Origin of the sequence: Mesorhizobium sp. M0058, from assembly GCF_040323095.1 — a bacterium.
In the GTDB taxonomy this organism is placed as follows: Bacteria; Pseudomonadota; Alphaproteobacteria; order Rhizobiales; family Rhizobiaceae; genus Mesorhizobium.
Genome location: NZ_JAMYUQ010000014.1, coordinates 113,688 through 215,106, shown reverse-complemented (window position 1 = coordinate 215,106; position 101,419 = coordinate 113,688). Strand labels below are relative to the sequence as shown.

The 101,419-nt window shown below is 63.6% G+C and carries 88 protein-coding genes, 2 pseudogenes and 1 riboswitch (1 of these 91 running past the window's edge); of the genes and pseudogenes, 55 read left to right on the top strand and 35 right to left on the bottom strand.

The window, feature by feature from the left end; genetic code table 11:
* From NKJ75_RS24410 to NKJ75_RS24395, 4 genes are all read left to right on the top strand, one after another.
* The coding region (locus tag NKJ75_RS24410) for a hypothetical protein (protein ID WP_352500302.1) at positions 1-221 on the top strand (221 nt) is incomplete at its 5' end.
* An 86-nt stretch (positions 222-307) separates the two neighbouring features.
* On the top strand, positions 308-874 hold the full coding sequence (locus NKJ75_RS24405; RefSeq protein WP_023725917.1) for a sigma-70 family RNA polymerase sigma factor: 567 nt from the start codon (positions 308-310) through the stop codon (positions 872-874).
* A gap of 14 nt (positions 875-888) precedes the next feature.
* A complete protein-coding gene (locus NKJ75_RS24400) occupies positions 889-1,557 on the top strand; it encodes a hypothetical protein (RefSeq protein ID WP_023745152.1) in 669 nt (222 codons plus the stop codon).
* Positions 1,547-2,959: a S8 family serine peptidase gene (locus NKJ75_RS24395; RefSeq protein ID WP_023745153.1), complete on the top strand. Its 1,413-nt coding sequence runs from the start codon at positions 1,547-1,549 to the stop codon at positions 2,957-2,959. Before NKJ75_RS24400 ends, NKJ75_RS24395 begins: the two co-directional genes overlap by 11 nt.
* 25 nt (positions 2,960-2,984) lie before the next feature.
* Here NKJ75_RS24395 and NKJ75_RS24390 read toward each other — a convergent pair whose 3' ends face one another.
* Positions 2,985-4,331 (bottom strand): NAD(P)/FAD-dependent oxidoreductase, encoded by a 1,347-nt coding sequence (locus NKJ75_RS24390; RefSeq protein ID WP_352500301.1) that lies wholly within the window; start codon positions 4,329-4,331, stop codon positions 2,985-2,987.
* Positions 4,332-4,496: 165 nt separating this feature from the next.
* Positions 4,497-5,519 carry a substrate-binding domain-containing protein gene (locus NKJ75_RS24385; protein ID WP_023745155.1) on the bottom strand — a complete coding sequence of 341 codons (1,023 nt, stop codon included), beginning with the start codon at positions 5,517-5,519 and terminating at the stop codon, positions 4,497-4,499.
* A 364-nt stretch (positions 5,520-5,883) separates the two neighbouring features.
* On the opposite strand from NKJ75_RS24385, the gene NKJ75_RS24380 reads away from it, so the two are divergent.
* The 5 genes from NKJ75_RS24380 (at position 5,884) to NKJ75_RS24360 (ending at position 12,493) form a co-directional block, all read left to right on the top strand.
* On the top strand, positions 5,884-7,239 hold the full coding sequence (locus tag NKJ75_RS24380) for an ABC transporter substrate-binding protein (protein ID WP_023690253.1): 1,356 nt from the start codon (positions 5,884-5,886) through the stop codon (positions 7,237-7,239).
* A 235-nt stretch (positions 7,240-7,474) separates the two neighbouring features.
* Positions 7,475-8,488, top strand: coding sequence for a carbohydrate ABC transporter permease (locus NKJ75_RS24375; protein WP_023668891.1), 1,014 nt, complete (start codon positions 7,475-7,477; stop codon positions 8,486-8,488).
* Between the two features lies 1 nt (position 8,489).
* The gene (locus NKJ75_RS24370) at positions 8,490-9,644 is read left to right on the top strand and encodes a carbohydrate ABC transporter permease (protein ID WP_023834417.1); all 1,155 of its coding nucleotides are present in this window, start codon (positions 8,490-8,492) and stop codon (positions 9,642-9,644) included.
* Between the two features lie 5 nt (positions 9,645-9,649).
* Positions 9,650-11,314: a beta-galactosidase BglA gene (gene bglA, locus NKJ75_RS24365; protein WP_031198273.1), complete on the top strand. Its 1,665-nt coding sequence runs from the start codon at positions 9,650-9,652 to the stop codon at positions 11,312-11,314.
* 66 nt (positions 11,315-11,380) lie between these two features.
* Positions 11,381-12,493 (top strand): ABC transporter ATP-binding protein, encoded by a 1,113-nt coding sequence (locus tag NKJ75_RS24360; RefSeq protein ID WP_023668888.1) that lies wholly within the window; start codon positions 11,381-11,383, stop codon positions 12,491-12,493.
* Between the two features lie 72 nt (positions 12,494-12,565).
* On the opposite strand, the gene NKJ75_RS24355 is transcribed toward NKJ75_RS24360, so the two are convergent.
* The 3 genes from NKJ75_RS24355 to NKJ75_RS24345 form a co-directional block, all read right to left on the bottom strand.
* Entirely contained in the window at positions 12,566-12,799 is a 234-nt protein-coding gene (locus tag NKJ75_RS24355) for a DUF680 domain-containing protein (protein ID WP_023694259.1), read from the bottom strand.
* 71 nt (positions 12,800-12,870) lie between these two features.
* Entirely contained in the window at positions 12,871-13,074 is a 204-nt protein-coding gene (locus NKJ75_RS24350) for a DUF680 domain-containing protein (protein ID WP_023668886.1), read from the bottom strand.
* A gap of 66 nt (positions 13,075-13,140) precedes the next feature.
* Positions 13,141-13,347 (bottom strand): DUF680 domain-containing protein, encoded by a 207-nt coding sequence (locus NKJ75_RS24345; RefSeq protein ID WP_023668885.1) that lies wholly within the window; start codon positions 13,345-13,347, stop codon positions 13,141-13,143.
* 499 nt (positions 13,348-13,846) lie between these two features.
* Positions 13,847-14,048, top strand: a riboswitch (cobalamin riboswitch).
* Between the two features lie 117 nt (positions 14,049-14,165).
* Here NKJ75_RS24345 and NKJ75_RS24340 point away from each other — a divergent pair.
* The 8 genes from NKJ75_RS24340 (at position 14,166) to NKJ75_RS24305 (ending at position 22,006) form a co-directional block, all read left to right on the top strand.
* Entirely contained in the window at positions 14,166-15,413 is a 1,248-nt protein-coding gene (locus NKJ75_RS24340) for an aromatic ring-hydroxylating oxygenase subunit alpha (protein ID WP_023668884.1), read from the top strand.
* A gap of 37 nt (positions 15,414-15,450) precedes the next feature.
* Positions 15,451-16,551, top strand: coding sequence for an FAD-binding oxidoreductase (locus NKJ75_RS24335; protein ID WP_023690258.1), 1,101 nt, complete (start codon positions 15,451-15,453; stop codon positions 16,549-16,551).
* Between the two features lie 161 nt (positions 16,552-16,712).
* Entirely contained in the window at positions 16,713-17,135 is a 423-nt protein-coding gene (locus NKJ75_RS24330; RefSeq protein WP_023684294.1) for a PqqD family protein, read from the top strand.
* A gap of 152 nt (positions 17,136-17,287) precedes the next feature.
* The gene (locus tag NKJ75_RS24325; protein WP_023694258.1) at positions 17,288-18,337 is read left to right on the top strand and encodes a hypothetical protein; all 1,050 of its coding nucleotides are present in this window, start codon (positions 17,288-17,290) and stop codon (positions 18,335-18,337) included.
* Entirely contained in the window at positions 18,334-19,077 is a 744-nt protein-coding gene (locus NKJ75_RS24320) for a glycosyltransferase family 2 protein (RefSeq protein ID WP_023668880.1), read from the top strand. The genes NKJ75_RS24325 and NKJ75_RS24320 overlap by 4 nt, the downstream gene beginning before the upstream one ends.
* Before the next feature lie 33 nt (positions 19,078-19,110).
* Positions 19,111-19,863: a glycosyltransferase family 2 protein gene (locus NKJ75_RS24315; RefSeq protein ID WP_023668879.1), complete on the top strand. Its 753-nt coding sequence runs from the start codon at positions 19,111-19,113 to the stop codon at positions 19,861-19,863.
* A complete protein-coding gene (locus tag NKJ75_RS24310; RefSeq protein WP_245260052.1) occupies positions 19,848-20,540 on the top strand; it encodes a glycosyltransferase family 2 protein in 693 nt (230 codons plus the stop codon). The genes NKJ75_RS24315 and NKJ75_RS24310 overlap by 16 nt, the downstream gene beginning before the upstream one ends.
* On the top strand, positions 20,540-22,006 hold the full coding sequence (locus NKJ75_RS24305) for a nucleotidyltransferase family protein (RefSeq protein ID WP_023715523.1): 1,467 nt from the start codon (positions 20,540-20,542) through the stop codon (positions 22,004-22,006). Before NKJ75_RS24310 ends, NKJ75_RS24305 begins: the two co-directional genes overlap by 1 nt.
* Positions 22,007-22,051: 45 nt before the next feature.
* Here the strand turns inward: NKJ75_RS24305 and NKJ75_RS24300 are convergent, their stop codons facing one another.
* The 6 genes from NKJ75_RS24300 to NKJ75_RS24275 all read right to left on the bottom strand — a co-directional run bounded on the left by NKJ75_RS24300 (position 22,052) and on the right by NKJ75_RS24275 (position 26,579).
* Positions 22,052-22,792 (bottom strand): FAD-binding oxidoreductase, encoded by a 741-nt coding sequence (locus NKJ75_RS24300; RefSeq protein WP_023702520.1) that lies wholly within the window; start codon positions 22,790-22,792, stop codon positions 22,052-22,054.
* On the bottom strand, positions 22,789-23,400 hold the full coding sequence (locus tag NKJ75_RS24295; RefSeq protein ID WP_023684287.1) for a sulfite oxidase-like oxidoreductase: 612 nt from the start codon (positions 23,398-23,400) through the stop codon (positions 22,789-22,791). The genes NKJ75_RS24300 and NKJ75_RS24295 overlap by 4 nt, the downstream gene beginning before the upstream one ends.
* Before the next feature lie 134 nt (positions 23,401-23,534).
* Positions 23,535-23,759 (bottom strand): PDZ domain-containing protein, encoded by a 225-nt coding sequence (locus tag NKJ75_RS24290; RefSeq protein ID WP_023702519.1) that lies wholly within the window; start codon positions 23,757-23,759, stop codon positions 23,535-23,537.
* Positions 23,760-23,781: 22 nt separating this feature from the next.
* Positions 23,782-24,546 carry an MBL fold metallo-hydrolase gene (locus tag NKJ75_RS24285; RefSeq protein ID WP_031209742.1) on the bottom strand — a complete coding sequence of 255 codons (765 nt, stop codon included), beginning with the start codon at positions 24,544-24,546 and terminating at the stop codon, positions 23,782-23,784.
* Positions 24,546-25,712: a diphosphate--fructose-6-phosphate 1-phosphotransferase gene (locus tag NKJ75_RS24280; RefSeq protein WP_352500300.1), complete on the bottom strand. Its 1,167-nt coding sequence runs from the start codon at positions 25,710-25,712 to the stop codon at positions 24,546-24,548. The genes NKJ75_RS24285 and NKJ75_RS24280 overlap by 1 nt, the downstream gene beginning before the upstream one ends.
* 99 nt (positions 25,713-25,811) lie before the next feature.
* Positions 25,812-26,579, bottom strand: coding sequence for a L,D-transpeptidase (locus NKJ75_RS24275; RefSeq protein WP_352500299.1), 768 nt, complete (start codon positions 26,577-26,579; stop codon positions 25,812-25,814).
* A 229-nt stretch (positions 26,580-26,808) separates the two neighbouring features.
* Between NKJ75_RS24275 and NKJ75_RS24270 the strand changes: the two genes are divergently transcribed.
* From NKJ75_RS24270 to xylB, 3 genes are all read left to right on the top strand, one after another.
* A complete protein-coding gene (locus tag NKJ75_RS24270) occupies positions 26,809-27,432 on the top strand; it encodes a LysE family translocator (RefSeq protein WP_023694251.1) in 624 nt (207 codons plus the stop codon).
* Positions 27,433-27,456: 24 nt separating this feature from the next.
* On the top strand, positions 27,457-28,782 hold the full coding sequence (locus NKJ75_RS24265; RefSeq protein ID WP_023834409.1) for a tetratricopeptide repeat protein: 1,326 nt from the start codon (positions 27,457-27,459) through the stop codon (positions 28,780-28,782).
* Between the two features lie 81 nt (positions 28,783-28,863).
* On the top strand, positions 28,864-30,318 hold the full coding sequence (gene xylB / locus NKJ75_RS24260) for a xylulokinase (RefSeq protein ID WP_023834408.1): 1,455 nt from the start codon (positions 28,864-28,866) through the stop codon (positions 30,316-30,318).
* Between the two features lie 191 nt (positions 30,319-30,509).
* Here the strand turns inward: xylB and NKJ75_RS24255 are convergent, their stop codons facing one another.
* Complete coding sequence (locus NKJ75_RS24255) at positions 30,510-30,872, bottom strand: nuclear transport factor 2 family protein (protein ID WP_023834407.1); 363 nt, start codon at positions 30,870-30,872, stop codon at positions 30,510-30,512.
* 113 nt (positions 30,873-30,985) lie between these two features.
* Between NKJ75_RS24255 and xylA the strand changes: the two genes are divergently transcribed.
* Together xylA and NKJ75_RS24245 are read left to right on the top strand one after the other, a co-directional pair.
* Positions 30,986-32,311 carry a xylose isomerase gene (xylA, locus tag NKJ75_RS24250; RefSeq protein ID WP_023834406.1) on the top strand — a complete coding sequence of 442 codons (1,326 nt, stop codon included), beginning with the start codon at positions 30,986-30,988 and terminating at the stop codon, positions 32,309-32,311.
* A 205-nt stretch (positions 32,312-32,516) separates the two neighbouring features.
* On the top strand, positions 32,517-32,720 hold the full coding sequence (locus NKJ75_RS24245) for a hypothetical protein (protein ID WP_023668865.1): 204 nt from the start codon (positions 32,517-32,519) through the stop codon (positions 32,718-32,720).
* 61 nt (positions 32,721-32,781) lie between these two features.
* Here NKJ75_RS24245 and NKJ75_RS24240 read toward each other — a convergent pair whose 3' ends face one another.
* The gene (locus NKJ75_RS24240; protein ID WP_352500297.1) at positions 32,782-33,762 is read right to left on the bottom strand and encodes a GlxA family transcriptional regulator; all 981 of its coding nucleotides are present in this window, start codon (positions 33,760-33,762) and stop codon (positions 32,782-32,784) included.
* 76 nt (positions 33,763-33,838) lie between these two features.
* On the opposite strand from NKJ75_RS24240, the gene bcoG reads away from it, so the two are divergent.
* The 7 genes from bcoG (at position 33,839) to NKJ75_RS24205 (ending at position 41,588) form a co-directional block, all read left to right on the top strand.
* Complete coding sequence (gene bcoG, locus NKJ75_RS24235) at positions 33,839-34,762, top strand: 3-dehydrocarnitine:acetyl-CoA trimethylamine transferase BcoG (RefSeq protein WP_023834404.1); 924 nt, start codon at positions 33,839-33,841, stop codon at positions 34,760-34,762.
* Between the two features lie 14 nt (positions 34,763-34,776).
* A complete protein-coding gene (locus tag NKJ75_RS24230; RefSeq protein ID WP_023745169.1) occupies positions 34,777-35,400 on the top strand; it encodes an HD domain-containing protein in 624 nt (207 codons plus the stop codon).
* A gap of 2 nt (positions 35,401-35,402) precedes the next feature.
* Complete coding sequence (locus tag NKJ75_RS24225) at positions 35,403-36,497, top strand: carnitine 3-dehydrogenase (protein ID WP_352500296.1); 1,095 nt, start codon at positions 35,403-35,405, stop codon at positions 36,495-36,497.
* Positions 36,498-36,502: 5 nt separating this feature from the next.
* Positions 36,503-37,666 carry an acyl-CoA dehydrogenase family protein gene (locus NKJ75_RS24220; protein ID WP_023745171.1) on the top strand — a complete coding sequence of 388 codons (1,164 nt, stop codon included), beginning with the start codon at positions 36,503-36,505 and terminating at the stop codon, positions 37,664-37,666.
* A gap of 3 nt (positions 37,667-37,669) precedes the next feature.
* Positions 37,670-39,748: an acetate--CoA ligase family protein gene (locus NKJ75_RS24215; protein WP_352500295.1), complete on the top strand. Its 2,079-nt coding sequence runs from the start codon at positions 37,670-37,672 to the stop codon at positions 39,746-39,748.
* Positions 39,741-40,523, top strand: coding sequence for a carnitinyl-CoA dehydratase (locus NKJ75_RS24210; protein WP_352500294.1), 783 nt, complete (start codon positions 39,741-39,743; stop codon positions 40,521-40,523). Before NKJ75_RS24215 ends, NKJ75_RS24210 begins: the two co-directional genes overlap by 8 nt.
* 123 nt (positions 40,524-40,646) lie before the next feature.
* The gene (locus NKJ75_RS24205) at positions 40,647-41,588 is read left to right on the top strand and encodes an alpha/beta hydrolase (RefSeq protein ID WP_352500293.1); all 942 of its coding nucleotides are present in this window, start codon (positions 40,647-40,649) and stop codon (positions 41,586-41,588) included.
* Between the two features lie 6 nt (positions 41,589-41,594).
* On the opposite strand, the gene NKJ75_RS24200 is transcribed toward NKJ75_RS24205, so the two are convergent.
* Positions 41,595-42,458: a hypothetical protein gene (locus NKJ75_RS24200; protein WP_352500292.1), complete on the bottom strand. Its 864-nt coding sequence runs from the start codon at positions 42,456-42,458 to the stop codon at positions 41,595-41,597.
* Positions 42,459-42,464: 6 nt separating this feature from the next.
* Complete coding sequence (locus tag NKJ75_RS24195; protein WP_352500291.1) at positions 42,465-44,057, bottom strand: ABC transporter substrate-binding protein; 1,593 nt, start codon at positions 44,055-44,057, stop codon at positions 42,465-42,467.
* 202 nt (positions 44,058-44,259) lie between these two features.
* On the opposite strand from NKJ75_RS24195, the gene NKJ75_RS24190 reads away from it, so the two are divergent.
* From NKJ75_RS24190 to NKJ75_RS24170, 5 genes are all read left to right on the top strand, one after another.
* On the top strand, positions 44,260-46,533 hold the full coding sequence (locus tag NKJ75_RS24190; protein WP_352500290.1) for a hypothetical protein: 2,274 nt from the start codon (positions 44,260-44,262) through the stop codon (positions 46,531-46,533).
* Between the two features lie 10 nt (positions 46,534-46,543).
* The gene (locus NKJ75_RS24185; protein ID WP_352500289.1) at positions 46,544-50,416 is read left to right on the top strand and encodes a DUF7929 domain-containing protein; all 3,873 of its coding nucleotides are present in this window, start codon (positions 46,544-46,546) and stop codon (positions 50,414-50,416) included.
* 304 nt (positions 50,417-50,720) lie between these two features.
* Complete coding sequence (gene rpe, locus NKJ75_RS24180; RefSeq protein ID WP_023689949.1) at positions 50,721-51,398, top strand: ribulose-phosphate 3-epimerase; 678 nt, start codon at positions 50,721-50,723, stop codon at positions 51,396-51,398.
* A gap of 494 nt (positions 51,399-51,892) precedes the next feature.
* Positions 51,893-52,630: a GntR family transcriptional regulator gene (locus tag NKJ75_RS24175; RefSeq protein ID WP_352500303.1), complete on the top strand. Its 738-nt coding sequence runs from the start codon at positions 51,893-51,895 to the stop codon at positions 52,628-52,630.
* A 230-nt stretch (positions 52,631-52,860) separates the two neighbouring features.
* Positions 52,861-54,372, top strand: coding sequence for a malonate--CoA ligase (locus tag NKJ75_RS24170; protein WP_031204152.1), 1,512 nt, complete (start codon positions 52,861-52,863; stop codon positions 54,370-54,372).
* A 74-nt stretch (positions 54,373-54,446) separates the two neighbouring features.
* Here NKJ75_RS24170 and NKJ75_RS24165 read toward each other — a convergent pair whose 3' ends face one another.
* The 6 genes and pseudogenes from NKJ75_RS24165 to NKJ75_RS24140 all read right to left on the bottom strand — a co-directional run bounded on the left by NKJ75_RS24165 (position 54,447) and on the right by NKJ75_RS24140 (position 61,551).
* Positions 54,447-56,501, bottom strand: coding sequence for an ABC transporter ATP-binding protein/permease (locus tag NKJ75_RS24165; RefSeq protein ID WP_027049251.1), 2,055 nt, complete (start codon positions 56,499-56,501; stop codon positions 54,447-54,449).
* A gap of 72 nt (positions 56,502-56,573) precedes the next feature.
* Positions 56,574-57,684: pseudogene (locus tag NKJ75_RS24160) on the bottom strand (NAD(P)/FAD-dependent oxidoreductase).
* Between the two features lie 9 nt (positions 57,685-57,693).
* The gene (gene nagA, locus NKJ75_RS24155) at positions 57,694-58,869 is read right to left on the bottom strand and encodes an N-acetylglucosamine-6-phosphate deacetylase (protein ID WP_352500288.1); all 1,176 of its coding nucleotides are present in this window, start codon (positions 58,867-58,869) and stop codon (positions 57,694-57,696) included.
* Positions 58,866-59,897, bottom strand: a complete 1,032-nt coding sequence (locus NKJ75_RS24150) for an SIS domain-containing protein (RefSeq protein ID WP_023684262.1) — start codon at positions 59,895-59,897, stop codon at positions 58,866-58,868. Before NKJ75_RS24150 ends, nagA begins: the two co-directional genes overlap by 4 nt.
* The gene (locus tag NKJ75_RS24145; RefSeq protein WP_023668847.1) at positions 59,894-60,676 is read right to left on the bottom strand and encodes a GntR family transcriptional regulator; all 783 of its coding nucleotides are present in this window, start codon (positions 60,674-60,676) and stop codon (positions 59,894-59,896) included. Before NKJ75_RS24145 ends, NKJ75_RS24150 begins: the two co-directional genes overlap by 4 nt.
* On the bottom strand, positions 60,673-61,551 hold the full coding sequence (locus NKJ75_RS24140; protein WP_023703600.1) for a glucosamine kinase nucleotide-binding domain-containing protein: 879 nt from the start codon (positions 61,549-61,551) through the stop codon (positions 60,673-60,675). The genes NKJ75_RS24145 and NKJ75_RS24140 overlap by 4 nt, the downstream gene beginning before the upstream one ends.
* Positions 61,552-61,750: 199 nt before the next feature.
* Here NKJ75_RS24140 and NKJ75_RS24135 point away from each other — a divergent pair, with 199 nt between their 5' ends.
* From NKJ75_RS24135 to NKJ75_RS24110, 6 genes are all read left to right on the top strand, one after another.
* Complete coding sequence (locus NKJ75_RS24135; RefSeq protein WP_352500287.1) at positions 61,751-62,707, top strand: N-acetylmuramic acid 6-phosphate etherase; 957 nt, start codon at positions 61,751-61,753, stop codon at positions 62,705-62,707.
* 1 nt (position 62,708) lies between these two features.
* The gene (locus tag NKJ75_RS24130) at positions 62,709-63,968 is read left to right on the top strand and encodes an ABC transporter substrate-binding protein (protein WP_023668844.1); all 1,260 of its coding nucleotides are present in this window, start codon (positions 62,709-62,711) and stop codon (positions 63,966-63,968) included.
* A gap of 240 nt (positions 63,969-64,208) precedes the next feature.
* Positions 64,209-65,138, top strand: a complete 930-nt coding sequence (locus tag NKJ75_RS24125; RefSeq protein WP_023707791.1) for a carbohydrate ABC transporter permease — start codon at positions 64,209-64,211, stop codon at positions 65,136-65,138.
* 226 nt (positions 65,139-65,364) lie between these two features.
* Positions 65,365-66,204, top strand: a complete 840-nt coding sequence (locus tag NKJ75_RS24120) for a carbohydrate ABC transporter permease (RefSeq protein ID WP_023668842.1) — start codon at positions 65,365-65,367, stop codon at positions 66,202-66,204.
* A 249-nt stretch (positions 66,205-66,453) separates the two neighbouring features.
* On the top strand, positions 66,454-67,515 hold the full coding sequence (locus NKJ75_RS24115) for a Gfo/Idh/MocA family protein (RefSeq protein WP_352500286.1): 1,062 nt from the start codon (positions 66,454-66,456) through the stop codon (positions 67,513-67,515).
* A gap of 30 nt (positions 67,516-67,545) precedes the next feature.
* The gene (locus NKJ75_RS24110) at positions 67,546-68,544 is read left to right on the top strand and encodes an ABC transporter ATP-binding protein (protein ID WP_023668840.1); all 999 of its coding nucleotides are present in this window, start codon (positions 67,546-67,548) and stop codon (positions 68,542-68,544) included.
* A gap of 26 nt (positions 68,545-68,570) precedes the next feature.
* Here NKJ75_RS24110 and NKJ75_RS24105 read toward each other — a convergent pair whose 3' ends face one another.
* Genes NKJ75_RS24105 through NKJ75_RS24085 form a run of 5 tightly spaced genes read right to left on the bottom strand, consistent with a single transcriptional unit; the run spans position 68,571 to position 73,426 of the window.
* Positions 68,571-69,464 (bottom strand): ROK family protein, encoded by an 894-nt coding sequence (locus NKJ75_RS24105; protein WP_352500285.1) that lies wholly within the window; start codon positions 69,462-69,464, stop codon positions 68,571-68,573.
* A complete protein-coding gene (locus NKJ75_RS24100; protein ID WP_352500284.1) occupies positions 69,461-70,264 on the bottom strand; it encodes an alpha/beta fold hydrolase in 804 nt (267 codons plus the stop codon). Before NKJ75_RS24100 ends, NKJ75_RS24105 begins: the two co-directional genes overlap by 4 nt.
* Positions 70,261-71,097 (bottom strand): sugar phosphate isomerase/epimerase family protein, encoded by an 837-nt coding sequence (locus NKJ75_RS24095; RefSeq protein WP_352500283.1) that lies wholly within the window; start codon positions 71,095-71,097, stop codon positions 70,261-70,263. Before NKJ75_RS24095 ends, NKJ75_RS24100 begins: the two co-directional genes overlap by 4 nt.
* Positions 71,097-72,176, bottom strand: a complete 1,080-nt coding sequence (locus NKJ75_RS24090; protein WP_023668836.1) for a Gfo/Idh/MocA family protein — start codon at positions 72,174-72,176, stop codon at positions 71,097-71,099. Before NKJ75_RS24090 ends, NKJ75_RS24095 begins: the two co-directional genes overlap by 1 nt.
* A gap of 14 nt (positions 72,177-72,190) precedes the next feature.
* A complete protein-coding gene (locus NKJ75_RS24085; protein ID WP_352500282.1) occupies positions 72,191-73,426 on the bottom strand; it encodes an ROK family transcriptional regulator in 1,236 nt (411 codons plus the stop codon).
* A gap of 139 nt (positions 73,427-73,565) precedes the next feature.
* On the opposite strand from NKJ75_RS24085, the pseudogene NKJ75_RS24080 reads away from it, so the two are divergent.
* Positions 73,566-73,745 (top strand): annotated as a pseudogene (locus tag NKJ75_RS24080) (ATP-binding cassette domain-containing protein); the annotation flags it as partial.
* An 81-nt stretch (positions 73,746-73,826) separates the two neighbouring features.
* Here NKJ75_RS24080 and NKJ75_RS24075 read toward each other — a convergent pair.
* On the bottom strand, positions 73,827-75,629 hold the full coding sequence (locus NKJ75_RS24075; protein ID WP_023745189.1) for a dipeptide ABC transporter ATP-binding protein: 1,803 nt from the start codon (positions 75,627-75,629) through the stop codon (positions 73,827-73,829).
* 191 nt (positions 75,630-75,820) lie between these two features.
* Here NKJ75_RS24075 and NKJ75_RS24070 point away from each other — a divergent pair, with 191 nt between their 5' ends.
* The 8 genes from NKJ75_RS24070 to NKJ75_RS24035 all read left to right on the top strand — a co-directional run bounded on the left by NKJ75_RS24070 (position 75,821) and on the right by NKJ75_RS24035 (position 84,312).
* Positions 75,821-77,179: an LLM class flavin-dependent oxidoreductase gene (locus NKJ75_RS24070; protein ID WP_023668832.1), complete on the top strand. Its 1,359-nt coding sequence runs from the start codon at positions 75,821-75,823 to the stop codon at positions 77,177-77,179.
* 15 nt (positions 77,180-77,194) lie between these two features.
* On the top strand, positions 77,195-77,971 hold the full coding sequence (locus tag NKJ75_RS24065; RefSeq protein WP_023725876.1) for a DUF427 domain-containing protein: 777 nt from the start codon (positions 77,195-77,197) through the stop codon (positions 77,969-77,971).
* Between the two features lie 35 nt (positions 77,972-78,006).
* A complete protein-coding gene (locus NKJ75_RS24060) occupies positions 78,007-79,650 on the top strand; it encodes an ABC transporter substrate-binding protein (RefSeq protein WP_352500281.1) in 1,644 nt (547 codons plus the stop codon).
* Between the two features lie 37 nt (positions 79,651-79,687).
* The gene (locus NKJ75_RS24055) at positions 79,688-80,647 is read left to right on the top strand and encodes an ABC transporter permease (RefSeq protein WP_031196280.1); all 960 of its coding nucleotides are present in this window, start codon (positions 79,688-79,690) and stop codon (positions 80,645-80,647) included.
* Positions 80,644-81,525: an ABC transporter permease gene (locus NKJ75_RS24050; protein WP_352500280.1), complete on the top strand. Its 882-nt coding sequence runs from the start codon at positions 80,644-80,646 to the stop codon at positions 81,523-81,525. The genes NKJ75_RS24055 and NKJ75_RS24050 overlap by 4 nt, the downstream gene beginning before the upstream one ends.
* Positions 81,526-81,624: 99 nt before the next feature.
* On the top strand, positions 81,625-82,110 hold the full coding sequence (locus NKJ75_RS24045) for a hypothetical protein (protein WP_023745190.1): 486 nt from the start codon (positions 81,625-81,627) through the stop codon (positions 82,108-82,110).
* A gap of 165 nt (positions 82,111-82,275) precedes the next feature.
* Positions 82,276-83,715 carry an aldehyde dehydrogenase family protein gene (locus NKJ75_RS24040; RefSeq protein WP_352500279.1) on the top strand — a complete coding sequence of 480 codons (1,440 nt, stop codon included), beginning with the start codon at positions 82,276-82,278 and terminating at the stop codon, positions 83,713-83,715.
* 15 nt (positions 83,716-83,730) lie between these two features.
* Positions 83,731-84,312 carry a DUF1349 domain-containing protein gene (locus tag NKJ75_RS24035; protein ID WP_023732560.1) on the top strand — a complete coding sequence of 194 codons (582 nt, stop codon included), beginning with the start codon at positions 83,731-83,733 and terminating at the stop codon, positions 84,310-84,312.
* Positions 84,313-84,331: 19 nt separating this feature from the next.
* Here the strand turns inward: NKJ75_RS24035 and NKJ75_RS24030 are convergent, their stop codons facing one another.
* A complete protein-coding gene (locus tag NKJ75_RS24030) occupies positions 84,332-85,111 on the bottom strand; it encodes a helix-turn-helix transcriptional regulator (protein ID WP_352500278.1) in 780 nt (259 codons plus the stop codon).
* 109 nt (positions 85,112-85,220) lie between these two features.
* Here NKJ75_RS24030 and NKJ75_RS24025 point away from each other — a divergent pair, with 109 nt between their 5' ends.
* The 5 genes from NKJ75_RS24025 (at position 85,221) to NKJ75_RS24005 (ending at position 92,561) form a co-directional block, all read left to right on the top strand.
* Entirely contained in the window at positions 85,221-87,380 is a 2,160-nt protein-coding gene (locus NKJ75_RS24025) for a hydantoinase/oxoprolinase family protein (RefSeq protein ID WP_023745192.1), read from the top strand.
* A 12-nt stretch (positions 87,381-87,392) separates the two neighbouring features.
* Complete coding sequence (locus tag NKJ75_RS24020; RefSeq protein WP_023745193.1) at positions 87,393-89,597, top strand: hydantoinase B/oxoprolinase family protein; 2,205 nt, start codon at positions 87,393-87,395, stop codon at positions 89,595-89,597.
* A complete protein-coding gene (locus tag NKJ75_RS24015) occupies positions 89,594-90,079 on the top strand; it encodes an acetone carboxylase subunit gamma (RefSeq protein WP_023745194.1) in 486 nt (161 codons plus the stop codon). The genes NKJ75_RS24020 and NKJ75_RS24015 overlap by 4 nt, the downstream gene beginning before the upstream one ends.
* Positions 90,080-90,174: 95 nt before the next feature.
* On the top strand, positions 90,175-91,002 hold the full coding sequence (locus NKJ75_RS24010; protein WP_023745195.1) for an SDR family NAD(P)-dependent oxidoreductase: 828 nt from the start codon (positions 90,175-90,177) through the stop codon (positions 91,000-91,002).
* Between the two features lie 275 nt (positions 91,003-91,277).
* Positions 91,278-92,561: an O-antigen ligase family protein gene (locus tag NKJ75_RS24005; protein ID WP_023689977.1), complete on the top strand. Its 1,284-nt coding sequence runs from the start codon at positions 91,278-91,280 to the stop codon at positions 92,559-92,561.
* 10 nt (positions 92,562-92,571) lie between these two features.
* On the opposite strand, the gene NKJ75_RS24000 is transcribed toward NKJ75_RS24005, so the two are convergent.
* From NKJ75_RS24000 to NKJ75_RS23990, 3 genes are all read right to left on the bottom strand, one after another.
* A complete protein-coding gene (locus tag NKJ75_RS24000) occupies positions 92,572-93,663 on the bottom strand; it encodes an acyltransferase family protein (protein ID WP_023696958.1) in 1,092 nt (363 codons plus the stop codon).
* 177 nt (positions 93,664-93,840) lie between these two features.
* Positions 93,841-95,064, bottom strand: coding sequence for a polysaccharide biosynthesis/export family protein (locus NKJ75_RS23995; protein WP_032885928.1), 1,224 nt, complete (start codon positions 95,062-95,064; stop codon positions 93,841-93,843).
* Between the two features lie 217 nt (positions 95,065-95,281).
* Positions 95,282-95,959 carry a sugar transferase gene (locus NKJ75_RS23990; RefSeq protein ID WP_023668816.1) on the bottom strand — a complete coding sequence of 226 codons (678 nt, stop codon included), beginning with the start codon at positions 95,957-95,959 and terminating at the stop codon, positions 95,282-95,284.
* A gap of 607 nt (positions 95,960-96,566) precedes the next feature.
* On the opposite strand from NKJ75_RS23990, the gene NKJ75_RS23985 reads away from it, so the two are divergent.
* Positions 96,567-96,839, top strand: a complete 273-nt coding sequence (locus NKJ75_RS23985; RefSeq protein ID WP_023668815.1) for an exopolysaccharide production repressor protein — start codon at positions 96,567-96,569, stop codon at positions 96,837-96,839.
* 47 nt (positions 96,840-96,886) lie between these two features.
* On the opposite strand, the gene NKJ75_RS23980 is transcribed toward NKJ75_RS23985, so the two are convergent.
* The 4 genes in view from NKJ75_RS23980 to NKJ75_RS23970 are tightly spaced (at most 15 nt apart) and all read right to left on the bottom strand, a layout consistent with a single transcriptional unit that may run on beyond the window.
* Complete coding sequence (locus NKJ75_RS23980) at positions 96,887-98,722, bottom strand: ABC transporter ATP-binding protein (RefSeq protein ID WP_023834388.1); 1,836 nt, start codon at positions 98,720-98,722, stop codon at positions 96,887-96,889.
* A 6-nt stretch (positions 98,723-98,728) separates the two neighbouring features.
* A complete protein-coding gene (locus tag NKJ75_RS23975) occupies positions 98,729-99,697 on the bottom strand; it encodes a phosphoenolpyruvate carboxykinase (ATP) (RefSeq protein WP_023819505.1) in 969 nt (322 codons plus the stop codon).
* Positions 99,697-100,146 carry an asparagine synthase-related protein gene (locus NKJ75_RS32880; RefSeq protein ID WP_502903918.1) on the bottom strand — a complete coding sequence of 150 codons (450 nt, stop codon included), beginning with the start codon at positions 100,144-100,146 and terminating at the stop codon, positions 99,697-99,699. The genes NKJ75_RS23975 and NKJ75_RS32880 overlap by 1 nt, the downstream gene beginning before the upstream one ends.
* A gap of 15 nt (positions 100,147-100,161) precedes the next feature.
* A protein-coding gene (locus NKJ75_RS23970; protein ID WP_502903917.1) for a lasso peptide isopeptide bond-forming cyclase crosses the window boundary here: on the bottom strand, positions 100,162-101,419 show its 3' portion. The gene runs 194 nt beyond the window's last position; the window shows 1,258 of its 1,452 coding nt (coding positions 195-1,452); its start codon lies beyond the right edge, outside the window; it ends in the stop codon at positions 100,162-100,164.

Sequence of the window (101,419 nt, the reverse complement as noted above, 5' to 3'; positions counted from 1 at the left end):
CTTGGCGCTGCGGCGGACGCATAGGGGGAGAGAAGTGTCACCTATGTATCCGGTTCAAAGTGTTACCCATCTATCGGCTGGACAAGGGTGAGGGGCAGCGCAACATCAAACATAAATACCCCAACGCCGGTGCCGCCCCTCATCCGGCTGCCGCCACCTTCTCCCCGTATAGTGACGGGGAGAAGGGAGACACTCTGGCAACACTCACCTTCTTCGGTTAGCTTCGCCAAAATTCCTTGGCGGAAGGATGAACCTTTTTGAACCGATCGGCGACAGAGCAGACAGGAGCCAGGCGGCTCGACCGGCCATGACGGCAGCGACCGAGACTGATCGCGCGCTTGTCGACCGGGTCGCGAAGGGCGACCGTGCCGCTGTTCGGCTGCTGTTCATGCGTCACCACGCGCGGGTCTACCGCTTCGTGGTGCGCCAGACGGGATCGGAAATGATGGCCGACGATATCGCAAACGAGGTCTTTCTTGAGCTGTGGCGCCAGGCGCCCGGTTTCGAAGGGCGCTCGGAAGTCTCGACATGGCTGCTCGGCATCGCCCGCTTCAAGGCGCTGTCGATGCTGCGCAAGAAAAAAGAAGACTGGATCGATGACGACGATGCGGCGCAGGTTCCCGATGGCGCCGACACGCCGGAAGTCGCCACCATGAAGGAAGACAAGGGCGCCGCCTTGCGGCGCTTCGTCGATGCCTTGCCGGAGGAACACCGCTCGGTGGTCGACCTTGCCTATTACCATGGACAGTCGGTGACGGAGATCGGCGAGGTGCTCGGCATCCCGGTCGCCACCGTCAAGACCCGAATGTTCTACGCCCGCAAGAAACTCGGCGAAGCCCTCAAGGCCGCCGGTTACGACAGGGGGTGGCCATGAGCAATCCTGAAGATATGAGCGCCGCTGGAAAAATGTCACGCCGTGACGAAATGGAAACGCTGCTGCCGTTCTACCTGAACGGCTCGCTGGAAGGCTCGGACCTCGAAGCCGTCGAGGAATGGCTGGCGAGCGATCCGGCGGCGATGGCGGCGCTTGGCGAGGCTGAGGCGGAATTCTCCGGCGCCACCGCCGCCAACGAGGCGATCCGGCCACCGGCCGATGCGCTCAGCCGCTTTGCCAGGGCGCTCGACGCCGAAGCCGGACCGGTCCGCGCTCCCGCGGGCCGTTCCTGGCTGGCGCAGGCACTCGGCCGGTTCACGGCGATGCCGGCCACGGTCGGCTGGGCGGCAGCGGCGGTGCTGCTGGCGTTGGTCGTGGTGCAGTCCTACGTGCAGACCGGCGGCAAGAGCCATGATTTCGAGGTTGCCGGCGCCGAGGATGAGCTGACGAAACTGCCGTTCGCGCTGGTCAAGTTCAAGCCGGATGCGAAGATGTCCGACATCGCCGCCTTCCTCGACCAGAACGCGCTGAAGATCGCCGGCGGGCCGACCGCCTCGGGCGTCTTCCGCATTGCTATCCCGGTCAAGACCGGAGCAGACTACACCAAGCTCGTCGGTCTTATTGCCGCCCAGCCGTTCGCGGAGACTGTGATCGAGGGAAGGAAACCGGTTGATGGCAGCTAGGGCGGTCATTCGATTTGCGGCGATCCTGGTGGCGGCGACGACAATCGTCGCCGTGCCGGCGTCGGCGCAGACCAATGATCCCAATGCCGGCCGGGCCGACTGCACCGACGCGGCCGGAGCGGCGGCTGCCGACTGCCCGAAAGACGGCAATGAGGCCAACGTCGGCGGCGAACCAGGCGCAGTTACCCTTCCGGCCCTGATCGTCGACCTGTTTCCCAACCCACCGGCTCCCGTAGCGCCCGTGCCGACGCCACGGCCGTCAGCGCCGCCTGCCGACACGCAGGCCGGGCCACCCGCCGGCGGGGCGATCGTTTCGCCGACCGATCTTGTCGCGACCGCGCCGCGCCGTGCCATCGCCGGCGAGTTCGTGCCCGACGAGGTGCTGGTGACCGTCGACGGCGATGCCGGCGCCGTCCAGCAGATCGCCGCCTCCTTCGGCCTTGAAGTGCGTTCGCAGCGCCAGTCGCGGCTGCTCGGCACCACACTGGTGCGCTTCGGCATTCCCGACGGCCGCACAGTCGGCGCCGTGCTGGCGCAGCTGGCCGCCGATGGCCGCACCCTGCGGCGCGAGCCAAACCATATCTATTCGCTGCAGCAGGCGGCCGGCATCGTCAACTATGCCTTCGAGCGCATTCAGCTCGACAACAAGCAAGCCAGTGGCGAAAACGTGCGCATCGCCGTCATCGACACCGGCATAGACGACACCAATCCGGCGCTTTCCGGCGTCATTGCTGATCAGTTCGACGCCATGCCCAACGTGCCGGTCGAAAAGCGTGACCACGGTACCTCGGTCGACGGGCTGATCGCCGGCGTCGGCCCGCTCGAAGGCATGGCGCCCGGCGCCAGGATCTATCACGCCCGCGCCTTCGAGGACGGCAAGTCGACCATGGATGTCATCCTGTCGGCGCTCGACTGGGCGGCGGACCAGAATGTCAGCATCATCAATATGAGTTTCGTCGGCCCCAAGAACGACCTGCTCGCCACCGCCTGCCGCAACGCCCGTGGGCTCGGCATCATCCTGGTCGCGGCGGCCGGCAACAACGGGCCGAAAGCGCCCTATGGTTACCCCGCCGCCTATGAGGGCGTGATCGCGGTCACCGCCACCGACGCCAAGGACGGGCTGATGCAGCAGGCCAATCGCGGCGCCTATGTCTTCATCTCGGCGCCCGGCGTCGAGATGGTGGCGCCGAGCGGCGCCGGCTCCGACGTCGTCACCGGCACCTCGTTTGCCGCCGCGATCGTGTCCGGCGCTATCGCCAATTTGATCCACGCTTCACCCGAGCGCTCCGCCGACGACATCGAAAAGGCGCTGGCCGCCACCGCCAGGGACCTTGGCCCGAAGGGGCGGGACAATGATTTCGGTTATGGGCTGCTGGATACGAAGGCGGCGGCGAACAAGTAAACCGGGCGAAATTCGCGCCACCAATTCAGAGCGCCGGGCCCAGCCGGACAGGGCTGCCATCATGGAAGCGCGACAGCCGGAAGCGGCTGAGGTCGTGCCCGGTCTGGTTTCCCTGGATCAGGTCGGCAACGACACGGCCTATGCCAGGCCCGATACCGAAGCCGTGACCGCTCATTCCCGTCGCGACGAAAAGACCACCGACGGCCGCCACATGATCCACGATGGGGACGACGTCCGGCATGGCGTCGATCATGCCGCCCCAGCCTGCCTTCAGGCGAACCCTCTCGAACTGCGGAAAGAGGTGCTTGAACTTGCGTTTTATCGAACGCAGACGGGCCGGTTCAGGGGCCGGGTCGAGCACCCGCATTCTCTCGAAAGGGCTGTGCGAATCCGGCGCCCAATCGCGCGGCGTCGACCAGGCATCGGGGTAACCTGACGGCGCGAACGGAAAGTAGCGTGTCCCCAGCGGATTGTCCCTCAGCGCAGGAAGATATTTGGTGGCGTGCCGGAAGGCGTCAGGTCCCAGGTAATGCAGATGGCTGCCGCCCGCGGCGAGCGTATACCCGCCATCCTGCCGGCGCCTGAAAGCGATGTGTTCGTCAGTCGCCGCACCTGCATAGATTTCAGCCAAGGGGTCCGTTGCGGCTGCGGTTACCCTGACGCTGAGCTGGGGGATGGAGACGCCGTGTCTTCTCAGGAACAAGGATGACCAGGCACCTCCCGCGACCAGCACGCTGGAGGCCTCGATATACCCCGTCTCGGTCCACACGCCCTTGACCTTGCCGTCTGAGATTTCGAGGGTTCGCGCTGCGCAATTCTCGACGATTTTGACGCCTTTTCGCACGGCGAGCCGGGCAAGTGCGGGCACCGCCAGCCAAGGCTCCGCGCGCATGTCGGAGGGCGTCGTCATCGCGCCCTTGAATTTGCGCGACATGCCTTTGATGAGTGTCGCGGTTTCGTCTGCATCCAGGAGACGGGTGTCGAGCGCATGGATCGCGGCGATCTTCATGAAGGCTTCGAAGCCGGCCATGTCCTTGTCGGTCTTCGCCAGGTAGGTCACACCTGTCTGGGTCAGGCCGATGTCCTCGCCGCATTCCTCAGCCAGTTGCCGCCACAGGCGAATAGCCTCGATGACGATGGGCAGTTCATCCGCGTCTCGTCCCTGCTTTCGGATCCAGCCCCAGTTTCGGGACGACTGTTCGGCCGCAATGCGTCCCTTTTCCAGCAGCGTCACCGGGATGTTCCGCTGTGCCAGGAAAAGCGCTGTCGTTACGCCGATGATGCCGCCACCGACAATGACCACCTCCGACGCTTTCGGCGGCGGGCCAGGATGCCGGATTGGATCCGTTTCGGAGAACGGGAATGTGGGCAAGTGGCGCACCCTGAGGACTGGTTGATGGCTCTGGCTTACTGGTTGCCACCCACTAGAAGCCAAATCAAGGACAGGTCCAGGCAGACCGTTGTCCCAACAAAGTCAATCTATCTGCGGGCAACATCCACAAGGGTGAACTTGCCCAGCGGAGCGATGGATTAATCCCTAGACCGGGGCGCCTGCGACCGAACCCCTGACCACAAGGTCGACTGGCCAGACCTCGCCTCGCGCCCCTTCTTCCAAGCCGGAAATGCGCGCTGCCAAGCGTTCGGCGATGCGGGCGCCGGCCAGGCGGATCGACGAGCGCGTCGTCGACAGCGGCACGGAAAAATTCTCCGGCTTCAGCCATGGGAAAACGTCGTCATGGGCAATCAGCGACAGGTCGCCGGGAATGGTCAGGCCAAGGTCGCGCACGGCGCGCACGACGCCGAGCGACATGATCAGGCTGGAGCAGGCGATCGCCGTCGGCGGTTCGCTTTGTTCGAGCAGGCGCCTGGCGGCGCGATAGCCGTTCTCCTCGGTCATCGTCACCGAGCAGACATGGCGCTCGCCGAGCGTCAGGCCGCTCGCGGCCAGCGCCCTGCGCATGCCGCGCTCGCGGTGGATGGCGAAGGTCTCGCGGTCGTCGCCATTGATCAGCGCCAGCCGCCGGTGGCCGAGCTGAACCAGCAGCCGGGCCGCATCGTGGAAGCCGCCCTCATTGTCAATGTCGGTGAAGGGGTAGTCGAAATCGGAACCCTCGCTGCGGCCATGGACGATGAAGGGAATGCCAAGCGTGTTGACCAGCGCCACCCGCCGGTCGGCCGGGCGCGGCGAGGAGATGTAGACGGCGTCGACCTGTCGGTTGGCGACGATGCGGCGATAGGTGGTTTCCTGGTCGTCGGCATCGGCCGGCGACAGCACCAGGTCGAGCTCGTGCGAGCGGGCATAGTCGCCGAGGCCGGAGAGGAATTCGACGAAATGCGGGTCGATGTCGACGGAGGCGCCCGTCGGCAGGACATAACCGATCATGCCCGTCTTGCCGGTCGCCAGCCGGCGCGCGCTCGGGTTGGGCCGGTAGCCGTGGCGCTTGGCGGCATCCACCACACGCCGGCGGGTTTCCTCGTTGACCTCGGGATAGCCGTTGAGCGCACGGCTTACCGTTGTCTGCGACAGGGCCAGCATATGAGAGAGCTGCTTCAGGTTCACTGGGAGGCCTCCAAGCCTCAAAGCGCTTTTAATTTTGAAGCCACGCGGCGCCACAACGGGCGCGGCCAAGCTGGTCGACCATACGCACTGGTCCGGCCAGTTTGAAGCTTAATACGCTGCTGCACCGCCGTAAAACTATGCTGCAGTGCACTTTACCAAGTCTTCCAGCTCGAAATTAAATCGATTAGCTCACCGCCCTCTTGACTTGCAGCCGATTCAATGGCGAGATCAAAAAGACCAAAGCGCTTTGGAAGACTCTTCGAAAGGTTGCGGTTCCTTTCTGAACGAGTCACAGTCCTGCAGCGTCGGCGGGCGGAATGGAGGTTCCGTCCGGGTGTATGTGTCCACACTGGGAGGAATACCGATGAAGAAGATGCTTCTGCTTGGCGCAGCGTTTGCCACGCTCGCCTTGTCCCTGCCGGCGCAAGCCGAACTGAAGTTCAAGCCCGGGGAAGATAAGCGCTTCAACTGGGCCAATTACGAAGAGCTGAAGAAGGTCGATCTCAAGGGCGAGACGCTGACCATCTTCGGGCCCTGGCGCGGCGAGGACGAAGGCCTCATCCGCACTGTTCTCGAATATTTTCAGGAAGCCACCGGCGCCGAGATCAAATACTCCTCGTCGGAAAATTACGAACAGCAGATCGTCATCGATACCCAGGCCGGCAGCCCGCCCAATATCGCCGTACTGCCGCAGCCGGGCCTGATCCAGGATCTGGCGTCCAAGGGCCTTTTGACGCCGCTGGGCGACGACACCGCCAAATGGATCAAGGACAATTACGGCGCCGGCCAGTCATGGGTCGATCTCGGCACCTTCAAGGACAAGGACGGCAAGCCGGGCTTCTTCGCCTTCCCCTACAAGGCCGACGTGAAATCGCTGGTCTGGTATTCGCCCGACAATTTCGAGGAAGCCGGCTACAAGGTTCCCAAGACCCAGGAAGAGCTCGCCGACCTCGAGAAGAAGATCATCGCCGACGGCGGCACGCCGTGGTGCATCGGCCTCGGCTCAGGCGGCGCTACCGGCTGGCCGGCGACCGACTGGGTCGAAGACATCATGCTGCGCACCCAGACGCCCGACGTGTATGACAAGTGGGTAAAGAACGAGATCCCGTTCAACGATCCGGCGGTGGTCAACGCCATCGACATTTTCGGCAAGATCGCGACCGACGACAAGATGGTCGACGGTGGGGCCAAGGCGGTTGCCGCGACCGACTTCCGCGACAGCCCGAAGGGCCTCTTCTCGGTGCCGCCGAAATGCTACCTGCACCATCAGGCATCGTTCATCCCGACCTTCTTCCCGGAAGGCACAAAGGTTGGACAGGACGCCGACTTCTTCTACTTCCCGCCCTATGCATCCAAGCCCGAGCTGGGCACGCCTGTGCTCGGCGCCGGCACGCTGGCCATGATCACCAAGGATTCGAAGGGTGCACGCGCGTTCATCGAATTCCTGAAAATGCCGCTGGCACATGAAATCTGGATGGCCCAGGGCGGCTTCGTCACGCCGCTCAAGTCGGTCAACAAGGATGCCTATGCCAGCGACGCGCTGAAGAAGCAGGGCGATATCCTCGCCAATGCCTCGACCTTCCGCTTCGACGGTTCGGACCTGATGCCGGGCAAGATCGGCGCCGGCGCCTTCTGGACCGGCATGATCGATCTGGTCGGCGGCAAGTCGGCGCAGGATGTCGCCACCGACATCCAGAAGAGCTGGGACGCTATCAAGTAGTCAGCTGGCAAGCAGTCAGCTGGCAAGTAACCACTGCCAAGTAATCAGCCGCTTTGGCGGCAAATTCAGGACTTCCTCCACAGACTGGGTCCGGGCCGCTATGGCCCGGATCCGACCGGCGCCTTACGCCGGACCGATTTGCGTTCGTTCGTTTCAGAATAACTTAAATCGGCGCAGAGCCACATCGCCAGGGCTGTTCAAGGCCCGGCCGATCATGCGCAGGGAAGAGGGACCCATGGCTGCTCAGATCTTATCGGCCATTTTTGTCATCATCATCGGCGTCGGCGGCTGCGTCGCCTATTTCTGGGGCGCCAACAAGCTGGTCGACCTGATATTCCCGTCGCGCGGCGTGGCCGGGGCTGCGGCCATCGACAATCTGCGCCGGCAAGGACTGGTCCGTCCGTGGCTGTTCGTCGGCCCGGCGATGATCATCCTCACCGTCTACCTGATCTATCCGGTGGTGGCGACGCTCTGGCTGTCCTTCCTCGACCGCGGCGGCCAGCATTTTGTCGGCTTCGCCAACTATGAATGGGCGTTCGGCGACCGCGAGTTCCGCAACTCGATCCTGAACAACATCATCTGGCTGGCGGTGGTGCCCGCCGCCTGCACCTTTCTAGGGTTGATAATCGCCGTGCTCACGGACAAGATCTGGTGGGGCACAATCGCCAAGAGCCTGATCTTCCTGCCGCTGGCGATCTCCTTCGTCGGCGCCAGCGTGATCTGGAAATTCATCTACGAATATCGCGGCGAGGGCCAGACGCAGATCGGCCTGCTCAACGCCATCATCCAGTATTTCGGCGGCCAGCCGCAGGTCTGGATATCGCTGCCGTTCTGGAACAATTTCTTCCTGATGATCATCCTGATCTGGATCCAGACCGGCTTTGCCATGGTCATCCTGTCTTCGGCGTTGCGCGGCATCCCCGAAGAGACGCTTGAAGCCGCGGTCATCGACGGCGCCAATCCGTTCCAGATCTTCTGGAAGATCATGGTGCCGCAGATCTGGGGCACCATCGCCGTGGTCTGGACGACGATCACCATCCTGGTGCTGAAAGTGTTCGACATCGTGCTGACCATGACCAACGGCCAATGGAACAGCCAAGTGCTGGCCAATCTGATGTTCGACTGGATGTTCCGCGGCGGCGGCGATTTCGGCCGCGGCGCCACCATCGCCATCATCATCATGATCGCGGTCATCCCGATCATGGTCTGGAACATCCGCCAGGCGAACAAAGAGACGGGAGGACATTGAGATGGCCGTCGCGACCGGAAAGTCCTTTGCCAGCCGCTTCGGCGTCCACATCGCCGTGCTTGTCTTCGTCGCCGTCTGGACCGTGCCGACGCTCGGCATCCTGGTCTCGTCGCTGCGCGACAAGGACCAGATCATCGCCTCGGGCTGGTGGAACTCGTTCTCCAGCTCCAGCCAGACTGAAGCCGGCCGCCTGCCGCCGGCCTCGGCGCAGGTCGAGAAGGACGGCAAGTTCCTGCTTGCCGGCAATATCTTCGGCGACGGTGCTGCGCGCAACATCAGCGCCTTCGGCGTCAAGTCGGCGGCACCGACGCAATATCCGGCCGGCACCACTGCCGATCTCGGCGACGGCGTGACCTTGCAGCTCAATGCCGACGGAACGTTCGTCATGAGTTCGCCCAAGGCTTTCGAAGGCGACCGTGGCCAGCGCGTCTATTACGCCTCGTCGGCGCCGCCGAAATTCACCACCGACAATTACAAGACCGTGCTGTTTTCGGAGGGCATCGGCCGCTCGTTCATAAACTCGCTGACCGTCACCATCCCGGCGACGGTCATCCCGATCCTGATCGCCGCCTTCGCCGCCTATGCATTGGCGTGGATGCGTTTTCCCGGCCGCGCCTTGCTGATCGCCACAATCATCGGCCTGCTGGTCGTGCCGCTGCAGATGTCCTTGATCCCGCTTTTGAAGATCTACAACGGCGTCGGCATCTTCTTCGGTGTGCCGTCGAAAACCTATCTCGGCATCTGGCTGGCGCATACCGGCTTCGGCCTGCCCTTCGCCATCTATCTCCTGCGCAGCTATATTGCCGGCCTGCCGCGCGAGATCATGGAATCGGCGCGCATAGATGGCGCCAGCGATTTCGAAATCTTCGTCAAGATCGTGCTGCCGCTGTCCTTCCCGGTGCTGGCGTCCTTTGCAATCTTCCAGTTCCTGTGGGTGTGGAACGATTTGTTGGTGGCAATGGTTTTCCTCGGTACCGAAGGGGACCAGATCGTGCTGACCGCGAAGCTCAACGCGCTGCTCGGCTCGCGCGGCGGCGACTGGGAAATCCTGACGACATCGGCCTTCGTCACCATTATCGTGCCGCTGATCGTGTTCTTCTCGCTGCAGCGCTATTTCGTCCGCGGGCTGCTGGCCGGCTCGGTCAAAGGAGGTTGAGACTTATGCAAGCCGCTTTGAAGGCGACCTCGAAGCCCGATCTCGCCGTCGATCGCGACTGGTGGCGGGGCGCGGTGATCTACCAGATCTATCCGCGCTCCTATCAGGACTCCAATGGCGACGGCATCGGCGACCTCAAGGGCATCATCCGCAGGCTGCCCTACATCGCCTCGCTCGGCGTCGACGCCATCTGGATTTCGCCCTTCTTCAAGTCGCCGATGAAGGATTTCGGCTACGACGTCTCGGACTATTGCGACGTCGACCCGATGTTCGGGACGCTCGCCGATTTCGACGCGCTGGTTGCGGAAGCCCATCACCTCGGCCTCAAGGTGATGATCGACGAGGTGCTGTCGCACACCGCCGACAACCATCCATGGTTCAAGGAGAGCCGCGCCAGCCGTAGCAATCCCAAGGCCGACTGGTATGTCTGGGCCGACGCCAGGCCGGACGGCACGCCGCCCAACAACTGGCTGTCGATCTTCGGCGGCTCGGCCTGGCAGTGGGACACCAGCCGCCAGCAATATTATCTGCATAATTTCCTGTCCGAGCAGCCGGACCTCAACTTCCACAATCTGGAAGTCCAGGACGCGCTGCTCGACGTCACCCGCTTCTGGCTGGAGCGCGGCGTCGACGGCTTCCGCCTCGACACCATCAATTTCTACTTCCACAGCCAGGGGCTGGAGAACAATCCGCCGCTGCCGCCCGAAGAGCGCAACGACCAGACAGCACCTGCGGTCAATCCCTACAACTACCAGGACCATATCTACGACAAGAGCCGGCCGGAAAACCTTGCCTTCCTCGAACGGTTCCGGGCGCTGCTCGACGAATATCCGGCGGCCGCCGCGGTCGGCGAAGTCGGCGATTCGCAGCGTGGGCTGGAAGTGGTCGCCGCCTACACCGCCGGCGGCAAACGCGTCCACATGTGCTATTCCTTCGATTTCCTGGCGCCGGAAAAGATCAGCGCCGCCAAGGTGCGCCAGGTGCTGGAAGCCTTCGGCAAGGTCGCCAGCGACGGCTGGTCGTGCTGGGCCTTTTCCAACCACGACGTGATGCGTCCGGCCTCGCGCTGGGCCGCCGACGAGGCCGACCCGGCCGCCTATCTGAAGGTTATCTCGGCGCTGCTGATGTCGCTGCGCGGTTCGGTCTGCCTCTATCAGGGAGAGGAGCTTGGGCTGGGCGAAGCCGAGTTGCAGTTCGAGGATCTGCAGGACCCCTACGGCATTCGCTTCTGGCCCGAATTCAAGGGCCGCGACGGCTGCCGCACGCCGATGGTGTGGGATGCAACCGCCAGCAATGCCGGCTTTTCGACGGCCAAGCCCTGGCTGCCGGTGCCGGGCAAGCACTTGTCGCAAGCGGTCAATGTTCAGCAGGGCGACGCGGCCTCGCTGCTCGAGCACTACCGGCGCTTTCTCGGTTTCCGCCGCCAGCATCCGGCCCTGGCCAAAGGCGACATCGAGTTCATCGAAAGCGAGGGCGACACCGTCGCCTTCACCCGCCGTGAGGGCAATGAGCAGATCGTCTGCGTCTTCAATCTGGCCAGCAAGCCGGCCGAGGTCGATCTCGGTGGTCAGGCGCTGCTGCCATTGGCCGGGCACGGTTTTTCGGGACAATCCGGCACAGGTTCCATCCGCCTCGGCGGCTACGGCGCCTGGTTCGGGCGCATCGACTGAGTTTTTGACGAAACTGGATTTTTTGAGGAAATCCAGGTTCTCTAGGGAAATCACTGGGAGGAAATTATGGCCGATGTCACGCTGAGACAGGTGAAGAAATCATACGGCAATCTGCACATTCTCCACGGCATCGACCTCGACATAAAGTCGGGCGAGTTCATCGTCTTCGTCGGCCCGTCGGGTTGCGGCAAGTCGACCTTGCTGCGGTCCATCGCCGGGCTTGAGGAGATCACCTCCGGCGAGCTGAAGATCGCCGGCGAGGTGGTGAACGACGTGCCGCCTTCCAAGCGCGGCATTGCCATGGTGTTCCAGTCCTATGCGCTCTATCCGCACATGACCGTCTACGACAACATGGCCTTCTCGATGAAGATCGGCAAGGAAAGCAAGGCCGAGATCGACAAGCGGGTGCGGCAGGCCGCCGAAATCCTGCAGCTGACCAAATATCTCGACCGCCTGCCCAAGGCGATGTCGGGCGGCCAGCGCCAGCGTGTCGCCATCGGTCGCGCCATCGTGCGCAATCCGAAAGTGTTCCTGTTCGACGAGCCGCTGTCGAATCTCGACGCGGCGCTGCGCGTCGCGACCCGCATCGAGATCGCCAAGCTCAAGGAATCGATGCCTGCCACGACCATGATCTACGTCACCCACGATCAGGTCGAAGCGATGACGCTCGCCGACCGCATCGTCGTGCTGAAGGACGGCCATATCGAGCAGGTCGGCACGCCGATGGACCTCTACAAGAAGCCCGGCAATCTGTTCGTTGCCCAGTTCATCGGCTCGCCGGCCATGAACATCCTGCCGGCGACAATCGACAGGACGGGCAACCCGACAATCGTCAGCCATGTCGGCGGCCGCAAGGCAACGGTGCCGATCGCAACGCCGGCGTCAGCAAAGGGTGCGGCAGTCAGCTTCGGCGTGCGGCCGGAGGATCTGTCGGCCGCCACCGGCGCGGAATATCTTTTCGAGGGCGTGGTGGACTATGTCGAGCAACTCGGCGAGGTGCAGCTTGTCTATGTCGATATCGGCCGCGCCGACCTGCCGTTGGTGACCAAGCTGCCCGGCAATGTCGAGGTCAAGCGCGGGGCAAAGCTGCGACTGACCGCGGATGCCGGGGACCTGCACATCTTCGACGCCGATGGGCACTCCTTCTCGCTCAAGCCGGTGGAAGTGAAGGCGGCTTGAGATAGCTGCGTCGTACAGGCATAAAAAAAGAGCGGCGGGCCAGGCCCGCCACTCTTTTTTAAGCTTCGGCTGTTAGTTGTTGCCGAACCGATCCCTGTCGCTGCTCTGAGGAACGAACTTCTGTTGGTCGTCCGACGAGTTCAGCAGCTTGTAGACCGCCGAGTTGGTGCCGGTCGACGAAGTGCGGGTGGTGTCGACGGCAGCGGCCGGCTGGTTGGCGCCATTGGAGCCATAATTGTCGCTGCCGGCAAAGGCAGCGCTCGAAACAGCCAGAACGGCTGCGGTGGCGAGAACGATCTTCTTCATTTTAGTCTCCTGAATTTTTCTGATGCTGCCAGCTGCAGCGGATAAGCCCGCCACGTGCTGGAAACCGGCTTTTAGCGGCCGAAAAGGTTACGGTCGGCACCGTGGGCAGGCGCCTGCTCGGCTGGAGCCGACTTCTCAACCGAAGCCGTATGGCCACTATCGGTCGACGTAATCGCAGGCTGGTTGGCGCCGTTCGAACCGTAGTTGTCGCTGCCGGCGAAAGCGCTGCCGGAGATGGCCAAAACGGCGGCGGCAGCAAGGATGATCTTTTTCATTTCAAATACTCCTGAATTTTTTGGGATCCCGAGAGCGACGGGTTAGCCGCCCTTCTTTGGTCGGGATCAGCGATTGCCGTAGAGGTCGCGGTCGGCGCCCTGAACGACAGGCTGCTTGTCAGCGTGCGCCGGCTTCTGAATGGAAGCCGTATACGAGCTGTCGACCGAGACGGCTGGCTGGTTCGCACCATTGGAACCGTAATTGTCGCTACCGGCGAAGGCGCTGCCGGTGATCGCCAAAACGGCTGCGGCAGTGAGGATGATCTTTTTCATTTTTAGGACTCCAGTTTGTCTGTCCGTCTAGCGGCGTGTCTTGGGAGGAATTCGCGTCGTTCGGACAGCCCCGATGTGGGAAAGCCATAGGCTGGTTTCCAATCACGAAGTTGTTCCGTGTGGACCACGGTCCTGCACCTTGAAATTGTGCCAGGAAGTTCCTCTATGGTCATTTATCGCATTGTTTTCAGTTGCTTATGTCGAACCGAGTGGTTCGCTCCGGTGTCGGTTTCCGGGCCGTCGTTCACACCGTCCTGCACGCATTGTCAACAGAAACGAACCGTTCGGTTCGATTAGAGATTGCTAATAGTAACTTTTCGATACCGTTGAGCCCTTTTTGCCCCCGATCGGAACTGGATCCGCAGCGATTCGAAACGGCGATGATAGCGCCGCAAGACAGGATCTCAGCCCTTCGGTGGTCGGCGGGGCGTATGCCGCGCGTGTCGCGCCGCATGGATACGATGTCGCTTTCATGCCGACGTCGCGATCGCTGCCGTGATTAGATGATCGCATCTCAGGTGCCGCTTCGTGACGACGCAGCGGAGAATTGGGAAGCCGGTCAGAATCCGGCGCTGCCCCCGCAACGGTGGTGGAGTTGAAGTCGCAACGGGAGACCACTGGGCAAGAGCCTGGGAAGGTGTCGCGATGGTCCGCAAGGACAACTCCAGAGCCCGGAAACCAGCCCGAGATGCATAGACTCGACTGATCGCGGTGGGCGGTCAAGAGGTGGATAGTGCATGTCCGGCGCCGCGCCGGCCTGCGTCCGATCCTTCCTCCATCACCACCAAGTTCAGTCCTTAAACCACGAGGACAGAACTATGGATACGCGCAACGACATGCTGAGGCTCCTGAACGGCCGCAAGCAAGGCTTTTCGCTGGAACAGCCCTTCTACACCGACCCGGACTATTTCAAGCTCGACATGGAGCTTATCTGGTATCGCGACTGGCTGTTCATCGGCCATGATTGCGAACTGCCGAAGCCCGGCAGCTATATCACCGTGCAGATCGGCGATTATCCGGTGGTGCTGGTCCGCGACCAGAAGGGCAACATCAACGCCTTTCACAATTCCTGCCGCCATCGCGGCAGCCGTGTCTGCAACACTGAGAAGGGCATGGCGGCAAAGCTTGTCTGCCCCTATCACCAGTGGACCTACGAGCTTGACGGCCGGCTGCTGTTTGCCCGCCAGATGGCCGACGGTTTCGACAAGAGCCAGTTCGGCCTGAAGCCCGTCGCCTGCGAGAGCGTCGGCGGCTACATCTTCATCTGCCTGGCGAAAGAACCTGCCGACTTTGCGCCGATGCGCGCCATGATAGAGCCCTACCTCAAGCCGCACCGGCTGAATGAAGCCAAGGTCGCCTTCGAGAGCACCATCATCGAGAAGGGCAACTGGAAGCTGGTCTGGGAAAACAACCGCGAATGCTATCACTGCGCCGGCAATCATCCAGAGCTGTGCAAGACATTCCCCGAAGCGCCGACGGTGACCGGCGTGCAGGGCGCCGACAGCGATCCGGAGATGCTGGCGCACTGGGCGAAATGCGAGGCGGCGGGCCTGCCGAGCAAGTTCCGCATCGATCCGGCCGGGCAATACCGCGCCACCCGCGCGCCGCTGCTGCGCGATGCCGTCAGCTACACGATGTCGGGAAAGCGCGCGGTGACGAAGAACCTGTCCGACACTGTTGCCGCCGACCGCATCGGCACCTTGATGCACTACCACTATCCGACGACCTGGAACCACATACTGATCGACCATGCGGTCACCTTCCGGGTGCTGCCGATCAGCGCCACCGAAACCGCGGTGACGACCAAGTGGCTGGTGCACAAGGATGCGGTCGAGGGGGTCGACTACAACCTTGAGGAGCTCACCCATGTCTGGACCGAGACCAACGACCAGGACCGCCGCATCGTCGAGGAAAACGCCTTCGGCATCCTGTCTCCGGCCTATGAGCCCGGCCCCTATTCGGAGCTGCACGAGGGCGGCGTGATCCAGTTCGTCGAATGGTACGCGGCCTTCATCGGCCCGCGCCTTGCCGAAGGCGGCCGGCCGGCGCTACGCAGCGTCGCGTGAGCTGGAGCAGGCGAAGAGGGACCAGAGGATGAATGCGATGACGGATCTTGGGCTCTATCGCCATCTCGACCAGATGGCGCCGTGGAACGATAGGCTGCAGGTGCTGGAAGTGATCGGCGTCAGCGACGAGGCGCCCGACGTCAAGACCTTCACCTTCCGCTCCGACAACCAGACCTGGTTCCGCTACAAGCCGGGCCAGTTCCTGACGCTGGAACTGCCGACACCGGACGGGCCGCTGATGCGCACCTACACGCTGTCGTCGTCGCCATCGCGGCCGTTTTCGATCGCGGTGACGATCAAGGCGCAGGCCGGCAGCATCGGCACGCGCTGGATGTTCGACCATCTGGTGCCCGGTTCGCATGTCAAGGCCTACGGACCGGCCGGCGACTTCTCGTTGCACAGCCACCCGGCGGCCAAATACCTGTTCATTTCCGCCGGCTCCGGCGTGACGCCGATGATGTCGATGCTGCGCTGGCTGAACGACTGCGCGCCATGGACCGATGTCGGTTTCGTCAACTGCGCGCGGCGTGCCGAAGAGATCATCTTCCGCAAGGAACTCGAACTGCTCGGCGGCCATATGCCCGGCCTGTCGCTCGGCTTCATGATCGAGGAACGTTCCAGCCGCGAAGGCTGGTACGGCCATATGGGCCGCATCGACGCGATCCGGCTGCCCTTGCTGGCTCCGGACTTCCGCGAGCGCGAAATCTTCTGCTGCGGCCCCGATCCGTTCATGCGCGCCGTGCGCGGCATGCTGGATGCCGCCGGCTTCGACATGACGAAATACCATCAGGAGAGCTTTGCCGCGCCTGTGGTGGAGGAAATTCCGGCGCCGTTTGCCTCCCCGGTCGAGGACGGCATCGCTGCACCTGTCGAAGCCGTGACGCCGATCCGCTTCTCGCTTTCGGAGGTCGACGCCGGCTGCGTCGCCGGCCAGACCGTGCTGCAGACCGCGCGCAGCTCGGGCGTGCGGATTCCCGCCGCCTGCGAGTTCGGCCTGTGCGGCACCTGCAAGGTGAAGAAGGTCTCCGGCGAAGTCGAGATGAGCCACAATGGCGGCATCCTCGACCACGAGATCGATGACGGTTTCATCCTTGCCTGCTGCTCGAAACCATTGTCGGCGCTCGAAATCGAGGCTTGAGCCGGTCGACTTCGCCGCAACGGTCGCCGACGCAGGCGTTGTATTCGCGGGTCTTTGTCTTGCCAACCAACGGCCAAGTGATTTAGACGCACTTAGGAAGGGCTTGGCAGACCGTGAAGCCGGCGCATCCCTTCAGGGCGCATGGGACGGGGGACACAGCGATGCAACAGCGGGTCTACGCGGTCGCAAGCAAGGACATCGTTTTCGAATCATTCGATGGCGAAGCCGTCGTTCTCGATCTTTCGAACGGCAAGTATTTCGGCTTTTCCGATTCCGGCAGCCGGGTCTGGCAGGCTTTGTCGTCCGGCGTCGCCACTGAAGCGCTGGTCGGAGCTGCCGCGGGCGCCGCAAAAACAAGCCTGGCCGACCTCGAAAGCTTCGTTGCCCGACTGCTCGATTTCGGGTTGCTTGCGCCAGCCGAAACACCGGCACAACCGCTTTCGGGCGAGCTGTCGGCTGCGCTTGCTGCCAGCAATGAGCCGCTCAAGGTCGATGTCCATGACGACCTTGCCGATCTCATCATTGTCGACCCGATCCATGAGGTCGAGGAACCTCTCGGCTGGCCGGCGGTGAAACAGGCATAATCGTTTCCCGAAAGCGCGTCGCGTTTGAACGGACTCAGGCGACGCGGTTTAGATCTTTTATTTTATGCATGTCGTCGTCTCAAAACCGGGGCCACCCCGAGCGACATGCATCAGGCGACCCGGCGCAATTCTGGACGCTGAACAACCAACACATGCCTTTGATCACGCTGCAAACCCTGCCGGATTATGCCCGCCATGTGCTGGCGGCCGCGGAAAGCGCCGCCGCATTCTATCCCGTTACCGCCAGCGTGCGGTTGCCGGGACTGGAGCTGAGTGTCCACCTCGACCATGGCACGCTGGCGGAAGCCATGAGCCATGCCTTCATACCGGCCCCGGAAAATCCGTCTGCATCTGACGGCTGCCGCATTTTCGTCGCCCACCCGGGCATCGATGGCGTCCTCGCCCCGGCCACCTGGGGCCGAGGCGATTACAACCATCATGCCTTTGCCAACCGGCTGGAAGAGGCCGGATTGCGCGGCAGCTACTATCATGACCTCGATTTCTGGCAGTTCCATGATCCGCAACGCCATGTCGGGGCGCAGCTGATGATGTCGGCCGACGCCTTTCCGCCATGGGAACAGGCGGCGCCGCTGCGCGCCTTCCTGCATTGGGAATATGCGGCGCGCGGCATGCGGCTTACCCATGCCGGCACGCTGGGCATCGATGGCAAGGGCGTGTTGCTGGCGGGCTCCGGGGGAGCCGGAAAATCGGGAACAGTCGTCGCCGGCCTGCTCAATGGGCTCGATAGCGTCGGCGACGACTATGTGCTGATCGACCGGACCGAGGGCGTGACGGCCTATCCGCTGTTTGCCACGCTCAAGCAGGATCCGGAGGGCTTCAAGCGGCTGAAGCTGGAGGGTCGGCTAAAGTCGTACCAACCGCTGAACTGGCAAGGCAAGCATGCCTTTCGCATCGACGAGATCGCGCCTCGACCACCTCCTGCAAGTCTGGACATTATTGCTTTGATAGTGCCCCATATCAGGGGAGGTGCGAGAAGCTCGGTCATGCCCATATCGCGCAAGGATGCCATGATCGCCTTGGCCCCGTCAGGAATCGTGCAGATGCCGGGCGAGCGGGAAGCGGGCTTTCGCTTTTTCAGCGAGCTTACCCGCGATCTGCCATGCTACCGGCTGTCGCTGGGGACCGAGCCGCGCGAGATCGCCGGCACGATTGCGGATTTCGTCCTTCGGGGCGCTGCATGAAGTTGAGCATCATTGTGCCGGTGTACAATCGGGAGATCTATGTCGTTTCGACGTTGCGGTCCCTGCTCAGGCAACGCGACGATGCCGATCTCGATATCATCGTTGTCGACGACGGCTCGACGGACAGCTCCGTTGAAGCAGTCCGCGCCATCATGCGGGAAGCGTCGTGCATCCGCCTGTTCCAGCAGGCAAACCAGGGCGTGGCCAACGCGCGCAACACAGGGCTGAGGCAGTTGCTGCCGCAAACCGAACTGGTGTCGTTCCTGGATTCGGACGACGTCTCGCCGGCTGGACGATTCAAGGCTGGCCTACCCCTGTTCGCGGCCGACCCTGCGCTCGAGCTGACCTACTCGCTGATGACGCGCGTCGATCTCATGGACGACGAAACCCTGCAGCCGGCACGGGGCGGCGCAGGTCCCACCGTGCGCGGCGTCAGCCTTAGCGCCGGGATACTCCGCAGGGCACTCATCGACCGTACAGGTGCTTTCGACGAGGAGTTCCGGCAGGGCGAAGACGCCGACTATCTGCTGCGCATTTTCGAAACCAGCCCAAAGCACATTTTTCCCGACACCGTCGCGGTATACTACCGGCGCCACCCCGGCAATTTGACCAAGCAAAGGGATGTGGCGGTGCGCGAATATCTGCGTGTGATTCAGAAATCCTTGCGGCGGCGCAAGGCCGATCCGTCGCGGCGCCCGGTCGAGGGGCTTTTCGAGATCAAGCGCCCGGCAGAGTGGTGAAAGAATGAATAGATCACAGCCTGGAATGCGTGCGTGAAGCTGAGCGTGATCATGCCGGTCTACAACCGCGAACGCCATGTCGGCTCGGCGCTGCGCTCGCTGCTGAGGCAGCGCGATGCCGCCGATCTCGACATCATCGTTATCGATGACGGTTCGACCGACAGTTCGGTGGCGGTCGTGCGCTCGCTGATCGCGGAGGCGCCGTGCATTCGCCTTTTCCAGCAGCAGAATGCCGGGGTGACGCGGGCACGCAACGCGGGCTTGCGGCAATTGCTGCCGCAGACCGGGCTGGTATCGTTTCTCGATTCCGACGACATTTCCCCGCCGGGCCGCTTCAAGGCGGATCTGACCTGTTTCGACGCAGACCCCACCCTCGAGCTCACCTATTCGCGCATGACGCTGGTCGACGACATAGATGACGATACGCTGGAGCCGACAGCCGACAGCCACTCGATGACGGTTCGCGGCATTCACCTGTCTCCCGCTATCTTCGTCCGGCGGTTGGTCGAACGCATCGGCAGCTTCGACGAGGATTTCCACCAGGCCGAGGACACCGACTATCTGCTGCGCACTTTCGAAAGCGGTCCGAAATTCACGATGCCCGACACTGTTGCGCTCTATTACCGGCGCCATCCCGGCAACATGACCAGGCAGGCCGATGTTCCTTTTCGCGAATTCATGCGCGCCGTCTACAAGTCGATGAAACGGCGCGAGGCCGACCGCTCCTTGCACCCTGTCGACGGCATCTTCGATTTCAAGGAACTTGCGAATTGGCGTTTCCTGTGATGGCCAGCTACGGCGTCGTCATTCCGGCCTTCAACGCGACCGCCACCATCGCCGAGACGCTGCGATCGGTCGCGGCCCAGACGGTCCAGCCCGACGCCATAATCGTCGTCGATGACGGCTCGACCGACGATACGGTCGCGGTGGTCAATGCGCTGGGCATGCCGGTGCAGGTGTTGCGCCAGGACAATGCCGGACCAGGCAGCGCCACCACCAGGGGCATCGCCGCGCTGGCGACGCCCTTCGTCGCCACGCTCGATGCGGACGATCTGTGGCTGCCGACCAAGATCGAAAGGCAGCTGGAGCATTTCGAGCGGTTTCCCGCGACGGCAGGAGTCTTTGCCCACTGGCGGACGTTTCGCGATGACAAGCCCGATGTGCAACAGGACGTGGCCGTGGCGGGCTGGTCGCGCACGACGATGATGATCCGCCGGGAGGTAGCCGAGGCCGTCGGTCCGATCATCGACCCGCAAGGCGGTCGCGGCGACATGGTCGACTGGATCGCCCGTGTCCGCGAGGCGGGCTTTGCGCTTGCCATGCTCGACGATGTCCTAACCTTGCGCCGCATCCGGCCCGACAGCATGTCCTATGGACGCGACCCCGTGCGCGACCGCGGTTATGTCGAAGTCGTAAGGCTGGCCATGCAAAGGCGAGCAGCGAAAAAGGCGAGCGCCGACTGATGGCCAATGCCATGCGCCGTATCGGCCGTCGGTTTCCGGACTATGGTTGGTCATGGCCCACTGGCGGCCTCGACCAGTTGCTGAAGGCCGCATTGCTCCCCGATGAAGAGGCGGCCGGGGCCTATGCGGCGCGCTGGCTCGACGAGAACGATATCGACCATGCTGCTTTCCGCGAGCATCGGCTGCTGGCCGCGATCTCCGACAGGTTCGGCCGCAAGCTCGCTGGGCATCCGGCCTATCCACGTCTTGTCGGCCTGCAAAAGATGCTGTGGACCAAATCGCGACTGGCTGCGCGCGAGGCCGAGCCGGCGCTACAGGCCATGATCGACGCCGGCTGCGCGGTGATGCTTATCAAAGGCGCCAGCCGCATCGCCGTCAACGCGTCGGCGCAGCGCGGCCGGGTGGCGCATGACATCGACATACTGGTGCGCTCGCAGGCCATGATTGCCGCCTTCGATGTGCTTAGCGAACGCGACTGGCAGATCGCCACCGGCGTCAGTCCGCAATATCTGCGCACCAGGCTGGCGTCCTTGCGTTCGATGAATTTTTTCAAGGGCAGTTTCGGCGACATCGACCTGCACCAGCTCGCTTATGACGGGTCGCAGCAAAGCGCGGAAGATGATCTGGCGATCTGGCAGCGGGCGCTGTCAGCCGATTTCAATGGCGTCCGCGTGCTTGTGCCCTCTCCGGCCGACCGCATGGCGCTCGCCATCGCACATGGCGGCCTCGATGCCCACACCCACAGCGACTGGCTGGTTGACTGTGCGGTCGCCATCGAGAGTGGCGCAGTCGACTGGGGCGTGTTCGGCGACATCGTCGCCAAGCGGGGCCTCGCCGTCGCCGCGGCGGTGGCGCTCTCCTATCTCTGCCTGGAGATCGGCATTGCGGTGCCGGAGGCCGAACTTGCAAAGACGATTGAGTTGGCCGACCGCGCCGGCCTGTCGCGCTGGTCCTCGGTGCTGCAGGCCAAGCCGCGTACCGATTTCGGCGGCCTCGTTTGGCTGTCGCGCGGCTTTGCCAAGCAGTTGCGCCTCAAACGCAAAAAGGGCCGCCTGCAGCAGCCGACGCCCGCCGTCTGGCGCGGCAGGCCGACATTGCGCAAGGCAAGAGCGACGTCGGCGCCGTTTGCACTTTCCCAGCCCCTGCCGCGTCCGGACAGGACTGGAGCGATGGTGCTGGACGTCACCGTCAGGATCGTCGTTCCACCAATCCGGCGCCGCATTGAGATGGAAATCAATGCCGGCGGCGGCCATGTCGCCCGCCTGCGTTCCATGGTGATCAGCCGCGCCGGCGGCGGACGTGTGCTGCGCTTTCGCGGCAAGGTAACGGTGGACGACACCGGCCGGCCTCTGGTGATCGAGGCACGGCCATCGCGCCAGTTCCGCAACTGGGACAATGAGGCCGAAGTCGCCGCCTATGGCGCGCTGCCGTTCCAATTGCTGTCGGCAAGGTTTTCACCCACCTGAGAGCGGGTGGCTGTTTCCATGAAACGGTGAACCACTGTGGCCCTCTCAGACGCCATAGCGCTCGGTGCGGATGATTTCCGCTGATATGCCGGCGTCGATCAGCGCCTGGGCAGCCGCCGAGACGAAGGCGTTCGACCCGCAGACGAAGGCGAGCGCCGGCGGCCGCGGCAGCCGCGTGAGCGCCTGCATGACCATTGCCGTGTCGATGCGCCTCGAATAGTCGGACGGGCGCCGTACGGCCTCGCGCGTCAGCGTCAGCACCAGCTCGAACCCGTCGCGGCGGTCACCGAGACCGATCAGCTCGTCGCGGAAGATCACCTCGTCCCAGACCCGCACCGAAAACATCAGCGCCACCGGCACCGCCGATTTGCGCAAGGCTCGATGCCGCACCATCGCCATCAGCGGCACCACGCCGGAGCCGCCGCCGACCAGAAGCAGCGGCCCGCCATCCCCATCGGACCAGACGAAATGGCCGCCGAGCGGCCCGCGCAGTTCGATCTCGTCACCGACCGCGGCGACGTCGTGGAAGAAGGGCGAGACTTCACCGTCGTCGAGCTTCTCGATCGCCAGCTCGATCGTGGCGCCGCTCTCCGGCGCCGAGGCGATGGAGTAGGAGCGGCGTGCCTGGTAGCCGTCAGGCGCGGTCAGCCTGACATCGACATGCTGTCCGGCGCGATAGGCGAATGGCCGTGACAGCGCGAAGAAGAAACTGGTAACGCGTGGCGTCCGCTTTTCGATCCGGGTGATTTTCGCCGTCTGCCAGGGAGATTGCGGCGCTTCGCTCATGGATCGCCGCTATAGCGCTGCTCGCGCCACGGGTCGCCATAGATGTGATAGCCGCGCAATTCCCAGAAGCCCGGCTCGTCGCGCTCGGTGAACTGCAGCCCGTTCAGCCATTTAGCCGATTTCCAAAAATAGAGATGCGGCACCAGGAGCCGCGCCGGGCCGCCATGGTCGGCAGTGATTGGCTTGCCTTCATAAAGCAGCGCCACCATCGCCTTCCCCGCGGTGAGATCCTTGGCCGGCACGTTGGTGGTATAGCCGTCATAGCCATGCGCCAGCAGGAAGCCGGTCGGCGCTTCGATGCCGGCATCGGCAAGGATGTCGTCGACCAGCACGCCTTGCCAGGCGGTATCGAACTTGGTCCAGGCGGTAACGCAATGGATGTCGCGCGTCATCTTGGTCAAGGGCAGCGCGTTGAACTCGGCCCAGTTCCACTTCTTGATCGGGCGTGGCCCGTGCTTGAGCGTGAACGACCAGTCCTCGGTGCGCACGCGCGGCGTCGGCCCCGCCGACAGCACCGGAAAGCCCTGTTCGAGATACTGACCGGGCGGAATGCGCGCATCGGTCTCCGTCGGAGGCTTTCGACCGGAGGAAAAACCGCGAGTGACCATTTGACTGTCCGTTTTTAGCAGGCCATTGCCGGCCTGCCGTAATGTTCTCGAAGATGTCGCGGCGGGCAACAGGAATTTTGGCGGGGCCGTGAGGCAGGCCTGCCGATCGTTCAGCGAGCCCGCCGCATCATGACTCAACCGGCGGCGAAGGGTACGGCGACGAAGATTTGCGCGTCGCCCCGGTCGACCAAAAGCAGCACCGACTTCCGGCCCGATCTGCCGGCCTCGGCGATCGCCTGGTTGGCTTGCCGCGCATCCCGCACGGGCGACCGGTCGACGGCGACGATGACGTCGCCCGGCTGCAGGCCGGCATTGGCAGCTGCCTTGTCCGGATTGACGCGCTCGACCACGGCGGCCACGCTGGTTCCAATCCCAATGTCGTCAGAGGCCTCCGGTGCGCCTGAGATAGGCTGTGGCGATCTCGCGCATCCGGTTGCCGTCGAAGCTCGGCCCATGGCCGCCATGGCCGAGGCGAACAGGCAGGTCAAGGAGCCGCTGCATGGTACGGCGATAATCAGGCCGGGAGGAATCCGGCAGGTCGTCGATCAGCGTGGAATCGTAGATGGCGTCGCCGGCAAAGAACAGGCCGTCTGCCTCGTCGAACAAAGCGATCGAATCCGGCGAATGTCCGGGCAGATGCAGGACGCGGAACTGCCGGTCGCCGAGGTCGACGATGTCGCCCTCGTCCAGCGTGCGCGTCAGCGGCGCCGGCGGAATCTTGTAGTCGGCCGCCGTCCAGCCCGGCGCCGGCAATTTCGAAACGGCGCCGTCGAGATTGTTGAACATGTAGGCGTAGGTCACCTGATCGTTCATGGTCTCGAAATGCTCGGCACTGTGCCGCGGCCCGGCGCGCAGCGGAAACTCGTGCAGCGAGCCGACATGGTCGAGATGGATGTGGGTGGCGACAACAATGAGCGGCTTGCCCTCGGGCGTGTCGATCTCAGGCGCCAGCGGGCAGATGCCCATGCCGGTGTCGACCAGGAGGTCGGCGTCGCGTCCCCTGAAATGCCAGATGTTGGCGCGCACGAAATCATGCACGAACGGCTCGGTCAGCATCGTCGTGCGGTCGTCGATGATCGTCTTGCCGAACCAGTCGCCGACAACGCGCTCGCCACCAAAACGGGTGCCGCCAAAACGGCCGCCCATCAGACGAAGGGCTTTCCCACCTTGTATTTTTCCGGCACCAGCCGCTTCAGGTAAGCCATGCCCGCTTCCGACAGCTGGTTGACATCGGGCTTCATGAAATCGTCGGGCATATGGCGCGTCTTGCCGGCGACGTTCTTCAGCGGCACCTTCTTCAGCACGGTTTTCGTGCCGTCATATTGCAGCGCCACCGAGCCACCGCCTTCGCCGGCAACGGCAACCGCGAAGGCGCCGGCGTCGAAAGCCTCCTGCGCGTCGACGGCACTGATCGAGCCGACATAGCCGCGCGGCATGTAGCCAAGCGCATCGACGCGGGCGCGCTTGCCCGGCAGGCCTTCGGCGAGCGCACGTTCCAGAGCTGACGGCAGGTCGCTGCCCGACAGTTTGACGTTGCCATGCGCGTCGCGCTCGAGCTTGTCCGGCGGCACCAGGCTTTCGACCAGCGCCTTGCCGTCGGCGGTGCTGACACCTTCGGAGACGGCGACGATGCAGCGCTTGTGGCGGTCGAGCGTGGCGCGCACGTCGTCGATGAAACCGGCGGCGGAGAATGGCCGTTCCGGCACGTAGACCAGATGCGGGCCGCTGTCGGGATCGAGCTGCCAGGCTGCAGCCGCCGCGGTGAGGAAGCCGGCATGCCGGCCCATGACGATGCCGACATAGATGCCGGGCAATGCGCGGAAATCGAGATCGACGGACAGGAAGGCGCCGGCGACGAATTCGGCCGCCGAGATGAAGCCCGGCGTGTGGTCGTTTTCCTCGAGGTCGTTGTCGATGGTTTTTGGCGCATGGACGAAAGCGATGCTGCCGCCGGCGGCGTCGGTCAGGATCTGCTGCGTGCCCGACGTGTCGTTGCCACCGATGTAGATGAAAGCGTCGGCGCCGGCCTTCTTCAACCCGTTGAGGATGACTTCGCAATAGGCAGCGTCGGGCTTGTCGCGTGTCGAGCCGAGCGCGGCACTCGGCGTGCCGGCGATCAGCCGCAGCCGGTCCTCTGGGATGGCGGAGAGGTCGACATAGTTGCCGTCACGAATGCCGCGCACGCCGTGGAGCGAGCCCAGCACCTTGGCGCCGGGATGGCGCTTGCGGACTTCCAGCGTGGCCCCGACAACCGTCTGGTTGATGACGGCGGTCGGGCCGCCGCCCTGTGCGATGACAAACGTTCCAGCCATGCTCGATCTCTCCCGGCGCTGTGGTTTTCAAGGCACCTTGGCCTAGCTTGCCGCATCGCGCAACGGGAGTTTCCACCGGCGCCAAACCGCCGCACAGGATCAGACGACGACGACCGGGTTCTTCTTGGAAACGCGGCTGTAGAGGTCGATGATATCCTGGTTGATCAGGCGCACGCAGCCCGACGACATCGCCTGGCCGATGCTCGCCCATTCCGGCGAACCGTGTATGCGGTAGCCGGTGTCCTTGCCGTCCTGGTAGATGTAAAGAGCGCGTGCGCCGAGCGGGTTGGTGAGGCCGCCGGGCTGGCCGTTTTGCCACTTCACCAGTTCCGGCTTGCGCTGGATCATCTCCGGCGGCGGCGTCCAGGTCGGCCATTCCTTGCCGTACTGGATGTTGGCGCGGCCGGACCAGCGGAAGCCGTCCTTGCCGATGCCGACGCCGTAGCGGATGGCGTCGCCGCCCTCCTGCACCAGATAGAGCTTTCGCTCCTGCAGATGGACGACAATGGTGCCGGGCGCCTCGCCGGTCTCGTTGACGACGATCTGGCGGCGGAACTCCGGCTTGACCTTCTGATAGGGCACCGCCGGCACTTCGAAGCCGCCATCGTTGAGCGAAGCGTACATGACATCGGGGCCGGTGACGTTCTTGTCGACGCTGATCGCCGGACGGATCGGCCGCACCGAGCCGGTGACCGTGTCATCCAGCTGGAATTGCGGCAGCTCGAGCGTCGAAGTGCTGCAGCCGGCCATGCCGAGCAGCGTCATGGCGCCGGCCCCTGACAGGACGAAGCGGCGGGAATAGAGATGTTCGGTCTCGTTTGCGCCGCCATTTGCTGGCGGCGTCACATTCTGCGGCAACTCACGCATGCACCCAAACCCTACGCTGTCGGCGGGAAACACGGTCCGGCCGGATAGCAGGCAGTTTCGCCAAACATGGTTGAAAAAGGGTGAAGGCCCAACGACCGGCATTAAACTTGTGCCGCCAATAGCCGCAGCGGTCGGGCGAAATGGTCCGCCGTGCATTTTTGGGAGAGGGCTCTTTACATTCCTCCGCACACGAGGATTTATCCTTTTCTTTGCGCTCAAGGAGACAAAGATGTCGTTCGAAAACTGGGCCGCCTTCGCCGCCGCCTCGGCCGTGCTGCTCATCATTCCGGGCCCGACCATTCTTCTGGTCGTGTCCTATGCGCTGGGCCAGGGCTGGCGCACTGCCTTGCCGATGGCCGTCGGCGTGGCGCTGGGCGACTTCACCGCCATGACCCTGTCGATGCTGGGCATCGGCGCGCTGCTGGCCGCGTCGGCGACCGTGTTCACCATTCTGAAGCTGATCGGCGCCTGCTATCTGATCTATCTCGGGGTAAAACTGTTTCGCGCCGGCGGCGCGCTCAAAGCCGAACCACGCACAGATGCCGTCTCGGCCGCCAAGATGATGGCGCACGCCTGGCTGGTCACCGCACTCAACCCGAAGAGCATCACGTTCTTTGTCGCCTTCCTGCCGCAGTTCCTCAATCGGGAAGCCGATTTCTGGACACAGATGCTGATCTTCGAAACGACCTTCCTGGCGCTCGCCTTCGCCAATGCCTTCGGCTACGCGCTGATTGCGGCGCGCGCCCGCAACGTCGTACGCAACCCCAAGGCGATCCGCATCTTCAACCGCACCGGCGGCACGCTGCTGGTCGGCGCCGGGATCGCCACGGTGGCGATGCGCTCGGGCCATTAGGAACTGCGGAGCATCAGGGCCGATATGGCAGTAAGAGATCCATTCGGCCTAATGTTTTCGGGCGCGACCGAGGCCGGGTTTTCACCCTACAGCCAGGCCGTTCATGAATTGCAATGCTTCGTCGGCGACCCGGTCGGCTCCGTTGACCGCGCCATATCGGCGGATCCCGGTTTCGTCATGGCGCATGTCTTCAAGGGGTATCTGTTCGGCCTCGCCACCGAACGCGAGGCAACGGCGGTCGCCCAGGCATGCCATGCTGCGGCACTGCCGCTTGCCGCGACGCCGCGCGAACAGGCGCATGTGGCGGCCCTTGGCCACCTTGCCGAGGGACGCTGGCATGACGCCGCGCGCCTGCTCGAAGATATCGCCATCGACAACCCGCTCGACGCGGTGGCGTTGCAGGTCGGCCACCAGATCGACTTCTTCACCGGCAATGCCCGCATGCTGCGCGACCGTATCGGCCGCGCGCTACCGTCATGGCAGAGCGGCATGCCAGGTTATCACGCCATTCTCGGTATGCAGGCCTTCGGTCTCGAGGAGATGGGCGACTATGTCAGAGCCGAAAGTTTCGGCCGACAGGCGATCGAGATCGAGCCGCGAGACGGCTGGGCGCAGCACGCGGTCGCCCATGTCATGGAGATGCAGAGCCGGCAACGGGACGGCATCGCCTGGATGCGCGCCAATCCCGAGGCGTGGACCAAAGAGAGCTTCCTGCAGGTGCATAATTGGTGGCATCTGGCGCTGTTCCACTACGATCTCGGCGAGACCGACGAGGTGCTCAAACTCTATGACGGGCCGATCTATGGCGAGCGTTCGACGCTGGCGCTGAACATGGTCGATGCATCCGCGATCCTGTGGCGGCTTTATCTCGGCGGGGTCGATGTCGGCGACCGCTGGGCAGCGCTCGCCGCCAACTGGGCGCCAAAGGCTGGAGCCGGCAATTACGCCTTCAACGATGCGCATGCGATGATGGCATTCGTCGGCGCCGGGCTCGAAGCGTCGGCCAAGATCTTGCTCGAAGCCCAGCACGAGGCGATGCGCGGCAGCGACGACAATGCCGCCTTTACCCGGGATGTCGGCCAGCCACTGACGGAAGGCATCAAGGCATTCGGCGAGGGCAATTACAGCGAAGCGGTGCGCCTGATCCGACCGATCCGCGCCATTGCCCATCGCTTTGGCGGCAGCCACGCCCAGCGCGATGTGATTGATCTCACGCTGATCGAGGCGGCGTTGCGCGCCGGCGACACGGCGCTTGCCTGGGCGTTGACCGCCGAGCGCGCACTGGTCCGGCCGGACAGTCCGCTGTCGGCGCTGTTTTCGCAACGCGCCGCCAATTTGTCAGAGAATTGACCCGCGGCGGATCTTGTTTTAAAAACTGGCAAGCCAGATTTTTTCGAGACCCGAAAAAATTAATGGCAATGGGAGGAATGCATGTATCTCGGCCTCGATCTCGGCACGTCGGGCGTCAAGGCGCTGTTGATCGGTGCCGGGCAGAAGATCATCGGCTCCGGCCATGCTTCGCTTGACGTATCGCGGCCGCATCCCGGCTGGTCCGAACAAAACCCCGCCGACTGGATCCGCGCCTGCGAGACGGCCATCGCCGAGCTGAAAACCTCGCACCCGAAAGAGCTTGCCGCGGTCAAGGGCATCGGCCTTTCCGGCCATATGCACGGCGCCACCTTGCTCGATGCCGGCGACCAGGTGCTGCGCCCCTGCATCCTGTGGAACGATACGCGCAGCCACGCTGAGGCCGCGGCGCTCGATGCAGACCCGCGCTTTCGCCGACTCACCGGCAACATCGTCTTCCCCGGCTTCACGGGGCCGAAACTCGCCTGGGTGAAGAACAATGAGCCTGCCGTCTTCGCCAAAGTGGCGAAGGTGCTTTTGCCGAAGGATTACCTGCGGCTCTGGCTGACCGGCGAGCATATCTCAGAAATGTCCGACTCGGCCGGCACCTCCTGGCTCGATGTCGGCAAACGGCGCTGGTCCCCCGAGTTGCTTGCGGCGACATCGCTCGACGAAAGGCAGATGCCGTCGCTGGTCGAAGGCACGGAGAAGGCTGGAGCCTTGCGCGCCGAACTGGCCGCCAGCTGGGGCATAGCATCGGGCACCCCGGTTGCCGGCGGCGCCGGCGACAATGCTGCTTCGGCCTGCGGCATGGGCACGGTCGGCGCCGGCCACGCCTTCGTGTCGCTGGGCACATCCGGCGTGCTGTTTGCCGCCAACGCTTCCTACCTGCCCAATCCGGCAAGTGCGGTCCACACCTTCTGCCATGCGCTGCCCAACACCTGGCACCAGATGGGGGTCATCCTGTCTGCGACCGACTCGCTGAACTGGCTGTCGGAGATTTCAGGCAAGAAGGCCGGCGAATTGACCGCCGAACTTGGCGATGTGCTGAAAGCGCCGAGCGGGGTGTCGTTCCTGCCCTATCTCTCGGGCGAGCGCACGCCGCACAATGATTCCGCCATTCGTGGGTCCTTCACCGGACTGGCGCATGAGTCGAGCCGCGCGGTGCTGACGCAAGCCGTGCTCGAGGGCGTTGCCTTCGCATTCCGCGACAGTCTCGAAGCCCTGAAGACCGCCGGCACGATCTTGACGCGGGTAACTGCGATCGGCGGCGGCTCGCGCTCGCGCTACTGGCTGAAGGCGATCGCTACGGCGCTGCAGGTGCCCGTGGACATTCCGGCCGACGGCGATTTCGGTGCTGCCTTTGGCGCGGCGAGGCTTGGTCTGATCGCGGCGACAGGGGCTGATCCGCTGGCGGTGTGCACGGCGCCAAGGACGGATGCGACGATCGAACCGGATGTCCCGCTTGGCGGGGCGTATGCCGATGCCTATCAGCGCTACCGGGCGCTGTATCCGGCGATCAAGGGCGCCATGGCGTGAGTGAGCGGGAGGCACCCCCCTCTGCCCTGCCGGGCATCTTCCCCGCAAGGGGGGAGATCGGCAGCGTCGGCGGGTATGCCAGTCTTGTAAGGTGGGTGATTAGCGAAGGCGTGGATGCCAGCCAATCTCCCCCCTTGCGGGGGAGATGCCCGGCAGGGCAGAGGGGGGTGTCTCGCGCCACCCTTAATCGATCACTGCGCCGGCACCTTGTCCAGAAACCCGGTGACGCTCTTCAGGCGCCCATTTTCGATAACACCGATATCGGTGCCTTCGATAACCGACGGCACGCCTTCCGGCCCAAGATTCCACGAGAAGCGGATGCGGTCGCCAAACCCGTCCGGCTGGCCCCTCAGCGAGAACCGGAAGCCGGCGAAGCGCTGCTGTACGCCGTCGATCAGCTTGGCAACGCCGGCATGGCCGTCGCCTTGCATGAGCGGATCGCGGTAGCTGACGTCTTCGGTGAAGGTGGCCTTGAGCAGTTCGGCACGGCGATCCGCATCGGCCTCGTTCCAGGCGGTGATGTAGTTCTCGGCGATCGTGTTGAGGTCGGTCATGGTCTGTCTCCTTCGTTGAGTGGCTTTGACACGAGCCTTTTCACCCCAAGCGAGAGCGAAACCAATTACGCCTGAGGTAATCAGGGCGAACTATTCGAGAGAGGACAGAAATCATGAGCAGCGGATTTTTCGGCGACATCAAAGCGATCAAGTATGAGGGGCCGGATTCGACCAATCCGCTGGCCTACCGCTTCTACAATCCCGACGAGGTGGTGGCCGGCAAACGGCTGGAAGACCATCTGCGCTTCGCCGTCGCCTACTGGCATTCTTTCGCTTGGCCGGGCGGCGATCCCTTTGGCGGCCAGACCTTCGACCGGCCCTGGTTTCCCAAGGCTGGCGGCATCGACACGATGGAGCTGGCCAAGCTGAAAGCTGACGTCGCCTTCGAGATGTTCTCGCTGCTCGGCGCCCCCTATTTCTGCTTCCACGACGCCGACGTGCGGCCGGAAGGCAAGGATTTCTCCGAAAGTGCCGCGCGGCTCGACGAGATCGCCGACTATTTTGCCGCCAAGATGAAGAAGACCGGCGTCAAACTGCTCTGGGGCACGGCCAACCTGTTCTCCAACCGCCGCTTCATGTCGGGCGCCGCCACCAATCCCGATCCGGATGTCTTCGCCTATGCGGCGGCGACGGTGAAAAGCTGCATCGACGTCACCAAGCGGCTGAAGGGCGAGAATTATGTACTGTGGGGCGGGCGCGAGGGCTATGAAACGCTGCTCAACACCGATCTTGCCCGCGAGCAGGAGCAGGCCGGGCGCTTCCTCAATCTCGTCGTCGATTACAAGCACAAGATTGGCTTCAAAGGCACGATCCTGATCGAGCCGAAGCCGCAGGAGCCGACCAAGCATCAGTACGACTACGACGTTGCCACGGTCTACGGCTTCCTCAAGCGCTTCGGGCTGGAGAAGGAAGTGAAGCTGAACATCGAGCAGGGCCACGCGATTCTTGCCGGCCATTCCTTCGAGCACGAGCTGGCGCTGGCCAATGCGCTCGGCGTCTTCGGCTCGATCGACATGAACCGCAACGACTACCAGTCGGGCTGGGACACCGACCAGTTCCCCAACAATGTGCCCGAGATGGCGCTGGCCTATTACCAGGTGTTGCAGGCCGGCGGCTTCAAGACCGGCGGCACCAATTTCGACGCCAAGCTGCGCCGCCAGTCGCTCGACCCGCAGGACCTGCTGATCGGCCATATCGGCGGCATGGATTCCTGCGCACGAGGCCTCAAGGCAGCCGCCAAGATGGTCGAGGACAAGGCGCTGTCGGGTCCGCTGGCCGAGCGCTATGCCGGTTGGAACACGGCCGAGGGCAAGGCGATGCTGTCGGGCGAGCGCTCGCTGGAAGACATCGCCGAGCGCGTGGTGAAGAAGAAGATCGAGCCGCAGCCACGCTCCGGCCGCCAGGAGTTGCTGGAAAACATCGTCAACCGCTACGTCTGAGGGCGGAAAGCCGATTCGTTGTGCTCAAGGGTGGCTGGATAACATTCCGGCCGCCCCGGAATGGGGTTTGCGCAAGACCCTATCCGACGACAAGGGTTTGCCCTTTGGCGCCCCTCAATGACCTCGCTCTTGCCTTCAAACTGCCGTCACGTATCTCGTATAAGGATGCGGTTGTGGCGGGTGAAAAGGAAGGAGGCGAACCGATATGCAGCATGAACGCGAAATCGACGCCCTGCTCTCATCCGGCGAGACCGGATCGATCATCGACCGGCTGATGGCGCTGCCGCGGCCGACCGACAGCGTGAAAAACGAATGGGATCGTGCTGTCAGCAGCCGATTTGAAGTCCGTCTGGCGAGGCAGATGCGCTCGCAGATGGACGCCGGCAGCGATCGACAGAACGCAGCCTGATCTCCCTTTGTCTGTGCATGTCGTAATCCTAAAACCGCGACACACTTTTGGGCGACATGCATCAACCTCGGCGCAGCCTGACCGGGGCTTCGCCGAACGCTCTTGAAAACGCTCTGGAAAATGCCGCGGCGGACGAGAACCCCGTCCGCCCGGCAATATCCGCCATGGCGATCCGCGTGTCGACCACCAGCCGCCGCGCCGCGCCCAGCCGCAGCCTGAGATAATATGCGCCCGGCGTCTCGCCGATCGACTTGCGAAAAATGCTCTCCAATGTCCGCGCCGTCACCCCGGCGCGTTTTGCCACCGCGTCGATGGTCAGCGGCTGGTCGACATGCGATTCCATCAGCCGGATAGCCTGCGCCAGACGCGGGTCGTAGCCGTCGAGCCGGCCGAGCGAGACCAGCGGCTGCGCGTCGGTCGCGGCACGCGCCTGGTCGTAGATGAAGACGCTGGCGACATCGAGCGCGACGGCCATGCCAAGCCGGGTGCGGATCAGATGCAGCATCAGGTCGAAGGTCGGCGACGCCCCGCCCGAGGTGAACACCGGTCCGTCGATGACGTAGCGGTCCGGACGCACGTCGACGCCGGGAAAGGCGGAGGAAAAATCCTCCATGTCTTCCCAATGGGTGGTGGCGCTGCGGCCTTCGAGGAGGCCGGCGCGCGCCACCAGCCATGTGCCGGCCTCGATGCCGCCGCAGGCGCGAGCCGCGCGGGCCGCTCGCCGTAATCCGGAAAGCAGAGCCGATGTCGCGTAATTCTGGGTGCCGAAGCCGGCGACGACGACAAGCACGTCGGTCGGCTCGGCCGCATCGAAGCGGCCCCTGACCGCCACCGGCAGGCCGCATGTGGTGACCGGCGCCTCGCCGGTGACCGAGACCAGTTTGAAATCGAACAGCGTCTCGCCGGAAATGCGATTGGCGGCGCGCAGCGGGTCGACGGCCGACGCCACGCACATGATGGACGAGCCTGAAAACACCAGCAGCGTCACCTTGAGCGGCGATCGCTCGGCGCGAAAGATGGTCGGTTTTTCGCTTTTGATCATGAGAGCTTCGTAAATCGCAAAACAGTTTCCGGCAAGTCGGGCATTGTTGGGTCTGTTTCTATGGGAGGAGATGTCCATGCCGCTCGCGATGAACCGTGAGGTTTTCATTACCTGTGCCGTGACCGGGTCCGGCGGCTCGCAGGACCGCTCCCCGCATGTGCCACGCTCGCCCAAGCAGATCGCCGATTCTGCCATCGACGCGGCCAAGGCCGGTGCCGCCATCGTCCACTGCCATGTCCGCGACCCCGAGACCGGCAAGCCGCGCCGCGATGTCCATCTCTACCGCGAAGTGACGGACCGCATCCGCGCGGCAGAAGTCGATGTGATCCTGAACCTGACCGCCGGGATGGGCGGCGACATGGTGTTCGGCTCACCGGAAGCGCCGCTGCCGCTCAATGAAAAAGGCACCGACATGGGCGGCGCCACCAACCGCATGGAACATGTGCGCCAGTGCCTGCCGGAAATCTGCACGCTGGATTGCGGCACCATGAACTTCGCCGAGGCCGATTATGTCATGACCAACACGCCCGGCATGCTGCGCGCAATGGGCGGCATGATGACGGCGCTCGGCGTCAAGCCGGAGATCGAAGCTTTTGATACCGGCCACCTCTGGTTCGCCAAGCAGCTGGTCGAAGAAAAGGTCTTGAATCCCGACGCGCTGGTGCAGCTCTGCATGGGTGTGCCGTGGGGGGCGCCGGACGACCTCAACACCTTCATGGCCATGGTCAACAACGTGCCGTCGAACTGGAACTGGTCGGCCTTCGCCATCGGCCGCAACCAGATGGCCTATGCAGCCGCTGCAGTGCTCGCCGGCGGCAATGTCCGCGTCGGTCTCGAAGACAATCTCTGGCTCGACAAGGGCGTGCTCGCCACCAATGCGCAACTCGTCGAGCGCGCCGCCAACATCGTCACCAATCTCGGCGCCAGGATCCTTGGGCCGGAAGAAGTGCGCAGGAAGCTCAACCTCACCAAGCGGGCGCCGATCGCAGCGGCTGCTTAAAACGGGAGCGGATCATGGCTACCGTCAAATTCACTGCGATGAAGGATGGCGACAGGCAAGACTATGAGTTCCTGACCGCCCATGAGATCGACTATGCCGCCAGGACCGGCGAGCGGCTGCTCGACGCATTGGTGCAGCTCGACGAGGGCCTGTCTGGCTACAAGATCACCCGGCTCGGCCATTCGCTGCAGGCGGCGACACGTGCGTGGCGCGACGGCGCCGACACCGACTGGATCGCCTGCGCGCTGCTGCACGACATCGGCGACATCTACGCACCGTACAATCACGACGAATACGCCGCTTCGATCCTGAAGCCTTTCGTGCGCGAGCAATGCACCTGGGTGGTGGAAAAGCACGGCGACTTCCAGCGGCTCTACTATGCCCATCATCTCGGCGGCAACCGTCACGCCCGCGACCGCTTCGCCGGCCATGCCTATTTCGACGATTGCGACCAGTTTTGCGAACGCTGGGACCAGTCGAGCTTCGACCCGGACTACGACACGCTGCCGATCGCATTCTTCCGCCAGTTCGTGCTCGAAGTCTTCGCCCGCAAGGCCTACGACCCCTCCGTGATCCGCGTCGGCGAGCGCGTGCCTCTCATCGACCCCGAAACCGACAAGACAAGAAGCGGAGCCTGACCATGAGCATCATCAACAAGGCAGCCGCCATTGGCGGCGGTGTCATCGGCGCCGGTTGGGTGGCGCGGTTGCTGCTCAACGGCATCGATGTGTCGATCTTCGATCCGGACCCGGAAGCGTCGCGCAAGGTCTCGGAAGTGATGAAGGGCGCGCGCCGCGCCTACAGGCAGATGGTTCCCGGCGGCCTGCCCAGGGAAGGCAGACTGACCTTTGCCAAGACCATCGCCGAGGCGGTGGCCGACGCCGATTTCATCCAGGAGAGCGTGCCGGAGCGGCTCGACGTCAAACACCGCGTACTGGCCGAGATCGATCTCTGCGCGCCGGCCAACGCCATTGTCGGCTCGTCCACCTCGGGCATCAAGCCGACCGACATGCAGGTGGCGATGAAGAAGCATCCGGAGCGTCTGGTTGTCGGACATCCCTTCAACCCGGTCTATCTGCTGCCGCTGGTCGAGATCGTCGGCGGCGAACAGACCTTTCCAGAGGCGATCGAGGTCGCAAAGGAGATCTATGCATCGATCGGCATGAAGCCGGTGGTGATCCGCAAGGAGATCGAGGCCTTTGTCGGCGACCGCCTGCTCGAAGCGGCCTGGCGTGAGGCGCTGTGGCTGATCAAGGACGGCATCTGCACCGTCGAGGAACTCGACGACATCATGCGCTATGGCTTCGGCCTGCGCTGGGCGCAGATGGGCATGTTCCAGGTCTACCGCGTCGCCGGCGGCGAGGCCGGCATGCGCCACTTTATGGCGCAGTTCGGGCCGTGCCTGAAATGGCCGTGGACCAAGCTGATGGACGTGCCGGAGTTCAACGACGAGCTGGTCGATCTGATCGCCACCCAGTCGGACGACCAGGCGCATGGCCTGTCGATCCGTGAGCTGGAAAAGATCCGCGACGACAATCTGGTCGCGATTATGGATGCTCTGTCGAAACAGAACAAAGGCAAGGGCTGGGGCGCCGGCGCCTTGCACAAGGACTACACCAGGCAGCTGGCAAAGCTGGCGGCGAAGAAGCCGGCCGCTTCCAAGGCTGCCGAAAAGGCCAAGGCGTCGAAGCCGGTGAAGAAGGTGGAAAAGCCGAAGAAAAAGAAGAAGGGCTGAAGACCATGGATTTCGGGCTGTCGGAGGAACAGAAGCTCATTGTCGAGACGACGCGTGCGTTCGTCGAGAACGAGCTTTACCCGCATGAACGCGAGGTCGAGCGCACCGGCGTGCTGCGCCGCGAGCTGATCGAGGAGATCAAGGTCAAGGCGATCGAAGCCGGGCTCTACGCCGCCAACATGCCGGCCGATGTCGGTGGCGCCGGCCTCGATACGGTGACTTGGCTGCTCTACGAAAAGGAACTCGGCCGCGCCAATTACGCGCTGCACTGGACCTGCGTGGCGCGCCCCTCCAACATCCTTCTGGCCGGCACGCAGGAACAGCGCGAAAAATACCTGTTCCCTTGCATCCGTGGCGAAAAGTGGGACTGCCTGGCGATGACCGAGCCCGGCGCCGGCTCCGATTTGCGCGGCATGAAAGCGACCGCCGTACAGGACGGCGACGACTGGGTGCTCAACGGCACCAAGCATTTCATCTCCCATGCCGATCTTGCCGATTTCACGATTTGTTTTATGGCTTCGGGCGAGGAAGAAACGCCGCGCGGCAAGCGCAAGAAGATCACCGCCTTCTTCGTCGACAAGGGCACCAAGGGGTTCACCGTGCGCGACGGCTACCGCAACGTCTCGCATCGCGGCTACACCAACGCCATCCTCGAATTCGACGATTGCCGCCTGCCGGCGAGCCAGGTGCTCGGCGAAGTGCACAAGGGCTTCGAGGTCGCCAATTCCTGGCTCGGCGCCACCCGCCTGCAGGTCGGTGCCACTTGCCTTGGCCGCGCCGAGCGGGCGCTTGGCCATGCCATCGAGTATTCTGCGCAGCGCCAGCAGTTCGGCCAGCAGATCGGCAAGTTCCAGGGCGTGTCGTTCAAGCTCGCCGACATGGCGACCGAATTGAAGGCTGCGGACCTGATGGTGTTCGAAGCCGGCTGGAAGTACGATCAGGGCACCGTGACCGATCAGGACATGGCCATGGCCAAGCTGAAGGCTACCGAAATGCTCGCCTTTGTTGCCGACGAAGCAATCCAGATCCATGGCGGCATGGGGCTGATGGACGACCTGCCGCTGGAGCGCATCTGGCGCGATGCGCGCGTCGAGCGCATCTGGGAAGGTACGTCGGAAATCCAGCGCCACATCATTTCGCGGGCGCTGCTGCGCCCGTTCGGGGCATAAACCATGCATAAGCTTGAACGTCTCTTGCGCCCAAAATCCATCGCGGTGTTCGGCGGGGCCCAGGCCGCTGCCGTCGTCGCGCAATCGATCAAGATGGGCTTTGCCGGCGAAATCTGGCCGGTGCATCCGAACAAGGACGAGGTCGCCGGCCGCAAGGCCTATCGCTCGGTCGCCGAATTGCCCGGGGCGCCCGACGCTGCCTTTGTCGGCGTCAACCGGCATCTCACCATCGACGTGATCAAGGCGCTGGCCGAGCGTGGCGCCGGCGGCGCCGTCTGTTTTGCCGCGGGCTTTCTCGAGACCGAGGCCTATGACGACGATGGCGAGCGGCTGCAGGCCGAACTGGTGGCCGCGGCCGGCCAGATGCCGATCATCGGCCCGAACTGTTATGGCCTGATCAACTACGCCGACGGCGCGCTGTTGTGGCCCGACCAGCATGGCGGCATCCGGCTGCCCGAAGGCGCCAAGGGCGTCGCCATCATCACCCAGTCCTCCAACATCGCCATCAACATGACGATGCAGAAGCGCGGCCTGCCGATCGCCTTCCTGATGACGGCCGGCAACCAGGCGCAGACCGGCCTCTCCGAAATGGCGCTCGGCCTGATCGAGGATGAGCGCGTCACCTCGCTCGGCCTGCACATCGAAGCCTTCGATTCGGTAGCCGGCTTCGAGAAGCTGGCCGCGCGCGCGCGCGAACTGAAGAAGCCGATCATCGCCATGAAGGTCGGTCGCTCCGAACAGGCGCGGCAGGCGACGGTCTCGCACACGGCATCGCTGGCCGGCTCGGACGCTGCCTCGGGCGCATTCCTGCGGCGGCTCGGCATTGCCCGCGTCGATTCCATCCCCGCCTTTATCGAGGCGCTGAAGCTTCTGCATGTCACAGGACCACTGCCCGGCTATCGACTGTCATCGATGAGCTGTTCGGGCGGCGAAGCCTCTGTCATGGCCGACAGCGCCGAAGGCCGCTGGGTCAATTTCCCGGAGCTCACCAGCAAGCACCGCGCCCATGTCAAATCGACGCTCGGGCCGCTGGTCGCGGTCGCCAACCCGTTGGACTATCACACCTTCATCTGGAACAACGAACCGGCGATGACCGCCACCTTCACCGCCATGGTGTCGGGCGGTTTCGACCTCAACATGCTGGTGCTCGATTTCCCGCGCCCCGACCGCTGCTCGGTCACCGACTGGTGGGCGACGCTGCGCGCCTTCGAATCGGCGCTGAAGACCAACAAGGCGCATGGCGCGATTGTCTCGTCGCTGCCGGAGAACCTGCCGGAGGAATACACCGCCGAGCTGATGGCGCGCGGCATGGTGCCGTTGTTCGGTATTTCCGAGGCCATGGATGCCGCAGGCGCGGCGGCCTTCATCGGCTGGGCCTGGGCCGAGCCGCAGGCGCAGCCGATCGACACATCGGCTGCCGGTGCTGCCGGCGGCGATCATGTCACCCCTGACGAGGCCGAAGCCAAGGCGCGGCTGATCAAGGCCGGCTTGCCGGTGCCGAAGGCAGAACGTGCCGCTAACGCTGTCGAGGCCGTCATCTCATCCATGGCGCTCGGCTTCCCGGTGGCGCTGAAGGCGCTCGGCGTCACCCATAAGTCGGAAGTCGGCGCGGTGCGGCTCAATCTGAAAGACGCCGAATCGGTCAGCACGGCCGCGCATGATCTGCTGCCGCTCGGCACCGGCCTCTATGTCGAACGCATGGTGCGCGACGGCGTTGCCGAGTTGATCGTCGGCTTCACCCGCGATCCGATGTTCGGCGCGGTTATGACACTGGGCACCGGCGGCGTGTTGGTCGAACTGTTGCGCGACAGCGTTACGCTCATGCTGCCGGCGACGCGCGACGACATCGAGGCCGCCCTGCGTGGCCTTAAACTGTTTCCGCTGCTGGACGGCTATCGTGGCCGGCCCAAGGCCGATGTCGGGGCTGCCATCGACGCCATCGCGGGCATTGCCGGCTTCGTGCAGACGAATGCCGGAGAGATCGAGGAACTCGACATCAACCCGCTGATCGTCTGCGCCGAGGGCAAGGGCGCCTGGATCGCCGACGCGCTGCTGGTGCTGGGAGAGAAGAAGAATGTCTGACGTCATTTCCACCCGCCGCGAGGGCACCATCCTCGAGGTCACGCTCGACCGGCCCAAGGCCAACGCCATCGACCTCAAGACCTCGCGGCTGATGGGCGAGACCTTCAAGGCGTTCCGCGACGATCCGGAACTGCGCGTCGCCATCGTCAAGACCGCCGGCGACAAGTTCTTCTGCGCCGGCTGGGACTTGAAGGCAGCCGCCGGTGGCGACGCGGTCGACGGCGACTATGGCGTCGGCGGTTTTGCCGGCCTGCAGGAGCTGCGCGACATGAACAAGCCGGTCATTGCCTGCGTCAACGGCATGGCGGTGGGCGGCGGCTTCGAGCTGGCGCTGTCCTGCGACCTCATTTTCGCCTCCGACCATTCCTCCTTCGCCCTGCCCGAAATCCGCGCCGGCACGCTGGCTGATGCCGCGACGATCAAGCTGCCCAAGCGCATTCCCTACCATGTCGCCATGGACCTTCTGCTCACCGGCCGCTGGATGGATGTGGCGGAAGCGCATCGCTGGGGCCTGGTCAACGAAGTGCTGCCCAAGGACAGGCTCGAGGAGCGCGTCTGGGAGATCGCAAGGCTGCTCGCCAGCGGCCCGCCGCTGGTGTTCGCCGCGATCAAGGAGACGGCGCGGGTGGCGGAGGCGCTGACCTTCCAGGACGCGATGAACCGCGTGACGCGCCGGCAATTGGCGACGGTCGATGCGCTGTATGGCTCGGAGGACAATATGGAAGGGTCTCGTGCGTTCGCAGAAAAGCGCGACCCGGTGTGGAAGGGGAAGTAGCCTCTTTACCCTCCCCTCGATGGGGAGGGTCGGACCGAAGGTCCGGGGTGGGGTGATGCGCCACCACCCCCACCCGCCGCTTCGCGGCGACCTCCCCCATCAAGGGGGAGGTAAAGGAGCTGCATGACCGACTACAAAACCCTCATCGATGCCGAGACCTGGGCCTTCATCGAGCGGACCAATTCCTATTACCCGCCCGATACGATCGACTACACCATCGCCCAGCAGCGTGCGATTTATGACCGGATGTGCCGCGAGTTCTTTGCCGGCTATCCCAATGGTGTGACGGCGGAAACGACTTTCATTGCCAACCGATCACACGACATCCCGATCCGCATCTATCGCAGCGCTACCCCGAACACGGCGGCGATGGTGCTCTACATTCATGGCGGGGGTTTCATCCTCGGCGGCCTAGACAGCCATGACGATGTCTGCGCCGAGCTCTGCGCCCGCACCGGTTACGAGGTGGGTTCCATCGATTACCGGCTGGCGCCGGAGCATTTGCACCCGGCCGCTTTCGACGATGCTTTACGTGCCTTCGAATGGGCAGCCAAAACCTACGACCGCCCTATTCTGCTGTGCGGCGACAGCGCCGGCGGCAATCTCTGCGCGGCTGTTGCTCACGCAAGGCGTGGCCATGCCAAAAAGCCGATCGGCCAGGTGCTGATCTATCCGGGCCTCGGCGGCGACCGTTCGAAGGGCTCGTATGTCACGCACGCCGAAGCACCGATGTTGACCATGCGCGATCTCGACTTCTACAGGGATGTCCGCACCGGCGGCCTCGATGGGACCGGCGACATCACTTTGTATCCACTGGCCGACGCAGATTTCATCGGCCTGCCACCGACAGTGCTGATCACCGCGCAATGCGACCCGCTGTCGTCGGACGGCGAGGCCTATCGCGATCGCGTCCTCGCTGCCGGCGGCCATGCCGCCTGGTTCGAGGAGCCGGGACTGGTGCACGGCTATCTCCGGGCCAGGCACACGGTTGGCCGGGCCCGCGCCAGCTTCAACCGTATCGTCGAAGCGGTGTCGGTGCTGGGCAAGGGCGACTGGATCTGGTGATCCGGCTCAACCGCGGACAAAGGCGATCAGTTCCTCAGCCATGCGATCGTTGAATTCCCGACGAAAGCGGTTTTTCTTCAGCCATTCAGGGTTTGAGCCGACGGTCTTGTTGGCATCCACGACAATGCCTTTGCCATCGACAATGAAATAGTCGATGGCGCCGAAGTCCAGGTTGAGCCGCTGCCGCACCGCCAGCACTTCCGGTGGCACGGCGCCGCCCACCTCATTGCTCAGGATTTTTGAGCCGGCGCACAACACATCGTCGTAGACCTGCCGCATGTTGACCTCGGCACCGAGCAGGAACATGTAGCGGTGCTTGACGATGGGCAGGTCGAGCGTATCGAAAGCGAACTTTTCCACCATCAGGCGATTGTTGCGCCATACATCCCGCGGAACCTCGCCGATCGTCTGGTAGACCTTATAGGGCGGGCACAGGCGGTCCTTGTAGCCGGGTTCGAAGAGCTTGCGGATGGCATGCGCGCTCCTGGTCAGGCCGTTGCGATGCTGCCACCAGCGCTGCTCTGGTCGGCCCCTGGAGTTGAGGACCGTCTTGACGACAACCGGCCCCTTGTGGCTGTCGCCGGCCTCCAGCTTCAGTGTCGAATAAAGGTGCCGGTGGATGGACAGCGCGCGGCCATTGATGGTGCGGTCGTAGAGGTGGCCGAGACCGCGGTACGTTGGCGGCACGATTGTCAGGTCGACATGCAGAAAGGCCACCGGCGCCCGATCTCGGCCGGCCGGCCGGTCGAGCAGGCGCACTTTCAATCCAGCCTGTTCCAGGTAAGGCAGTAACTGCGCGATGCAATAGCTCCGCACCAGTCGGAAATTGCGCAGGCTCTCTACATAGACATCGAGATCTGCGGCAGACACCGAACGCTATTCCTTGATATCGACGCCCGAGAAATCGTGGTGATCAAAGGGGTCCATGACATAGCCCGTCACCTGTTCGCGCATCGGGATCGAGACCACGGAGTGGGCGATAGCGACCCACGGCATCTGCTCCCTGAAGATCGTTTGCGCCTGCGAATAGAGTTTTGCGCGGGCAGCGGGATCGACGATCCCGGCTGCCTGCTTGAGCAGATCGTCGAAGGCCGGAAAACACCAGTTGGCACGATTGGTGGTGCCGACGCCGGCACAGCCAAGCGGCACCGACAGGAAGTTATCGGGGTCGCCATTGTCGCCGGTGAAGCCGAACAGCATGGCACCGTCGCGGTCGCGTGACTTCGAGCGGGCAAGGTATTCAGTCCACTCATACGTCACGACTTCCACGGTGACACCGATCTTTGCCAGGTCGGACTGGATCATTTCGGCCATACGCTGCGCATTCGGGTTATACGGACGCTGCACCGGCATCGCCCAGATCTTCATGTGCAGGTCTTTTACGCCGGCATCGGCGAGCCCCTGCCTGGCGGCAGCGGGGTCGAAGACATGATCGGGGCTCGTCTTGTCATAGGCCCAGGAGGTTGGCGGCAGCGGATTGCGTGCGACTTCGCCGGTGCCGCGGAATACGACGTCGACCAGCGCCTGCGTGTCGATGGCAATGGCGATCGCCTTCCTCACCCTTGGATCGTCGAAGGGCTTCTGCAAGGTGTTGAAGGCGAGGTATCCCGTATTGAGGCCCTCCTGCCGCATGACCTTGATTCCGGGCGTCGCCTTGATCGCCTCCAGGTCGGCCGGATTTGGATAGGGCATGAGATCGCATTCGCCGGCGCGCAGCTTTTCCATGCGAATGCTGGCATCGGTGGCAATGGCGAAGACGAGATCGTCGATCTTCGGCTTGCCGCGCCAGTAGTCCGGATTGGCCTTGTAGCGGATGACTGCATCCTGCTGGTAGTCGACAAGCTGGAACGGACCCGTCCCGACCGGCTTCAGCGCCAGGTCGAGAAGCCGCTTCTCTGCGACGAGCTTGTCGGCATATTCCTTGGAAACGACCGAAGCGAAATCCATCGCCAGGTCGGCAAGCATCGGCGAATGCGGCGCCTTCAGCGTCATCACCACAGTATGGTCGTCAAGCTTGCGCCAACCGGCGACAAGATCCGGCATGCCGATGCCGTCGAAGTAAATGTACTGGCGTTTGGCGTAATTGTTGAACGGGTTCTGCGCGTTGGCCTGCCGGTCGAAGGTGAACAGCACGTCATCGGCATTGAAGTCGCGACTAGGCGTAAAGCCCTCGACGATGTGGAATTTCACGCCCTGCCGCAGGTGGAATGTGTAGGTGAGGCCATCGTCGGAAATCTCCCAGCTTTCGGCAAGGCCGGGGCGCACCTTGGTGGTGCCGGGCTCGAACTCGACCATGCGGTTGTAGAGAGCGGTGGCCGAGGCGTCGCGGGATCCGGAGGCGAGTGCGGGATCGAACGTATCGGGGCTAACCTCGGTGCAGTAGACCAAGGTCTTGGCTACGGATTGATGGACCGGCAACGCACATGGAAAAAGCGCCGCCAGCAAGAGAACGAAGTGCCTGCGTGTCATGATCCCCCCAGGGTTGGGAAGACGCTAGCAGAAGCCGGCACTGACGGTAAGTAAGCCGGCCGGTCTTTCGCGCGCCAAGACTGTTTTCCACCTTGAGTTGACACAAGGAATTGGCCGCGCCTATGTGAAATGGCGGACAGACCCGGCCGCCGTTTTGCATGAACCTTTCCGCTTCAGCCTGCGACTGACGACCAGGCGCCGCATGGTGCGGGCCGGAAAGGATGCCCCCATGACCAGGACCCCAGAGGCTCCACGGTCTCCGGGACCAACGCAAGCTCAGCGCGACCACCGCCTTCGGGATGGAGTCGATGCGCTGGGCTTTCGGCTGATTCCGTTGACCCTGCGCAGGAGCAGGCGTATCGTGAAGATGAGGAAAGCAGACAATTCGATCAGGGACGAACGTGCCGGAACGCCGCGCCTTGCCCTGTTTCGCGCGGCCGGACCGGATGTTCCTCCCGAAAACTTCGGGGGGAGTTTTATGTCCTGCGATCGCGGCGCGTCCATGTCGTCTCCAAGCGGCGGTTTGCGCCGTTCGCTCCATCTGGGCGGCGGTTTGCTTGCCCTGGCGCTGAGCGCCGCGCTCTGGTTGGGCACAGCCGCCCAAGCGCAGGAAACCCAGATCATCTATCCCGGCTCGATGGCGGTCACCGGATTTTCCGGCACCGTCATTCCCAATTTCGACTCTGCCGATTCCGAAAGGGGGGGGCTGCCGCCCGGCGTCGACCCGGTCGACGAAACCTTCATCGACACGACGCGCGCCACCTTGCGCGTCTTCGACGTTTCGGCGCTCGGCGGACCGGCTTCCGGCCAGCTCGTCTACACGCCGCCGCCTTTCGAGGTGACGGCCGAACAGATCGGCCAGGTATTCGCCATCACCTATGATGACGGTATGCGCGACGGCGTTCCCTCGGGCGTCCCCAATCTCTATGCCGGCGCGACCTCGCTGCACGGCATCCGTATCGTCACCCCGGACGAAGATGCCGACGGTCGGCCCGAGCGACAGCGCCGCGGCACCGCAGGCGCCGTCTTCATGGACGGCCAGTTCGGCACCGAAAGCGGTGGCGGTCCGGGCACGATCTGGAAGATCGACGGCATCACCGGCGCGGTCTCCAAATTCGCCGACATTGACACCAACAGCGGTTCCGGCATCGGCGACATCAGCTTCGACAGCAATCACCGCGAGTTCTTCGCCAGCGATCTCGACACCGGCCTCATCCACCGCCTCGACGCCAACGGCACGCTGATCGACACATTCGATCACGGCGTTGCCGGGCGGCCGGCGCATGGGCTGGCTCCCGTCGCCGATGACGGTGCGGTGATGGACATACAGGGTGCTGCCTTCGACTCGGAAGACCCCGACACATGGGGCTACACGCAGGACGAACGCCGCGTCTGGTCCGTCGCCTATCATGGCGGCCGGCTCTATTATTCGGTCGGCGAAAAGGCCGAGATCTGGTCGGTTGGCATTGCCCGCGATGGCAGCTTTGCCGGTGATCCGCGCTGGGAGCTGACGGTCAAGGCCGACAAGGACTACGCCGTCACCGACATCGCCTTCGACAACCAGGGTTTCATGTATCTGGCGCAGCGCGGCCCGGTCGAGAATCGCTACGATTACAGCCAGTTCGCCGATTCCGGCAAGGGCGAGGTCATCCGCTACTGGCGCGAAAACCCGGACGATCCGGCGACGGAATCGGTCTGGGTGGAAGAGCCGCAGGAATATGCGGTCGGCTTCCCGCAAGGCAACCGGCAGTCGGCCGGTGGGCTCGACCTGCAATATGGCTATGACGCCGACGGCAATCTCGACACCGGCGTGTGCACCGACACGCTGGTCAACACCGGCGACAAGCTGCGCGACAGCCCGACACTTGCCGACCAGCTCGCCGCCGGCGGGCCGCTTGGCGTGCACGGCGTGCAGATCACGCCGACGCCGTTGGTCAAGCCGGCCAACGTGCCGCCTTTCGGCTCGTGGTTCGTCGACTTCGACGGCTATTTCGAAGACCCAGAAGTGGAAGGCCATGTCGGCGACGTCGAGGTCTGGCACCCCTGCGAAGGCCGGGCCGGCTATTATGAAGAGATCCCCGGCGGTTATCTGCCGCCGTTCTATCCGCCGGACTTCCCACCGCCCGGCGATCTGCCTCCGTGCATCGATGTCGAGGATGTTCAGTTCTACTGCACGCCTCGCGGCCTCCAGGCCGACCTCTATCTCCATGACCATGCCGGCTTTGGCGGCGATTCGATCAAGGTCCAGCCTTCCAGTGAGACAAAGTCCAGGACACCAGGCGTCGGGGTGACATCACCCCAGTCGCATGCTCCCGGCAAGCCTTACACGGTCGACATCACCGGCCATTCTCCGGGCGACAGAGTCGATGTTGGACTTTGCTTCTACAGGCAGTCCGACAAGGACAAGGGTGGCTACTACCCTTGCTGCAAGATGACTTTGCCGCTCAGAACCCCAGCCGTCAGCTGCGAACGTTGAGGAGGGGAAGATGAAAAATCTCGCACTTTCCCCGACCGCGAACAGCAGTCAATCCACCGGCAAGCAGCCAACCGTCATGGAGACCATCATGAAACCCCCGTCATATGCCAGGCGCGGCGCGCGCTGGCTGATGGCGGCCGGTATCGCGGTCGCCATGTTCACCCCTGTGGCAAGCCACGCCGAAGATGCAGTCCCGATCACTCCGGAACTGCGGCTCGACCTCGACAATTCAAAAATCGTCAATCCGAGGCCGGAACGGATCGTGCCGTTCTTCACCAAAACAGGCACACAGAGGAGCTGCGACTACGTCGTCTACTCCCTGAGCTTTGGCCTGCGCGGCGACTCGCAAGGCTTTGCCGACCCAAGCTTTTCGGCCAGGCTGAAGAAACTCCAACTCGACTTCAAGGATCAGCTTCCGCACGGTCTTGCGATCGTCAACGTCAACGTGTCCGGCGACGGCACGGATGCGTCTGGCGGACCGCTGCCGGGTGCGACAATCAGCACCTCGGCTAATCCGAACGATACGGCAACGGTTTCCGATTTCCGGATTTCCACCACCGATCTCGACGGCGCTGGGGCTGGCAATGAACGCGTCATCAATTTCAAGATCACCGCCAAGATCGACCATGCGGCGTTTCCTTCGCCGACCATCGTCGACAACCAGGGCATGATCAAGGTGACGCCGGGCGTCGGCACGGGGGCCATCATCCCGTCGCAGGATCCGGGCAAGCCCGACGACGGCGACTACAAGACCGGGGCCAAGACCTCGATCAAGATCGACCTCACCAACTGTGACAAGCGGCCTCCGCCTCCCGACCGGGAATGTTTCAAGGTGGAGCGCGGCACGGTCGATTGCGTGCAAGGCGGCGGCGCGTTCATCTACCACATGCCTGTCGGCCCGGAGATGGGCGGAAAATGGGTGCAGGTATCGACGACGACCCCAGGCATCACCATCATCCCCGACACGCAATTGGTGCCGGCGGGCGGCGGTGTGCTGAACTGGAAGATCGTCGGTGCATCGCCCGGCGACGTCATCCACCTCATCGTCACCGGCATCGAGACCTATGCCGGCCCGAAGGAGGGTTGGGGACTATGCTGCACGCAGACCATCGACATCGTCATCCCGCGTGACTTGAGATGTCCCCCCAAGGACAAGGAACCGGACCTCAAGGTCGAGAAACGCGCCGACGTGACGCGTTGCACAATGGGGGGCGGCTGCGACTTCACCATCAAGGTCACCAATGTCGGCGACGGGCCGTATCACGGCAAGATCGTGCTCGACGAGGTGACGCTGCCGGCCGGCTCGACTCTGGATTCAGGGCCCAATCCGCCCTGGGTATGCATGCCCGGCGTGACCCCGATGACGTGCACCTATCCGGTGACCACGCTCAATCCGGGGGCCTCCATCAACCTCAAGCTCGGCTTCAAGCCGGCGGGTGGTTGGCAAGGCAGCGCGCTGCGCAACTGCGCCACCTATAATTACGGCGCCAGCGGCAAGCCGCTGTTCGGCAGCCAGCAGAACGATCGCGGCTGTGCCTCGATCCCGATCTGCCGGCGTGGCGACCGCGACCGCGATTGCCGGCCCCCGGTCGACAAGAAGGTCGACCTGATCCTGAAGAAGCGTGCCCGCATCCCGGTCTGCACACCCGACGGCATCTGCTACTTCGTGATCGACATCATCAACAATGGCAGCGTCCCCTATAATGGGCCGCTGACGGTTATCGACAATTACCCGGGCGGCGCGCCGGCCTCTTCGACCTTCGGCCCGTCTCCGCCCTGGACATGCGGACCGAACGGTCCCGGCCAGTTCCGCTGCGACAATGCAGGCATCGTGCTGATGCCGGGCGCCCTGACGCCGATCGTCGTCAGGGCGGTCATGCCGGCCGGCTACCAGTCGGATTCGGTCGAGAACTGCGCGGCGCTGAAGCCCGTCCCCGGTGAGGTCGACCTCACCAACAACAAGGCCTGCGCCAAGGAACGCTTCCGTCATCCCAATGGCGGCAAGCCGACCCTACGCATCACCAAGGTCTGCAATGGCTCGCTCGCCGGTGCGGCGGTGGTTTCCTGCCGCATCACCGTCATCAGCCTTGGCACCTCTGCCCCCACCGGTCCGGTGCGGGTCAACGATGCTGCCACGCTGATATCGGGTGGCGCGCCGGTCCAGATCCAGACCGTCACACCCGACGGTGCGGAATGGGCCTGCGGAGCGGTTCCGGCCAATGCGCTGTCGTGCCAGATTCCCGGCGCCGTGATGACTCCCGGAACATCGAGGCACTTCGACGTGACGGTCTCGGCCAATGGCGCGTTCGAGAACTGCGCACGCGGCTCGTATGGCCCGGCCCCTGGAGACGATATCGTCTACCCTATCGGCCAGGCCTGCGCCAAGGGCGGCGGCACGTCCACCATCAGCGTCAAGAAGACCGGCGATGCCGAGTGCCAGCCCGGGCAACCCTGCTCGTTCGAGATCACCATCACCAATGATGGCCAGACCGCCTTCTCCGGTCCGGTCCGCATCGGCGATGCGATCGGGGTGGACGGGCTGGGGCGGCTGCAAGGCGTCGCGATCACCTCGATCGAGCCGCCCTTCGGCTGCTCGCCCGAACCGACGACCTTGCCGTTGACCTGCATTGCCAACCTGACGCTCGGCGCCGGGGAAAGCCATGTGCACAAGGTCACCGTGGTCCTTCCCGACGCTCCCCTGGCCAATCTGCGGGGCAACGTCAGCGGCCGGAACTGCGTCGGGGTCTTGTCTCCCGACACCAGGGTGCAAGGCGGCGGCGACGTACTGCCCGGCGACCTGACCAATATCCAGGGCGATCGCGGCAAGGCCTATGCCTGCCATCCCTTCACCATCAAGCGCGAGGTGAAGAAGGAATGCTCGCCGGGGTTCGTCATGAACGATGCCGGTCGGTGCGTGTGTCCGGAAGGCACGACGTTCCGCAACGGCCAGTGCTCGCCCGACGGCGGCGTCATCATCCAGCCAAAGGATCCAAGGCCCTGCGTGCTGCTCAAGGGCCAGATCCGCACCGAGGATGGACGCTGTGTCTGCCCCCGCGGAACCGAGCTTGAGAACGGCGCTTGCATCAAGACCGACAAGCCTGGCTGCACCATCCCCGGTTCGGTCCCGACGTCGGACGGCAATGGCTGCTACTGCCCGGAAGGTACGCATCTCGACCGACAGGCAAATGCCTGCGTGCGCGACAAGCAGAAGCCCGAGGAGTGCGGCATACGCGGCCAGGTTCATGACGCCGATGGCGATTGTGTCTGCCCGCGTGGGACAGAGGTGCGCAATGGAGCCTGCCGGCCGATCCGGCCAAAGCCTGAACAATGCTCGATCCGTGGTCAGATCCAAAACGCCAATGGCGATTGCGTCTGCCCGGACGGCACAGAAGTCAGGGGCAAGGTCTGCCGGCCGATCCGGCCGAAGCCCGAGCAGTGCTCGATCCGCGGCCAGGTCCACGACGCCAACGGCAATTGTGTCTGCCCGCGGGGTACCGAGGTGCAAGGCAATGCCTGCCGGCAGAAGAAGCCTGTGCTGGAACAGTGCGACATACGCGGCCAGGTGCACAACAAGCGCGGCGAGTGTGTTTGCCCGCGCGGCACCCAGGCGATCGACGGCGCATGCCGCAAGCCGAGGCCGCAGGTGGGAGACTGCGCCCCGGGCTCGCAGATGGTCGGCGGCCAGTGCGTGCCGATCATCAAGCGGCGCTGCCCCGAAGGCACCGTTGGTCGGTTCCCGAACTGCAGGGCGATCCGGCAGCAGCCGTCGCTCGATCCGACCCTGTTGCTCAATCCAGGTGTCCTTCAGCAGTTCATACCGAAGCGCACGCCGCAGACGCAGGTACAGCCGCAAAGGGATCCGGCGGCCAACTTCAAGCCATAGGATCTGGATACGAGTCAAAATTCAGAACCCCGCCGGAGCGATCCGGCGGGGTTTTTCCTTGGGCGCGCTGCGGCGATCGGGCGGCCAGGTATTCGCCGAACCCGCTGCCGGGCGCAGCAAATACCGACTTTCCCTTTCCGGGATCATGGTCTAGAGCAGTTCATCGTTTGGTGGAAAAGCCGAACCGCTCTATCTCTTTGTTTTCACGCAATTCCGGACGGAAAGCCGTTCCCACTTTTCTTGGAATTGCTCTAGCAGTCGTCAAGGCCGCGCCCGCAAACAGGGCGCCCAAAGGGGCCGCATCATGAGCAGGAAGACCCTGATCGCGCCATCGGTGCTGGCGTCGGATTTCTCGAAGCTCGGCGACGAGGTCGAGGCGGTGGCGGCGGCCGGCGCCGACTGGATTCATCTCGACGTGATGGACGGGCATTTCGTGCCCAACATCACCTTCGGCCCGCCGGTGATCAAGGCCATCCGCAACCGCACCAAGGCCTTTTTCGACTGCCATTTGATGATTGCGCCGGCCGATCCTTATCTGGCCGCCTTTGCCGATGCCGGCTGCGACGGCATGACCGTGCATGCCGAGGCCGGACCGCATCTCGACCGCTCGCTTCAGACCATCAAGGATCTCGGCAAGAAGGCCGGCGTATCGCTCAATCCGGCGACGCCGGAAAGTGCGATCGAATATGTGCTCGACCGGCTTGACCTGATCCTGATCATGACCGTCAATCCGGGCTTTGGCGGCCAGGCCTTCATCCCGGCCATGGTCGACAAGGTCAAGCGGGTGAAAGCGCTGATCGGCAACCGGCCGATTCGCATCGAGATCGACGGCGGCGTGTCGCCGGAAACCGCCCACCTGGTCACATCAGCCGGTGCCGATGTGCTGGTGGCGGGCGCCGCCATCTTCAAGGGCGGCAGCGTCGAAGCCTACCGGGCCAATATAGAAGCCATCCGAACCGCGGCCGACCGGGCTGCCGGCTGACATCAGTTCCAGGGCAAGTTCCCGGCTGGTCGGTTCTCCTCGGCCTGATCTCCCTGCCTGATCCTTCGATCTCCCAAAAAGCCGTCAACGGGTGGCAGCCGCAAGGGCATCGCGGCACGCGACAGGATCGCGGCATCCGGCACTAGTTTTGGCCCATAAACCTAGTGGATAACTGCCGAAGGGATCTGCATGCGGGGAGAGGTCAATCCGGCGGCATGACGCGCGTTAAGAAAAAATTATCCGTATTCGGGATCTCGAAGCTGTTTCTCGAGGGCACCTGCCATGCTGGCAGACAAACTTTCTTCAGAAGAACAAGTTTTTCACGATTTTAGTTACTTCCGGCGGATAAGATGCGGTCAACCTTCCTCTTTAAGTCGAATATCGTGATCTTTCGCTTGAGGGGCGGATGCCTTAGGAGTTACAGTAAATTTACAGGGGAAATCGTTTGCTTCGCGAACGGGCTAGCGGAGCATGGGAGAGCTACAGGAGTCATATTGACCTACGGATCTGCCGATGTGAGCGAAGGCGCGGGACCCAAGAGCACACTCGCTAGTACGGTCTATCAACAGCTTCGCGACGATCTCCTGCGCGGCGTGTTTGAAAGTGAAAGCAAGCTTCGTGTCGAATGGGTGGTTTCCCGTTACGGCGCCGGCGCCTCACCGGTTCGCGAGGCCCTCAACCGACTTGCTTCGGAAGGCCTGCTCGGCCGCCACGACCAGCGCGGTTTCTTCATCATGCCGGTCAGTGCCCCGGAACTCGAGGAATTGACGCGCACCCGCTGCTGGCTGGAAGAGCGGGCCCTGCGTGAATCCATTACCAACCGCACCGGCGAATGGGAAGAGCAGCTCGTGCTGGCCTTGCATCGCCTGGCGCGTGCCCCGCGCCGCTTGCCGGAGGACCCGTCCTCGAACAATCCGGAATGGGAAAAGCTGCACCGCGCCTTCCATCGGGCACTGATCGCAGGCTGCCGCTCGCATTGGCTGACCGGCTTTTGCGACCAGCTTTCGGATCAGGCCTCCCGTTACCGGCTGATCTCCCAGGACGGCAGCGAGCGCGACGAAATCAGTGAACATCGGCTGATTGCGGAGCGCACGGTGGATGGCGATGCCGATGGCGCCGTTGAAGCCCTCCTCAATCACTACCGTCTGACGGCAGCCATGTGCATGGAGCGCTTCAACGACAGCGGCGATCCACGCGTGAGCGCCACCAAGGCGCTGCGCAGCCGCAGATAGAAGCGCTTCCGGTCCGCTATCCAAAATCCGCCCGCTATCCAAAATCGCCCGTTATCCAAGTCCGCTTGCCTTCATCTGATCGGCGGCAAACCCGATTTCACGTTTTTGCCGGACGGAGGCGAAATCGTTTCCTTTGTTCCAAGGCCATCCGGCTCTAAATCAAAGGGATAGAGCATGATGTCCTCCGAAAACCGCTTCACACTTTTCGGCATCATCTCTAGGGAATGCGCATGACCAATCACCTGTTCGACGCGTTCCGCGGCCGGATTTCAGCCTCCGAGCGCATCCTGATGGCGACCGATGACGGACGCGCGATCGCCTATGGCGACATGTTGGCGCAATCGGCACAGCTGGCACATGCGCTGAGGCATTTTGGCGTCGAGCCGGGCGACCGCGTTGCCGTGCAGGTCGAAAAAAGCCCCGAATGCATTTTCCTCTACCTCGCCTGCCTGCGCGCCGGCGCGGTCTTCCTGCCGCTCAACACCGCCTACACGCTGGCCGAACTCGGCTATTTCTTTGGTGATGCCGAGCCGCGGCTGGTCGTCTGCGACCCGGCCCGCGCCGGCGCTATCGCGCCGTTGGCGCAGGCGTCGGGTGCTGCCACCGTCACGCTTGGCAGCAATGGTGAGGGCTCGCTGACCGCACTGGCGGCACAACAGCCCACGGATTTCGACGCCGTGGCGCGCGGGCCGGACGATCTGGCCGCAATCCTTTACACATCCGGCACCACCGGACGCTCCAAGGGCGCCATGCTCAGCCATGAAAACCTGGCCTCCAATGCGCGCGTGCTGGTCGAGCAATGGCGTTTCACCGGGGATGACGTGCTGATCCACGCGTTGCCGATCTTCCATACGCACGGCTTGTTCGTCGCCACCAACGTCACCCTGATGGCCGGCGCCTCGATGCTGTTCGAGCGGAAATTCGACGCCGGCCGCATCGTCTCGCTCTTGCCCCGCGCGACAGTGATGATGGGGGTGCCGACCTTCTATACCAGGCTCCTGCAGCAGGACGGGCTGGATGCCCAGGCGGCGAAGAACATCCGCCTGTTCGTTTCCGGCTCGGCGCCGCTGCTCGCCGAAACGCACAAGGCCTGGCGCGAGCGCACCGGCCACGCCATTCTCGAGCGCTACGGCATGACCGAGACCAACATGAACACGTCGAACCCCTATGAGGGCGAGCGTCGGGCCGGCACGGTCGGCTTCCCGCTGCCCGGCGTTTCGCTGCGCATCGCCGACCCTGACAGCGGCGATGCGCTTGGCCAGGGTGAAGTCGGCATGATCGAGGTCAAAGGTCCGAATGTCTTTTCCGGCTATTGGCGCATGCCGGAAAAAACCAAGGCGGAGTTTCGCAAGGACGGCTTCTTCATCACCGGCGACCTCGGCATCATCGACGCGGACGGCTACGTCCACATCGTCGGCCGCGGCAAGGATCTCATTATCTCCGGCGGCTACAACATCTATCCCAAGGAGATCGAGAGCGAGATCGACGCCGTTGCCGGCGTCTTGGAAAGTGCCGTCATCGGAATTGCCCATCCCGATTTCGGCGAAGGCGTCACCGCTGTCGTGGTGCGGGCGCCGGCATCGCGGATCACCGGGGCCGAGATCGTTGGCGCCATTGCCGGCCAGCTGGCCAAATACAAGCACCCGAAGCAGGTGATCTTCGTCGATGAGCTGCCGCGCAACACGATGGGCAAGGTGCAGAAGAACCTGCTGCGCGAGACCTACAAGGGTCTCTACGGCTAATCCATAGCCGGCTAATGTCTTTGCCCAAGCGCTTCGCCTGGACATCTCTGTTCGCGGTTCGGCAGTGGCGCCTTTTACCTGCGCGGCTTTTTCACCCGAGTGCTGGAACCCCACAAAGCGCGGTTCAGCAGGCTGCGTTTGCGCTTGCGCGGGATGAGGTCGACGTCGCTGACGAGCTTGGCGCCGCCCTCCCGCCGCTCCAGGGTGATCTTGCGGCTGTGGAAGGCTTCGAGCTCCGCACGATGCGCCACGCTGATGATGGTGACGTCAGGCAGTTCGCGGATCACCGTCAACATCATCGTGTCCTGGCTCTTCTCGTCGAGCGCCGAAGTCGCTTCATCCAGCACCACGATATCGGGGCGATGCAGCAGCAGGCGCGCGAAGGCGAGGCGTTGCTTTTCGCCGCCCGACAGCGTCTGGTCCCATGGCGCCTCTTCCTTGATCCTGCCGGTGAGATAGCCAAGCCCCACCTTGTCGAGGGCAGCCTTGATTTGCTTGATGGTCCACTTGTCCGCCGCCGCGGGATAGGCGACCGCGCGGCGAAGCGTTCCGGAAGGGATGTAGGGGCGTTGCGGCAGCATGAACAGGCGCCTGTCGGTGTGGAAATTGACGCTGCCGCCGCCCCATGGCCACAGGCCCGCGACGGCCCGCACCAGCGTCGACTTGCCTGAACCGGATTCGCCTGAAACCAGCACCCGCTCGCCCGGCTCGATCACGACCTCGGTTTCCTTGACCACGGAGGTGCCGTCGTCGAGTGTCACGGAAAGATTGTCGAGGCTGAGGATGGCGCCGTCTTCCGCTTCGCCCCGGTTGATGCGTCCGAGCGCATCGCTCTGCTCGGCGCGCTCGAGCCCGTCGAGCGACATCATCAGCGAGGCAATGCGCCGCGCGGAGGCGTTCCAGTCGGCGAGGCGCGGATAGTTGTCGACCAGCCAGCCGAACGCGCCTTGCACGATGCCAAAGGCAGACGCCGCCTGCATCACCTCGCCAAGCGTCATCGAGCCTTCGAGGAATTTTGGCGCGCACAAAAGGATCGGCACGACCGGCGCAAACAGGCTCGATCCCTGCGACACCGCCGCCGTGCGCATGTGCTGTCCGGTCAGCAGAGCCCATTGCCTCAGCACGTGGCCGAAATTTCTGTCGATGCCGCTGCGCTCCTCGTCCTCGCCTCCCAGCAAGGCGATGCTCTCGCCGTTTTCGCGCACGCGCGTCAGCGTGTAGCGCAGTTCGGCCTCCGCCTGGTTCTTCCGCTCGGAGAGCTGGACGAAATCGCGGCCGATGACCACCATCGAGGTCGAGGTGATGGCGGCATAGATGATCGCGGTGATGACCAGAAAGCCGGGAATGGTGATGCTCTCGCCGCCGATCGGCAGGGTGAGCGCGCCGCCGATGGTCCACAGCACGACGATAAAGGTCGAGGCCGACAGGAACGCGTTGAGGACGCCGGCGGTGAAATCGACCGGCGACTCGGTGGCGATGCGCAGGTCCTCGGTCATGCGGGCCTCGGGGTTCTGGTGGTCGCCGCCCACGAGGTTCAGCTGGTAGTAGCGGCCGTTTGCCAGCCAGCGCGCGACCACCCCGGTGGTCAGCCAGGAACGCCAGCGGCGCTGGATCGTCATGCGCAGGTAGACCTGCGCGACGACAAGGCTGCCGCTGCAGATCACCAGCGGCACGAATACGGCGCTGAGGAGATAGACCGTGCGGGCGTTGCGCTGCTCGAGGGCATCGAACATCGAGCGGTTCCAGACATTGATGCCATACTGGAAACCGATGTTGATGCAGATCAGCAGCAGCACTCCGATCGTCAAAGGCCAGGCGAGCTTGTCGCCATGCCTCCCCCAATAGCCGCGCCCGCTGATCCAGAAACGCCGCAGCAGATATTTCTTGCGCGCCTGCTCGGCCTGCTCAGGCGTCAGCTTGGGATCGGGTTCGACGGCATCCGGCGGCGGCGCAGCCTCGCCAACGGGCTCGGAGGCGGCTTCCACTGTCGATGCTTTTTTCTCGCGCGGCGTGTCCTCGCGCGGTCCATCTCCGCGCGTTTGCCGTGACGGCTTTTCCCGGCGCGACTTCGTGGCATCGCGCGCTCCGACACCGTCGGTCGGTTCCGATTTGGGTTTTGCCTCGGACATATGCCCCGACAACGACCTCCATATCAAAAGGTTTCATGGTATGCGCCTGCCCGACGTTTCAGGAAACGTCCGTCATTGCGGATATAAAAGCCCAACGACATGCTCTGCCATGGCGAGGCTGGCGGTAAGGCCAGGGCTCTCGATGCCGAACAGATTGACGATCTGACCGCCCCCGTGGTCAGCCGGTCCCTGGATGACGAAGTCGGCGGGCGGCTGGCCCGGACCGGACAGTTTCGGCCTGACGCCGGCATAGGCCGGTTGCAGGGCGCCGTCCGCCAGGCCGGACCAGTAGCGCCTGATTTCGTCGTAGAAGGCAGCGCCTCGTGCGGGATCGACGGTATAGTCGACGATCGATCCATTCGACATCCGGGCCAAAGCGCGCGCTCCCCGACATGTCGAGGGTCAGATGCACGCCGAGGCCGCCATGGACCGGCACCGGATAGATCAGCCGCGAAAAGGGCGAGCGGCCGGAAAGCGCGAAATAATTGCCGCGCGCCAGCCACAGCGGCGGAACACGGTCTTGCGGGAGGCCTTCGATGCGGCCGGCGAGCGCCTGCGCGTCGAGGCCGGCGGCGTTGATGAAGGCGCCGGTCTTCAAGGTGAAACCCTCGCCATCGGCGTCGCGCGTGTCGATCCGGATGCCGTCCGCTTCGATGCTCGCGCCTGAGACAACGGTGAGCAAGGCGAAAGATGCGCCGGCCGCTTCCGCGTCTCCACGCAATGACAGCATCAGCGCCTGGCTGTCGACGATGCCGGTTGACGGCGACAGCAGCGCGCCGGCGCAGCTCAGCGCCGGTTCCAGGCTTTCGGCCTCTGCGCGCGTCAAAAGCTTGAGGTCACCGACTCCGCATTGCGCCGCGTTGATCTGGATCGCCTGCAGTTTGTCCAACTGGTCGGGTTCGACGGCAACGATCAGTTTGCCGGTGCGATGATGGGCGACGTCGTGCTCGCGGCAATAGGCATAGAGACGCTCGCGGCCGTTGACGCAGAGACGGGCCTTCAGGCTGCCCGGCGTATAATGAAGCCCGGCATGGATGACTTCCGAATTGCGCGAACTGGTGCCCGTGCCGATGGCTGCGGCCTTCTCGACCACCAGCACCTCGCGGCCCGACAGCGCCAGCGCGCGGGCAATGGCGAGGCCGACAACACCGGCGCCAGCGACAACGCAGTCGACATCATGCATAAGTGGACTTTAGCGCGAACTTCCCGCGCCTGCAAAAACCTTGTCGCCGCCAATCCACGCACCGGTGACGTCGAGGGCGTCCGACAGAGCGACGATATCAGCAGCCGTGCCATTGGCGAAGCGGCCGATCCGGTGGGCCTGGCGGACCGCCTGCGCCGGATAGAGCGAGGCCATGCGCAACGCTTCCGACAGGTCCAGCCCGACGATCCGGTGGACGTAGCGAACCGCCGAGATCATATCGAGATCGGCGCCGGCCAGCGTGCCGTCGGCCAGCCGCAGACTGCCATCCTTGCGATAGATGATGCGGCCGTTGAGGGTGAACGATGTCATGTCGGTGCCGATCGTCGCCATGGCGTCGGTGACCAGCACGATCCTGCCCGGCCCCTGCTTGGCGCGCAGCGCGATTGCCATGGTGGCGGGATCGACATGGATGCCGTCGGCGATGATCCCGGCCGACAGACTGCCTATGTCGATGGCCGCACCCGCCAGCCCCGGCTCACGGTTGCCGATCTGGCTCATGGCGTTGAACAGATGTGTGACCACGCTGGCGCCGGCATCGGCAAAGGCTCTGGCCGTGGCGTAGCCGGTGTCGGAATGGCCGAGGCTGACAATCACACCGGCCTTGGCCAAGGCCGCAACGCGGGCAGGCTCGACGGATTCAGGCGCTATCGTCGTCAGCAGCACCGGCAGGTTTTTGCGTGCCGCGACCAGCGCCGCTTCATCCGCATCCGTCATCGGCCGGATCAGCGCCGGTTCATGCGCGCCCTTGCGGGCGACGGAGAGATGCGGCCCTTCGAGATGCAGGCCGAGAAATCCCGGCAGTTTTTGCCGTGCCGCCCCGGTGCCGGCGGCAATGGCCGCGGCGGTGATGTCAGGCGTATCTGTGATCAGCGTCGGCAGCAGTGCGGTCGTGCCGAACGGCGCATGCGCCCGGCAGATTGTTGCCAGCGAGGCGACATCGGGATGGTCGTTGAGCATGACGCCGCCGCCGCCATTGACCTGCAGGTCGACAAAACCCGGCACCAGCATGCCGCCCCCGGCGTCGATGCGGGCAACGCCCGACGGAATGGCGCCGACGGGATGAATGCCTTCGACCACATCGCCGTGCACGACAAGGGCGGCGTTGTCATGCCAGTCGTCGCCATCGAAAATTCGGGCGCCAGTCAGGGCAAAACGGTCGCTCATACGGTTTCCGTCACCTTGCGCAGATTGCGCGGTACATCCGGATCGAGGCCGCGATGGCGGGCGAAGGCTTCGACGAAGCCGTAGAAGGAGACGATCAGCGTCAGCGGGTCAGTCAAGGGATGACCGGTGGCGACATGCGGCAGCCGCGCCGCGCTCTTGGCTTTGTCCGAGGTTACAAAAACGGCTGCACCCTTGCCGGCAAGGTTGTCGGCAGCCTCTGCCACGGACGGCTCGGAGGCATCGCGGGCGGCGAGCGCCAGCACCGGGAAGCCTGGCCCGACCAGGGCCAGCGGGCCGTGCATGACTTCGGCGGCGCTATAGGCCTCTGCATGCATGCCGCAGGTCTCCTTGAATTTCAGCGCCGCCTCGTTGGCCATCGCCGCCGACGGGCCACGTCCTAGGATGAACAGCGATTGCGGCGTCTCCAATGCGCCGGCCAGCGCCATCCAGTCGCAGGCGATCGCCTTGCTGAAATGCTCGGGCAGGCGGGCAAGGGCGGCCAGCAGTCTGTCGTCGCCGGTGCAATGCGCCATCAGCGCCAGGCCGGCGACCGCCGAATTGACGAATGTCTTGGTCGCCGCGACGCTGCGCTCGGGGCCGGCCAGAATGTCGATGGCAAAATCCGAAGCCCGCGCCAGCGGCGAATCGGCGGTGTTGGTGATGGCGACGGTGAGCGCACCGCCGGCCCGTGCCGTCTCGGCCATGGCGACGATATCAGGGCTTTTGCCGGATTGCGAGATGGCGAGGCAAGCCGAACCGGCGAGCTTGAGCTTGGCGCCGTAGATCGAGGCGACCGATGGACCGACCGATGCGACGGCCAGGCCGGCGGTCAGTTCGACGGCATATTTCATGAAGGTGGCGGCATGGTCGGACGAACCGCGCGCGACGGTAACGACGAAGCTCGGATCGCGCTCGCGAATGCCGCGTCCGGCCTCGGTCAGCACCGCCGCCGAGCCATCGAGCAGGCGAGCGACGGCTTGCGGAATTTCGTCGATCTCGCGCCGCATATGGGTGGTCTTGGGGATCATGGTCGGCCCTCTTCGCTCGGCCCTGTCAGGCGCAATTCGGCGACGAAATCATAGGCATCGCCGCGGTAGATGGAGCGGGTGAACTCGATCACCTTGCCGCTCGCGAGATAGGAAATGCGTTCGATGTGCAGGCCGGCAATGCCGGATGGCACTTCGAGCAGACGCGCATCGGCGTCGCCGAGATTGGCGGCCGATATGCGCTGCACCGCCCGCACCGGCCGGTTACCGGTCAGTTGCAGCGCCGCATAGAGTGACGAGCCTATCCCGGCCGGATCCGGCAGCACGCTGGCCGACAACGAGGCGCGCTCGATGGCCAGCGGCGTGTCGTTTGCGATGCGCAGGCGCGCCACGCGCGCCACCAGCTCGTTCGAGGACAGGCCGAGCACCATCATCTCGTCGGGCGAGGGCGGGTAGAGGTCGCGGTCGAGCCAGGCTGAACGCACCGCCATGCCGCGCCTTGCCATGTCCTCGGTGAATGAAGTGAGCCTGGACAGCGACTGCTCGACGCGCTCCATGCGCGGCGCCACGAAGGTGCCGGAGCCGTGGCGCTGCACGAGGATGCCGCCCTTGACCAGGTCCTGCACCGCCTTGCGGACGGTGACGCGCGAAATGTCGGCCTTGGTGGCGATGTCGCGCTCGGAAGGCAGCGCATCGCCCGGCCCGATCAGGCCGCGATTGACGGCGTCCTCGATGCTTTTCCTGAGCTGCAGGTAGAGCGGGGCGCCGCTCTGCGACGACTGCCTCAGCGTGGCGAAGATCTGGTCGGCGGCATCGCTCATCGCGTCGCCTCCGCTTTGACGAAGATGCGGGCCGCCATCTGCACGGCGCCGCCCAGCGCATCGTCGAGCGGCGCTTTCAGCAGCGCCTGGTAGCGCTGAGAAAGGCGCGGCCCATAGAGCGGCGCCAGCCCGCCGAGCAGGCAGAGCGGGGCGTCATCAGAGAGGTCGAGCGCGTGGAGCGACGCCTCGACATCGGCAACCGACTTGTCCACGATCCAGTTGGCGACGCTGTCGCCCTTCTCGGCATGCTCGAAAACCTTGGGCGCGAAGCCGCCGAAATCGCCGGGCTTGGCATTGGTGGTGAACTCGACCACGTCTTCGGGATTGTTGCGGAAAATGGCCATCATGCTGTCGGTCAGGGCTGAGCGCGGCCGGACGCCGTCATGGGCGAGCAGCGTCTGCTCCAGCAGGTCGCGGCCGATCCGGGCGCCGCTGCCTTGATCACCGACCTGAAAGCCCCAGCCGCCGATGGCGCGCGACGTGCCGCCCTTGCGCGCCATATAGGCGGTGCCGGTGCCGAGGATGGCCATGGCGCCGTCACCAGAGCCGACTGCCCCTTCGAGCGCGATCTCGGCGTCCGTCTCGACGCGGCTGATGCTGAACGGGAGGATTGCTTCAAGCTGCTGGCGGTAGGTGCCGACATTGGCGCCGGCAAGGCCGAGAATGGCTGGTGTCTGCGGGATCAGGTCCGGATCTTGCCCGGCGGCGATGAAGGCCTGACGAGCAGCCTCGACGATGTGGGTGCGAGCGCCGGTGAGATCGGTGCGGATGTTGGCGGCGCCGCTTTTGGCACGGCCAACGACAACGCCATCGCCTGTCGCAAGGGCTGCCCTGCAGCTGGTGCCGCCGCCGTCGATACCGAGCACGAATTTCACGCGATGTCTCCTCCGGGCGGATAATACCAATAAAATACCAATAGCCAAGGGATTAATTTCCGTTTCAAAAAGATTAAGGCGTATCAGGTTGAAAAATCCGGGAATTTTGCCGGCTCAACGCTTTCCAGTTCGCAATTTCGTTAATGCGTGTGGACAAGTGGTATTTTTTTGGTATTGTTCTTCCATCGGAGGGACAGGGATGGCCGAACCGCGCACCGAAGCGCTTCACAGCAATGCCGAGGGACTGGACATCCAGGCCCCGGACGCCATCCTTTCTTCTTTGGTCAATGCGCAGATCGAGGCCGCCAAGGCTGTGCGCGACGCCATTCCCGCCATCGCCGCCGCAGCCGAAATCATCGCCGGGCGGCTGAACGGCGGCGGCAAGCTCGCCTATGCTGCGGCCGGCAGCTCCGGCCTGATGGCGCTGGCCGACGCGCTGGAGTTGCCCGGCACCTTCGGCATCAAGCGCGAACGCATCGCCATCCTCATCGCCGGTGGCGACGACGCTTTCAAGACCCTGGCCGGCGGACCGGAAGACGACACCGACGAAGCCTCGACGGCAATTGCCGGCGCCGGCATCGGCAAGGGCGACTGCCTGATCGCGATTTCGGCCAGCGGCTCGACGCCCTATGCGGTGCAGGCGCTGAAGGATGCGCGCAGCCGGGGCGCGGCAACCATCGCCATTGCCAACAACAAGGACACGCCCCTGCTCAGGCTGGCCGACGTCGCCATCCTGCTCGAGACGCCACCGGAGGTGATTGCCGGCTCGACGCGCATGGGCGCCGGCACTGCCCAGAAGATCGCGCTCAACATGCTGTCGACGCTTACCGCCATTCATCTCGGCCATGTCCATGACGGCTACATGGTCAATCTCACCGCCGACAACATCAAGCTGCGCGACCGCGCGGCTCGCATCGTCGCCGCTATCAGCGGCCGCGACCGGCAAGACGCCGTGCGGCTGCTCGAAGCGAGCGGCGGCGTCGTCAAGACAGCCATTCTGCTCGCCGCCGGCGCTGCCAACGCCGTTGCGGCCGAGAAGATACTGGAAGGGACCGGCCAGAAGCTGCGGCCAGCCCTTTCCGTGATCGAGGGGAACAAGGGCGCGAAGGCCCCTGTTCTCAAAACCGAACCTGAAAAAGGTCAACAGGGAGACTAGCATGACAACGAAATTACTGACGGCACTGCTTCTCGGCACCAGCATTCTCGGCACCGCCGGGTTGGCTCACGCCGATGACGTAACGCTCAATATCGAAAGCTGGCGCGGCGACGACCTTGCCATCTGGAAGGACAAGCTGATCCCGGCCTTTGAGGCCAAGAACCCGGGCATCAAAGTGGTGTTCGCACCGTCGGCGCCGACCGAGTATGACGCCGCACTCGGCGCCAAGCTCGCCGCCGGCTCGGCTGGCGACCTGATCACCTGCCGCCCGTTCGACAAGTCGCTCGAACTGTTCAAGAAGGGCAACCTTGCCGACCTGTCGGCGCTGCCCGGCATGGAAAACTTTTCGCCCGTTGCCAAGGCCGCCTGGCAGACCGACGACGGCAAGGCGAGCTTCTGCGTGCCGATGGCCTCGGTCATTCACGGCTTCATCTACAACAAGGACGCCTTCGACAAGCTCGGCCTCAAGGTGCCGACGACGCGTGACGAGTTCTTCGCCGCGCTCGACAAGATCAAGGCCGACGGCACCTACATCCCGATGGCCATGGGCACCAAGGACCTCTGGGAAGCCGCGACCATGGGCTATCAGAACATCGGTCCGAACTACTGGAAGGGCGAAGAGGGCCGCGCAGCGCTGATCAAGGGCGACCAGAAGCTGACCGACAAGGACTGGGTTGCTCCCTATGAGGAACTGGCCAAGTGGAAGCCTTATCTCGGCGACGGCTTCGAGGCCCAGACCTATCCGGACAGCCAGAACCTGTTCACGCTTGGCCGCGCCGCCATCTACCCGGCGGGATCGTGGGAGATCGGCCTGTTCAACACCCAGGCGCAGTTCAAGATGGGCGCCTTCCCGCCGCCGGTCGAGAAGGCCGGCGACACCTGCTACATCTCCGACCATACCGATATCGGCATGGGCCTGAATGCGGCGTCGAAGAATGCCGACGCGGCCAAGACCTTTCTGTCCTGGGTCGCCTCGCCGGACTTCGCCACCATCTACGCCAACGCACTGCCGGGCTTCTTCAGCCTAAATTCCACCCCGGTGAAGATGGAAGACCCGCTGGCGCAGGAATTCGTCTCCTGGCGCGACAAGTGCAAGTCGACGATCCGCTCGACCTACCAGATCCTGTCGCGCGGCACGCCGAACCTCGAGAACGAAACCTGGGTTGAATCGGCCAACGTCATCAACGGCACCGACACGCCGGAAGCTGCCGCCAAGAAGCTGCAGGACGGCCTCGACAGCTGGTACAAGCCGGGCAAGTAAGCTCAGAGACAGACAGGGCCCCAAGTGGACGGCCCTGCGTTTTTCGAAAGCATCATCGACTGCGAACGACGGCGCCGCCCCTCATCCGCCTGCCGGCACCTTCTCCCCGTATAGTGACGGGGAGAAGGATCAGCCGAAACGCAGGCGCCCCCTCTCCCCGTCCTTCACGGGGAGAGGGTAAGGGTGAGGGGGCAGCGCTGCCGTCGAAGGCATTGCTAAACCTCGGCGGGGACCGCACTCATGGCCGCACAAACACGACCGAAACGACCGTTCCGCTGGCATATCGGCGTCTTCCTGGCGCCGGCGCTGCTGGTCTATACGGCGATCATGATCCTGCCGCTGGCCGGCACGCTGCAGCTGTCGCTGTTCCGCAACGTCGAGCAGCATCAGGTGTTCGTTGGCTTCACCAACTTCCGTACGTTGTTCGGCGACCCCAACTGGTCGGTGGGTTTCTGGAACGCGCTGAGGAACAACACCTGGTTCTTCATCATCCACATGGTGGTGCAGAACCCGATCGGCGTGCTTCTGGCCGCACTTCTTTCCAGCCCGAGGCTGAGGTTCGCCGCCTTCTACCGCACCGCGATCTTCGTGCCGACCATCCTGTCCTTCGTCATCGTCGGCTTCGCCTGGAAACTGATCCTGTCGCCGTTATGGGGCGTGGCGCCGCATCTGATGGACCTGGTCGGCTTGAAAAGCCTGTTCACGCCGTGGCTGGGCAAGGAACGATATGCGCTGACCGCGCTCAGCCTGATCTCGGTGTGGCAGTTCGTCGGCATCCCGATGATGCTGATCTATGCAGCCCTTTTGTCGATCCCCGAAGAGGTGATCGAGGCGGCCGAATGTGACGGCATCACCGGCATGTCGCAGTTCTGGAAGATCAAGCTGCCGCTGATCCTGCCGTCGATCGGCATCATCTCGATCCTGACCTTCGTCGGCAATTTCAACGCCTTCGACCTGATCTACACCGCGCAAGGGGCGCTGGCCGGCCCGAACTATTCGACCGACATTCTGGGCACTTTCCTCTACCGCGCCTTCTTCGGCTTTCAGCTGCAGACCGGCGATCCCAATATGGGCGCGGCGATCGCCACGATGATGTTCCTGATCATCCTCGGCGGCGTCTGCGTCTACCTGTTCCTCGTCCAGACGCGCCTGCGTCGCTACCAGTTCTGAGGGGCGAGATGTCGAGCTTGAACACCCCCCTCTGGCCTGCCGGCCATCTCCCCCGCAAGGGGGGAGATTGGCAGCTCTGGCCTTGCCGCTCGGCTTGCAACGTTGGCGATTGGCGAAAGCAGTCGCGGCATCTGATCTCCCCCCTTGCTGGGGAGATGTCCGGCAGGACAGAGGGGGGTGCCTTGGCGCCAACCTCGCCTGCCTTGGCTCGTCAGGAGACCTTCCAATGAGCACCGCCACTCGTTCGCTGCCCCGCACCATCGGCGCCCACGCGATCCTGCTGACCTACACGGCGATCGCGCTGTTTCCGGTGATCCTGGTCATCATGAATTCGTTCAAGTCCCGCGCCGGCATCTTCAGCGAACCGCTGACGCCGCCGACGCCAAAGACCTTCGACCTGATCGGCTATACCACCGTGATCGGGCAGGGCGACTTCATCCACTATTTTCAGAACAGCCTCGTCGTCACCGTCGCCTCGCTGTTCTTCGTGCTTCTGTTCGGCGCGATGGCGGCGTTCGCGCTCTCGGAATACCGCTTCCGCGGCAACACGCTGATGGGGCTTTACCTCGCGCTCGGCATCATGATCCCGATCCGGCTCGGCACCGTCGCCATCCTGCAATTGATGGTGGCGAGCGGGCTGGTCAACACGCTGACGGCGCTGATCCTTGTCTACACCGCGCAAGGCCTGCCGCTCGCCGTCTTCATCCTGTCAGAATTCATGAAGCAGGTGTCGGACGATCTGAAGAATGCCGGCCGTATCGACGGGCTGTCGGAATACACGATCTTCTTTCGGCTGGTGCTGCCGCTGGTGCGGCCGTCGATGGCGACGGTCGCCGTCTTCACCATGATCCCGATCTGGAACGATCTGTGGTTCCCGCTGATCCTGGCGCCGTCGGAAGAGACCAAGACGGTGACGCTCGGCGCGCAGTTGTTCCTCGGCCAGTTCGTCACCAACTGGAACGCCATCCTGGCCGCACTCTCGCTGGCGATCATGCCGGTGCTGACCCTCTACGTCATCTTCTCGCGGCAGCTGATCCGCGGCATCACATCCGGAGCCGTCAAGTGAGCGGAGCCTTACAAATCTCTGCTGGAGCCTTCACCCCACCCGGTGCTGCGCGCCGACCTCCCCATCAAGGGGAGGTAAAAGGTCGTGGCTTCATTCACGACCGCCAAAGGCGACTTTCGGAGAAGCTTCTTTGGCAGTGAGGGTGTTCGCGCCAACGTCCTACCTCCCCTCGATGGGGAGGTCGGCGCGAAGCGCCGGGTGGGGTGACACCCTCTCAGAAGGAACAACTGGAACGTCTGGAGTAGTTAGGTGACCTCTAAATCGCCCCTTCGCGTCGTCGTAGCAGGCCTCGGTAATATGGGGCGTAGCCATGCGCTGGCCTACCACACTAATCCGGGCTTCGAGATCGCGGCCCTGATCAACCGCTCCGACGTGCTGTTACCGGGCGGGCTGTCGGGCTATGACATCTGTCGTTCCTTCGACGATGCATTGCGCGATGAAAAGCCCGACGTCGCCTGCATCGCCACCTATTCCGACAGCCATGCCGACTATGCGGTGAAGGCATTCGAGGCCGGCTGCCACGTCTTCGTCGAGAAGCCGCTCGCAACGACGGTGGCGGACGCCAAGCGCGTCGTCGCCGCGGCCAAGGCCAACGGCCGAAAATTGGTGATCGGCTACATCCTGCGCCACCACCCGTCCTGGGTCAGGCTGATCGCCGAGGCGCGCAAGCTCGGCGGCCCTTACGTGTTTCGCATGAACCTCAACCAGCAATCGTCAGGCCCGACCTGGCAGACGCATAAGCAGTTGATGCAGACGACCTCGCCAATCGTCGATTGCGGCGTGCACTATCTCGACGTCATACTGCAGATCACCGACGCCAAGCCGGTCGAGGTGCGCGGCATGGGGCTGCGGCTGACCGAGGAAATCGCGCCGACCATGTACAATTACGGCCATCTGCAGGTGCTGTTCGATGACGGTTCGGTCGGCTGGTACGAAGCTGCCTGGGGACCGATGATTTCGGAAACGGCGTTCTTCGTGAAGGACGTGATGTCGCCCAATGGCTGCGTGTTGATCGTCATGAAGGAAGGTGTGAAGTCGGACGACATCGACACCCACACCAAGACCTCGACCATCCGCCTGCACAGTGCGGCGACCGGCGCGGACGGCAAGTTCGCCAGGCCGGACGAGATGCTGTCGATGGACGGCGAACCCGGCCACCAGGATCTCTGCGACCTCGAACAGGCCTTCGTGCTGAAGGCGATCCGGGAAGACATCGACCTGACCCGCCACATGGACGACGCGGTGAAATCGCTCGCCGTCTGCCTTGCCGCCGATGAGAGCGTGCGCAGCGGCGCCCCAGTTAAGCTCTAGTAGGGCAAACTCTAGAACAAGGACGAAGCCGTGGGCTCGCTGGTAATCGAGAATGTGAAGAAGGCCTTCGGGCCGGTCGAGGTGCTGAAAGGCATCAACCTCGAAGTGACCGACGGCGAATTCGTCGTCTTCGTCGGCCCATCTGGCTGCGGCAAGTCAACCTTGCTCAGGGTCATCGCCGGGCTGGAGGATTCGACCTCCGGCAGGGTGGTGATCGACGGCGCCGATGTCTCGGCCACGCCCCCGGCAAAACGCGGCATCGCCATGGTGTTCCAGACGTACGCGCTCTACCCGCATCTGACGGTGAAGAACAATATGGGCCTCGGCCTCAAGCAGGCCGGCACGCCCGCCCCGGAGATCGAACGCCGCATCGGCGTCGCCTCGTCGATGCTGTCGCTGGAACCGTATCTCGAGCGGCGGCCGGCGGAACTGTCGGGCGGCCAGCGCCAGCGCGTCGCCATCGGCCGCGCCGTGGTGCGTGAGCCAAAACTGTTTCTCTTCGACGAGCCCTTGTCGAACCTCGATGCAGCGCTGCGCGTCAACACGCGGCTCGAGATCGCGCAGCTGCACCGGCGGCTGAAGGCGACGATGATCTACGTCACCCACGACCAGGTCGAGGCGATGACGCTGGCCGACAAGATCGTCGTGCTCAACGCCGGCCAGATCGAGCAGATCGGCGGCCCGATGGAGCTTTACAATTCGCCGGCAAACGAGTTCGTCGCCGGCTTCATCGGCTCGCCGAAGATGAATTTCATCGACGGCGCCAGATTGGGCGAGACGGCCAAGACGATCGGCGTGCGGCCGGAGCATCTGACCGTGGATCCAAGGTCCGGCGCGTGGAAGGGAACGGTGGTGCATGCCGAACATCTCGGCGCCGACACCAACCTCTATCTCGACTGCGAAAAGGCCGGGCTGATCACGGTCCGCATTTTCGGTGTCTACGACGCCGAGCCAGGTGCGACGCTGTATGCAACGCCGGAGCCGGGTAAGACATACCGGTTTGGGGCGGACGGGAAGACGATCAAGTAATCCTTCGCCGACAGCAACCACGGCGATCATACCGTACCGAGCAGCACCGCGCCGTGGATCGCCGCCTGCCAGCCCAGGGCCGCCCAGCGTATGTCCAGAGGCTCTACAACAAGCGAATGCGGCAGGCTCTCCGCGATGCGCTGCTTGAGCGCCTTGCGGGGATAGGACTTCATGTCGACGATACCGCCGCCGATCAGGATCGTCTGCGGGGAAAACAGGGCTGCTGCCGTTGCGACGGTCACCGCCTGCTGCCAGACGATCTCATCGAGCCATTCGCGCAGCGATGGCGGCTGCCCGGCCGCCGAAAACAGATCGGCCACCGGGATATCGTAGTCTGTCGCGAGATCGACAAGCGTTGCCCCTGAGGCGTAGGTCTCGACCCGGTTTGGCGGTCCGCTTTCGTCAGGCCGGTAGATCGGCATATGGCCGATTTCCAGCGCCCAGCCGCCGCCCCTGAAAATGCCGTCCTTGCCGAGATAGGCCGCACCGATGCCGGTGCCGAGATAGACCGCCAGCACCTCCTTTTGCCGCTTCACCGCGCCGGCAACGCTTTCGCCCAGCAATTGCAGCACGACGTCGCGTTCGAGCCGCACGGGAACGCGGAGCCGCGATGCCAGTTCCGTACCCAGCCGGATACCGTTCAGTTCGGGAATGTTGGCCGTGTGCAGCACCGTGTCGAAGTCGCGGTCGATGAACCCAGGCACCGTCGCAACGACCCGTGCAGGTTTGAGCCCGGCATCGCGGCAGGCTGCGGTGACCGCATCGGCCAACCCCGCCACAGGCGCGCCCTTGCGCAGTTGCGCGGTCGGGTAGGTGCGGGCGAAATCCACCGGGTGGCCGCGATCGGCAAAGCCAACCTTGACCGACGTGCCGCCGATCTCGACCACGGCGATGGTCTCATCCGTCGTTTTGTCGGTCATGCGAGCGGTTCCAGGAATTCCGAAAGACAGGCGCGGAATTCCAGCCGGTAGGCGGCGCGATCCTGCGATTTGGCTGTGATGGTGCAAAGCCGGGCCGACGGAATGAGTCCGGCCAGCGTCTGTGCGTCGTCCAGTCGATGGACGAGGTCATGGTCATGGCCGATGACAAGAGTCGGCACCGCGATAGCGCGGATGTCCGCCTCGCTCACGCCGGGACCATCGCCGGCGATCGCCGAAAGCAGCCTGCCGAACAGAACCGGGTCCGGGCGAGTGAAGAAGCCTTGCAGGCTGCCGAGATTGTCCGGCGCCAATCTGGCCAGTTCGCCGGCAACAGCGCTGTCATCGAACAGACGCCTTGCGTCTTGGGGCGAATGCCGCATCAAGAGATCGCCGACCACGGCATAGGGCCTCATATTGGCCGGTGCAGCCTGGGATACCCACGCAGGCCGGGCGAGCACCAGCGCCCGCACCCGCGCCGGCCTGTGCACCGCCAGGCGAAGCGCCAGCGCCGCGCCCATCGAGATGCCGCCGACGACGGCCGGGCCTAGGCCGAGATCGTCGGCCAGTGCATCGACGTCCTCGGCAAACGTCGCGATCGAAAGCCGCTCGACCGGCCCGTAGCCGGATCCACCCTGGCCACGGCATTCGAGCGTCACGCGCCGGGTCACCGGCAGATCGGGAAACACGTCGGCGACCTGCGCCTCATCGCCGCCCAGCCCATGCTGGAAGATGACGGGAAGGCCGGCGCCGACGTCCCGGTAGGCAAGGTCGACGCCATCGCGGCTGAAGGTCTTTTTCACGCGCGCTCGCTCTCTTCAAGTACGGTGCGCAGAAAGGCGCCGACACCTGGCGCCTCGGCCTCTGTCAGGCCATGTGTGATCAAGGGGCCGTCGAACCCGGCAGCCTTCAGGCGGCCGATGAAATGCGGGAAATCGACAACGCCCTGTCCGGCCGCGGCAAAGCTGCCATCGGCATGGCGGTCCTTGGCATGGGCCATGCCGATCTCGGCGGCCAGCAGATCGATGGCTTCGTCGATGAGGCGATGACGCTCCGCGCTGTCGGCCACTTCGAACAGATTGGCCGGGTCGAGCACGATGCGCAGCCGCGTGCTGTTCATTTCGTCCAGCAGGCGGCGTGCGGCCCAGGCGCTGGAGAGGACATTGGCCAGTTCCGGTTCGATGCCAAGCTCGATGTCGAAGCGCTCGGCAATCGCGATCGCCGCTTCCATCTCCGTCCGCAGATCGCTCCATGCCGCCTCGCTTGCATTGTCGGGATGCCAGCGCCACGGATCCTGTGCATCCCTTGTGCCGGTGCACAGCGTGATCAGGCGCGTGCCCATGTCAGCGCATGACGCAGCCAGCACCTCCAGCCGAGCAAGACCTGACACACGAACCGAGCGATCCGGGTGGATCATATTGTAGGTTCCAGACACGGCCGCGATCGAAACGCCGGCCTCGCCGCTCGCCTTAGCGACGGACCGGGCCGCGCCGAGCTCAATGCTGTCCGGCATCGACGGCAGTCCAAGGCACGCCATGTTGAACTGCGCCGCCGTGTAGCCGCCGTCCGCGACCGCGCGCAGCACCGGCAAGGCGCCGGTGGTGGCGAAGGTCTTGGCGAAAATCCCAAGCTGCATCACACGACCCCGTCGACATCGGCCAGACGGACGGCGCGGCCGCCGGCAGCGGCCGAGCGGGCGATGGCCGCCATGCCCCTGACCGAGGCGATGCCGTCCTCGATGCTGGCGCCGATCATGGGCGCGCCATTCAGCACGACATCGGCAAAGCCTTCGAGCTGCCGGCGATAGAAGTGGCCATCCGCGCCAAGCGTGCGATGCCAACTGCCATCGGCCTCGCGGAAAATGTCGACCTCGCTGCTCTTGTAGTACCAGGGGTTATACGTCTTCGCGAGAACGCTGCCGTTCTGGCCATAGATCTGGAACCCTTCGTGCCAGTCCATGCGCACGGCGACCGTCAGGTCGAGATGGCCGATCGTGCCGTCGGCGAAGATGGTGGTGATGAACCAGCAATAGGCGCCATAGCGCTCGGTGAGCCGGGCCTCGACCGCCTCGATCGGCCTGTGCAGATGGCGCGCCGTATCGAGGAGATGGCTGCCATGCGCCAGCATGTAGTATTGGCGCAGATCCGCCTTGGGATTGACGGCAGGCTTGCGCGCCTTGGCGCTGGTGATGATCAGCGGTTGCACCGCATCGGTCATCGGGTAGCGGTGGGTGCTGTCGCAGTACCAGCCTTTGAACGCCAGCCGCTCGCCCATTTCGTCGTCGACGAAAGCCTTTGCCGCCTGGATGCCGGGATCGAAGCGCTTCATATGGCCGACCTGGAGCACCTTGCCGCTCTTGTCGAGCGTGGCCCGCAAGCCTTCGACCTCCTCGACCGAAACGCCCAGCGGCTTTTCGCAAAGCACATGCTTGCCGGCATCGAGCGCCAGTTCCGCGGCCTTGACGTGAAAAATGTCCGATGTCGCGATGATGACGGCATCGAGATCGGGATCGGCCAGCATCAGGCCGTAGTCGGCATAGGATTTTTCAGGCGCGTAGGTCGCCGCCATCCTGTCGCGCAGATCGTCGGCGACATCGCAGATGGCATAGAGATCGGTATTGCGTGCCTTGGTGCAGGATTCGAAATGCGCCGCCTGGGCAATCGGACCGCAGCCGAGCACGCCGACACGCAGCCGCTTTTCGTCTTTGCGAGGCATGGAATCTCTCCTGATTAGCGCGCGGCGAGGCCGCGAAGTTGAAATTGCGGATCGCCCGACAAAGCTGCCTGATGCAGCAGACAGGCAGCGCCCAATGCCGGACCGTCGGCCCCGACGCGCGACAGTTCGACCGTGGGAACGGGGTAACCTTCAGCCAGGAAGTCCAGCAAGAAAGCTTCCACCTGCTCGGCGACAAAGGGATAGACAGCATTGACGGAGCCGGAGAGGATGATGCGCTCCGGCTGCAAGGTGCAGGCAAGTGTCGCCAGGCCGCGGCCGAACCAGAGCGCCCAGTCGCGCGCGGTGGCAACGGCTGCCGGATCGCCGCCGGCAAGCGCCGCGACAAACTCATCCACGCCGGCGCGCAGTCCGCTTATGTGCAAATAGCGAGCCAGCAACGCATCTTTGCCGACATAGGATTCCAGCCGCCCCGGGCGCTTCGCGTCGAAGACAAAACCTTCGTCGCCGATGCGCAGATGACCGATTTCGCCGGCGCCGCCGAGTCGGCCGCGATGCAGCCTGCCGGCATTGATGATGCCGCCGCCGACGCCGTTCTCGATCAGGATGACCAGGGCATCCTCATCGTCCTTTCCCGGCTGCGGCCGGTATGTCTCGGCCACCGCGACGGCATTGGCATCGTTTTCCAAGAGGATCGGAAAATCGTCGCCAAAGGCATTGCCCAAAAGCTCCGCTAGATTGACCCCGTGCCAGCCAAGGATGGTGGCATGGTATGAGACGCCATCAGCTGCGGGGAAGCCGGGCACGGCGACATTGAGCCCGTAGGGGCGCGTGCCTTCAGGCAATTGCGACCGGATCTCGGCAACGAGCTCCTTGATGATGTCGACCGCGGCTTCGGGCGTGCTACCGGGGCCGGCAAATGCCCTAGAGGCGCTCGCACGCCGCGCGCCGGCAAGGTCGACAGTCACGACTGCGATCCAGTTGACGCCGATATAAGCGCCAAGGAAGAAGCCGCCATTGCCTTCGATCTCGACCAGGATACCGGGACGGCCGACCCGACCCTCGCTATCCTGCTCGTCATCCGTTCCATCCGACCGCTCGCGCGCCAGACCGGCTTCGGTCAGCCCCAGCACCAGGGCGCCGGTGGTCGACCGGGTCAGGCCGAGATCGCGTGCGAGCGCCGCTCGGCTCAACGCGCCGGCACGAAACAGCGCCGCAAGTGCCCTCGTTTCGTTCGGCCGAAGATCGGTCGACACCAGCACGTCGTTCTCCACAATTTGTTTGATTTGCATACTAATAGAATTTCTAGGCGGTTTGAAAGACCCAAGGTTGGGTGCATTGCAACAAGATATTCAGCATCCCCAAGCCCTTTGACCCAAGTTTCAAACGAGGATTTGTATCAGAAACTTACAAATTGGCATGGGAGGATGCGTGCCGGTTCTAGCGCGTCTCGAACATATCGTGAAGGATTTCGGTGCCGTCCGCGCGCTGGACAATGTGTCGCTCGACATCAATGAGGGCGAGGTTCTCGGCCTGATGGGCGACAATGGTGCCGGCAAATCGACGCTGGTCAAAACCATCGCCGGAAATTTCCAGCCGACGTCCGGCGCCTCCCAAGCCTGTCCTCCGGCGCATCGGCCGGGGGACATCTCTTCGAAGGCAGGCTTGCAGTTGGGCCGGCCCGCTTCGCAATCAGAGACTGCCTGTGTCCCTCCAGCAGGCGATCAGATGACCGTCGCCGGCCTGCCTGACGGGTGGTTGCGCCTTTCGGCAATCGGGCAGCGCGACAGGACAGCGGGCGGCAAAGGAGCATCCGGAGGTTTCGGCATCGTGTGCCGCGACGTGGAGCTGAGCCGGAGCCCTCGGCGCCGTCTCATCCGAGGAGGCGGCCAGAAGCAGCTTCGTGTAGGGGTGGTTGGGGCCACGGAAAATCTGCTCGGATGACCCCGTCTCGACGAGCCGGCCGCGATAGAGCACGCCGATCCTGTCGGCCATATAGCGCACCACCCTTAGGTCGTGGCTGATGAACAGATAGGTGGTGTCCTTGTCGCGCTGCAGGTCGTTGAGCAAATTGAGCACGGTCGCCTGCACCGAAACGTCGAGCGCAGAGGTCGGCTCGTCCAACACCACGAGCTTCGGCACGCCGGCAAAGGCGCGCGCAATCGCCGCCCGTTGGCGCTGGCCACCAGACAGCGATCTCGGCTTCTGGTCGACGGTCGTAGCGGCAAGACGAACCGAGGCCAGGAGATCGCCGACACGCTGCTTCACCTCGCTGCGGCCAAAGCCGGCGAGCCGCCGCAGCGGACGGCCGAGGATCCTGCCGATCCGCTGGCGCGGATTGAGCGTGCGGTCGGGTGACTGGAACACCATCTGCACGTCGCGCCGTTCGCTCAGGCTTCTTTTCTCGACGCGCGGCGCGACAGTGCTGCCGAACAGCTCGACCGACCCAGCGTCCGGCGTCTGGAGGCCAGTCACGATCCTTGCCAATGTCGACTTGCCGGAGCCGGATTCGCCGATCAGCCCGAACGTCTCGCCCTGGGCTATCTCCAGGTCGATATCGTGCAGGACGGCCTGGGAGCCGAAGGCGTGGCTGATGCCTTTGCAGGCGACGGCGATCGGACGTGCGGCTTCCGGTTGATCGCTGCGGACAGGCTTCGACGGGCTGGTTGTGTGCATCTCGGCCAGCCTGCCGTCGCGCTTGGTGAAGTTGAGCGCCGGGATCGAGGCGATCAGCGCCTTGGTGTAGGCGTGAACAGGGTTCTCGAAGACATCGTTGGCGATGCCGCTTTCGACCACCGTCCCCGACTGCATCACGGCCACCCGATCGCAGGCCCGGCGGACCATGTTGATGTCATGGCTGATCAGCAGAACGCTGGTTTTGTGATCGCGGCGCAAGTCCTGCAGGATGGCGACGATCTCGGACTGGACGCTGGCGTCAAGCGCCGTCGTCGGCTCGTCCAGCACCAGCAGCGACGGGTCGAGCGCAATGGCAATCGCGATGTTGGCGCGCTGCTGCATGCCGCCCGACAATTCGTGCGGATAGAGATCGAGCACCCGTTCCGGATTGCTCACCCTGACACGGCTCAGCAGTTCGGCGGCGCGGGTGCGTGCTTCGTCCTGCCGAACCTGGCGATGCCGCATGATCGTTTCGGTGATCTGCCGGCCGATCGTCATGGCCGGATTGAGTGCCGCACCTGGATGCTGGTAGACAGCCGCGATGCGATCGCCCCTTAGCCGGCGAAGCTGCTCGCCGGAGAGACTGCGGATCTCGCGACCCTGGAATTCGAGCGCCGACGCGGCGATCCGGGCGTTGCGCGGCAGATAGCGCAGAATAGCGAGAGCCACCGAGCTCTTGCCCGATCCGGACTCGCCGACAAGGCCGAGCGCTTCGCCTTCGCCGATGGCGAGCGACACGCCGTTGACGGCCGGATGCGATCCCCGGCGTCCATCATAGGCGACGGTGAGCTGCTCGACGTTCAGAACCGATGACGACATGTCTTGCTGAAACCACTTTCTTTCGGCGCGGTCTTCGAGGGCAATCGCTTCCGCTTTCGCGCCGCACAATCTCTATAAAATTACTCGAATTAAGCTGGAGCGCAATCTACCTTTCATCGCTCAGGAGAGATTGTCGCAGCCGGTCGAGGCGTCGCGACGGTCCCTTGGAGCAGTTCTGCAAGGAGGCCGACATGGCACGCGACCACATGATCCTCAGCGCGTTTTTCTTCAACCCGCAGGGCGATCATCGTATGTCATGGCGCCATCCGCGCGCGCCCGGCCGCGAAGTGCTCGACTTCGACTTCTACCGCGATCTCGTCCAGTCTGCCGAGCGCGCCAGGATCGATACGATCTTCGTCGCCGACCATGTTGCGATCTGGGATTCCGTACAGAGCGGCGTAGCCCATTACGCCAATGCCCGCCTGGAACCGCTGACGCTGTTGTCGGCGCTTGCCGGCGTGACCAGGCATATCGGCCTCATCACCACCGCCTCGAGCTCCTACAGCGAGCCCTACAATGTCGCCCGCATGTTTGCCTCGCTCGACCATATCAGCAAGGGCAGGGCGTCTTGGAATGTGGTGACGTCGGCCATGGACGAGGAGGCCCGCAATTTCGGCCGCGACGGCAATATCGAGCACGCCTTTCGCTATGAGCGCGCCACCGAATTCCTCGATATCGTCAAGGCACTGTGGGACAGCTGGGAAGACGAAGCCCTGCTTATCGACAAGGCATCGGGCTATTTCGCCGATCCCGACAAGGTCCATGCGATCAACCACAAGGGCCCGCACTTCAAGGTGCGCGGACCGCTCAATGTCTCGCGCCCGCCGCAGGGCCATCCGCTGATCGTCCAGGCCGGCTCGTCCGAAGACGGCAAGAATTTCGCTACCGCGCATGCCGATGCGCACTTTGCCATCTACAGCACCAAGGAAGACGGCATCAAATATAGGCAGGACATCAACGAGCGCCTCGCCCGTTACGGCCGCAAGCCCGAGAGCTTCAAGATCCTGCCGGGCATCCTGCCGATCGTCGCAGCTTCCGAAGCGGAGGGACGCGAGCGGCAGGAGTATCTGCAGAGCTTGCTTCCCGATCGGGTCGGCATCGACCTTCTCTCGAGCTGGAGCGGCGTCGATCTCTCCGTATATCCGCCGGACGGCCCGCTGCCGCCGCTGCCGGACGAGAGCACCTTCAATGGCGGCCGCACCTCGCTCAATCGCGTCAAGGAATGGTCGAAGCAGAACCTCACTCTGCGCGAGATCGCTCGCAAGCTCGCCAACAGCGGTTCGGTCCCGACCGTCGTGGGCACACCGAACCAGATCGCCGATCAGCTGCAGGACTGGTTCGAGGCAGGTGCCGCCGACGGCTTCAACCTGATGTTCCCGCTGCTCCCGGAGGATTGGGTGAATTTTGCCGAGCAGGTCGTGCCGGAACTGCAGCGCCGCGGCGTATTCCCCACCGAATATGCGCCGGGGACGCTGCGTGATCGTTTCGGCCTGGCTCGGCCGGCCAACCGCTTCGCCGAACAGCGCGACAATGTGCGCGCCGTATCCTGACTTGGGGCAACTGATATGACCGCAGCGCCAAAACTTCAGCCCCGCGAAGCCACGGCTCCGCAGCTCATCAATGTTCTGCACAGCCCCAAGCGCATTCGGGTCAAATTCGCCGGCCGCACCATCGCCGACAGCCGCAACGTCCTGGTGCTGCGCTCCAACCATTTTCTGCCGATCTATTTCTTCCCGGCCTCCTCGGTGGACCGCTCGCTCTTGAAGCCGTCCGAGCATCGCCAGCCGCATCCAGTCGGCGGCGAAACCACCTATTGGGACCTGGAGACGGGATCGAAAGCTTCTCCCAATGCGGCCTGGTCGTTTGTCGCGCCGCAGGATGAAAGCCTGTCGCCACTGGCCGGCCGCATCGCCTTCACCTGGAAAGCGGTCGACCAATGGTTCGAGGAGGAGGAAGAAGTCTTCGTCCACGCCCGCGACCCATACGCCCGCATCGACGCTCTGCAGAGTTCAAGCCATGTCCAGATCTGGTTCGACGGCGAAGTGATCGCCGACAGCCATCGCCCGGTGCTGCTGTTCGAAACGCATCTGCCGACGCGTTTCTATTTGCATCCGGACGATGTCAGGCTCGACCGTCTGGTCGACTCGGACAGCACGACGCGCTGTCCCTACAAAGGCATCGCCTCCTACTGGTCGGGCCGGCGCGCCGACGGCTCGGTGAGCCCCGATGTCGCCTGGAGCTACCGCGATCCCATTGCCGAAATGCCCAAGATCAGGGGCCTCATCGCCTTTTACCCGCAAGCCGTCGACCGCATCCATCTCGACGGCGAACCAGTCGCTTAAGCCATTCAACAGTCATTTCAGACAGGGGTTCCAGAATGACCAAACGCAACGACATCAATACGCTTCGCAATCTGTCCGGCGACATCTGGAACGTCGCCGTCGATGAGCACCAGGCCGGCTTCCTCAAGCGCCGCGATCTGCTGAAATACGCAGCCTTGATCGGCCTCACCGGCTTTGCCGCCTCGCAGGGACTTGCTGGTTTCGGCACGGCGCGCGCTGCCGGCGCCGGCGGCACGGTCCGCGTTGGGCTCGGACAGCCGACCAAGGCGATCGATCCCGTCTCCATCACCGATCCGGCCAGCATCGGCGTCATCAGCCAGGTCGGCGAATATCTCATCCTCGACGATCCCAAGGACGGTCTGCAGCCCAAGCTCGCTCTGTCGTGGGAGGCCGACGAGACCGCCAGCCGCTGGACCTTCAAATTGCGGCCGGGCGTAAAATTCCACGACGGCCGCACCGTCACCGCCAAGGATGTGGTGGCGAGCTTCGAGCGGCTGGTCGATCCGGCCAGCGGTTCGTCCGCGTTGTCGGCCTATAAGGGCATCCTGTCCAAGGGCGGCGCCAAGGTCGTCGACGACCAGACAGTCGCCTTCGATCTCGACGGGCCCAACAGCAACTTCCCCTTCTATGTCTCGTCCGACGTCTACAATGCCGTCATCCTGCCGGCCGACTATGCCGGCGATTTCGAGAAGAATTTCAACGGCACCGGCCCGTTCAAGCTCGAATCCTTCCGCCCCAAGCAGGGCGCCAGCTTCGTGCGCAACCCTGACTATTGGGGCGACAAGGCGCTGCCCGACCGCGTCGAAATCAAGTTCTTCGACGACGAGCAGGCGCAGGTGCTGGCGCTGCAGGCCGGCCAGCTCGACGTCATCCCGAGCACGACCCGGCTGGAATTGGCGATCGAGGGCAATCCCAACTTCAAGCTGCTCAGCGTGCAGGCAAGTTCGCATGACGAGGTGCATCTGAGGACCGACCAGGCGCCGTTCACCGACAAGCGCATCCGCCGCGCCTTGGCGCTCACCATCGACCGCGAGGCGGTGGTCAAGGGCTTGCTCAAGGGCCGCGCCATCATCGGCAACGACACCCCGTTCGCGCCGATCTTCCCCTCGGCCGATCCGTCGGTACCGCAGCGCAAGCAGGACATCGCCGAGGCCAAGCGCCTGCTTGGCGAGGCCGGCGTGCCGAACGGCTTCCCGGTGACGCTGACCACCGAGCGCGCCTATGACATTCCCGATTATGCCGTGCTGATCCAGAATTTTGCCAAGAAGGCCGGCATCGACATCAAGCTCAACGTGCTGCCGCAGGACGCCTATTATGGCTCGGCGAAGTTCGGCTCGTCGCCATGGCTCGATTCCAATCTCGGCATTACCGATTTTGGCCATCGCGGCACGCCCGACATCTTCCTCAACGCGACGCTGAAGAGTTCGGGCGCCTGGAACGCCGCGCATTTCAACAACCCGGCCTATGACGGGCTGCTGCTCGAATACGGCAAGGCCCGCGACCTTCAGGCGCAACGCCTTGCCGCGGGCAAGATCCAGACCTTGCTGCTGGACGAGACGCCGCTGATCATCAGCTACTTCTCGCAATACAGCCGCATCGTCTCGTCGAAGGTCGAGGGCGTCCGCTTCACGGCAATCTCGCATCTGCTGCTCGATCGCGTGACGTTCGCCCAGGCATGATTGCGAGACGTCCAGCCACTCCGGGCACCGGAATCCGATGCTGACCGGCCGCACTGTGTCGGTGCGGGCAGCCTCGCTTCTGCTCACGCTGTGGCTGGTCAGCATGCTGGTGTTCTTCGCCGGGCAGGTTCTGCCCGGCGATGTCGCCCGCCTCATGCTCGGGCCGTTCGCCGATGCCGAGGCCGTCGCGGCGCTGAACAGGCAGCTCGGCGCCGACCAGCCGGTGCTCGTGCAATACTGGCACTGGTTCAGCAGCGTGCTGTCAGGCGACTTCGGCACCTCCCTGTCGTTGCGTTTGCCGGTGGCGCCCTTCGTTCTGGAAAGCCTCAAGCGCTCGGCGGCCCTTGCCGGAATTATCCTCGTCTTTCTGTTGCCGCTGGGCATCGGCGCCGGCATCGTCGCCGGTCTCAACCAGGGCCGCTTTGTCGACCGCCTGATCGTACTCGCCGGCGTGTCCTTCGGCATCGTCCCGGACTTCGTCTCCGGCCTGCTGTTGCTCATCGTCTTCGGCCTGTGGCTGAACTGGTTCCCGATCACCGGCGCTGCTCCCGATGGCGCCGGGCTGTGGGTCAGTGGCTATTATCTGATCCTGCCGGCGCTGCCGCTGGTGCTGAACCTTGCCGGCTACATCGCCCGCATGACGCGGGCCGGTGTGATCGAGGCGCTGGCCGCCGACTATACGCGCACCGCCGTCCTGAAAGGCCTTGAGCGTCGCGAAATCCTCATCCGGCACGTGCTGCGTAATGCGCTGACGCCGACCATCGCCGTGCTGGCGACGCAGACCGGTTACATGCTTGGCGGGCTGGTGGTGATCGAAGCGCTGTTCGGCATACAGGGTCTCGGCAATCTGGTGCTCAACGCCGCCAAGTCGCGTGACTTCCCGATGCTCGAAGCCGGCGTGCTGGTCATGGCGACCATCTTCGTGCTGTCGGCCGCGGCAGGCGATCTCGTGAATGCCTTGCTCGATCCGCGGCAGCGCCGCCGTGTGTCGCCATGATGGAACTGATGGAATTGCCGGAGCGCCGTACGCTGGGCTGGCGGGCAGCAAGTCGCATCCGCGAGACCGTTTCGCAGCTGCCGCCCTCTGTCATCATCGGCTCGCTGATCCTGCTGTTCTGGGTCGGCTGCGCCGTGTTCGGCAGCCTGTTTGTGCCCTACGATCCCTATGCCGAGGATTTCCTCGTCATGCTGGCGCCGCCCGACGCAGCGCACTGGTTCGGCACCGACCAGCTCGGTCGTGACGTGCTGTCGCGCATCGTCGTCGGCTCGCGTGACATCCTGCTGGTCGCGCCGGCAGCAACCCTGCTCGGCGTTGCCGCCGGCAGTGTGCTTGGCCTCGTGCTCGGCTATTTCGCCGGGCTGATCGACGCCATCGGCGCCAGGCTGCTCGACACGCTGATGGCTTTTCCCTTCATCGTGCTCGTCACCATGACGCTGGTCGCGCTCGGGCCGTCCAACCTCACCGTCATCCTGGTGATCGGCATCGCCTATGCGCCGCTGGTGGCGCGAACGGTGCGCGCCGCCGTGCGCGAACAGCGCGACCGCGACTATGTCAGCGCCGCCCGTCTCGGCGGCGAGAGCGCTCTTGCCATCATGTTCCTTGAGATCCTACCCAACGTCAGGGAGACCATCCTCATCGAGCTGGTTACACGGCTCGGCTACGCCTTCTTTTCGATCGCCACGCTGAGCTTCCTCGGCCTCGGCATCCAGCCTCCCTCAGCCGATTGGGGCCTGGCGGTCGCCGACGGCTACGGCTTCCTGACCGGCGGCAAATGGTGGGTGGTGATCTTCAACTCGGCGGCCATCGTTTCGCTTGTCATGGCAACCAATCTGATCGCGCAAGGCATGGGCGCCTTCGAAAACAGCGATCGGTGAAGAGCGGAACGCTCAGCAAAGCTGACGCGCAATCGCGGACCGTGCGCTAAAATCGTTCCTCGTGATTCGGCTCTGACAGGCCTCAAAGAAAGGAACGGCATGAGCAAGGCCCTCATTACATTCGCATTGGTCGCGGTGCTCACCGCATTGCTCATGGCGCTCAGCCTGGCGGTGGCCAGGCACGGCTATCCCTATGGCGCGATCGGCGTGAGGCGGCTGGACGGCATTGCCGATGCCCGCTCGTTCCTGCCGCTCGCCGCCGTCTATTTTTTCGGCGCCATGCTGATGATGATCCTGCCGATCCGCGCCGCCGGCATCGTCTTGACCCATGCTGCGGATGCGCTGTTCTGGGCGGTGATTGCCCTGTTCGCCACAATTGTCGGCTGTCTCGTCGCCCGCTGGGCTTTCGGCCAGAGCAGCGTGCTGTGGGCGCTCCTGAACTGGCGTTTCCTGTTCGCCGCGGCAATCGTTGGCAGCCATTTCACCATGAACGGGCTGCGCCGCAACATCCTGCTCAGGAGCTTGTTCTTCGTCATCTTCGCCGCGGCGACGCTGGCTTGCCTGTTCTGGACTTTTCCGACCTGACAGGGCCGCTTCATATTGTCCATCTTGAGGTCGCGGCTTTCATAGCCGCGCGCCATCGGCTATCCAGTCCTCAGCTAGATTTCAGCCCTCACAGTGTCGTCATTTGTCTGATAAATAATTCAGGCATACGGCACCGCCAGCGAACCAATACAAGGAAACCGCGACATGAGCCTGTTTCGTAAAAATCTGATCGATGGCGAGTGGGTGGGCGAGGCCGGCTCGCGCAACATCAATCCCTCGAACACGGGCGATGTCGTTGGCGAATATGCCTCGGCCGGCGCCGAACAGGCAAAGCAGGCCATAGCGGCGGCCAAAGCCGCCTTCCCGGCCTGGTCGCGTTCGGCGCCGCTGGTGCGCCACGCCGTGCTGAAAAAGGCGTCGGACGAGATCATGGCGCGCAAGGACGAGATCGGCCGCGCGCTGTCGCGCGAAGAGGGCAAGACGCTGGCCGAGGGCATTGGCGAGACCATCCGCGCCGCCCAGATCTTCGACTTCTTCGCCGGCGAGACGCTGCGCCTGTCGGGTGAATTGGTGCCCAGCGTGCGCCCGGGCGTCGGCGTCGAGATCACCCGCGAGGCCGTTGGCGTCGTCGGCATCATTACGCCGTGGAATTTCCCGATCGCCATTCCCACCTGGAAGATCGCGCCGGCGCTCGCCCACGGCAACACCATCGTCTTCAAGCCGGCCGAATTGGTGCCGGAGAGCGCCTGGAACATTGTCGACATCCTGCACCGCGCCGGCCTGCCGAAAGGCGTGCTCAATTTGGTCATGGGCAAGGGCTCGGTGGTCGGCCAGGCCATGCTCGACAGCCCCGACCTCAACGCCATCACCTTCACCGGCTCGGTCGGCACCGGCAAACGCGTGGCCGCGGCAAGCGTCGAGCACATGCGCAAGTTCCAGCTCGAAATGGGCGGCAAGAATCCGATGGTCGTGCTCGACGACGCCGACCTCGCCACGGCGGCCGAGTGCGCCATCAACGGCGCCTATTTCTCGACTGGCCAGCGCTGCACGGCCTCGTCGCGCCTGGTGGTGACCGAAGGCATTCATGACCGCTTCGTTGCCGTGCTCAAGGAGCGCCTGGAAAAACTCGTCATCGGCGATGCGCTTGATGCCAAGACCCAGATCGGGCCCGTCGTCGATGCGAGCCAGCTGAAGCAGGACGAGGACTATATCGCCATCGGCAGCCAGGAAGGCGCCAACCTCGCCTTCGGCGGCGAGCGGCTGGACCGCGAAACACCCGGCTTCTATCTCAGGCCGGCGCTGTTCACCGAGAGCACCAACGCCATGCGCATTTCGCGCGAGGAAATCTTCGGTCCGGTCGCCAATGTCATCCGCGTCAAGGATTATGACGAGGCGCTGGCGGTGGCCAACGACACGCCCTTCGGCCTGACCTCCGGCATCTGCACCTCCAGCCTCAAGCATGCCACGCATTTCCGGCGCAATTCCGAGGCCGGCATGGTGATGGTCAATCTGCCGACGGCGGGCGTCGACTTCCACGTCCCGTTCGGCGGCCGCAAGGGCTCGAGCTACGGCCCACGCGAGCAGGGCCGCTATGCCGCGGAGTTCTACACCACGGTGAAGACAGCCTACACCTTTGCCGGCTAATCGACGGGTGAACCGATGACAGCGGCGAAAGAGGAACTGACCTGGCTCAACCCGCCGCCGCACCATGCTTTCGGTAATGGCATCGTGCATGTGCGCACCGGCGGGGAAACCGACTTCTGGCGCGAAACCTTTTACGGCTTCTGGCGTGACAATGGCCATTTCCTCTATCGCCCGGTCGAGGGTGACTTCAGCGCCGAAGTCACCGTCAAGGGCGACTACAAGGTGCTCTACGACCAAGCCGGGCTGATGCTGCGGCTGAGTGAAACGCACTGGATCAAGGCCGGCATCGAATACACCGACGGGCTGGCTTACTTTTCGGTGGTGGTCACCAACGACACCTCGGACTGGTCGCTGCTCAGCATTCCCACCGGCCCCGACGGCGTGCGCATCCGGCTGACCCGCCATGCCGAGGCGATCCGCATCCAATATCTTGATACCACCGATGGCAAGTGGAAGCCGGTGCGGCTGGCTTATTTCCCGATCTCCAAATCCGTCGATGTCGGCATGATGTGCTGCTCGCCGCAGCGCGAAGGGTTTGAGGTAACATTCTCCGGCTTTACTGTCGGCCCGCCGATTTCCAGGCAATTGCACGACTGACGGCCATATCGATGGCGGACTAACCGTCTGCCCGATGCTGGAAGAACTGCAAAAACAGCTCCCGTTCGGTGGTTATGTCGAGCTTCTCGTAGATGCGGCGGCGGTGGTTCTTCACCGTGCCGACGGCGATGCCGAGCCGTTCCGCGATGTTGGCGGTCGGATGTCCCGCCAGGATCAACTGCACCAATTCCCGCTCGCGCAGCGACAGCTCCGGCCACAGGCTCGCCGGGATGGTCGGCTCCTGCCGGGGCGAGGCGCCGGGGCCGGTCGGCGCCGATGTGCGGGAGAACTCGGTGCCGCGCGCCTTGATGTCGAGCGCATGCAAGGCCTCGAACACCGGCAGCCGCTCGTCCAGCAGGGCGATCTCGCTCTCCTTGAAGGTGGAGGTCGAGCGGTCGAGGAAGACGCCGAGGCACCAGTCGCCGCCATCGGCCAGCATGATGCCGACCTCATCGCAGATTTCCGACTGCGCCAGGAAGCCGGCTATGTACTGGCCGCGCTTGGCCTCGTCATCGGCAAGCCGCTTCAGCGGCAGGATGCCCAGCCTCTGCTCACGCCGCCACGAAGCATAGAACGGGTCGAAGACGTAGTAATTGTCGAGATAGCGCCGGACCATCTCGTCGGAGAAGCGCCGGTGCTTGATGAATTCCGGCGTCTTCGTCGCCGAATATCGGGTCACGGTGACGAGATCGTGCTCGATGTCCGCGCCGATCAGGTCAATCAGGCAGTCGACATGCCTGTCCGTACCGGTGGCGGCAATCGCCCTGGCGAGCGGCCCCCAGATATTGCCCATGCGCATGCCCTTTTCTCAGCGATCCCGGTCCGGCGGTCATTGTGTCTTTTGGCACATGGCGCAAGGCCGCCCAAGGAATCTAGCTTGAGCATCCTAGAGCAATCCCGAGGCGACCGTGACACAACCCAACCTCACCAGTCCCATCGTCGGCAATCCAATCGTCATCGGCATCGACGCCGGCGGCACCATGACCGACACGATCCTTGTCGACCAGGACGGCCACTTCAAGATCGGCAAGTCGGCAACCACGCCCAAGAACGAGGCCGAAGGCTTCCTCGCATCGGCCGAAGACGCGGCCGACGCCTGGGGCATCTCGCTGGAGCAGCTGTTCTCCGGCGTCAACGTCGTGCTCTATTCCGGCACCGGCATGCTCAACACACTGTTGTCGCGCACCGGGCGCCGGCTTGGCCTGATCACCACCAAGGGTCTGGAAGACATGATCCTGATGGGTCGCGGCCTGCAGGCCTGGGCCGACTATTCCTATGCCGACCGGCTGCATGCGGTGACCCACCATCATCCCGATCCGCTGGTGCCGCGCCGTCGCACCCATGGCGTCACCGAGCGCATCGACCAGTTCGGCGACATCGTGCTGCCGCTCTACGAGCATGAAGTCGCGATTGCGGCCAGGAAGCTGATTGCCGACAAGGTCGAGGCGATCTGCATCATGACCATCTTCTCGCACGTCAATCCGGTGCACGAAAAGCGCATCGCCGAGATATGCCGCGAGGAGGTGCTGAAAGCCGGCGCCGACATCCTCATCTACACCAGCCACGAGGTCCGCCCGGTCATCCGCGAACAGTCGCGGCTGAACTCGGTGCTGATCGAAGCCTACGCGACGTCGCGCGGCCGCAAGCAGCTTAGGGGTATCGAGGACGTTTCGAAAAAATACGGCTTCAAATACGGCGTGCAGACGCTGCTGTCCTTTGGCGGCCTGACCTCAATCAACCATCCGCGCCTGCACGAAACCATGATTTCCGGCCCGATCGGCGGTATTCTCGGCGCGGCCTATGTCGGCAAGCTCATCGGCAACGACTCCCTGATCTGCTCGGACATGGGCGGCACCTCCTTCGACATGGGCGTCATTTCGCGCGGCCAGACGCGGATCGAGAACGAGCCGCTGATGGACCGTTTCAAGCTCAACGTGCCGACGCTGCATCTCGACACGATCGGCGCCGGCGCCGGCATGATCCTCAAGGTCGACCCGCTGACCAAGAAAGTCTCGCTCGGGCCGGAAAGCGCCGGTTCCGACCCCGGCCCCATCTGCTTCGCCAAGGGCGGCACTGAACCCACCATCGCCGATTGCGACGCCATACTAGGCCGCCTCAACCCGTATTATTTCCTCGGCGGCAAGGTCGTCTTGCAGGTCGAGAAGGCGCGCAAAGCGTTTGAGGAAAAATGCTCCAGCATCCTTGGCGTCGGTGTCGAGGAGGCTGCCGAAGGCATGATCGACATGCTGGAAGCCGATGCCAACAACGCGCTGCGCCGGGTCATCTCCGGCCAGGGCATCCATCCCTCGGAATTCACGCTGCTGTCCTATGGCGGCTCGGGTCCGCTGCATCTGGCCGGCTGCTCCAGGGGCATCGGCTTCAAGGACATCATCACCTTCCAGTTTGCCGCCGCCTTCTCGGCCTTCGGCTGCACCACCGCCGATTTCATGCGTCGGCATTCGGTCTCGACGCAGCACGACATCGGCGCCCGCGCAAGCGATGACGAGCTGCTCGCTTTCGGCAAGAAGGTCACCGACGTCTGGAATGATCTCACCAAGGCGGCGGTCGACGAGATGATCAGCGACGGCCATATCAGAGACAAGATCAAGACCGTGCCGTTCCTGATGATGCGCTACACCGGCCAGCTCGAGGATGTCGAGGTCATGGCACCGCTTGCCGAGGTCAATTCGGCTGACGACATGCGTAGGGTCATCGACGAGTTCGAGGCGGTCTACGCCAAGGTCAACCATCGCGTTTCGCGCTATGGCGAAGCCGGCTTCACCATCACCGAGCTCGGATTGATCGCCACCGCCGACAAGGTCAAGCCGGTGCTCTTGAAGCGCCCGCTCGGCAAGTCGGCCCCGGCAGCAGCGCACAAGGGCGTGCGCGAGGCCTATATCGGGGGACGCTGGCACAAGGCCAATCTCTACGAGATGGACCTACTGCAGCCCGGCCATGAGGTGATCGGTCCGGCCATCATCGAACATCCCGCCACCACGCTCGTTGTTCATCCGCAGGACCGTGTCCACGTCGATGAGTGGACGCTGCTGCATTACACCCATTCTTGAAAGGGCACCGCCATGTTGGACAGACCTGCCTCGGCCCTGCGCCTTCGCGAACGGCTGCTCGATTCAGAACGGCTGATGGAAGAGACCGGCTGCTATGACGGCATCACCGAGCTCACGCTACGCAACCAGGACCCGCTGAAATTCGAGACGCTGCACACCAAGCTGCGCGCCTATTGCGTCTCGGCCCGCGAAATGGCCCGCCGCATCTCGGCCTCGCCCGGCGTGCGCGAAGTCGGCGAAATGGTGGTGGCGATCTATACGCCCGAGGGCGATGCGATCGCGCTGTCCAACGGCATCATGGTCCACGTCCACACGATGAGCCGCTTCATCAAATGGATGATCAAGAACAATTACGAGGAAAACCCGAAGATCCGCGAAGGCGACATCTTCGCCAACAACGATGCTTTCATCGGCACCGTGCAGGTGCCCGACGTCATGGACGTAATGCCGATCTTCCATGAAGGCACGCTGGTCGGCTGGGCCGGTGCGGTCTGCCACGAGCTCGAAGCCGGCGGCATCACGCCCGGCGGCGACGTCTGCCTGGCGCAGGAGCGCTTCACCGAAGGCCTGTTCGTCTGCGCCGAAAAGATCGGCGAGAATGACGAGATCCGCCGCGACTACGTCATCCGCTGCGAGCGCAATCTGCGCATGCCGATCTACTGGGTGCTGGACGAGAAGGCCAAGGTCGCCTCCTGCATCGACATGCGCGAAAGCGTCAAGCAGCTGATCTCGGAGATCGGCCTCGACTACTGGATGAAGGTATCGAAGGAGTTCATCGAGGAGGGCCGTCGTGCCCAGCTCGCCCGCACCCGCCAGCTCACCGTGCCCGGCATCTATCGCGGCCACACCTTCTACGGCCATGTCACGGCGGGCAAGCCCGGCTTCCAGCTGCTTGGCGATCCCGACTGGCTCTACAACATCCCGATCGAGATGGAGATCACCACCGACGGCAAGATCACCATGGACTTCGAGGGCACGCAGCCCTGGGGCTACCATTCGATGAACTGCACGCCGGCCGGCATGGATGGAGGCATGTTCGTCACCTTGACCCAGCACATGAATTTCGAGGGCCTCGTCAATGACGGCGCCTGGATGGCGACCGAGCTGAAGCTGCCGCACGGCACTTGGACCAACCCCGACAATGAGATGGTGGCGACCGCCACATCCTGGGCGCTGCTGCTGCCGGCCTATGGCGTGTTCCAGCGCCTTTTGTCGCGCGGCTTCGTCGCGCGCGGCTTCGTCGAGGAAGCCTTCGTTGGCCAGGTCAACAGCCCGATGATTGAGATGGGCGGCGAAAGCCAGTACGGTACGCCGTTCGGCATGGCGCATTTCGAATGCGCCGCCGCCGGCTCCGGCGCGCTGGCCATCGCCGATGGCCTCGACACCGCCTATGTCGGCTGGAATCCGGAATCCGACATGGGCAACATCGAGGTCTGGGAACAGTCGATGCCGATGGTCTATATCGGCCGCTCGATCATGCCCAATTCGGGCGGCGCCGGCAAATATCGCGGCGGCTGTTCCTTCGTCTCGACCTGGCTGATCAACAAGACCTCGCACCTGCGACTGCACACCTCGGAACACTCCTCGCGGGTATTCGACAATGGCGGCATGTGCGGCGGCTATCCCGCGCCGACCTGCCAGAAGCATCGCGCGGTGCGCAACTCCAACATCCACGAACTGGCGGCAAAAGGCGAACCGCTCGCGCATGCCCCAGGTATCGATCCGCATGTCTCCGACTACGAGAAGAACATCGGCGGCGACCATGCCGTGGTCGAAGGCCCCTACATCACCTCGCCGCACAAGTCGGGGGACATCTTCAGCCATTCCTACAATGGTGGCGGCGGTTACGGCGACGTGCTGGAGCGCGATCCGGTCAAGACCGCCTGGGATGTCGAGAACGGTTTTCTCACCCGCCAGGCGGCGATCCAGATTTTCGGCATCGTGCTGAAGGACGACGCCGAGGGTTATCCGGTTGCCGATATCGACGCCACCGTCGAACGTCGTGCCGCCATGCGCAGAGAGCGTCTGGCCAAGGCGATCCCGGTTTCGGACTGGATCGCTGCCGAACGCGGCCGTGTCGAGAAGGCCGACTTCGCGCCCGAGGTGAAGAAAATGTATGCCAGCGCGATCAAGCTGTCGTCGCGCTTCACCAGGGATTTCAGCGATTTCTGGACCGTCGACGCCAGATCGATCTTCATGCCGGGAGCAAAGCCATGACCTCGTACAGCAAGGAAGTCCTCGGCGATCTCTCAGCCGGCAAGCTCCCCTGGCCTCAGACAAAGCGCATCATGAGCGCCTACAAGGACGACGACCGCTTCTTCAAGATGCTCGCCGTCTATCAGGACCGTGTCACCTGGAAGGACCCGATCCTGCTGCCGGTCTCGGATCACCTGTTCATCTGCCAGAGCGGCGACGAGCGCATCACCCGTTGCGAATGCGGCCACTCCTTCGGCGACTACCGCAAGAACTGGAAGCTCAAGGCTGCGATCAACGTGCGAAACACCGAGGAAGCGCTGCGCGAGATCTATCCCAACAGCGATATCCCCGATCCGCAATGGATGGAAATCCGCGAATTCATCTGTCCGGAATGCGGCACCATGCACGAGGTCGAGGCGGCGGCACCCGGCTATCCGATCGTGCATGATTTCGAACCCGATCTCGAAGGCTTCTATCGCGAGTGGCTGGGCAAACCGCTCTAGCGACGTGGTGACCAGCGCTGCAGGCAAGGTAGCGCTCGTCACCGGGCTGGGTCTAAGACTATCGCATCAAACATCGTATCGGAGATTCACTGCCCATGACAGACCTTTCCGGCCGCAGCGCGATCGTCACCGGCGGGTTTTCCGGCATGGGCTTCGCGATTGCGACGGCGTTGGCGCAAGCCGGCGTCAATGTAGCGGTCGGCTCCTACATCGCCCCCGCCGGCGCCGAAAGAACCGACGCCGCCTACTATCCCGGCGCAGATGAAATCGAGCGCGTGCGGTTGGCCCTGTCTGCCCACGGCACCAGGGTTTATGCCGCCCATCTCGATGTCCGCGACAGCGAGGTGACCAACCGGTTTGCGGCTGACGCGCAGGCCGCCATCGGCCCGGCCGACATACTGGTCAATGCCGCGGGCACCACCGCCGAACAGCCGGTCTGCGGCCATTCCGACGCGCTGTGGAACAAGATCGTCGACACCAATCTCAGCGGAGCGTTCCGCGTCACCCGAGCTGTGCTGCCCGGCATGATCGAGCGCGGCTGGGGCCGTATCGTCAACATCGGCTCGACAGCGGCTTCCGTCGGCTGGAAGGACAACCCGGCCTATTGCGCCTCGAAGGCCGGGCTGCTCGGCCTTACCCGCTGCGTGGCGCTGGAAGGCGCCGCGCACGGTGTCACCTGCGTCATGATCAGCCCGACCTGGGTCGAGACCGAACTGATGCGCCGCAACGTGGCGCAGGTGGTCGAGCGTGAGGGCAACGGCAGAACCGCCGAGGAAGCGATGGCCGAGATCGCCAAGGGCAATCCCCAGCAGCGCATGCTGCAGCCGCAGGAAATCGCGGCTCTAGCCGTGTTCCTGTGCTCGGATCTGGCCAAGGGCATCACCATGGAAAACATCCAGATCACCGGCGGAGCGCTGTGGTAGCGGCCACAGTTTGAATTTTCGAACGAGCGAGCCGCATTAACGCCATTTGTCGGTTGCATGTTCGTTTTGGCCCTGCCTGCGGCAACTTTACCCCTCGCGGCAAATTTACCATTGAGTGACAGGCGATAGAGGTTATATTGTGCACTGCACAATGGATGCCCGCTGATCGGGATCCGGCAAGGGCAGGTTCCGGCGATCGCGCATGACGCAGAAAAGCCGACCATGGGCGCTTCAGCCCAGCTGAAAGGCGGCAGCATGAGAAATCCGGTACGGATATGAAGATCCCGAAATCCATTCTGATCGATCCGGACAACAACAAGGCCTATGCCGCCTTCGCCGTTGCGGTGTCGGTCTTTGCCTTCGCCTACTCCACCAATTTCGGCCAGATCCTGATCCTCGCCTACTATCTGGTATGGCTGCCGCTGCTGTTCGTCGACTACCGGCGTTTCGCCCGCGATCTCTCCAGCGCCTGGCTGCCGCTGCTGTTTGCGGCCTATGTCTGTCTGTCGCTGTTCTGGTCGCAAGCGGCCGGCACCAGCGCGCGGGCGGGGCTGCAATATTTCTCCCACATGCTGTGCGCCTACATCGCGGCGCGCACCATCAGCACGCGCACGCTGGTGCTGGGCTCGCTGATCGGCATCTTCATCGTGCTGCTGTATTCGCTGAAGGTTGGCGCCTATGCGCTCGACACTATCGACGGCACCACCAATTTCGTCGGCGCCTTCGGCTCCAAGAACCAGATCGGCTTCTTCGCCTCGCTCGGCATCTTCTTCTGCTTCGCTTTTCTGGCCTTCTACCGGCGCAACTGGATGAGCTTCGTCTGGACCGCGCCGATCATCCTGCTGTCCGTCTATATGCTGGCGATCGCCCACTCGGCGACGTCAGTCGCTTCGCTTCCGGCGGTGATCGGTGTCGTTGCCTTGCTTGCCATGAGCAAGGTTCTGTCACGCCGCTACCGCCGCGTGCTGTTCGTCGTCGGCGCTACGGCGCTGGTGGGCGGTGTGATGGCTGCGCTGAACCTTGGCTTGCTCGATGTCGTGCTCGGCATCTTCGGCAAGGATTCGACGCTGACCGGCCGCACCTATCTCTGGGAACAGGGCTGGGCCGCCGCGCAGCAGCGTCCGGTGCTCGGTTATGGCTATGCCGCCTACTGGATCCAGGGTTTTGCCGATCCGGAACGGCTCTGGGCCGAGTTCTACATCTCCACCCGCACCGGCTTCCATTTCCACAACACCTATATCGAGACGCTGGTCGAGCTCGGCTTCATCGGCGTGACGATGCTGGCGCTGATCATCCTGCGCTCCTTCTGGGGCCATGTTTCGAAGGTGGTGTTCGGTGACTGGAGCGCCGATTCGGTGGTGCTCGCCGGCGCGGTCGGCATGATGCTGATCCGCTCCTTCTTCGAGGTCGAGATCCTCGGCCCCTATTTCATGGCCTCGTTCATCGTCTATTACGGCCTGTTCAAGCTGCGCCCGGTGCCGCTCGCCAGGGCAAGGCGGGCCTATGTTCCGGTGCCGGACGAGAACACCGCCAACGGCCGCATGCCGGCGCGCGTCTGACTTGCTTATCTCAGGCGACGGCGCGCTTGCGCAGCATCAGCCGCTGCAGGAAGCGGCGCAACGGCTCGTCATAGACGCGCGTGGCGATGTCGGCGATGACGATGACCGAAACCGCCATGACGATGCCGAACCAGGGATGATGCGCGAACGGGTCGATCGCTGCGGCCTTGCCCGCCCCGGCGATGATCATCAGCAGCGGCGTGTGGATGATGTAGATCGGGTAGGAAATCCGCCCCAGCCAGCCATAGAGGCCTGACAGGCGCGGCGCCGTCGGCGCAATAGTGCCGACCACCACCAGCGCCGGGAAAACAAAGACGACGCAGGCGAGATCGTAGGCGACGCGCGCGCCGCCGGCCGGCGCGATGGCAAAGACGATGAGCGTCAGCGCGATCGCACCCTCGACCCACCAGCCGCGCCGCAGGAAGCCGAGCCCGCTTTGATAGCGTGTCATGGACCGGCAAAGCAGCACGCCCAGGAAGAACGAGAAACAGACGCGCGGCAGGCCGCTGATGATGGTCGAGCCGGTCATGCCGAAGTCGAGGGTGCCGGCCACGATCGAAGCGATGACCAGCAGCACCAGGCTGACGGCGATGAGCACGGTCAGCACGCGTTTCGTCAGCAGGAAGAAGACGGCGACATAGGCGATGTTGACGATCAGCTCGAAGAACAGCGACCACGACGCGGGGTTGAGCGGAAAGATCGTGTGATAGGCATCGCTGACCAGCGGGATGAAGAACATGCCGGTCGTCAGCATGGTGCCGATCTCGGAGATCGGCATGTATTCCGCCGGAATCAGCCGGTTCTTGACGATGAGATAGAAGAAACCGAGCAGCGTGCCGGCGAGGTAGAGCGGGTAGAGGCGTATCAGGCGGATCGCCAGGAACGTGCCGAAGCCCATGCCGTTTTCGATCTTGCGGTCATAGGCATGCGCGATGACGAAGCCGCTGAGCAGGAAGAACAGGTCGACCGCCAGATAGCTCGACGGCAGCACCTTGCCGGCGGCCAGGAACGGCGAGAAGTGGTAGAGCATGACGCTGATCGCCGCGACGCCGCGGATGGCATCGAGATTGAGGTAGACGTGGCGCGGTGCGGCGGGCTGCATGGAATGCCTTCAAGCGGTCGAAAAACGGAAGTTCCCGCCCGCACCCTGGCGCGAACGAGCCGAACTGGTTCCTCCCGCCTCCATCGCGCGGGCCTCGCCGAGCGAGCCCGAGCGCTAGAGCAATTCCGGGAAAAGTGGGAAACGGTTTTCCGTCCGGAATTGCTCCAAACAAACAGGTTACTGGCTGGCCGTCGGCGCCAGCTTCACCTTGATGACGTCGCCCGGCAGCACCGGCGTATCTTCCTTGGCGTCGATCTCGCTGGTCTTGCCGTCGGTCACGCGCACCAGCGAATAGATGAGCGCCGGCTCTTCATTGTTGTTTGTGATGGCGGCGGTCGTGGCCGGGTCCGATGCTTGGGCCATCAGGCCCTGTTGCATGTTGACCCTGAGTGCGGCTTCGTTGAGGTCTGCTTCGACCTGCTGCCGGTCGGCGGCAAGTCTCGAGTTCAACGTGTTCTGGGCATCGATGGCATCCTGCGTCGCCTTGCTGACCGACTGCTTGGCGGTGAGGATCGCCGTCTCATAGTCCAGGATCTTGCCCTGCAGATCGGTGACCGACTGTTGCGAGGAAAGCAGGCGTGCGTTGGCGACCAGGCCCTTTTGCGCCAGCGGACCGATACTGTCCGCCTGCTGCTGCGCCAGGTCGACCTGCTTTTGCTGGTTGACGATCTTTTTCTGCAGCGCCTCGATTTCGGACTGCAGGACCCCCTTCAGATCGTCAAGCGCCTGCAGCTTCAGCTTCAACGCTTTCTGGTCGGAGATCAGGATCTGCATTTCGTCGGCGACGATTGTCGCCAGGCGCGGGTCGCCCTCAACTTCCTTAGGCGCCTCGAAACTCTCCTTGCCGGCGAGATCGGCATCGATGCGGGCACGCTTGACGATCAACCGCACGCGCTGGTCGTCATAAATGTCGAAATTGCCCTTGGCGGTGATCAGGTCCTTGCCGAGCTGGGTGCCCAAATCGGCGTTGCGCCGGATGCCGCCGGCGATGCTGATCGCCTTGAGCACGGTCAGCTCCGGCACATAGGGAAACTGGCCAGGCGTCTGGATCTCGCCCGAGATGTAGAACGGCCGGAACTGCACCATTTCCACCGAGGCTTCCGGCTTGTCCGACAAGGCAAGCTTGCGCTGCAGGGCGACGCTGATCGCGGCCGCAACCTCCGACGTGGTCTTGCCGGCGGCCGGCAGTTCGCCGACGAACGGCACCGACAAATTGCCGGCTGGACCGACCGAATATTCGCCGTTTACCGCCGACCAGTCACGGAACGTGCCTTCCACCGTCTGCCACTCGGCGACGCGGATGTTGAGCTTGTCCTGCGAGCCGAGCCGGTACTCGTCGGCCATGGCCGGAACCGCGAGTGACAGAGCGAGGCACGTGGCGACGAGCCGTGCCGGCCGCATCGGGCCGGCAAGGCGAAAATACGCTGATATGTCTGTTTTCAACTGACGTTTCCGATCCGTTTTGGCCCCATCCGCCCGATAGGCCTGCTGCCGAGTGCCTCCTTCGGAACCTGGCAGAACACTATGGCTGCAATGCGAGACCGGCCCATCGCCGAATAGCTTTGGACCGGATTGGCTTCGGGCCGTGCCGGCCCGATTGCTGACCAGTTGCGGTCGGTCAGTAGGAACCGCGCGACATCCACACCGCGGGCACGGTCTTGAGGATGATGCGAACGTCTTCGAACAGCGACCAGTTCTCGACATAGTGACGGTCGAACGCGACGCGACTGTCATAGGAGACATCGTTGCGTCCGCTGACCTGCCAGAGCCCGGTCAGGCCCGGCCGCGACTTCAAATAATAGACCGCGGCGCTGCCGTAGATCTCAAGCTCGTCGCGCACCACCGGGCGAGGCCCGACAAGGCTCATGTCGCCCTGCAGGATGTTGATGATCTGCGGCAGCTCGTCGAGGCTGAGCTTGCGCAGAACGGCGCCGACGCGGGTGACGCGCGGATCGTTCTTCAGCTTGCGGGTCGCGATCCATTCGGCGTTGGCTTCCGGATTGGCCGCGAGATAGGCGGCCAGCACACGTTCGCCGTCTTCGACCATGGTGCGGAACTTGAGGCAGGGGAAAATCCGCCCACCGCGTCCGATGCGCTTGTGGCCGTAGAAGATCGAGCCGCCGTCGGAAAGCTTGACCAGAAGGGCCACCATCAGGAACAGCGGGCTAAGCGCCACCAAGCCGACAAGTGAACCGAAAATATCGAAACTGCGCTTCAGCAGCCCGCCGATGGGTGGCGGAAAATCTACGCCGACATGCGAAAATGCCGCATTGGCCGACTTGGCAACGTCCCTCATGCAAAAGCTCCATACGTTGAACGGATGGTTTATGCCACGATACCAAAAAAATGCTGCAGCGCAACACACAATTTCCCATATGGCTGAAATAGTCACGTCAGGAATTGACTAAATAATAAACCCTCCTTGCCCAAATTTTGCCCTTTATGGCGGGTTTGTGACGAATAATTAGCAACCCTAGGAAATGTAATGCCTTTTTTCGGCGGGTTTTGGGCAAATCGTCCTTTGCCGCAGAGGCAACGGCTTTAAACGATTTTCGAATCACTCGCTTTGTTAAATTAATCAAGTAGAATACTAATCAACATTGTAGATTCTACTGTAGTATAAAGCGCATGACGAGTTAGGCCACCACCCCTGCGTGTGCATCGCAGCATGGCGGAGTCCAAGCCGTCGCCAAGCCGAAAATTATTGCTGGTTGCCCTTGCCGTCAGTTTCGCGCCTTAATAGAGTCGCAAATTATTCCTGATAGAGTCTGGATGGGTTGGGAAGGCCGGAAGCAACCGGCCGAAAAAGAGCAGCTAAATAAGCTCGCATGGCGAATGGGGAGATACTCGGGTGGGTAAGTCATCGCTTTTGCATGCTCGGGCCGGTTGACGGGCCGCCGAACATGTCATTACCAAAATTCGTCATTGGAATGGTTTTCGCCCTCGCGATCGTGGTCGCGTGGTCCTATGTCGACGGCGCGACGGTCACCACAACAGTGCTTCGCGTCATCGGCTGCGCTGTCCTCATCCAAATCGGTTATTTCCTGCTGGTGTATGTGATGATCGCCAGGAGCGCGCCGACATCGGCCGACAGGGCTCGCGACGCCGAAAGAAGCCTCGGCGCCGACAAGGCGGTTGAAGGCGAGAAGCTCTCGGCGAGGCGCAGCGTGCATTGAACAGTCTGAAGCCGCAAGGTCGGCCTCGGATCATCTTGCAGCCGGACTCAGCCTGCTTCGGCCGGCTCGGGTTCCGATTGCTCGCCTGAAAGCATTTTCGACAGGCGGCTGCCGGCCTTCGCTTTCAACCTCTGATATTGCCCCACTTCGACGATTCGTCCGTTTTCGACTGCAACCACCCAGTCGGCGAAGGCGATCATCGATGGCCTGTGCGCAATGGTCAGGATCGTCATCGATCCGCGCAAGCCGTCGATCGACTTGGCGATCAGGGACTGGTTCTGCCAGTCGAGCGCGCTGGTCGCCTCGTCGAGAATGAGCAGCGAAGGTTTGCGCAGCAGCGCGCGCGCCAGCGCGATGCGCTGGCGTTCGCCGCCCGAGAGCCGGACGCCGCGGTCGCCGACCACCGTGTCGAGCCGCAACTCCAGCCGCTCGACGAAGTCGGCGCCATGCGCAGCGCGCAGTGCAGTCCACAGCTCCGCGTCACTGGCTTGCGGCGCGGCAAGGCGCAGATTGGCGGCGATCGTATCGTGCAGCAGGAACACGTCTTGCGGCACATACGCCACCTGGTCGCGCCAGCGCCGGCGGTTGGCGGCGCCGATCTCGACGCCATCGGCCAGGATTTTGCCCTCGCTCGGTTCGAGCAGGCCAAGCAGCATGTCGGCAAGCGTGCTCTTGCCCGATCCTGACGGACCGATCAGCGCCGTTACCTTGCCGGCGGGTAGGCCAAAGGTGACATCGCTCACCACCGGCTTGCCGCCCGCCTCATAGGCAAAGGAGACATTGCGTATGTTGAGCCCGACATCGAGCGACAGCTTGGCATCCGATTCGAGGTTTGCCGGCTCGCGCTCGGCATCGAAACGCGCCTGCATATCGCGCATCGAGGCATAGGCCGGCAGATTGATCAGCACCTGCTGCGCCTGCATCTGCATGTCCATGAAGCGCGGCGCAATGCGCATGAACACCAGAAGCAGGACAACGATCTCGGCCAGCGAGAGGTTGAAGCGGACCAAAGCGACATAGATGAACAGGCTCAGACCAATGACGCTGGCGACCTGGAACAGAGCGGTGCCGATGGTGCTGTTGCGGACATAGTTGATGTTGTCGGCCTTCATCTTCTCCAGCGTCGCGTGAAGCTGCGCGTAATAGGTCGCCTCGACATTCAGGCTCTTGGCCACCTTGATGCCGCCGAGGAACTCCGAGACCGTTCGGTACTGCTCCTGGCGATTGCTGGTCAAAACCCGGCCGAAGGCGCTGGCTCGTGCCCGAAACGGCTGCAGCGCCAGGAAGGTGACGATGCCGACGACAATGGCAAACGCCGTCATCACTGTCGAAATGAACAGCGAGACAACGAGATAACCCGCCAGAAGCACGGCGATCTGCACCAGCATCAGCAGCGAGAACGCCGCCGACTGCACGCGGTCGATATCGCCGGTCAGCGCATGGTCGAGATCGGAGCTGCGCATGCGCGCGAATATCCCCCACCGCGCCTTGCCGATGCTCTCGAACAGGTTCATGCGCAGGCGATTGATGAAGTCGAGCAGCAGCCGCGCCATGTAGACGGATTTATAGCGGTTGAACGCTGCCTGCAGCGCGACAAGCCCGACCAGCAGGCAAAGCACCGTGGTCAATTGCAGCGTTCCGTCCGGAGCCAGCCAGCGCACCCAGTCGCGGTCAGGCAACCTGACCGCGAAATTCTGCTCGGGTCGCCCGACCAGATGCAGCAGCGGCACCAGAAGCAGGATCGAAATGCCTTCGGTCAGGCTTCCCAGGATCAGGAACAGCAATGCCGTGAAGGTCCTGCGCCCGCCGATCCGGGCCATGGCGGCGCCGAAACCGGCGACATCGCGGTAAAACGAAAAGCGCAGGATCTGCGATGCGGCCATGTCAGCTCACCGCGGTCCTTTGTCGGCCGCCAGATCGTTTTCGATCAGGGCGACAGCTTCGCCGATACGGTCGAGCCCGGTCGGCACTTCGAGGCGACAGACGCCGATCTGGCTGGCCAGGGCGGCGCATTGGCGAAGATGTGTCGTGGCAAAATCGCCGACCAGGGCTGGACGGCCGAAACGCGTCACATAGGAAAATTTGATGATTGCCGGCAGGGCGCCGATGCCTGGCAGCGGCGTGATCGCTGCCTTGTCGCCGCGCTCGAGGATATAGATCCGGGTCGCCGGCACCGCGTCTGCCGCAAATCCGGCGTGCAGGCGATGCTGCATCTTGTCGATCGCCGCATGCACCTGCGGGCGTATTTCTGCCTGGCGGATGGGAAACGCGGCGGCGGCATCGGCGGCGAGCTTCAACTGCGGAAAACCCGGAACGATCATCGGCCGGTCCGTGAGATCGAGCGCCACGACATCGTCGGTCAGCAATCGATGCCCGGCACGGATCATCGCGCTCGCCGTCGTCGATTTGCCGGCGCCCTTGTCGCCCATGAAGACAGCGCTCTTGCCGCCGACCGCAATGGCGCTGGCGTGCAGGATGAGCAGGCCGCGCTGGTGCAGGAGCAGTGCCATGACCGGACCGAGCAGCGGAAACGCCAGCAGCGCATCGTCGACATCGGGCGCCGGCTCCACCTCGATGCGGCAGGCATCGGTGATCAGGAAGGCGCCGACCGTCTGCCATGCCAAATATTGCTGCCGCGGCTCGAAACGGAAAGCAGTTCCGGTCTCGGGCGAGGGTTTTGGCAGGTCGATCGGGCCGACCGTGATCAGCACATCGACGCAAGCTGGTTCGCTCGGCTCTAGCTCAGGCAGTTCGACCTGCGAAGCGATCGTCAGCCCATAGGCTTTGTAGAAGTGCTGTGCGCGAGCAGCAATTGCATGGCGGTCATCAGCGGCAAGAGGCATGTTGGCCGGCATCATCAGTGGCTCCCGCGCTGTTGCACCTGCCGCAGCCACAACGATAGCGAAATCGAACGCCATACATACTGGACATCGGGCAAGGTCGCGGCCTCGGGTTGGCTGGAAATGCGGCCATAGGCGGCGGTCACCTCAGGCAGGTTGACGTAAGGGGCAATCCGCGCCGCATCTTTCACCAGCACCTTGTCCAGGAGATCGCGGTGATTGGCCAGCATGCCTTTGACCAAATTGGAGGTGAAATCGATCTTGTCGCGCCGCCACTGCACCGCCGGGGGCAAAATTCCTTCCATGGCACGGCGCAACACCGAGCGGCCAAAGCCCTGGTTCAGCTTTTCCGCGCCGGGCAGTGCCAGGCAGAACTCAACCAGCGGCTTGTCCCAGAAGGGGTAGCGCGGCTCGACGCCGAAATTGGCGGCGGCCTTGTCGAGCACCTCGAAGGCGTGCGGCACCATGCCGTTCGACAGCAGTCAGCGATGGGTCAAGGTCTCGCTGGCGCTGACCGCGGGCGGCATATAGCCGGCCCTGCGGAACCGTTCGACGAGGTCGGTACGCATCGCCAGGTCCGGATTGATCAGGGCGCGCCAGCTCGTCGCCGGCCGCCCAGTGGGATGGCGCCGCAATTTGCCAAGCACGCGATTCGCGAACCGCTTGATTCTCGCGATGCGCCAGGCCGGCCCGTAAAGGGTAAGGAACTGGTAGTAGAGGCCGAGCATGCCATCGCCATAGGTGTTGGAGGCGCTGCGCAGCTCGCGCCACAGCTCCATCCATTTGCCGGCATAGGCGAGTTCGTGCAGATGGCCGTGGCCCTGCGAAACCACCTCGTCGCCGCCATGGCCGTCCAGCAGCACCTTCATGCCCTTGGCGCCGGCGGTCCTGTAGATGTCGCGGGTCAGCGACAGGCCGGGGGCCAGGAACGTTTCCTCCTGCTCTTCCAGAATGCGTTCGAACTCGGCGAAGGGCGCGTAGTTGCCGACGGAAATCAAAGTGCCGTCGACCTTCTCCTGTCCAAGCACTGCCTCGATGAAAGGCCGCTCGTCCATCGGCGAACCCTTTTCGAACACCAGCGAAAACGTCGGCAGCCTCGGCTTTCTCTGCGCGGCATTCTGAAGGCCCGCCACGCAGGCGATCGAGGAGGAATCGAGCCCTCCGCTCAGCATTGCGCCGACCGCAGGCGTGCCGCGCATGCGGTTGCGGACCGATTGCGAGAACAGATGCCGGAATTCCTCGACCGTATCCGATCGCATCGGCCTTGGCGAGGGTTCGATCTGCCAGTAGCGACGCAGCACCACCTGTTTGCCGGTCACGGTCAGACTGTGGCGCGCCGGCAGGCGGAAGATATCGGCATAGGCTGTCGATTGCGGATCGTCGGGCAGCCCGGCGAGGAAGCCGGAAATCTGGTGTTCGCTGATGCGCATGTCGACGCCGCCGACATCGAGGATCGGCCCGATCTCCGAGGCAAAGACGAAGCGCCGGTCGCTCGAATGATAGTAGAACGGTTTGACGCCGAAATGGTCGCGCACGCAAAACAGCTGCCGGCGCTCGCCATCCCAGATGGCAAAGGCGAAGTCGCCTTGCAGATGCTCGGGGCAGGCTTCGCCCCAGCGCAGATAGGCGCGCATCAACAGCACGGCGTCGGCAACCGAACTGTCCCTGATGCCAAGCCTGGCCAGCAATTCGTCGCGATTGTCCAGCCGGCAGTCCGCGGTGATCGCGAGCTTGCCGCCG

Excerpts from the sequence above, each read along its gene's own strand:
- xylA (WP_023834406.1), top strand. The coding sequence starts at position 30,986 with ATGAGCAGCGGATTTTTCGGCGACATCAAAGCGATCAAGTATGAGGGG.
- NKJ75_RS24345 (WP_023668885.1), bottom strand. The coding sequence starts at position 13,347 with ATGAAAAAGATCATCCTCACTGCCGCAGCCGTTTTGGCGATCACCGGC.
- NKJ75_RS24375 (WP_023668891.1), top strand. The coding sequence starts at position 7,475 with ATGGCTGCTCAGATCTTATCGGCCATTTTTGTCATCATCATCGGCGTC.
- NKJ75_RS24255 (WP_023834407.1), bottom strand. The coding sequence starts at position 30,872 with ATGACCGACCTCAACACGATCGCCGAGAACTACATCACCGCCTGGAAC.
- NKJ75_RS24305 (WP_023715523.1), top strand. The coding sequence starts at position 20,540 with ATGGCCAATGCCATGCGCCGTATCGGCCGTCGGTTTCCGGACTATGGT.
- NKJ75_RS24185 (WP_352500289.1), top strand. The coding sequence starts at position 46,544 with ATGAAAAATCTCGCACTTTCCCCGACCGCGAACAGCAGTCAATCCACC.
- NKJ75_RS24335 (WP_023690258.1), top strand. The coding sequence starts at position 15,451 with ATGACGGATCTTGGGCTCTATCGCCATCTCGACCAGATGGCGCCGTGG.
- NKJ75_RS24285 (WP_031209742.1), bottom strand. The coding sequence starts at position 24,546 with ATGGGCGGCCGTTTTGGCGGCACCCGTTTTGGTGGCGAGCGCGTTGTC.
- NKJ75_RS23980 (WP_023834388.1), bottom strand. The coding sequence starts at position 98,722 with ATGGCCGCATCGCAGATCCTGCGCTTTTCGTTTTACCGCGATGTCGCC.
- NKJ75_RS24145 (WP_023668847.1), bottom strand. The coding sequence starts at position 60,676 with ATGAGCGATGCCGCCGACCAGATCTTCGCCACGCTGAGGCAGTCGTCG.
- NKJ75_RS24120 (WP_023668842.1), top strand. The coding sequence starts at position 65,365 with ATGAGCACCGCCACTCGTTCGCTGCCCCGCACCATCGGCGCCCACGCG.
- NKJ75_RS24210 (WP_352500294.1), top strand. The coding sequence starts at position 39,741 with ATGTCTGACGTCATTTCCACCCGCCGCGAGGGCACCATCCTCGAGGTC.
- NKJ75_RS24270 (WP_023694251.1), top strand. The coding sequence starts at position 26,809 with ATGTCGTTCGAAAACTGGGCCGCCTTCGCCGCCGCCTCGGCCGTGCTG.
- NKJ75_RS24000 (WP_023696958.1), bottom strand. The coding sequence starts at position 93,663 with ATGCAGCCCGCCGCACCGCGCCACGTCTACCTCAATCTCGATGCCATC.
- NKJ75_RS24325 (WP_023694258.1), top strand. The coding sequence starts at position 17,288 with ATGCCTTTGATCACGCTGCAAACCCTGCCGGATTATGCCCGCCATGTG.
- NKJ75_RS24060 (WP_352500281.1), top strand. The coding sequence starts at position 78,007 with ATGACCAAACGCAACGACATCAATACGCTTCGCAATCTGTCCGGCGAC.
- NKJ75_RS24330 (WP_023684294.1), top strand. The coding sequence starts at position 16,713 with ATGCAACAGCGGGTCTACGCGGTCGCAAGCAAGGACATCGTTTTCGAA.
- NKJ75_RS24020 (WP_023745193.1), top strand. The coding sequence starts at position 87,393 with ATGTTGGACAGACCTGCCTCGGCCCTGCGCCTTCGCGAACGGCTGCTC.
- NKJ75_RS24055 (WP_031196280.1), top strand. The coding sequence starts at position 79,688 with ATGCTGACCGGCCGCACTGTGTCGGTGCGGGCAGCCTCGCTTCTGCTC.
- NKJ75_RS24005 (WP_023689977.1), top strand. The coding sequence starts at position 91,278 with ATGAAGATCCCGAAATCCATTCTGATCGATCCGGACAACAACAAGGCC.
- NKJ75_RS24320 (WP_023668880.1), top strand. The coding sequence starts at position 18,334 with ATGAAGTTGAGCATCATTGTGCCGGTGTACAATCGGGAGATCTATGTC.
- NKJ75_RS24105 (WP_352500285.1), bottom strand. The coding sequence starts at position 69,464 with ATGACCGACAAAACGACGGATGAGACCATCGCCGTGGTCGAGATCGGC.
- rpe (WP_023689949.1), top strand. The coding sequence starts at position 50,721 with ATGAGCAGGAAGACCCTGATCGCGCCATCGGTGCTGGCGTCGGATTTC.
- NKJ75_RS24040 (WP_352500279.1), top strand. The coding sequence starts at position 82,276 with ATGAGCCTGTTTCGTAAAAATCTGATCGATGGCGAGTGGGTGGGCGAG.
- NKJ75_RS24300 (WP_023702520.1), bottom strand. The coding sequence starts at position 22,792 with ATGAGCGAAGCGCCGCAATCTCCCTGGCAGACGGCGAAAATCACCCGG.
- nagA (WP_352500288.1), bottom strand. The coding sequence starts at position 58,869 with ATGAGCGACCGTTTTGCCCTGACTGGCGCCCGAATTTTCGATGGCGAC.
- NKJ75_RS24380 (WP_023690253.1), top strand. The coding sequence starts at position 5,884 with ATGAAGAAGATGCTTCTGCTTGGCGCAGCGTTTGCCACGCTCGCCTTG.
- xylB (WP_023834408.1), top strand. The coding sequence starts at position 28,864 with ATGTATCTCGGCCTCGATCTCGGCACGTCGGGCGTCAAGGCGCTGTTG.
- NKJ75_RS24225 (WP_352500296.1), top strand. The coding sequence starts at position 35,403 with ATGAGCATCATCAACAAGGCAGCCGCCATTGGCGGCGGTGTCATCGGC.
- NKJ75_RS24360 (WP_023668888.1), top strand. The coding sequence starts at position 11,381 with ATGGCCGATGTCACGCTGAGACAGGTGAAGAAATCATACGGCAATCTG.
- NKJ75_RS24350 (WP_023668886.1), bottom strand. The coding sequence starts at position 13,074 with ATGAAAAAGATCATCCTTGCTGCCGCCGCCGTTTTGGCCATCTCCGGC.
- NKJ75_RS24195 (WP_352500291.1), bottom strand. The coding sequence starts at position 44,057 with ATGACACGCAGGCACTTCGTTCTCTTGCTGGCGGCGCTTTTTCCATGT.
- NKJ75_RS24265 (WP_023834409.1), top strand. The coding sequence starts at position 27,457 with ATGGCAGTAAGAGATCCATTCGGCCTAATGTTTTCGGGCGCGACCGAG.
- NKJ75_RS24015 (WP_023745194.1), top strand. The coding sequence starts at position 89,594 with ATGACCTCGTACAGCAAGGAAGTCCTCGGCGATCTCTCAGCCGGCAAG.
- bcoG (WP_023834404.1), top strand. The coding sequence starts at position 33,839 with ATGCCGCTCGCGATGAACCGTGAGGTTTTCATTACCTGTGCCGTGACC.
- NKJ75_RS24245 (WP_023668865.1), top strand. The coding sequence starts at position 32,517 with ATGCAGCATGAACGCGAAATCGACGCCCTGCTCTCATCCGGCGAGACC.
- NKJ75_RS24035 (WP_023732560.1), top strand. The coding sequence starts at position 83,731 with ATGACAGCGGCGAAAGAGGAACTGACCTGGCTCAACCCGCCGCCGCAC.
- NKJ75_RS24340 (WP_023668884.1), top strand. The coding sequence starts at position 14,166 with ATGGATACGCGCAACGACATGCTGAGGCTCCTGAACGGCCGCAAGCAA.
- NKJ75_RS24090 (WP_023668836.1), bottom strand. The coding sequence starts at position 72,176 with ATGCCTCGCAAAGACGAAAAGCGGCTGCGTGTCGGCGTGCTCGGCTGC.
- NKJ75_RS24085 (WP_352500282.1), bottom strand. The coding sequence starts at position 73,426 with ATGCAAATCAAACAAATTGTGGAGAACGACGTGCTGGTGTCGACCGAT.
- bglA (WP_031198273.1), top strand. The coding sequence starts at position 9,650 with ATGCAAGCCGCTTTGAAGGCGACCTCGAAGCCCGATCTCGCCGTCGAT.
- NKJ75_RS24205 (WP_352500293.1), top strand. The coding sequence starts at position 40,647 with ATGACCGACTACAAAACCCTCATCGATGCCGAGACCTGGGCCTTCATC.
- NKJ75_RS24030 (WP_352500278.1), bottom strand. The coding sequence starts at position 85,111 with ATGCGCATGGGCAATATCTGGGGGCCGCTCGCCAGGGCGATTGCCGCC.
- NKJ75_RS24095 (WP_352500283.1), bottom strand. The coding sequence starts at position 71,097 with ATGCAGCTTGGGATTTTCGCCAAGACCTTCGCCACCACCGGCGCCTTG.
- NKJ75_RS24370 (WP_023834417.1), top strand. The coding sequence starts at position 8,490 with ATGGCCGTCGCGACCGGAAAGTCCTTTGCCAGCCGCTTCGGCGTCCAC.
- NKJ75_RS24405 (WP_023725917.1), top strand. The coding sequence starts at position 308 with ATGACGGCAGCGACCGAGACTGATCGCGCGCTTGTCGACCGGGTCGCG.
- NKJ75_RS24065 (WP_023725876.1), top strand. The coding sequence starts at position 77,195 with ATGACCGCAGCGCCAAAACTTCAGCCCCGCGAAGCCACGGCTCCGCAG.
- NKJ75_RS32880 (WP_502903918.1), bottom strand. The coding sequence starts at position 100,146 with ATGGTGCCGCACGCCTTCGAGGTGCTCGACAAGGCCGCCGCCAATTTC.
- NKJ75_RS24165 (WP_027049251.1), bottom strand. The coding sequence starts at position 56,501 with ATGTCCGAGGCAAAACCCAAATCGGAACCGACCGACGGTGTCGGAGCG.
- NKJ75_RS24400 (WP_023745152.1), top strand. The coding sequence starts at position 889 with ATGAGCGCCGCTGGAAAAATGTCACGCCGTGACGAAATGGAAACGCTG.
- NKJ75_RS24070 (WP_023668832.1), top strand. The coding sequence starts at position 75,821 with ATGGCACGCGACCACATGATCCTCAGCGCGTTTTTCTTCAACCCGCAG.
- NKJ75_RS24220 (WP_023745171.1), top strand. The coding sequence starts at position 36,503 with ATGGATTTCGGGCTGTCGGAGGAACAGAAGCTCATTGTCGAGACGACG.
- NKJ75_RS24355 (WP_023694259.1), bottom strand. The coding sequence starts at position 12,799 with ATGAAGAAGATCGTTCTCGCCACCGCAGCCGTTCTGGCTGTTTCGAGC.
- NKJ75_RS24280 (WP_352500300.1), bottom strand. The coding sequence starts at position 25,712 with ATGGCTGGAACGTTTGTCATCGCACAGGGCGGCGGCCCGACCGCCGTC.
- NKJ75_RS24230 (WP_023745169.1), top strand. The coding sequence starts at position 34,777 with ATGGCTACCGTCAAATTCACTGCGATGAAGGATGGCGACAGGCAAGAC.
- NKJ75_RS24050 (WP_352500280.1), top strand. The coding sequence starts at position 80,644 with ATGATGGAACTGATGGAATTGCCGGAGCGCCGTACGCTGGGCTGGCGG.
- NKJ75_RS24045 (WP_023745190.1), top strand. The coding sequence starts at position 81,625 with ATGAGCAAGGCCCTCATTACATTCGCATTGGTCGCGGTGCTCACCGCA.
- NKJ75_RS24125 (WP_023707791.1), top strand. The coding sequence starts at position 64,209 with ATGGCCGCACAAACACGACCGAAACGACCGTTCCGCTGGCATATCGGC.
- NKJ75_RS24395 (WP_023745153.1), top strand. The coding sequence starts at position 1,547 with ATGGCAGCTAGGGCGGTCATTCGATTTGCGGCGATCCTGGTGGCGGCG.
- NKJ75_RS24170 (WP_031204152.1), top strand. The coding sequence starts at position 52,861 with ATGACCAATCACCTGTTCGACGCGTTCCGCGGCCGGATTTCAGCCTCC.
- NKJ75_RS23975 (WP_023819505.1), bottom strand. The coding sequence starts at position 99,697 with ATGATGCCGGCCAACATGCCTCTTGCCGCTGATGACCGCCATGCAATT.
- NKJ75_RS24215 (WP_352500295.1), top strand. The coding sequence starts at position 37,670 with ATGCATAAGCTTGAACGTCTCTTGCGCCCAAAATCCATCGCGGTGTTC.
- NKJ75_RS24190 (WP_352500290.1), top strand. The coding sequence starts at position 44,260 with ATGGTGCGGGCCGGAAAGGATGCCCCCATGACCAGGACCCCAGAGGCT.
- NKJ75_RS24075 (WP_023745189.1), bottom strand. The coding sequence starts at position 75,629 with ATGTCGTCATCGGTTCTGAACGTCGAGCAGCTCACCGTCGCCTATGAT.
- NKJ75_RS24295 (WP_023684287.1), bottom strand. The coding sequence starts at position 23,400 with ATGGTCACTCGCGGTTTTTCCTCCGGTCGAAAGCCTCCGACGGAGACC.
- NKJ75_RS24275 (WP_352500299.1), bottom strand. The coding sequence starts at position 26,579 with ATGCGTGAGTTGCCGCAGAATGTGACGCCGCCAGCAAATGGCGGCGCA.
- NKJ75_RS24130 (WP_023668844.1), top strand. The coding sequence starts at position 62,709 with ATGACAACGAAATTACTGACGGCACTGCTTCTCGGCACCAGCATTCTC.
- NKJ75_RS24010 (WP_023745195.1), top strand. The coding sequence starts at position 90,175 with ATGACAGACCTTTCCGGCCGCAGCGCGATCGTCACCGGCGGGTTTTCC.
- NKJ75_RS24135 (WP_352500287.1), top strand. The coding sequence starts at position 61,751 with ATGGCCGAACCGCGCACCGAAGCGCTTCACAGCAATGCCGAGGGACTG.
- NKJ75_RS23995 (WP_032885928.1), bottom strand. The coding sequence starts at position 95,064 with ATGCGGCCGGCACGGCTCGTCGCCACGTGCCTCGCTCTGTCACTCGCG.
- NKJ75_RS23990 (WP_023668816.1), bottom strand. The coding sequence starts at position 95,959 with ATGAGGGACGTTGCCAAGTCGGCCAATGCGGCATTTTCGCATGTCGGC.
- NKJ75_RS24240 (WP_352500297.1), bottom strand. The coding sequence starts at position 33,762 with ATGATCAAAAGCGAAAAACCGACCATCTTTCGCGCCGAGCGATCGCCG.
- NKJ75_RS23985 (WP_023668815.1), top strand. The coding sequence starts at position 96,567 with ATGTCATTACCAAAATTCGTCATTGGAATGGTTTTCGCCCTCGCGATC.
- NKJ75_RS24150 (WP_023684262.1), bottom strand. The coding sequence starts at position 59,897 with ATGATCCCCAAGACCACCCATATGCGGCGCGAGATCGACGAAATTCCG.